Origin of the sequence: Pantoea sp. K16, assembly GCF_048452805.1 — a bacterium.
GTDB lineage: Bacteria > Pseudomonadota > Gammaproteobacteria > Enterobacterales > Enterobacteriaceae > Pantoea > Pantoea agglomerans.
On the sequence record NZ_JBLWNV010000001.1, the window covers coordinates 403,179 to 516,617 of the forward strand.

The window sequence follows — 113,439 nt, forward strand, 5'->3', positions numbered from 1 at the left end:
TAGGGCGCGGGCGGTTCTGAGGCGGGCAAAAATCCATGAAACGCCAGCAGCGTTCTGAAGGCGTGCAGCGCATCAAGCTGTAAATTATGCTCGATTAATGCATCAATTTTACCGGCCTGCAGCAGTGCACGATTCTCACGATCGAGATCGTGACCAATAAAAGCGTTAACCGTCCGCTTTTGTTCGGCAAAAGCGCGCAGTATGCCGGGATTACCGCCACCGACTGTGTAGACCGCATCTGCATCCGGTTGGCTCTGCAAGAACTGTGTCACCGACTGCTGCATCCGGGCGTCAATGCCATAACCGCCTGCCACCACGCTCACCTGATGCTGGGGCGCAAACTCCTGCATTGCTCGCTGAAACCCCTGAATTCTCTCCTGTTCGCCAATGAAATCGTGACTGCCGGTCACAGCCACAATATGTGAACGACTCACCCGCAGCCATTTTGACATCAGAAAAGCCGCCACTTTACCGGCATCAAAATTATCCATGCCGATATAGCGCAGGCGCGCGCTGCCGGGCAGGTCACTCATCATGGTGACCACCGGAACGCGTTGTTTCAGCAGTGATTCAAGGGTGGGATGAAGTTCACCAGAACAGGCTGCCTTAAGAATGACGCCGTGACTATGCAACGCTTTTTTATTCAGCAGCGCGTTAATCGCCTCCGCAGTAAGATTCTCGCCGAAGTGGAAACGAAGCTGAAGTTTAAAGGCAGTAAAACTGGCAATCTGACTGCTGAACGCCTCACGTATCAGTGGCTGAAAGCGGTCAGGTGTATGCATGATGACGTCGAAATAGATCGTTCTTCCCCTGGCGAGTCCCGCTTTTTGCATCAGTTCCAGGTCCGCTATCGCCTGCTGGATTCGGTGCTGGGTCGTGGCATGCACGTTGCCGCGCTGATGCAGTGCCCGGTCGATGGTCGCCAGACTGAGTCCCGACTGGGCAGCAATCTGTTTCAGGGTAAATTTAGCCATGTGCTGCTCGTGACACCAGAGGATGACGATAGTTTTATCATACTGCTGGCCATTGTCAGATGATCATTTGTGAAAGGCTGGTCAGCACATATCAGGCCGGGAAAGCTGCCCCGCAGGTTATCGCAACAAACAGTGAGTCGTAAAAGTGTTTATAACACATTCAGCCAAAAGTCTGTTTCCGCGATATATAACTATCCAACTCTCAATATACATGGGCATAAATAGATTACAGCGGTTGCTACCACGTTTTGGCTATTTATAGCTTCAGGGCTGCATGGGGTGAAAATAAAGCAAGATAATATTCTGAGGTTGTATAGTTAATAACCTTTTTGCCGCTTCGCTTATATTTCCCGCTTGACGGCTTTTTTGTTTTTTGGCTCCCGCTAATGATAGACTGTATATGCATACACCATCGGGAGGTCGTGTGAAGTACGACAACGATAATGAAATCCGTGCGCTGGTTGGTGCGGTAGTCAGTGATTTGATCAAGGCGGGAGAGCCGGTTCATTTCCACGACATTACGGACGCGCTGTTTCGCCTGAGCGAAGAGACGCGTGACAGCAGGCTGAAAGCATTGTGTCAGGAAGCGATAAGCTTTTTCACCCGGAAGATGCATTAAGGTTGCCAGGCCTGATGCCGGGCGTTGCCCCGGCCTGTGTCATGATAGCGTCCCTGCTACCTTTGACATCGGCGAGCATAAGAGGCTTTGCATATTGCTCGCAGCCTTTAAAAGGGATTTTACTGTGAGTCGGTCGTTTCTTTTTTATTCAGCGAGACGGTTGATGACCGCATTAAAAAATGTCAGTCAGATCTTTCTGTTGATTATTCATTAGGGGTGGCAAATTTCTGATAAAGAAGTTCGCCTTTTCATTGGCAGGTCTTATTAAGCCTGAATGATCATCATCTGGCATGATTGCAAAAAAGCGTTATCGTCGGGATCAAATCCCTGCTACATCATTAACCTGCAAAAGAATTTTTATATCGGATAATTTCTGTGTGGCATATCGGGTATACAGCGAAATTGAGGGAAGGAAACAAAAGCGGGCGAGGGGGAAGAGTATCCTGCGTTACCAGAGGTAACGCAGAATGGCGTATCAGATGCCGGTATCGTCTGGCGTGCGGCCAACCACGATTTCCAGCGTTTTGCGTAACACATCCAGCCTGACAACATCTGAAGTGCATTCCAGTTCCGCGATCAGATAGAGGATGATCGCTTTATTGGTTACACGTCCCTGATCAGCAACAATGTCACGAATCACTGCGCCCAGCAGTTCAGTTTCCGGAGCAAGCTGATCGCCCGCGCTACGGAAGTAGTCAATGATTGAAGAATCTGATGATGAATGCTGCATGATTTTTCTTTCTCTGAGGAAAATGAGTCAGATGCAATGGTTGAAGTCAAAAACGAGTGTAGACGCAGTTTTCGTTTTGCCCAGCCCGCCTTAAAAATTCTGTTCAGGTCTGCCGCTTCGCTTAAAATTAGCCGCATGTATCAGGTACGCAGTACGCTCAATCAGTGCTTTTTCGAACCCTCAGGCGGGCCATCACTGTTCATACGATGAGCCGTGTTATCACGTTCGGCACCGTCGCCCTGCACGCGTTTGCGCGCGGCAACCATACCATTACGGACTTCGGTGATGGCTTTGCGAATCACTGACACTTTCACGTCGTCGTCAGCATCAGCAGCCATCAGTTCGAGCTGTGCGATTAAGGCATTGCTGGATACCGGTTTGTCTGACTTGAGTAATGTCAGAACGGCTTCGCCGATCATGACATCTGTCAGTTTCTCATCTTCACTTCTGTACATACTGGCTTCTCTGATTGCGAATCAATGGCCATGCTGCGGGTCCGTATGCGTCAGCGGGTGCGACCTGGCGCACCCGATACGGGAAGCAGTACTGGGCTTTATTGCTAGGGTAGATCTTCCTGGGTGATGGCTGAAACAGGCGTCCTGATTAACATACACGACCGTGAGAGGGCATTAATCTTCGCGACGAAAAAGCATCGCAATGAGTTCATGCAGATGACTCTCTTCTTCTGGCGTGGCAGCCAGTTCAAGGCGACTCAGCAGTTTACTGCAAATCGTTTTCCGACTAAGGCTGTGACCTGCGCGCAGAATTTCCACCACAACCGAACCCAGCGTCTCCTGTTGCGACGGTGAGCTGGCCTGATTGAAGTAACGGGCAATATCGCTGATCGTTTCCGGGGCTTGTCCGTTCTGACGCATGTTGTTGTCCTCAGGTGATTTAAATGTATGCACTCTGGATGCGCAAGTTATACATCTTTGCAAAACTTGTACAGAATTTTGGATTTTTGGGATTAATTTTTTTGTGCAAAAAGTGCTAAGGCTTTTAAAACAGGGTGTTACGAGGAGTTTGTAGCGAGGTAAAAATTGTACCAGATTCTTGTATCATTAACACCCCAGCGACGCTCCGACCTGAATATTAAGGCCGGAGAGGAACGGCAGACCTGGGTTAGTGTTTAAAGAAGATGTCATCGGCAGAGACGGGAGCAGCGGGCTCTTTGCCAGTGGTTTTGGCAAGCCAGGTCGCCGGGGCGGTGCTGCGGGAACCGATGGTTTTGAACCCCATCAGCCATTGAAGCGCATGCTGCATCTGCTCAAGGCGAGTCTCATTAACTTCAGAGTCAGCCATGACCCTTAATTCATTAATCAGCAGTTCAACATTCACTTCCTGACCGGCATTAAACAGGTTCATTGCGGCTTCGCCAATGATGACATTCGCTTTTTCGTCGCTGGAAAAATACAAATTATCCTCCTGGGTGATTGCGGTAAGTAACATTAACTGTAGCAAAAAAATTTACGAAGCTTAATCAATTCAGCCTATCAATAAGATTATTTTAATTGTCGGTCTGCTATGCGTGTCATGTGAGTGCCGCCAGGTGTCAGAACGCTTTTCGGTAAATTGCGCCGTCAGGATGGGCTTTTTGTAATCCTGTTATCGTTCCTGCGGTTTACTCAACCACAGATGAGAAAGGCGTAAAACCCGGTTATAGCTATACATCACGCTTTCCATAAACTTCCCATCATTGAAATTAAATGTCTATATATCAACAAGTAAAGCGATTCGCTTACAAAACTTCACATTCGGGCCCGGACGCTGAAGAAACTTCACAACCCTTCGCTGTTACAAAGGTATAGCCTGTGCTATAAAAAATAGCCTATGCTAATTATGTTCTGTTTTTAATCACCTCTGGAGATCGCCCTATGGTCCCGAAAAGAAAAATAACCATGATGCTACTGAGTGCGCTACTGACAACCCTGATGGCGACAAGCAGCTATGCAGCAGAAAAATTTAAGGTAGTGACGACGTTTACGGTCATCGCTGACATGGTGAAAAACGTGGCGGGCGATGCGGCCGAAGTTACTTCCATTACCAAACCGGGTGCTGAAATACACGAATATCAGCCGACGCCCGGCGATATCAAACGTGCGCAGGGTGCGCAGTTAATCATGGCGAACGGGCTTAATCTCGAACGCTGGTTTGAGCGTTTTTATCAGCATCTGGATGGGGTGCCGGAAGTGATTGTCTCTGCCGGGGTAAAACCGATCGGTATTGGCGAGGGGCCTTATAACGGTAAACCGAATCCGCACGCCTGGATGTCTCCGGACAATGCGCTGATCTATGTCGATAATATCCGTGATGCGCTGGTGAAATATGACCCGGCGCATGCGGAGACCTATCGTCAGAACGCAGCCGCCTATAAGCAAAAAATCACCGCAGCGCTGGATCCGCTTCGCCAGCAGATTGCCGACATCCCGGAGGATAAACGCTGGATGGTGACCAGCGAAGGCGCATTCTCCTATCTGGCTCGCGACCTGGGCATGAAAGAACTCTACCTGTGGCCTGTAAATGCTGATCAGCAAGGCACGCCGCAACAGGTGAGAAAAGTGATCGACCAGGTGAAGAAAAATGCTATTCCAGCGGTGTTCAGTGAAAGCACCGTGTCGGATAAGCCAGCCCGCCAGGTCGCGCGGGAAACGGGTGCGCATTACGGTGGGGTGCTTTACGTCGATTCTTTAAGCAATGCTCAGGGACTGGTGCCGACCTATCTGGATTTGCTCAGAGTCACCACGGAGACGCTGGCACAGGGCATTAAAGCGGGAGAGAAAGCGCAATGACAGACACCATCGTGGTTTCGGATGTCACCGTGACCTATCGCAACGGTCACACCGCGTTGCATGATGCCAGCTTCAGCGTGCCGGGTGGATCGATTGCGGCGCTGGTGGGTGTGAATGGCTCCGGCAAGTCAACCCTGTTCAAAGCGCTGATGGGCTTTGTCCGGCTCGCCAGCGGCAGCATCTCAGTGCTCGGCATGCCAACTCGTGAAGCACTGCGTCAGAGTCTGGTCGCGTATGTGCCGCAGTCGGAAGAGGTGGACTGGTCTTTTCCGGTGCTGGTGGAAGATGTGGTAATGATGGGTCGCTACGGTCATATGGGCCTGCTGCGTCGACCGAAACCGCACGACCAGCAGATTGTCAGTGATGCGCTGGCGCGGGTCGATATGCTGGATTACCGCCATCGTCAAATCGGTGAACTCTCCGGCGGACAGAAGAAAAGGGTATTTCTGGCGCGCGCCATTGCCCAGCAGGGCAGCGTTATCCTGCTGGATGAGCCGTTTACCGGCGTGGACGTTCAGACTGAGGCCAGAATCATCAGTCTGCTGGGTGAGCTGCGCGATGAAGGCAAGACCATGCTGGTCTCAACGCATAATCTGGGATCGGTCACGGAGTTCTGCGATTACACCGTGATGGTCAAAGGCACCATTCTGGCCAGCGGCCCGACCCGCACCACCTTTACCGCCGCCAACCTTGAGCGTGCTTTCAGTGGGGTGCTGCGTCATGTGATGGCGAAAGGGCTGGACGATCAGATTATCACCGACGATGAACGGCCTTTTATTGCGCCACGTACGGCACCTGAAGACGGAAACTGACCATGGAACTGTTACTGGAGCCTTTTGGTTATCACTACATGCTCAACGCGATGTGGGTCTCCGCCATGGTCGGCGGCCTGTGTGCGTTTCTCTCCTGCTATCTGATGCTCAAAGGCTGGTCGCTGATTGGCGATGCGCTGTCGCACTCCATCGTGCCGGGCGTAGCGGGTGCTTACATGCTGGGACTACCCTTTGCGCTGGGCGCGTTTCTCTCTGGTGGGCTGGCGGCGGGCAGTATGCTGTTACTCAATCAGCGTACCCGCTTAAAAGAAGATGCAATCATCGGCCTGATCTTCTCCTCCTTCTTTGGTCTGGGTCTGTTTATGGTGTCGCTCAATCCGACCGCGGTAAACATTCAGACCATTGTGCTCGGCAATATTCTGGCGATTGCGCCCGCGGATATACTCCAGCTGGCGCTGATTGGCGGGCTGTCGATCATCATTCTGCTGTTTAAGTGGAAGGATCTGATGGTCACCTTCTTTGATGAGAATCACGCGCGCGCCATCGGACTGCGTCCTGAACGACTGAAAGTCCTCTTCTTTACCCTGCTGGCAGTCTCAACCGTGGCGGCGCTGCAAACCGTCGGTGCATTTCTGGTGATCTGTCTGGTGGTGACGCCAGGCGCGACGGCCTGGATGCTCACCGACCGCTTCCCGCGTCTGCTGATGATTGCAGTCGCGATTGGCAGTATCACCAGTTTTCTCGGTGCGTGGGCGAGTTACTACCTGGATGGCGCAACGGGCGGCATCATCGTGGTGGCGCAGACGTTGCTGTTCCTGCTGGCGTTTGTTTTTGCGCCCAAACATGGCTTGCTGGCTAACCGGCGTCGTGGCCGCCATCGTCCCGAAAAGGAGCCTGGCTGATGTGGATCTTTGAACCTTTCCAGTTCGCTTTTATGAACAGCGCGTTGCTGATTGCGCTGGTGGTGGCGATCCCCTGTGCGCTGCTGTCGGTCTTTCTGGTACTGAAAGGCTGGGCGCTGATGGGCGATGCCATGAGCCATGCGGTATTCCCCGGCATCGTCCTCGCCTGGATGGCCGGGCTGCCGCTGGCGGTGGGTGCGTTTGTCGCCGGTCTGTTCTGTGCTGTTGCCAGTGGATTTCTGCAGGACAACAGTCGCATCAAGCAGGATACGGTGCTGGGAATCGTCTTCTCCGGCATGTTCGCGGTGGGATTGATCCTCTATATCGCCGTGAAACCGGAGGTGCATCTTGATCACATTCTGTTTGGTGACATGCTGGGTATTACGGGCGCTGACATAATTCAGACCTCGCTTATCGCAGCGGTGATCGTCGGGGTCATTGCGGTGAAATGGCGTGATTTTATGCTGTTCAGTTTTGATCCGCAGCAGGCACAGGTCTCTGGCTTACCCGCACGCTGGCTGCATTACGGTCTACTCTGCATGGTATCGCTGACCATTGTGGCGACGCTGAAAGCAGTAGGGATTATCCTGTCGATTTCCCTGCTGATCGCGCCCGGTGCTATCGCAGTTCTGCTCACCCGCCGCTTTTCACATGCGCTGCTGGTGGCGGTCGTGGTGTCGGTGCTGGTGTCGCTGAGTGGGGTCTATCTCTCGTTCTTTATCGACAGCGCTCCAGCACCCACGATCGTGGTGCTGTTTGCACTGGTGTTTATCGTGGCGATGGTGATTTCAGGCCGCAAAACGCGACAGCTTGAACGCCAGCGGATTAATGCCAGCTGACTGGCTATCGCGGCTGTCTCTCAACCGCGATAGCGCACCGCATCAATCAAACGTGTAAAGGCGCTGGTGTGCTGTCTGCGGCTGGGATAGTAAAGATAATAACCCGGAAAAGGCTCACACCAGTCAGCCAGCACCTGAACCAGACGGCCACTTTTAAGGTGTTCCGCAACGCTATCCTGCGGCACATAGCAGATCCCCATCCCGCTCAGTGCGGCATCAATGCGCGACGCGAGATGATTAAAAATTAACTGACCCTGCGTTTTGACCCTGATCTCCTTGCCATCACGCATAAACTCCCAGTTATAGAGGCCACCCAGCGTCGGCAGCCGCAGGTTGATGCAGTTATGATGCTGTAAATCATAGGGAGTCTCAGGTCTGCCGTGCTGATCAAAATAGCTGCTGGCTGCCACCACGCACATATTCCAGTCCGGCCCGATGCGCACCGCCACCATATCCTTTTCGACCTGCTCACCCAGTCGCACGCCCGCATCGAAACGGCCGCTGACAATATCGGTCAGACTGTTATCCACCGACACTTCAACATGGACATCGGGGTATTGCTGAAGAAAGGGCCTGAGCAGCGGCCAGAGTGTAGAGGTGAGCGCATGTTCGCCTGCGGTGATACGAATGTTGCCGGAGATTTTACCCTGACTGTCAGTGACATTGACCAGTTCAGACTCAATCTCGCTGAACAGCGGGGCGAGGGTAGTGATCAGCCGTTCACCGGCTTCTGTCGGGGCAACGCTGCGAGTAGTGCGCGTCAGCAACCGGACGCTAAGACGCTCTTCCAGAGCGCGAATCGCGTGGCTCAGTGCCGACTGCGACACACCCAGCTTCGCCGCTGCCCGGGTGAAGCTGCGCTCTTCTGCTACCACCACCAGATAGATTAGATCGTTAAAATTTTCTTTCAGCATAGGCCCTCTGACCTGTTTGATCGGTTATCCCGGTCGGGACAGGCCGATTTATCGACGTTAACTACGGCTTCGCTACCCGACCTGCTATCAGACCCGAAATTGCCTTTCAGGGTTACACATTTCGCGGCAGGATTAATGAGGCGGACAGATAAACCCTATGAACGACGGCTATAAAAGCTTTTTTCAAAAAAATTAATAAAATCATTTAGATGAGCGTTGTATGAACACATATTTATCCCGATTCAATCTCGCTCCGCCATTCAGATAACACTTACTTTTCCCTGCTTCCCCGCAAAATTGCCAAAAAGCTGCTAAACCTTAAAGCAGAGATACGCGCGTAAAGATTAGGGTTATCACGATTTTCCCCCGATTCGAACCCCGTCAGAAATAAACCTATAAAAAATTACATCTTTTGGCCCCCAACAATGGGAAGCAGACAATGTCGGAAAAAATATCGCTAACAATGCAGGTTAATGGTCAGTCGCAGCAGATGCAGGTCGATCCCCGTGTCACCCTGCTTGATGCGCTGCGTGAGCATCTTAACCTGACCGGCACCAAAAAAGGGTGCGATCAGGGGCAGTGCGGTGCCTGCACGGTACTGATTAATGGCCAGCGGGTGCTGAGTTGCCTGACGCTGGCGGCTCAGGCGGATGGCGCCGAAGTGACCAGCATTGAAGGGCTGGCTTCCACCGAAGGTGAGCTGCACCCGGTGCAGCGCTGCTTTATGGAGAATGACGCCTTCCAGTGCGGCTACTGTACACCGGGTCAGATTATGTCCGCCGTCGCCTGCATCAAAGAGGGCCATGCGGGTTCAGAAGATGAAATCCGTGAGTATATGAGCGGCAACCTTTGCCGTTGTGGAGCATATCCGCACATTGTGGATGCGATTAAACAGGCCGCAGCAGAGATGGCGAAGGAGTCCGCATGAATGAATTCAGCTGGAAAGTCGCGCAGTCGCCTGAGGAAGCCGCAGCCCTGAAACAGCAGTCTGGCAGCCAGTTTCTGGCAGGCGGCACCACACAACTCGATCTGATGAAGTGTGGGGTCTTCACGCCGCCGCAGCTCATCGGCATCACTGGATTGACCGGGCTTAAAAACCTGCAGTTTGACGACGATAAGATAACGGCCGGCGCGCTGGTCACCATGAGCGGCCTGGCGGATCATCCCGCCTGCCAGCAGAACGCGCCAGCCATCTACGGCAGCCTGTGGCAGGCCGCGTCACCGCAGATTCGTAACATGGCCACGCTGGGCGGTAATTTACGCCAGCGTACCCGTTGCGCCTATTACCGCGATCCGGCGACCTTTTCCGCCTGCAACAAACGCAATCCGGGTTCCGGCTGCGCCGCACTGGATGGCGTTAACAGCAATCATGCCATCCTGGGCGCCAGCGACAGCTGCATCGCGGTCTATCCCGGCGATCTGGCGGTGGCGCTGGTGGCGTTTGACGCCATCGTGGTTCTGCAGAATCAGCAGGGCGAAACCCGTCGCATCGTGATTGATGATTTCTTCCTGCTGCCGGGTGATACACCTGATCGTGAGCACGATCTGCGCGATGACGAAATTATTGTGGCCATTGAAGTGCCGCAAACCGAGTCACTGCGACACTCACACTACCTTAAAGTCCGTGACCGCAGCTCTTATGAGTTTGCTGCAGCCAGCGCGGCCGCAGGCTTCACGCTGGAGAACGGCGTGATGCGTCAGGTGCATATTGCGCTGGGCGGCGTCGCCACCAAACCCTGGCGGGTCAGGTCGGTGGAGCAGGCGCTGGAGGGACAGCCGTTCAATGAAGAGACGGTCTTCCAGGCGGCAGAACGGATTACACAGGAGACGCAGGCGCTGACCCACAACGCCTATAAAGTAAAACTGGCGCCGCGTGTGATTGCACGTGCGCTGATGGCAGCAGGAGAAACCGCATGAGTGACGTAAATGACAAAGCACGTCGGGAGTTACTGAAGGCGACGGCGGCGATCTCAGCGGCGGGCAGCCTGGGTCTGAGTATGCAAAGCGCCAGTGCCAGTGATACTGCCACGGCGGAACCAGAAACCACCGATCCGATTGAGGGACTGGGCGCCGGGCGCTCGCGGGGTGACGGCAAAGTCAAAGTCACCGGTGAGGCGCGGTATGCGGTAGAACATCAGCCGGAAAATCCGCTTTATGGCGTGGTGATCCAGTCTACTGTTGCCAGCGGCCGTATCAGCCGGATGTCGACGGAAAAGGCGCAGCAGGCCTCGGGTGTGGTGGCGGTTTATACCCATCTGAATAGCCTGAAGATCAACAAACCCACCGCGATTGCAGACGGCGGCGCGGCGCAGTCAACCTATACCCCGATTCAGGACGATGTGATTATTCACAACGGCCAGAACATCGGTCTGGTGGTGGCAGAGACGTTTGAGCAGGCGACGTATGCCGCCTCGCTGGTGGAGATCGACTATGAAACCTCGCCCGCACTGATTTTTGCCACCGATGAGGGTGTCGAACCGAAACCGGTATCGAAACAGGATATCGATATGGGCGATGCACAGGCGGCGATGCAGCAGGCCGAGGTGCGTCTGAGCCAGCGCTATACCACGCCGCGCGAATACAACATGCCGATGGAACCGCACGCCTGTGTCGCTGAGTGGCAGGATGGACGCATGACCGTCTGGGAGCCGAGTCAGTGGGTGGCAGGCGCGCAGGTGGAAATCGCCGAGTGGATGGGCATTGACGTTGAAGATGTGCGGATTATTTCGCCCTATGTCGGCGGGGGATTTGGGTCCAAGCCGGTGCCTTACACCCACGTCGCACTGGCCAGTGTGGCATCACGAGCGCTGAAGCGTCCTATCAAAGTGTCGCTGACCCGACCGCAGACCTTTACTGGTCTGGGCGGACGTCCCGCCACCTCGCAGCAGCTGGAACTGGGTGCCTCGCGTGACGGCAAAATCCAGGCGATTATCCAGCGCAGCTTCAGTGAAACCTCATTAATCGATGTATTTGCTGAGAACTGCAGCAAAGTCACCGCCCGCATGTATGCGGTGGGCAACGTCTCCGCCCAGCATCAGGTCAGGCCGATCAATACCGTGACGCCAGGCTGGATGCGGGCGCCAGGTGAAAACCCCAGCGCCTTTGGCCTGGAAGTGGCGATGGATGAGATGGCCTATGCCCTGAATATCGATCCCCTGGAACTGCGTCTGCGCAACTGGGCGGACAAAGATTATCAGCTCGATCTGCCGTGGAGTTCGCGTCGCCTGAAAGAAGCCTATCAGAAAGGGGCTGAGGCCTTTGGCTGGGATAAGCGCATTATGACGCCGCGGTCGATGCGCGAAGGGCGTGAACTGATTGGCTGGGGCATGGCCTCTGGCACCTATCCGGTCAACAAACTGCCTGCTGAGGCAAAAATCATCCTGACCCCACAGGGTAAATTTGTGGTGCAGTGCGCCGGTGCGGATATCGGCACCGGGACCTATACCATCCTGGCGCAGACCGCTGCCGACATTCTTGGCGTCGCCTCTACCACCATTGAGGTTCAGCTGGGTGATACTGAGCTGCCGCGTGCCGGTGTCGCAGGTGGATCGCAGCTTGCGGGCAACGTGACCGCGGCGGTGAACGATACCGCCAGACGAATGCGCGACCAGCTGCTGAAACTCGCCAGCGAGCTGCCACAGTCGCCACTGAATGGCACTCCGGCATCTCAGCTCACGCTGAAAGGCGACGGGGTTCAGCATAATCTGCGCAGCGGTCTGGCGGTCTCATTTGCCCGGCTGGCAAGCCTGGCACCGGCGGAGAGTCTGACGGTGAAAGGCGGCACTTTCCCGGACGATCTGTCACAGAGCGAGCGCGACAAGATGGTGCGCAACCTTAATGACATGAGCCGCCCTGAAAAATTCTCGGCCCACAGCTGGAGCGCGCAGTTTGTGGAAGTGCGGGTCGATGAAGATTTCGGCACTATCCGGGTCAAACGGATGGTGGCGGCGCTCGACAGCGGTCGTCTCTACAACCCTAAACTGGCGCGCAGCCAGTGGATTGGCGGCATGATCATGGGCGTCGGTCAGGCGCTGATGGAAGAGGGCATCGTCGATCCACGCAATGGTCGGGTGATCAACAACAACCTGGCGGACTATCTGGTGCCGGTTAACGGTGACATCCCGAGCATTACCACCATCAACGTTGGCGAGCCCGATTTTGAGGCGACCACCATGGGCGGTAAAGCCGTGGGTGAGCTGGGTATCGTGGGCGTGGCGGCAGCGATCAGTAATGCGGTGTTCCATGCCACCGGTAAGCGGGTGCGCGACTTACCTATTACTCTCGATAAGATTATCTGAGCCTGTTCCTGACCTGCTGCCAGCAGGTCGATGTGAGGATATGCGGGCGCGGGCTGAAACCTGCGCCCGTTTTTCACGCTTAGCGGAGAGAAAGAGTGAAGATAGCGTTGATTGTGCTGGCCGCCGGGCTGAGTCGCCGTTTTCGCCAGCAGGCGGGTGAGCATAAGCTGCTGGCCGATCTGAATGGCAAACCGGTGCTGCAACGCACGCTGGAGCAGGCCGTTGCCAGTGGTCTTGACCTGTTTGTGGTCACGCGCCCGGACGCCGCTGCACTTAAGGCGCTCTGCTCGCAGGCTACCCTGGTGCTGTGTGACAGCGGCGGGCTGGGCGAATCGATCGCCGCAGGTGTCAAAGCCAGCCGTGACTATGACGGCTGGCTGATTGCGCTGGGCGATATGCCGTTTGTCACGCCTGAAAGTTACCGCGCCGTCAGCGCCGCGCTGGCGGACGCGCCGATCGTCAGGCCGTGGATTGACGGCAGGCCGGGCCATCCGGTGGGCTTTCAGCACCACTGCTACCCGATGCTGAGCACGCTACAGGGCGATGCCGGGCCGCAGGCAGCGGTGAAGTCACTCGCCGTTCGGCTGCCGCTTCAGGATCGCGGCTGTTTGTGTGATATCGATCTCCCTGCTGATCTGCAGTTAATAAAGGAATTTTCATGATTACGCTGGATCAACGTGTGATTAATGCGGCACTGAGCAGCTGCCAGGCGGGTCAGCAGGTCTGGCTCTGCACGGTGCTGCGCACCTATGGATCTTCGCCGCGCGCGCCTGGCACCCTGATGACGGTCAACGAAACGGGTGCTTACTGCGGATCGCTGTCGGGCAGCTGCATTGAAGAGGACTTTCTGGCGCAACTGGCGGCAGGAGCCTATCGCGCCAGCAGTCAGCGGGTGCGGTACGGTGAAGGCGGAATGCGTCCTGACGTCAGCCTGCCGTGCGGCGGCAGCCTGGAGATCGTCATTGAGTTTCTGCCGCCCGATGATGCCACGCTGGCGCTGCTGACGGCCATGCAGCGCGCGCTGAGCGGACAGCAGCCGATGGTGAAAATGATACGACCCGGCGAACGTGCGCAGTGGGAAGTGCTCGCCCCTGACAGGGTGTTGCCTGCGCTGGATGCCAGTGAACAGCAGATGTTACTGCCGGTTGGTGCGATACCGGAACTGCTGATCGCGGGCTACTCGACTGTGGCATATGAGTGCATCCGGCTCGGGCAGATGCTGGGATTTCACGTGCGGGTCTGTGAGCACCGACCGGAGATGCTGACGGAGCTGGAGAGCCACTTCAGCGCTGCGGACAACGTGACGCTGGTGTCACAGCATCCGGCGCGCTGGCTGGAGCTGAACGGCGCGCATGCAGCGGTGGCGATTGTGGCACTGACCCACGATCCCCGCATTGATGACCTGACGATGATGGAGGCGATCGCGACACCCGCGTTCTATATCGGCATCATGGGCTCGGCGAAAAACAGCGAGAAACGACGGACGCGACTGCAACAGATCGCCGGCATGGATCGTGCCGAACTGGACCGCATCCATGCGCCCATCGGCCTGCCTATCGGCAGCAAAACCCCGGCGGAGATTGCGCTGTCGGTGATGGCCGATATCGTCCGGGTGAAAAATCGCGGGTTTTCAGCCGCCTGATCCCGGCGTCGCCTCCGGTGCGAGCCGATAGAGGTAGCTGCCCGAATAGGGGATCGGCAGGAAATCACGGAATAGCTGCCGCAATGTCTGTTCAGGATCGACATCGCGGAACAGTTGCGGGTAGAACGTGGTGGCGAAGAACTCTGTCGCTACCACGTGCCACGGACTGAGGTAAAAGTTGTGCCAGATTGCCCCGGCATGACCGTCCCGCAATGCCGTCAGCTGCTTCAGCGCATTCTGCTGACCGGTCAGCGCCAGCAGGCTCTGCCGGGTCTGCGCTGTTGTGACGGCGGGGCCGAGTTTTAAGGCTCCCGCTTCATCGGCGCTGCCGGTGCCGGTGGCGAAGTAAAAGTCTGGCTGTGCCGCAATCACACTCTCCTCACTCAGCCGTCCGAACACGCCTTTGATCTGCTGACTGGCGATGTTTTCGCCCCCGGCAAAGCGCAGCAGCTCACCCAGGTTGCCATTCACCGACGTCACGCAGCATTCACTGCGCCGCCCGAGATGCAGCTGCAAAAGAACTTTAGGTTTAGCTCCGTGATAGTCCGCCAGTCGGCTCTCAATGCGCTGCATGTGGCTGCGGTAAAAGCGATTGAAGTCAGCAGCCCGCTGGGGCTGATTCAGCACCTCGCCCAGCAGGGTCATGCTGCGCTCGGTATTTTTCAGCAGCTCAACCCGCAGATCGATCTTCACCACCGGGATATGCGCCGCGCTGAGCATCTTCTCCAGCACTGCTCCGCTTTCACTGCCGCGCGCCAGCTGCGGCAGGATCACCAGGTCCGGTTTCAGTGCAATCACCTGTTCGGGATTCATGTCATTGACGCCATCCAGACCCAGTACCGGAATTTCCTCCATCTGCGGAAACTTACTGGCAAAAATCTGCCAGGTCTGGGGATCAAACTTTTTCAGATCCTGTGGCCAGCCAGCGATATGCTGCAGCGGATTGCCGGGCGTCAGCAGCGCGACGCTGTAGAGCATCCGGCTTTCACCCAGCACAATACGCTGCGGATGGTCGGGTATCTCTACTTCGCGGCCGGTGATGTCGGTCAGCGTGCGGGCGTGTGCGCCAGCGCTGGCCAGTATCACGCTCAGCATTAATAACGCACAGCGCAGCGATTTAAAATTCAACACGGGCCTGTACCATCAGATTGCGGGTTTCACCTTCACGGACGCGCAGGTTGCCGCCGCTTGAACTGTAATAGTGCTGGTTAAACAGGTTATTGATGTTCAGACGCAGCTGCGTTTTTTCACCGAACAGGCGGTTGTTCCATGCCACAAAACTGTCTGCCACCACATAGTCGGGCAGGGTGAAACTGTTATCGGGATCGCCCGCACGGCTGCCGACATAGCGTGCGCCTCCGCCGAGCCGGAACGAGCCGGGCAGGCTGCTGATCTGCATCTCATGGCTGAGATAGAGCGCACCGGCATGACGCGGCGCATTCTGCAGACGATTACCATTGTTATCCGGATTAACCCGGTCATTTACGATCTCTGCCTGATCATAGCTGTAGTTCGCGCTCAAATCCCAGCCGGGTGCAATTTCGCCGTTCAGCTCAAACTCAGCGCCGGTCGATCGGGCTTTATCAATGGCACGCGTGCTGCCATTAATATTCAGCGACATCGCTTTTTCGTCTATCCGATAGAGCGCGACGGTGGCGAACAGTTTCGGCGAGAGTTGCCATTTACTGCCAACTTCCCAGATGGTGCCCTGTTCCGGTTTGCCGACATTGCCATCATCATCCACGTCGGTTGACGGGGTGAACGACTTACTGACGCTAGTGTAGAAAGAGAGATCAGGTGTGAATTTGTAGATCACCCCCGCCTGCGGCAGAAACTTATTACCCTCATCATTCAGGGTTTCCACCTGCGGATTAAAGCCGCGCGAGGCGCGCTGTTCATAATGCTGATAACGACCGCCCAGCACCACAATCCAGTCGGGTGACAGAGAAATGCTGTCTTTGGCGTAGAGTGACCGGCTATGAATGCGGTTGAGGTTATTGGCGGCTGCGCTATTTTCCGTGCTGGCGTCCGTGACCGGTGACAGCAAGTCATATTCAGGCGTGAAATAGTTGAACTGGCGGTTGACCTTGCCCTGATACTGATGGGCACGATAAGTCTGGTTCATCTCATAGTCGGTGCCCACCACCAGCGCGTGCTGCATACCCAGAATTTCGGGATTACCCAGCAGATCCCAGCTCAGATATTTGGTTTTGTGGTTAAACCCGCGATTGGCATCGGCGCGACGTGTGACCACGCCGCTGCTGGCGTTCACCGCCGTCACGCGCACTTCATTGTTGTCATAGCGCCGCTGGTTCCAGCCCAGGGTTAACCGGGTGCGCCACTCATCATTAAACTGCCAGTCATAATGAGCATTCAGGGTTTTGTTATGGCCCCAGGCGTGATTGGCTTTGTCATCCAGCCGATCTTTATAACCGATGTCGATCGGCTTGCCGTCGATAAAGGCCGTGCCGCGATCGTAGGGAATGTCATAGCGGTAGTCGGCATAGCTGATCAGAAAACTTGCCTGCTCGCCATACCATTGCAGAGAGGGTGCCAGCAGTGTGTGCTCTTCACTGCCAAAGTTGCGCCAGTAATCCTGATTCTGCTTTTCGGCGATCAGCCGGAAGGCGAAGCCGTTGCCCAGCGGGCCGGTGACATCCAGCGTGCCCGCACCGCCACCTTCACTGGCGTAACGTCCGCTGACGCTGGAGTGCCAGCTGTATTGCGGCTTTTTGCTGACCACATTGATAATGCCGCCCGGATTCTGAATGCCATACAGCAGCGAGGAGGAGCCTTTCAGCACCTCAACCCGCTCGGTCGTGGCATCGAAATTCAATCCCTGACTGCTGCGAATGCCATCCCGGTAGATGGAGCCATCGGCGTTGCTGCCAAATCCGCGTCGTACAAAGCCATCTTCGGTGCCAGCCAGCGTGTTTGCTTCGGTCACACCGCTGACGAAGCGCATCGCATCCGCCAGTGAGCTTGCCTGGTAATCGTCCAGTTGCTGCTGCGTCACCACGCTGACCGACTGCGCCTCATCAAGCCGCGCGGTCGGCATTTTACTGGCGACGCTACTCTGAGTGGCGCTGTAATTTCCCTCTGAACTGGCATCCGCGGTCACGGTCATATCCGGGGCGCTGTCGGTTGCTGCATTGACCTGTGGCAGCATAATGCTGCTGCAGATCGCCACGACCAGAGCGGGGTGCCGGGCCGGATATCGTGAGTCTTTGTTTTTCATTTTTCTTTTCGTATCTGAAGCAAAGGACCTGACGACTGACAATCTGTCTGTCTTGCAGGTCTACCCTGGAGGTGTTCTGCAATATGCAGCGTTTAAACAGAGGAGATCAGTATCAGGCCTTCAAGGTCATTATGCCGGCCGGACGACAACCTTTCTCATCTGTAATTGAGAATCATTCAAACATCCGCTATTGTAGTAGTAAACATAATTTGAATAGAATTGGCTACATTATTGCCGTGTCGTTTATCGCTGCAAAAAGATTGGCTGGAATTTTTAGCCTATTGAAAATAATGAATATATTTTTATATGAAGGTGAGGGGGTTGGTTAAATCCACATCTTCTTCAGGTGAAATATAAAACAGCATGACGTTTTTACTACATCTCCCGGCCCTTAAACTCTCTATTTAGCCAGACCAGCGATGAGCCTTTTAACACGTTAACCCCAATTGCAGGTGCAGCATGAAACAGAGCAGGCCCGTTAAAAACAGAGTGGATGTGGTGGCAGAACGTCTTCGCGCCCGTGAAAAGCAGCTTTCACCCCGCCTGCTGGCGGTGGCGCGCTATATCGATCAACAGCGGGAAACGGTGCTGGAGAGCACCGCGATGGAGATCGCTGTGGCGAATCACACCTCTGATGCCACTGTAATCCGCGCGATTCAGGCGCTGGGCTTTAGCGGACTGCGTGACCTCAAACAGACACTAAAGGCCTGGTTTGGTCCTTCGCTGACCTCTGAAGATAAGATGATCACCACCGTCAGCGAGGTGACCAGTGATGTGAACAGCGCCATCGACTTTGTGCTGGAGGGCCACCGGCACGCCTGTGAGGTGCTGTCGCAGCCGCAGAATCGGGTGGCGGTAGCGGATAGCGTGGCGCTGCTGGGCGAAGCGCGGCAGGTCGCTATTTTTGGCATCAACGCCTCAGGTATTCTGGCGGACTACAGCGTGCGGCTGCTCAACCGTATCGGTCTGCCCGCCTTTTCCCTTAACCGTGCAGGAATTGCGCTGGCAGAGCAGATGCTGGCGCTACAGCGTGGCGACGTGCTGATCATGATGGCGCAACAGTCGGCGCACCGGGAAGGGACAACCGTGGTGCGTGAAGCGAAGCGGCTGGATATTCCGATTATTTTGCTGACCAACGCCACCGACTCCTTTTTCGCCCGCGAGGCGGATGTCGTAATCAATGTGCCGCGCGGCGGCGAGAAGGGACGCATTCCCCTGCACGGCACGATTATGGTCTGTCTGGAGATGCTGATCCTGTCCGTTGCCTCAACGCTGCCACAGCGTACCGTTAAGACGATGAAACGGTTACAGGATCTTAATCGCGGCCTGAAGCCCGCCAGCAAAAAGTAGCCAGTGTAACGACGCCGTGGTGGGTTCCCGGTATTTCACCTGAACCAGCACGGCTGATCTTTAAGTCAAATTTCTCCGCTTTGCGAGCGCGATCCCGTATTTTCTGCCACCCCTTTCCTCAGCCGTCTACGCTTACAGCTTGCTGCGCCAGCCGGTGCGGTTCTTACTCATACTGACTTTCATTTGATTTGTGCGGAGCTGCTGATGAAACCCCTTCACGCGCAATACCTTTTCTGCTGTGCCACCCTGAGCCTGCTGTCGCCGCTGCCTGCGATGGCCTGGAGCGACCTCACCGTCTTTGGCGATAGCCTGAGTGATGGCGGGAACGTCGGGCGCTTTACCTATGATGGCGCGACCCATCCGCTCTATGACGAGATCGTAGCGCAGTCGCTGGGTGATAACCTGCGCCCTTCATCGCAGGGCGGAAGCAACTATGCCGAAGGTGGCGCAGTTGCGGTACCTGCAATTAATCCCCTGTTTAACACTCAGGATCAGCTTGATAACTACCTTGCGGCGCGAGGCGGACGAGCTGATCCGGACGGTCTCTATATTCACTGGATTGGCGGCAATGATTTAGCGGCGGCGGCTCTTGCCCCTCTCGCTGCCCGGCAGATAGTGGATAACAGCGCCAGTGCAGCGGCCTCACAGGTCAGCCGGTTGCTGGATGCCGGAGCCGGAACGGTGATTGTACCGACGGTACCTAATGTAGGGGCAACGCCCGCCCTGCTGCAGGCGATTCTGCAGGTGCCTGGTCCAGCGGCACAACCTGCCACGGCGGCGCTGTTTCAGTCGCTGAGCACCACCACTACGCCTGACCGTGCCGCAAGAGAGCAGGCGATTGAAACCGCGCTTGGCGAGGCGGCCGGACAAATCTCTTCAATTCCGCTGATCCGGGATGCCATTGCACAGCAGCTGATTGCCGCCTGGCAGTTACTGAGTCAGGAGGCGGCGGCCCTCACCGACCGTTACAACCAGGCTGAAGAGCAGGGGCTGGTGACCGCACGCGGGAACATCGCACGAGTGGATATCAATGGCCTGTTTAATGAGGTGATCGCTAATCCGGGCCTGTATGGACTCACGAATACGGCCGGAATGGCCTGTCCGCCAGGTGTCTCGGCGATGGACTGCACCTCCTCGACGACAGGATTTTCGCAGTCACAGCAGTATCTGTTTGCAGACAGACTGCATCCCAGCCCGGCGGTCCATGCGCTGATCGCCGATTACATTCAGTCGGTGCTGAATGCGCCGCTGCAGGTAGCTGCACTGAGTCAGGCGCCGTCGATGCTGGTGGGCGATGCGCGCAATACGCTGGATGGACATCTGCAGCAGCAGCGTCAGCAGCCCGCCAGTGCTGGCGAGTTTACTGTTTTCGGCGGTTATGCCGGGCAGCAGCGTGATTTCCGCGGCGACAGCCTGCAGGATGGCGATGCGACCAGCGCCAGCGGCACCGTGGGTGTGGGCTATCAGCTGACCGATTACTGGCAGGCCGGTGCCATGCTCTCTACGACCTCGCAACGTCAGGATCCCTCGTCGCGCTTTGATTACCGTTTACGCGGCAATCTGGTGGCACTCTGGAGTCAGTTGAATTATCTCGATCGGGGATGGATTAATGCGGACGCCCATTATGCCGATCTCGACTTTGATGATATTGAGCGTCAGATCAGGCTGGGACCGGCGACCCGCACGGAAAAGGGCAACAGCAACGGTAAGGTGCTGGGAATGCGGCTGCAGACCGGCTGGGATTTGCCGCTGGGTAGCTATGTTTCTACTGGCCCGGTGGCCAGCTATGCGCTCGACTACACCCAGGTCGATGGCTATAAAGAGGAGGGCAACAGCAGCACCTCAATGCGCTTTGGCGACCAGACGCTGCACTCTCAAATCGGCGCAGTGGGCTGGCGTATCGACAGCAAAGATTTGCTGATCAATCCCTGGGCGCAGGTCAGCTACAACCACCAGTTTGGTGACAGCGATTCGGCGGTGACCGCCGGACTGAAATCGACCCGCACCGCCTTTACCCGCAGCAGCGATTCCAGTGATGATAACTGGATCGATATGGCGGTGGGTGCGAGCGTGCCGCTTGGCACCTCGGTGAATGCCTTTGCGGGCGTCTCGGCGGTCACAGGCAACAGCGACATGCATCAGGTGACATGGAACGTCGGGCTTAACGCCCGCTTTTAACCGATCTGCTTTGCGGAGTGAAAAGCCCTGCAGACGTTGTCCGTCGCTCTCATAATGATAGCGGCGGGCGACGTTGCAGCAGATCTGAGCGTTCATCACACCCCGGATGCAGTCGGGTATAACTCTCTTCTGTGGCGTACCTTTTTCACGCTTCGATCAAAGCCTGCGCCTCCAGTTCGCGGACCCGCGGTATCACTTCGCGGCCAAAGAATTCGACCTCTTCATGAAAGTGCAGAAATGCCAGCAGCAGCAGATCCACACCGGCCTGCTTCAGTTCGATAATGCGTTCAGCAATCTGCTGCGGTGTGCCAATCAGATTGGTTTTAAAGCCGTCGTTGTACTGCACCAGATCCTCAAACGACGATTTCGCCCAGTTCCCCTCTCCTTCGGGTGAGGCACTGCCAGCATTTTTGACCTCATGCTGAAAGCCTTTTACCGCATCCGGGTTGGCTTTGCTGATGATCTCATGAAGCACCGCCTGCGCCTGCTGTTCGCTCTCGCGGGCAATCACAAAACCGTTCAGCCCGATTCTGACCTGATGCTGATGACGTCCGGCTTTTTCACGGATATCCGCGACCTGCAGACGGACACCGTCCGGGGTATTACCGTTGGTAAAATACCAGTCTGACACCCTGGCGGCCATGTCGCGCGCCGCGCGTGAACTGCCACCCTGGAAAATTTCCGGGAGCGGTGACAACGGCTTGGGTTTCATCACGTAATCGCGGAAGCGATAAAAATCGCCGGCAAAGCTAAAACTCTCTTCACGCCAGATGCCGCGCAGGCAGCGAATAAACTCTTCTGAACGCAGATAGCGCTCTTCATGATCGAGCCAGGGTTGACCAATTGCCTTGAACTCGCCCCGGAACCAGCCGCTGACAATATTAACGGCGATGCGTGGACCATAAAGATGGCTGATAGTGGCAATCTGCTTTGCCGCCAATACCGGATTCCACGGGCCGGGAAGCAGAGCGGCAATCACTTTTAATTTCGAGGTGTGACTAAGTAAATCCTGCGAGAATGTGACCGATTCATGCTGATTATCTGCGCCATATCCTGCAGTAAAGCGAATCTGCGTCAGCGCGTAATCAAAACCCGCCTGTTCAGCGATCTGCGCCAGTTTGCGGTTGTATTCGGCATCCCAGCGGGTACGCTGCTCTATCTGACTGATCACCAGTCCGCCCGAGACATTCGGCACCCAGTAGGCGAACTGTAAAGATTGGTTCAGTGACATGGTTTTCTCCTGGCATATAGCTGGATTAATGGAACAGTTAAATCTTCCAAACTTTCAGATATAAAAGAAAAGACCAAGCAGTAACCATGCCAGAGATTAAATAATTGAAGTTAAAGGATTAAAATCCAGTTTTGCATAAGCGAGCTGTTGCAAATGCAGCAACACAGAAACAGCACGGTTGCTGATGCAGCAGCGCTTCATGACCGCGCGTAACTGCGGCGAGGCCAGGGGCACTGAACCCGGCGGTATTCGCAGATAGCCGCAAAGCGATGTGATAACGTAGCGGTTCTGTTGCAGAGCCGGAGGGCACTATGATTGTCAGACAGGCATCGCCCGAAGAGGCGCACCATTTATGGAACATCAGAAATCTGGCCATCCGTCATGGCTGCCAGCATGCTTATCCACCCGACGTGCTCGCCGCCTGGACGCCGGACCGCATGCCCGCCAGCTTTCCTGCAATGATCCGCATGAATCCCTTCTTCGTGATTGATGGCCCGGACGGCGTGCCGGTTGCTACCGGATCGCTGGACCTTGCCGCCGCCAGCGTGGAAGCCATTTTTACCCTGCCCGGATTTACCGGACAGGGAATGGCTGGGCTGATCATCGACACCATCAAAGCGGAGGCGCTGCAGCGTGGCTACCACCGGTTGACGCTCGCGTCGACGCCGAACGCCGTGGGCTTTTACCAGCAGCATGGCTTCCGGCCGCTGGGCGAAAGTTTCTATCCGTCAAAGCTGGCGGGCAGCGATTTGCGCTGTACTGAGATGGCGATTGATCTGTGAATGCCCGCCGCCGTCAGGCTGGCGAAGCAGGGCAAAAGTTTCCGGTGCAAAGACTTCGCAAGCCCCCGCCGGTAAGGTATAGTCCGCGTTTTTTGGAGGAATCATGCTGACTGACTCATCAACTCGTCTTAATAAATACATCAGCGAGAGCGGCATCTGCTCCCGTCGTGACGCCGATCGTTACATCGAGCAGGGCAACGTTTTCATTAACGGCAAACGCGCCACTGTAGGCGCGCAGGTATTTGCAGGCGATGTGGTGAAGGTCAATGGTCAGCTTATCGAGCCGCGCGATCAAGACGATCTGGTGCTGATTGCCCTGAATAAGCCGGTGGGGATTATCACCACCATGGAAGAGGGCGAGCGCGATAACATCAGCGATTTCGTCAATCACAGCAAGCGCGTCTTCCCGATTGGCCGACTCGACAAAGATTCTCAGGGCCTGATTTTCCTTACCAACCACGGTGATCTGGTCAACAAGATCCTGCGGGCCGGTAACAACCACGAAAAAGAGTATGTCGTTACGGTCGACAAGCCGATCACCGATGAGTTTATTGCCGGAATGAGCGCAGGCGTGCCGATGCTGGGCACGGTGACCAAAAAGTGCAAAGTGAAGAAAGAAGCGCCGTTTGTCTTTCGCATCACGCTGGTCCAGGGGCTGAATCGCCAGATCCGCCGTATGTGTAAGCATTTTGGCTTTGAAGTGACGAAGCTTGAGCGCACCCGCATCATGAACGTCAATCTCAAGGGATTGCCGCTGGGGGAGTGGCGCGATCTCACTGACGACGAACTCGTTGAGCTGTTTAAACTGCTGGAGAACTCCTCTTCAGAAGATAAACCTGCGAAGAAAGCTAAAGCCCCGGCGAAACCGGCCGCCGCCAAAAAACCGCAGAAGAGTGCGGCGAAACCCGCTGAAAAAGCGGATGCTAACGGTGCCTCACGCAAGCGCTTTGTCCAGCCGGGACGTAAGAAGAAAGGGCGCTAATAATGGCCCGATGCAGAGAGCGACTTTCCTGCTCTCTGCATCGGTATTCAACGGATCATCACGGAATGATCCGGGCCGCCCGGAAGCGGGCAAACAGATCGCAGAACATCTTATCCGTTGCGCGATAACCGTGGAATCCCGCCCGCCGCAGTTTGCTGCCGTCGCCAAACATGTCGTAATCCCAGCCAAAAACAAAATCAGCGAAGACACCATCACTGAGCGCAAGAATGTCGGGCTGGAGCAGCGCGTCGGCAGCGGCGATTTCCCGCCACAGCGTACGATAATCCTGAAATAGTTGCCGGAACGACAGCGAAACCGGCGGCGCGATCTCCAGTTCAAACCACGCTGCAATGACCGGCCACAGTTCACTCCAGCGCCAGAGATCGCCATTGTTGATATTAAACGCCTGATTGCGTGCGTCAGAAGTGCGTGCGGCCCAGATCGTCGCGTCGGCCAGCATAGTGGCATCGGTAAAATCGACCATACTGTGCCAGGTTTCCGGCGAACCGGGAAAGCGTAAGGGCAGCCGCGCCGCGCGACAGATTGAAGCGTACAGCGCCAGACTCAGCGCCAGGTTCATGCTGTTGCCCGGCCTGTCACTGCCGACCACACCGGGCCGCAGCGCACTCCAGTGCCAGGCTTTACCTTGCTGTTGTGCGCTCAGCCAGTTCAGCTGCGCGGCGTTAAACTCAGCACCCGGTACGCCAGGATCGCTTTCCCGCGCCGGCGTTTTAAAGCGTCCGAGATGGGCGCCATACACCTTGTATCCCTGCATCAGACTGACATGCTCAAGTGGGGCGACATCCTCCATGGTCTGAACCAGATTCTGCAGCATGGCAAGATTCGGCCCGACCATGGTTGCCCAGTCAGAAGCGTTCAGCCAGGCGCTGTAAAAGATATGCGTGACGTCGGTGAGTGATGCCAGCCGTTGCTGGCACTGCTGGCTATCGCGCAGATCAACCGCAATCACCTCTGTGCCGCTGACTGCATAGTCTGACCGATGCGTCAGTGCTTTGACCTGCCAGTGGTCTGCTACCAGTGCCTGACTCAGTTGCTGACCGACAATCCCGCTGGCACCCGCCACCAGCGCAACCTTCTTATCCTGCGTCGTTTTCATGATCATTGCCCTGTTAAGAGAGAAGCTGCATTCTCACCTGCGTTTATTTCTGATTAAATCCCCTGAACCGGATGTCACTTATCAGGAAAATCAATAAATGCAGAACAAACTGAATGCGATTCAGACCTTCATCCGGGTTGCTGAAGCGGGATCTTTTTCGGCGGCGGCCCGGCAAAACGGCATGAAGCAGTCGGCGGTAAGCCAGCAGATTGCCGCGCTTGAAGAGGCGCTGGGGGTTGTGTTGCTGCACCGCACCACACGCAAAATGGCGCTGACGGAGCAGGGTCAGCATTATCTGCAGCAGGTCAGGCAGCTGCTCAGCGCGATGGAAGAGCTGGAGCACCAACTACGGCCTGAGTCGCAGCCTCTTCACGGCAAACTCTATATGCAACTACCGAGCGGCATCGGGCAGCGGCTTATGCCGTATCTGATTGCATTCCAGCAGGCGCATCCCGCACTGCGTCTGAATATTGCGCTGGAGGATCGCCTGTCGGATCTCATTGGTGAAGGTGTTGATGTGGCAATCCGCCTCAGCGAATCGCCGCCCGCCACACTGGCTGCCCGTTCACTCACCACGGTTGAAACCGTGCTGGTGGCTTCCCCTGAGTGGATCGCGCGAAACGGCACGCCGCAAGCCCCCAGTGACCTGCAGCACCATCCCCACATACGTTTTAGCGGCGTGTCGCCCGATGCGCCGCTGCAGCTGGTGTCCGCGACCACGAGGGTGTCTGTGCCGGTAGAAAGTGCTTTTCGCTCTAACAACAGTGATGCAATGATGCAGGCCCTTGAAGCGGGGCTGGGGATCGGTGCGTTACAAACACTTATCGGCGCAGACGCGCTGGCATCCGGCCTACTGGTGCGGGTTTTACCGGACTGGCGGCTTCCCGACCGCTATCTTTATGCAGTTTTCCCCGATGCCCGCTTTATCCCGGATAAAGTGCGGAAGCTGGTCACGCTGTTAAGTGAGGTGCTGGTGGGGTTGCAGGGAACAGGGCAGGGCGAGACCTAACGCCCAGGCTGTTTTACTGATCCGCATGGTGCAGCAGAACCCGGAAACACTGAAGACGCTCGCGAAGCTCTGACAGGCCAGCCCGTAAGGCTGGCATCCTGTTTCATTATCGATGCCTCCGCTTTCCCCTCTCTGACGAATTTAAAACGCTAACCCCTCTCCCCAATCCGATAGTCCGTTTCATGCCTCCGGCCAGATTTTAATGGGGGTCACATTCAGACCAACGACACTTTTCACCCTGATCAGGGCGTGGCAGGATAAGCGCAATCTATCAAGGAGTGTGCCTGATGTTACTGAAAGGTATGAACGATCCGCTGCTGAAAGCGTATCAGCATCCCAAATCACGGATGATGATCAGTCGTTTCAGGGGGCTGGCGGGGGATCGAAGACTCAGTGACTGGCAGGCGTTTTGTATTCTGGTCACCGGCTTTACCAATTACTGGTATGTGCATGCAGGTCACTACACCATTAATGTCACACTGACTAAAACCCGCCAGTTCGACTTCCTGCAGGACTTTCTGCATTTCACGGTTACGCTTGATGGGTTAATTGGTGATGAACATTTTCGTAGTCCGGACTTTGTGCTGCCCCATTACGATGTGCCCTACGAATTCTGCCGCTGGCGTAACAAGCGCGGCTATGATGCGTTAACCACATATATCAGTAAGCAGGGTGTGAAATCCCATAAAGGGATATTTGTCGCCTCTGAAGGGGCTTCCCCGGAAGAGCAGGTGATGAAATGGGAAGGTGTGGTCAACGTCTATGACAAAACCTTTTTTAGCGTGACTAACTTCAGCACCACCCAGGAATTTCTGATCAAAGACATCAGTAGATCCATACAGGAAGGATTACTGAAGCACCTGAGTTTTTACCGCGATCTGTTTCACTATATCTTCCCCTCACCGGCGGAGGCGCGGTTGCAGGCGCGCGATGACAGGCGCTATCTGGCTAAAAGATAGCGCCCGGGCATCTTCAGATCAGGTCAATGGGTTCAGCCGGGTCTGCTTAAACGTTGCAAACCCGGTAGTCAGCTGATCTCTCAGCGGGATTTACCACTTCATCTCGCCGGTATTGACTTTGGCGCTGAGTTCCAGTGAAGCCGGTTCTGCCAGTTTCGGCCAGGCGGCTTTCATGGCGGTAATCACCTGCGCTGAGGTTTTATGTTGCGCCAGCGCCGCCTCAAAACTCTTCAGATAATTCAGGGTGAAATCCACCGCCTGTGAACCGGCCGGCCGGGCACCGAGATAGTGACCCGGAATCACGTTCTTCACGTTCAGCGTCTGCATTTCGGTCAGGATATGACGCCATTCAGCGCGGCTCTGAACGGTCTGAGTGTCAGCCGTCCAGACATGAATGCCCGAGGAGAGGGCGGTACCGCCCAGAATGGTGCTCGCAGAGGGGATCCAGATATAAGCGGCGTATTGCTCCGGATGACGCAGCTCCAGCACCTCGCCGTCGACGCTAAAGCGGGTCTGATGGGTCACTTCAGGCACAAACACCTTATCCGGCGCGCCCTGCTTCATCTGTGGACCCCAGTATTTCAGCTTGGCGTCATGCGTCTGCTGGATATGCTTCACCACCGCCGGCGCGGCAACCACCTTCACGTCCGGCCAGGCTTTAACAATTGGCTCCAGACCAAAGTAGAAATCGGGATCGCCAGAAGTGATCACAATTTCCTTTAACGTTTTTCCACTCTTTTTAATCATCTCTGCCAGTTTTTCACCGTCCTGGGTGCTGAACTGGGCATCAAACAGAATCGCTTCGGTTGGCCCACTAACCAGCGTTGAGGAGACGGCAAAGATGCCCTTTTCCTGCGGATTATAGGTTTGCAGTTGCAGGGTGGCCGCGCTGGTGGAGGCCGAGGCCAGCACCAGCATCACAGGTAACAGCGTAGTTTTCATTGAGGATCCTCAGAGATAAATGCCCGACTCAGGCAGGCGTAACGGGCGATGTTCAGTATCAGTGGCGCTATTCTACGCATCTGGCTATCTGTTAGAATTCCCGCAATCAGAGATGCTGAGTTTCATAATCCGAACAGGTGGAGTGGATGGACAGAGTCACGGCGGCAGCCGTTTTCAACCGGATATGTGAACTGGGCAGCCTGAGTGCCGCCTCACGATCGCTCGGGATATCCCGACCGATGGTCAGCCGTTATCTGGAGGAGATGGAAAAGTGGGCGGGAACGCGTCTGCTGCATCGCTCTTCGCGCCAGCTGACCCTTACGCCTGCCGGAGAGGCGATCCTGCAAAAAACCCGTCAGCTGGCCCTGATCTCAGAGGCGATCCAGCAGGAAACTACTCAGGGCGTCCCGGCCGGAACGCTTCGCATCGCCTGCGCCCACTTTACGGCTCTTCATCTTGTCGGCCCGGTGATCCCCGATTTTCTGGCGCGTTATCCGGCACTGCGCATTGAGCTGGAAATTAACCATCAGCCAGTAAGCCTGATTGGTGAGCGCATCGATCTCGCTATCCGCATCACCGACTCGCCAGAGCCGGGGGCGATCGCGCGCCGTCTCGGCGAATGCCACTCGGTACTCTGTGCCTCACCTGAGTATCTTAAGGCGCGGGGTAACCCGGAAACCCCGGACGATCTGGCTCAGCATAACTGCCTCTACTACAGTCGCTTTGCCGGACAGAGCTGGCATTTTACGGCGGCTGGCGGGGAGAAAATCGCGGTTGCCGTCAGAGGAAATTTCAGTGCGGGTATCTCTTCACTGTTGTGTGACGCGGCGATAGCGCATTGCGGGATAGCGATGGTGCCTGAGCAGGAGGCTCGCCACGCACTGGAAGCAGGGAAGCTGGTAAAATTACTGCCCGATTATGAGCCGCAACGTATTGGCATATGGGGGCTTTACCTGTCGCGTGAGCACCAGTCTGCCGCACTGCGGCTAATGCTGGATGAGCTGCAAAGCAGAATCCAGAACGGGTGATCAGAGGGGCGAGTAACCGATCAAAATGGAACCTTACTATGAGTGATAATCAAACCCATTACTGGAACCCTATGGTGCCAGAACTGACCGTCACTGACTTTACCGCTTCGCTGCATTTTTACACCGTGGTGCTGGGTTTCAGTGTGAGAATTCAGCGCCAGCAGCCTGATTTTGCTTACCTCTGCTATGGAGAGGTGCAATTGATGATTGAGCAGTTCCATCCGCAGGGCTGGAACATAGCCGATCTGCGCTGGCCGCTGGGGCGGGGTATTAATTTTCAGATTGAAGTCGATGATGTTCAGGCTGTGCTGACGCGTTTGCAGCAGCATGGCGTTCCGCTCTTTCGGGCGCTTCGGGACAACCACTATGACACCGGTGAGACCACCGCCTGTCAGCGGGAGTTTCTGGTGCAGGACCCCGATGGTTATCTGCTGCGTTTCAGCCAGTATCTGGAATAAGCTGAACGTGTTTTGGCAATATTAATCAGCAGGAGAATGGCTTGAGTAAAATAGACATTCTCTTCGGATATTTTATATTGACTGTTCAATCATGATCAACGGAAGCCTTTAATAGCAGCGTAGTAAAGTCATCTAAAGCGCGAAGAGTTACCTGCTGTTTACCACCGTCACATTAATCATGACCTTTTCCACTAACGGAAGGCGCTATGCATAGCGTGTTAACTATTGCAAAGCGTCATTAAGTCACAGGCAGCCGTGATTTGCTGCTACAAGGCCATAATAAAAAATGAATGTAAGAAAGAAAATTTATCCAGCGATGGTCTACACTCTCGTTAGCTGGCTGGATTAGGATTATTCTTAACAAAAGTTTTTTAAGGGATTTCATTGGGCTAAGCGTTCGTACATTTACATTTATTCGTTCACTCAGCACTTAATCTTTGGGAATGTGAGCCGATAACAGGTGATACATACTCAGGAGGACGCACAATGAAATCTTTTTTATCTGTCTGCATTAGCACGTTGCTGATTGCCCTGGCCGGACCGGTTATTGCGGATTCAAATTCAGGCATGCTCACCTTCAGCGGAGCCATTACTAATGGTTCATGTAATATGAATGTCGGACAAAATCCTGTCGTGTTTGACTGTTTTGATCCCGCCAGTGGTAAGGCTGTGGCCACTACTGCTGACCTGATGAATCCTGAATCGCTGACCAAATTACCTCTGGAAGTAAAAATGCACTGGTTTAATCCTGAAAAGAGCAAAGGGATACTTTACGTTACCTATCTTTAATGCTTCTCTTGAGGTTTTATTCTGAACGACAGTGCAATGCCTTAGCAGCAACGGTGACATGGAACCTAAAGATATAAACCCATAGCCAATACAGGGTTTATCATTAAGTCACCAAGAGTCAGTGAAGTATCTTTTTTGAAATTTTTAAGTCAGCATCGGGGAATTCATTTACCGGATTGATCATCAGATAGTGTGCGCATCTTATTAAACCCCTGCATAATTGAGGGTTAACACGCGTTGCATCTGTTGATATGCAGAAAAAACCCACCTTTGCTGTCAAAGGTGGGTTTAATTTATAAAAAGCTTGCGTGAAGATCAGTAAGAGTCAGAAGAGCGCTGAGTAAAATATTTCGTGCTCTGACGCTTCTCCTTTTTACGACGCAGCACCAGGCTGGTGGTAATAATCAGCAGCGTCAAACCGCCGGTTGCCAGTAATTCAGCCTGATGTTTCGCATCAAACAACATGATTATCAGCACCGTGACGATAAACAGGATAGTGACCCACGTCAGGCCAGGAAATAACCACATCCGGTAACTCAGGACTTCACCCGCTTTCTCGCGCTTTTTACGCAGCACCAGGTGGGACGCAGCGATCACCAGATAGACCAGCAGTGCAATCGCTCCCGACGTGGCCAGTAAAAATTCAAACACCACGCTGGGCGCCAGATAATTGGCGATCACCGCCAGAAATGCAGCCGCGGTAGAGAGCAGCACAGCAATCCACGGCGTGCCGCTGCGATTGGTGCGTGAGGCAGCCGCCGGTGCATCTTTGCGGCGTGACAGGGAGTAGAGCATGCGCGATGAGGTATAAAGCGCAGAGTTAAGACAACTGCACACCGCCATCAGCACCACCAGATCGACAATCAGTCGGGCGTGCGGGATGTTCATCGCCTGTAACACCGTCTGCCATGAACCCTGTTCAACCAGTCCTGGCGCATTCCACGGCACCAGCGCCACCACAAAGAAAATCGACAGCAGATAGAACAGCGCAATACGCCAGATGACGGAGTTAGTCGCCTGAGTAATCTGCTTGCCGGGATTCTTCGACTCTGCGGCGGCAATCGTGACAATTTCTGTGCCCATAAATGAGAACATGGTGGTCAGGATGGCAGCCACTACCGCGCCGATACCATTCGGCATAAATCCGTGAGTGTCATAGAGATGCGACAGGCCGCTGGTATTGCTGTCAGGCAGCAGACCAAACACTGCCGCACCTGCCACACCCAGGAACAGGATGATGGCAACGACCTTGATCAATGCAAACCAGAACTCAAACTCACCATAATTTTTCACGCTGAGCAGATTAGTAATGGTCAGCAACAGGGTGATAGCAAACGTGAACTGCCAGATGGCGACATCGGGGAACCAGGCATGAAGAATGGTTCCCGCAGCGTTGGCTTCCAGCGGGATCACCAGCACCCAGAACCACCAGTAGAGCCAGCCGATGGTAAATCCGGCCCAGCGTCCCAGCGCTTTATCGGCGTAGGTTGAGAACGAACCTGAATCGGGTGAGGCGACGGCCATCTCGGCCAGCATCCGCATAATCAGGACCACCAGCGCACCGGCAGCGGCATAAGAGATCAACACCGCGGGGCCCGCTTCAGAAATAGCATGGCCGGAGCCAACAAATAGCCCGGCGCCAATCACGCCCGCAATTGAGAGCATACGCACGTGGCGCGGTTTCAGGTTTTGAGCCAGCGAATCTGCATTCGCACTCTGAGTCATCGTCATGTAAACGTCTCCTGTCGACGTCCGGCCTGGATGGCCGGACGAACGGGGATGAACTTGCGTTAACGCATCAGCGAAATCAGGCCGGGACGACGGGATGTCCGGCGGGTGCGACACAGTGATCGATCACCGTGGAGAGAATGGTCAGCGCCTGGCTGAACTGCGCATCCGGAATGGTGAGCGGGTAGAGGAAGCGGATGACGTTGCCTTTGGCACCGCAGGTCAGCAGCAGCAAGCCCTGTTCCATCGCCATCTTCTGAACCGCCTGCGCGGTGCTGGCCTGATAGAACTCCATCGCCACCATCGAACCCAGCGCACGCACTTCAGCAATGTCCGGATGTTTGCGTTGATGTTCCTGGAGTTCTGCTTCAAGCCGGGCACCGAGATCAACGGCGCGCTGGCAGAGCTGCTCCTCTTCAATTACATCCAGCACCGCATGGGCCGAGGCGATAGCCAGCGGGTTTCCGGCATAGGTTCCGCCCAGCCCACCTGGTGCAGGTGCATCCATCACCTCTGCACGACCGGCGACCGCGGAGAGCGGCATCCCGCCTGCCAGGCTTTTCGCCATGGTGATGATATCGGCCTTCACCGGGTAGTGTTCCATGGCAAACAGCCTGCCAGTACGGGCAAATCCACTCTGGACTTCATCCGCAATCAGCAGAATGCCGTGACGGTCAGCCAGCTCCCGCAACTGCACCATAAACTCTGCAGGTGCCGCATGGAATCCACCTTCGCCCTGCACTGGCTCCAGCACGATCGCGGCGACGTCATGAGGCGCAATGTCCTGCGTAAAAATTTCTTCAAGGCTGGTCAGTGCCGCCTCGATGCTGATCCCCTGAACCGCGCTGGGATAGCGTGCATGGAAGACTGACGGCGGCATCGGGCCGAAATCTCGCTTGTAAGGCGCCACTTTTCCGGTCATCGCCATGGTCATAAAGGTGCGGCCATGGAATGCGTTACCAAAGGTGATGATGCCGTGGCGGCGGGTATAGGCACGCGCCACTTTTACGGCATTTTCTACCGCTTCCGCCCCGGTGGTGAAAAAGGCCGTTTTCGCCGCACCGGCGATGGGAACCCGCTGATTAATACGCTCGGCCAGTGCGATGTAGCTTTCGTAAGGGGTGATCTGGAAAGCCGTATGGGTAAACTTTGTTAATTGATCGGCAATCGCCTGTTCAATGCGTGGATGGCGGTGGCCGGTGTTCAGTACCGCGATGCCGCCCGCGAAGTCGATCCAGCTATTACCCTCCTGATCCCATAAGGTGGCGTTCTCTGCCCGGGCAACGTACCAGTCGCACAGCGTACCGATACCTTTGGGGAGAGCCTGTGCTTTGCGCTGCTGCAACAGGTTATTTTTTTCGCTCATTTATTCCACCTCGTTAATATGCGTGTTTACAATTCCCGACAAACACGTTTATTTATGCCTGAGGCGTGGTGAGTTGCCAGAGCCAATTGTCAGAGGAAAGGTGGAGCCAATTGCGACTCTTATACGCAGATCATCTATTAGCGCGGTTACAGTTTTTAAGAACTGGCTCATTACATCAGCGGCTGCTGAACTGCATGCAGGCCGCGATCGCTGAAGAGGTGTTTCCGCGCGGAAGCCGTTTACCGCCAACCCGCGATCTGGCGCGCGAACTGGGCGTGTCGCGAAACACGGTTATGCATGTTTATGAGAGCCTGATGGCGCAGGGCTATGTCACCGCGCGGACCGGCAGCGGCACCTGGATTGCAGAGACGCTGCCGGAAAACTCTCTGCAGAGTGATGCAATTGCTGACCTTCAGGCGGTAAAGGCGCAACGACCGGCGACGCTGTCGAAGCGTGGCGCCAGTCTGCTGGGGCACGCGACAGCATCGCCTTACCAGTGGGGCGCGTTTGTCCCCGGTGCGCCCGATGTGACCGAATTCCCCCATAAGCTGTTTAGTCAGATTCAGGCGCGTCTGAATCGCGAACCTGACGTTCACCGCCTGGTCTACAGCAGCGGCGGTGGCTGTCCCGATCTGCGCCATGCGCTGGTGGATTATCTGCGGGTGGCACGCTCAGTGCGGGCCGATGCTGACCAGATCCTGATCACCGAAGGGGTTCATCAGGCGGTTGATCTGGTGACGCGGGTGTTGTGCGATCCTGGCGATCGGGTCTGGATGGAGGAGCCAGGCTACTGGGGAACGCGCAATCTGCTGCGCATGAATGGCCTGAAGATTCGGGCGATGCCCGTGGATGAGCAGGGACTGGTGCCGGACAGCGGCCCGCCACCCAGGATGGTGTTTGTGACGCCCTCTCATCAATATCCGCTGGGTGTGCATCTAAGCCTGGCCCGTCGTCAGGCATTGCTCACCCTTGCACGTCGCCATCAGAGCTGGATTGTGGAAGATGACTACGACAGCGAATTTCGTTTTTCCGGCCAGCCTCATCCCTCACTGCAGGGACTTGAAGCGGATGCGCCGGTCATTTACATGGGAACGTTCAGCAAAACGCTCTATCCCGCGCTGCGCATTGGCTACATGGTGGTGCCGAAACCGCTGGCACAGCCGTTGCGCATCGCCGCGGCAGAGCTCTATCGCGGCGGACATCTGCTGATTCAGCGTGCGCTGGCGGAGTTTATCCGGCTGGGCCATTACATGGAGCATATCCGCCGGATGCGCCTGCTTTACCGCCAGCGGCGGCAGTTTCTCTGCAGGCTGATCGAGCGCTATCTGGGGCCAGCCTTTTTACCGGCATTCAATCATGAAGCGGGACTGCATCTGGTGATCCCGCTGCCAGCAGGCGCGGATGACGTGGCGATAGCCGCGGAGGCGCTAAAGCGCGGCGTCAAAGTACGGCCACTTTCGCAATATTATATGCACCCTCAGGAGGCGCGCGGATTGCTGCTGGGTTACGCCTGCGTCAATGAGCGGCAGTGTCAGGATGCGTTTGGCACACTTAAAGCCTGTCTTGCGTCCGCCGGAATGGTATTCACTCCGCAGCGCTAGCGGGTTCAGGGGTGCTTTTTTTGAAGGAGGGCGGTTTTACTGCCGCCTCTGTGCTAACGCATTGACATTTAATCAGAGTCACCGAGAATACTCCTCTTTGCGCCCCGACCAGACAATACTGGAGTCTATCATCGCCTTTAAACCCTTTACTGCACCGGCCCGTGCGGCTATTAAGCGAGGCGCCGCGCTGGCTGCCGCGTTGTTGCTGGTCAGTTGCGCATCCGAGCCGCCGAAATCGCTGGTCACACCTTTTCCGCCCGTGACGAAACAGCCGTTACCGACGCCCGGCAAGCCAGCACAACCTCATGCGCAGGAACCGATGCGGGGCGTCTGGTTAGCCACGGTTTCACGTCTTGACTGGCCGCCGGTTGCCTCGGTGAATGGCACCAATCCGGCGCAGCGTATCCGCCAGCAGCAGCAATCGCTGATCGACAAGCTGGATAAGCTGAAAAGCCTGGGCATCAACACGGTGTTTTTTCAGGTGAAGCCTGATGCCACGGCGCTCTGGCCCTCAAAAATCCTCCCCTGGTCAGATATGCTGACAGGAAAAATTGGTGAAGATCCGGGCTATGATCCGCTGCAGTTTATGCTGGATGAGGCGCATAAGCGCGGTATCAAAGTCCATGCCTGGTTCAACCCTTACCGGGTGTCGGTAAACACTAAATCATCTACCGTCAGTGAACTGAACCGCACGCTGTCACTGCACCCGGCCAGCGTTTTTGTGCTGCATCGCGACTGGATCCGCACTGCAGGCGATCGCTATGTACTCGATCCGGGTATCCCTGAGGCGCGTGACTGGATCACCAGTATTGTGGCTGAGGTGGTGGCGCGTTATCCCATCGACGGTGTGCAGTTCGATGACTACTTCTATGCGGAATCTGCCGGTTCACTGCTCAACGATAATCAGACCTTCAGCCGCTACGGTCAGGGGTTTGCCAGCAAAGCGGACTGGCGGCGTCACAATACTCAGCAGCTGATTGAGCAGGTGTCACGTACCATCAAACAACTGAAGCCGGACGTGGAGTTTGGTGTCAGCCCGGCGGGCGTCTGGCGTAATCTGTCGCATGATCCTGCCGGTTCCGATACCCGCGGAGCGGCGGCGTATGATGAAGCTTTTGCCGATACCCGCCGCTGGGTGCAGCAGGGCTTGCTGGATTACATTGCACCTCAGCTCTACTGGCCTTTTTCCCGTCAGGCGGCCCGATACGATGTGCTGGCAAACTGGTGGGCAGAGGTCGTGAAACCGACTAAAACCCGGCTCTACATCGGCCTTGCTCTCTATAAAGTGGGCGAGCCGTCAAAAGTTGAGCCTGACTGGACACAGCAGGGCGGCGTACCGGAGCTGAAAAAGCAGCTCGACCTTAATGAATCGAACCCCAATATTGATGGCACGATTCTGTTCAGAGAGAACTATCTGAATCAGCCGCAGACTCAGCAAGCAGTAAGCTATCTTAAAGGCCGCTGGGGAGGCTGAGAAACGCCGCGACAGCATGACCAGTGCGGTTAAGTTTTTCCTTGTGACTTACTGCTATTCTTGCGCTTTATATGGGAGGAACCATGAGCGAACTGATTGATATTTTTACAAGTCACAAAAGTGAACGCAGTTTCACTGAGCAACCTGTCGATGAAGCTGTGCTGGATCGGATTATCAGTACCGCTTATCGCGCACCTACATCAGTAAACTCGCAGCAGGTTTCTGTGGTGATCACGCGTGATGCCGGCCGTCGCGCACAGATCGCCGCCATTGCAGGCGGTCAGCCGTGGATTGCCAAAGCACCGGTGTTTATCACCTTTGTGCTGGATATGCATAAATCAGCAGTGGGAATGGCCGCTGTCGATCAGCAGCAGATCGCCCATCAGAGCATTGAGAGTATCGTGTCGGGTTCTACCGATATCGGTATCGCGCTGGGGTCGGTAATGGCGGCTGCGCGTGCCGAAGGTCTGGGAATTGTGCCAATTGGCGGTATCCGTCGCGACCCACAGGCGATGATTTCACTGCTGGAGCTGCCGCCGCTGACCTTCCCGGTGGCGGGTGTGGTAATCGGTCACGTAGACGAACCGGCTCATCAGAAACCACGTCTGCCTCTGGCGACGTTCCGCCATGATGAGATTTACCAGACGCAGGGTCTGGAGCAGCAGATTGCAACCTACAACGATGAGATGGTTCAGCACTGGAAGACGATTGGTCGTAATGACGGTGAGAGCTGGAGCGAAAGCGTCAGCGGTTACTATAAAAACATCTACTTCCCGAATGTACTGCCAGCACTGCTGAAGCAGGGTTTTGGCACAGATAAATAGTTCGCTCTCGTTATTGAGTGAATAGCACAAGGCCATCCGTAGCGTTTACGGGTGGCCTTTTTCATTTTGTTACTATAACGAAAGGCGACTTTCCACGGCGTAACACATAATTTCCCTTTTAACCGAAGCGCAACTGCCTCTAACACTTACCTTCCAGGGAAATAACATGTCTCAGCGTTCACTCTACGCGCTCTGTTTAATGAGCTTTTTTCTGGCCGATGTCCGCGACGGCCTGGGGCCATTTCTGGGCATCTTTCTTACGGAGCGACACTGGCAACCCGACGAAATCGGTCTGGTAATGACCTGTGGCGGTATCGCCGGATTACTTGCCACGCTACCGGCAGGGATCGCCGCCGATGCGACCCGTCATAAAAAAATCATTGTGCTGCTGGGCTGTCTGGTGATTACCGTTGCCACACTGCTGCTGTGGTACAGCAATCAGACCTGGACGGCGATGGTCTCTCAGGTTGTAGCAGGCCTGGCTGCGGCGTTTATCGGCCCGACGGTGGCGGGGATCACCTTAGGGCTCACGGGTCAGCGCGGCTTTAACCAGCAGATGGGACGCAACGAGGCGTTTAATCATGGCGGGAATACGATTGCTGCATTGCTGGCCGGTTTTTCAGCCTGGTACTGGGGCATGGGTGCCGTTTTCATTCTTATGACGGTAATGGCGGTTTTCGCTGCTTTCGCTACGCTGGCAATTCGCGGAAATGAGATCGATAACGATGTGGCGCGCGGTTATGAACCGCATGAAGAGCGTCAGCCAGCGCTGCACTTATCAATGTTGTTGCGAAACCCGGCGCTGATGATCGCCGGTTTGACGCTGCTGCTGTTTCATCTTGCCAATGCTGCGCTGCTGCCGATGCTGAGCATGCGCGTCGCCTCGGCAGGCGGCCAGGCGGCGATCAGTCCGGGCCTTTACGCGGCGGCAACGGTGGTGATTTCCCAACTGGTGATGATCCCGGTCGCGCTGTGGGTATCTAAACGGGTTGATACGCACGGCTATCGCCTGTTTATCATGATCGCCCTGATGATATTACCGCTGCGCGCGGTTCTCGCCGCCGGCTTTGCCGGGCCGATTTTTGTCATTCCGGTTCAGGTTCTGGATGGTATTGCGGCTGGGATTCTCGGTGTGGCGGTGCCAGGCTATATTGTCTCCCTGCTGCGGGGTACGGGTCATGTTAACGCCGGGCAAAGCGTTATTATGCTGATGCAGGGCGCAGGTGCCGCGCTGAGTCCCGCCATGACGGGCATGATCGCCGCACGTTATTCTTACAGCACCGCGTTTGCGGTACTCGGCGCAATTGCGCTGGCAGCGCTGATTCTATGGTGGCGCACCGGTAGCGCCCCAGCCGCCCGTCTGGCCTGATCGGACACAAAAAAGGCTGCCCATTGGGCAGCCTGTTCTGGCAAATCCGTTTGCGACCATCCGTTATTTATACAGTTCTGCGGTCATGTGAACACGGTTGTTGGTGTTCGCTTCCGTAATTTTATACTGCGCACCCTGTTCCTGAGCCTGAGCAGCAATTTTTGATTCTGCGCCATCCAGTGTGGATGAGGTGACAGAAACGCTCTCGGCAAAGCTGCCAAAAGAGATCAGAGAAAGAGTTGCGAGTGCGGCGATTGAAAGTGCTTTTACGTTTTTCATGGTCATATTCCTGAGTTATGAATTGGGAGGATGTTTGCCTCCGATGAGAATAATAGTAACTCAGGTTATGATATCAATATTAACTATTAGTGCGGCAATGGTGATCGTGCTAATTGTTTATCTGGGGATCAGACAGCGACTGTGCCGTCTCTGTAATCAACGTCCTGAACCAGCGATGGGCAGGATCGTCGCGATAGCGTGCATGCCAGCCCATTTCAACCGGAAAGGTGCCCAGGTCAACCGGCGCGGGAATGATTCTGAGCCGCTGATCGCGTGAAAGGTGCTGACAAATCAAACGCGGCAGGGTCGCGCAGTAGTCCGTGACCGCAATCATTTCCGGCACGGCCAGAAAGTGGGTGACGGAGACTGCAACCTGACGACGCAGGCCCCGCTGCTCAAGCGCCTGATATAACCCGGCGCGCATACGGCCAGGCGGCAGAACGTTGACGTGCTTTAACTGCTCATATTGCTCTGCGCTGAGGTTTTCGCCCACCAGCGGATGATCGGCGCGTATTACGCAGGCCAGACCTTCATTCATCAGGTGCTGAACGACGAGATTGTCGGGCGGCTCCACGATACGGCCCAGCACCATATCGGTATTACCTGAAATCACACCGGTTTCAGTGACGTCATTGCCAAAAGGAGTGAGGCGGAGTCGGATGCCGGGCGCACAGCTCCTCAGACGAGCCACGATGGCAGGCATCATGATGAATTCGACATAGCTGTTAGGCGCAAGCGTGAAGAGCCGGGTGGCATGAAGCGGATCAAAGTCCTGCTGGCCAAGAATAACCTTGTCGATCGATGACAGCGCAGCACCGACCACCTGAGCCAGCTGTTCCGCTTTCGGCGTCGGTCGCATCCCGTAACGCTCGCGGATAAATAGCGGATCGTTGAGCGTTTCACGCAGCCGGTTTAATGCATTAGAAAGCGCCGGCTGGGTTATACCAAGCCGTTCCGCTGCGCGGGTAACGTTGCGCTCCTCCATCATGACCAGCAAAACTGGCAGTAAATTCAGATCGTATTTCATTAAGCTATAATGCTATGTGAATAACTGAAATTGAAGAAATAAATTTCATAAATATTCGTAACCCCGCCATGATTAACGGGTCAACGCAGAAGATAGCGGCTCAGACGCTGGTTCTGACTATCCTTACACCTGAAACCGACTAACTGTTATATGGAGCGGAAATGAAAATTTTAATGGTTTTGACCTCGCATGATGAGTTGGGCACCACTGGCAAGAAGACCGGTTTCTGGCTGGAAGAGCTTGCAGCACCTTACTATGCATTTCTTGATGCGGGCGTAGAGATTACCCTGGCTTCACCGAAGGGCGGACAGCCTCCACTCGATCCAAAAAGTGATGAACCCGATTCTCAGACTGATGAGACCCGCCGCTTCCATGCCGATTCTGCTGCTCAGGCAGTACTGGCCTCGACCGTCAAGCTTGATACTGTTGATCAGGAAGCGTTTGATGCCGTTTTCTATCCAGGCGGCCATGGTCCTTTATGGGATCTGGCAAACGACAAACACTCCATTTCGCTGATTGAGCAAACCCTGCAGGCGGGCAAACCGGTTGCGCTGGTCTGTCATGCTCCAGGTGTCCTGCGTGATGTGAAAAATGCTGATGGCACGCCTCTGGTCAAAGGAAAGAAAGTTACTGGCTTCACGAACAGTGAAGAAGAGGGCGTTGACCTGACTGAGGTGGTGCCGTTCCTGGTTGAAGATGTGCTGAAACAGAACGGGGGTCTCTACTCACGCGGTGATGACTGGCAGTCCTATACGGTTCAGGATGGCTTGCTGATTACCGGTCAGAACCCAGGTTCATCAGCCGAGACCGCGAAGGTTTTACTGGCAAGCCTGGCGAAATAAAGATCTTTACAGCATGCTGAGTTTTGAGGGCGCCTGCGGGCGCCTTTTTTTATTGCTACCGTTAAGTGTCAGGATAGATAGTGACCTGCTTAATTATTCAGGTTGAATAGATTAGGGCTCAATTTTCTTAACATTGATAATAAATTTACGGGCGTTTCAGAGCTAAATGATTGCCTGAAAAAATTCACTGCAAATATAAACATGTTTTTAAAACCAGTGTTGACATCGTTTTTTATATCCGTAAAGTAGGACTCATCAGCGGCGTGCAGTTGCCCTGATAGACTGAAAACCAAAGGTGTTATGTGTTAAAGGTGCCGACAAGTGTTTGAGTTGATGTTGTCGGTGGTTCTGTTAAACATTGTTCTTTAAAACTGTTCGTTAGTTAAGATAACCCTGTTAAATGGAGTCGAAGTAAGTCTTTAAGAAGTATGTAGTATCGCGTCGCGATGATGTAAGGCCTCGTAGTTCTGAACGTTACGTTACGACAGGATACGATTGCGGTTTAAACGTCGTAATGAAAGTAAGGCAACGCATCAAAGAGTATATATCGCGATGGGGGTGTGCAGATTTATACGGGCCTGACCTGTCTTTGTCTCCTGAAAGACTATCAGGTGGTTGAAACCGCTAATAATAGTGACATTTCAGTATCGTGATCATTATTATCCGCAGGATCTGTTCATAAATAGCAGTACCGAAGTAGTACTATCAATTAAGTTAGTTAATGGTAAACGTAAAATCTGTAGTACCTTAAAAGCCCTGGCTATTTCAGTCAGGGCTTTTATCATTTTACGTTGTCCGTCAGTTCTTTTCAGAACGTAAATATGAGTAATTAACATTATCAAAGCAGCTTTTCTCGATAATATTTAAAGTGACTCACGCGCGATTTATTTTTCTGCTATTTTTTCCTCAGTTCAACACTCTCTTTCCTGAATTCCCCAGCATCAATTTTTACCCCGCTATCGACATAGCAAAGCGCGATTTTGCCTTTTCGACGTCGGACAGAATGCGATATAACGCCCCGTTATCCTGTCTGTTGCTTAAACAAAATCGCAAAACAGTGAGCCGCAGTCCGCTATCCCTGTTAATACACCACCGTTTTAGCCACGGACGCCAGTCGTTCACGCAGCCACTCATGCCCTTTGTGATGATGGGTTCGGTTATGCCAGGCCATGATTTTGCTGAAGCCGGGGATGACCAGGGGGGCTGGCAACATGACCAGACCCGTAGTGTCGACCGCCAGTCGTTTCGGTACCACGCTTACCAAATCAGTGACGCGCAAAATTTCCGGGAGCACCAGAAAACTGCAAACTGAGAGCGTTGCACGGCGGGCCCGGCCAATTGCAGCCAAAGCCTGGTCGGTGACCCCATGAAATTTTCCGACGGGCCACGAAACCAGCGCATGATCCTGCGCACAAAACTCATCCAGCGACAGCGTCGCACTGCCCGCCAGAGGATGATTTTCACTCAGCAGACAAACATATTCTTCATTGAACAGTTGCTGCGTATGCAATGTCGGCGGCGTGGTCTCTGGCGTCAGCAACGCCACATCAACGTACCCATGTTCAAATTGTCCTGACAGTGTCTTATCTGGCAAGGTAATGATGAAAACATAATCAACCCAAAAAAAGGAAAATGCATATGTTATACTTTTAAAGTTATTGAAAAATAAGCTCTATATCCAAAATATACTGAAGAAAGACTTACTCAGCATAGTGATAGATGACTGATAGATTTCTCACCTGACAACTATGCATCTATAAGATTTCACTAGAAATTCATATGAAAGTATCTCTTTTCTGGAGTCTATTGCCTCAGGGGTCCGGGAAGGATTTTTTAATGGGTTTTTAATTTACCCATTGCGAACCATTTCCGTTTTCTGATGGTAAAAAAATCAATCTGCGTCATAGTCAATATTCACCGAGTTATTGCGCTATAGCTTTCTTTTGAAATTCATCTGCGCCTGTTAAGTGCGCTATTCAAACAGAGGTTAAAATGTCTGCAGAATCTCCAGAGAATATCTCCAGCGATCTTTCTCAGTTCGTCGGTACGCATTTTGTCTATACCTATGATAATGGCTGGAAATATGAGTGGTATGCTCGCAACGAAACCACCTGCGACTACCGCATTCATCAGGGACTGGTAGGTGGCCGCTGGGTGACCAACCAGAAAATGCACGCGATTCAGTTCGCCCCTGGCATCTACAAAGTAGACTGGCATGAACCCACCGGCACCTGCGTCAGCCTGCTGTTTGATCTGAATCGCACCCTGGTTCACGGCACAATTTTCTTCCCGCAGTGGATTGCCGGTGAAGGTCAGCATCCGGAAAAAACTATCTGCTATCAGAATGATTTCATTGAAGATATGCACCGCTTCCGCGATGAAGGGCCGGCCTATCCGTATGTGATCATTCCAGAGTTTGCGAAAGTGACCTATATGAAGAATGAAGGTCCAGATAACGATGAAGTGATCAATCAGGCACCTGGACAGATGCCTGCTGACTACTTTGATGGTAAGTAATTAAGCCGGTCACCCGCCCCTACGGGCGGGTAGCTTCTGCCTGACGCGCCAGCGTGCGGGCGAGGATTGATGAGTAGAGTGGTTTCCCTCCCAGAAACTGCGCCAGTAGCGTAGCGCCCAGACAGGTAATAATCATCGGCAATATCAGCTGATAGTTATCGGTCATCTCCAGCACCAGTACGATACCGGTCAGCGGTGCCCTTACCGACGCCGCAAACAGTGCTCCCATCCCCGCGATAGCAAATGTGCCCGCTTCCAGATGATAAAACGGGAACAGGTCCGACATGACCACCCCAAAGGCTGTACCGAGCAGCGTACCCAGCGCCAGCATCGGCGCAAAAATACCGCCCGGCGCACCTGAGCCAAAACAGAGCAGGGTGGTCACCAGCCTGACCAGAAAGATGATCAACAGCAGGGTGAACGGGAAGACGCCATGGACCGCCTGTGGGATCAGTTCTGAACCGCCGCCTGCGCCAGGTGCAAACAGCAGAGCCAGAATACCGCAACTGCCGCCCAGCAATGCACCGGCCAGCACTACGCGTGCCGTTTTACCGGCATAAAAGCGCGCAAAAAGGTCCTGCGTGATAAATATCAGGCGATTAAACAGGACGCCGACCATACCGATAATCATCCCGAGCACCAGATAGAGCCACAGCGTCTGCACCGGCGCATCAGCCAGCTTGCCGACGGAGATCACCGCCTGTTCGCCGTTGAAACAGCGGAACACAATGCTGGCCATAATCACACCGGTAAACACGGCTTTAATTGAAATCAGGTTATAGCGGAATTGCGGACGCATCTCCTCGATGATAAACAGGATGCCCGCCAGCGGCGCATTAAACGCTGCCGCCAGACCGGCCGCCGCGCCGGTTGCCAGCAGCGTATGGCGTGCCTCATTGCTGCGCATCCCCAGAATATCAATGACCATGCGGCCAATGTTCCCGCCCAGCTGCACTGTCGGGCCTTCCCGGCCCAGCACCATACCGGCACCCAGCGTGCCCATGCCGCCAAAGAACTTCACCGGAATCACCCGCCACCAGCGCACAGGCCTCAGCTCTTCCAGCGCCCCTTCAATTTCAGGGATACCGGAGCCACCCGCTTCGGGAGCAAAGCGCCTGACGAGAAAATAGCCCACCATCGCCAGCAGAGCCGAGATGGCAAAGGCGGCGGCGTAGAGCATCCAGCCCTGAAACTGCGATGGTATAAGCGTGTCAGCACGCCACTGCTGTATTGTTTCAACGGCCCGGGCAAACGCCACGCCCGCCAGGCCAACCAGCGTACCGACCAGCGCGGCACAGAACAGCATCGCCAGCGGCGTTTTATCACGATAGAGCAGGGCGCGAAACATCCGGCTGCGCGCCGCGATGGAGCGGGGAACATAAACCGGCTGCGGTGATTCTTCATTCATTGAGAGACATTCTTGTTCAACCAGACCAGCGCCCCAGTTTACTGAGTGATAATGTGAAAACAAACGTCAGGATCAATTTCATCGGGGTAAAGGGTTAATTCGTCTGTGGTGGACAAACCACTTGCGCCATGCGTTCGCGGTAGGCTGGATCATCCTGGTTTTTCAGCGCCTGAGCCGCCGCAGTCAGCGTGACCTGATTCTGCTTCTGGTTCTGCTTATCGTTAAGAAACGTCTGACGCAGTTTTTCATCGGAGATGGCTGGCGATAGCTGGCACTTCTGGCGCAGATCGTCAGTTATTTGCTGCTGACGCAGCGCAAACTTCAGCGTGTCGTAGGGTGCGGCTGCCACAATCAGCGGGCTTAACAGCGGCAGAATAAACAGCGTGTTGCGGATCACGTTCATGATGGTCTCCTGACTGCTGAGGACAGGATCGGGTCTTCGGCAGTTTTCAGTTGATATTAATCGCATTGAGTGATTAGCCTGAGCACAATATCCCCGACCGACTGCGGCAACGTCGCCACGGTCGACGCAATAATCATAGCAATACTGGCGTGACAGGGAGCTGACATGCAGCCACATTCCACTGAAATTCTCACCGCTGACTGTTGTGTCGTCGGCGGTGGCCCGGCCGGATTAATGCTGGGTTATCTGTTCGCCCGCGCAGGCCTGCGCGTGGTGGTGATCGAAAAGCACGCCGATTTTCTCCACGATTTTCGCGGTGACACCATCCATCCCTCGACGCTGGAAATTATGCACCAGCTCGGTCTGCTGGAATCTTTCCTGACGCTACCGCATCAGCGTGCTGAAAAGCTGGAGGCGGAAATCGGCGGACAGAGTATTACGATGGCCGATTTCTCACGCCTGCCGGTTCAGTGCCGTTTTATCGCCTTTATGCCGCAGTGGGATTTCCTGAACTATATGGCTGAACAGAGCGCCCGGTATTCGGGCTTCAGCCTGCTGCAGTCGACCTCTTTTGAGTCGCTGAATGTTGAAAATGGCAAGGTCAGTGGTGTGATAGCTTCCCGCGGGAATCAGCAACTGCACATCCGCTGTAAACTGGTGGTCGGTGCAGATGGCCGCCATTCACGCGTACGCGAAGCGGCGGGACTGACCGGACAGGAGTTCGGTGCAGCACGCGATGTCATCTGGTTCCGCTTAAGTAAACAGCCGCAGGATCCCGATCTGGGTATGGGGCATAAAGGGCCACGCCAGAACTTTATTGTTATTGATCGCGGCGACTACTGGCAGTGCGGAATGACTATTCCGAAAGGGGAGTTTGAAGCGAAACAGGCCGCCGGACTCGACGCGTTTAAAGCGGAAGTTGCCGCACTGTCGCCGTTCGGGCCTGCGCGCATGGCGGAAATCGAGAGCTGGGAGGCGTTCAAACTGTTGACGATACGTATTGACCGCCTGGATAAGTGGGCGAAGCCCGGGCTTCTCTGCATTGGTGATGCGGCGCATGCCATGTCGCCGATTGGTGGGGTTGGCGTAAATCTGGCGATTCAGGATGCGGTAGCGACGGCGAATCTTTTGACCGATCCTCTGAAGCGAGGAGAACTGCAACTGCGCGACCTGGAAAAAGTGCAGAAGCGCCGTCAGTTCCCTACCGTCGCCACACAGTTTTTGCAGATCAAAATGAGCCGCAGCAAAGCAAAAAGAAAACCTACGGGAAGCAGCAAGGTTCCCGTGATTATCCAGCGCCTGCCGTTTCTGCGTTTTGTACTGGGACGCCTGATCGGTCTGGGCTTCAGGACGGAGTCGCCGCAGGTTGCGCACATGAAAGAAGAGCGTTAAATGATTTCGACAGCGATCAGATATCATGCGACACTGTTTCACTGTGAAAGTACTGTCAGATTGAGCCGCTATTTATCTGATAATTGGGCGCTAATTGAGCATTTCTGAGCTAAATTATTTTCGATTTTTGCGCCTGCATAGGAGAGGTTTCAGTGCATAACGAGCAAAATGGCAGCGACGTAAAACGTCTGAGTGCGATCAAGGCACTTTTGTCCCCGGATGAAGCCCGGGATAAGGTGCTGGAAAGATTCGTTAATCTCGCCAGCCAGGTGCTGGGTATTTCTGGCAGCTTCATTTCAATTATTGACGATCATAACCAATATATTAAAGCGTCCCGCAACTTCGATCTTAAGCAATCGACCCGTGATGAATCTCTTTGCCGCCACGTCATTGATGGTGAGGGACATCTGGTGGTGTATGACACCTTACTGGATGAGCGCTTTGTCACGCACCCGTTTGTGAAAGGCGATCCGCATATTCGTTTCTACGCCGGTGTCTCGCTGCAGAACCTCGACGGCGCGGTGCTGGGCACACTCTGCGTCACCGACACCCAGCCACATCCTTTTACGGATGAGAAACTCGCCACGCTGCGCTCACTGGCTACGCTGGTCACCTCATTTCTGGATGCCTGGAACAATGCGGGTTTTGCCGACGTCATTACGCACCTGCCGAATCGCCCACGCTTGATTCGTGATATTCAGCAACTGACTCTTGTCGCACCAGAGAGCCGCTTTCGCCTGATTCTTATCGACTGCCTTGACATCATTCGCGCCTATGAGCTTTCCCGTGCGGTGGGCATTGCGCCGATGGAGAAACTGCTAAAGCAGATGGCGCAGGATGTCGCTCACCGGCTCAATCTTCCGGAGAATGAGACGCTCTATACTTTCGCTCCAGGCCGTTTTGCTATTGTTCAGCCCTACTCGGGTCGTTATACCGCACATAACATGATCGACCTGTTTAAGGGCATGAAGGCCGATCTGGCGGAAAATATCACGCTCGACCTGGATGTCTTTACCGGTGAAACAGAGTTTGTACCGGGCCAGATGGATGCCAATGAAACGGTGCGTCAGGCCGTGAGCGCGCTGCATGAGGCGGTGGATGAGAACATCAGTGCAATGTGTTTTGAAGAGAGTTACGACTCGCGGCGCACCGATGACTTTATGATCATGAACGATCTGGCTCAGGCGCTGAATAAAGACGAAGAGCTTTACCTGGCCTGGCAGCCTAAAGTGTGTCTCAAAAGCGGTAAAACGGTCGGGCTGGAGGCGCTTATCCGCTGGAATCATCCTGAGCGGGGCGAGCTTTTCCCTTCAGAATTCATTCCGTTAGCGGGTAAAACCAACCTGATTTCCGATCTGACCAACTGGGTTATCGATCACACTATTGAGCAGCTTACGCGCTGGGATCGCGAGTACGATTTGATTCCGGTTTCGATCAACGTCAGCGAACGCGACTTCGCAAAGCCCGATTTTGCCGATCGGCTGGTGGCAAAATTAGCGGCGGCTCAGTTACCCAATTCTATTCTGGGCATTGAGTGCCTGGAGAATGAACTGATCACCAAAACCAATGTGGCGATCAGCGGGCTGGAAGCGCTGAAATCACACGGCTTTGTGATCTCGCTGGATGATTTCGGCACTGGCTACAGCAACATCAGCTATCTGCAGGATATCCCGCTGGATGTGATCAAGATCGACCGATCCCTGATCTCGCGTATGGGTGAAGATGATGCATCAAAAATCATCGTCAGATGCATTATTCAGATGCTGAAAGAGCTCAATTACACCGTGCTGGCCGAGGGCGTTGAGACGGAAGCCACCCTGACGTTGCTGAAAACTTACGGTTGCGATCAAATCCAGGGCTACTTCTTTTCAAAACCGCTGCCAGCCAGCGATATTGAACACTGGCTTTATCAGAAGTGATGCCAGGCAAATGGCCCGCAGCGATCGTTGCGGGCTCTCTTATTACTCACTGCCGGTGGCGTAGCGCTCAACCGGCGTGATGCTTTTAATCAGTTTGTTATCAAACAGAAATTGCTCGTAAGCCTGATAGCGTGCGCGATCCAGTTTTGCCGGATCGGCAGCGAACAGCGGCAGGGTGGCACGCCATGCCTGATGATTTAGCGGCGTGTTCAGCTCCGGATGCGCGCGGGCAAAGGCCTGCCAGCTCTCCTCCGGGTGCGCCTGCAACTGCGCATTACCTTTCTTTAGTGCCCGCAAAAACTTTTTGATTTTCTCCGAGTGTGCCTCATCACGGTTGGCGACGATGATCAGTTCGTCATAGGCCGGAACACCATAATCTTCGACGTTGAAGACTACCGGGTTTTTACCGTGCTGTTTCATCTCAAGCGCTTCGATATTGCGATAGCCGCCGATAACGGCATCCACCTGCCCGGTCATCAGGGCGCTGGTGAGCTGGAAGTTGACGTTAACCAGCTTAACCTGATCGGCTTTAACGCCATCATGGTTCAGCATGGTCGCCAGCGTCGCCTGTTCAATGCCGCTGACCGAATAGCCGATACGTTTCCCTTTTAAATCGGCTGGTTTTTTTACCGTTTCGTCTAACGTCATCAGCGTATTCAGCGGACTGTTAATCAACGTCCCCACCCGCATCAAGGGCAATCCCTGATCGGCGAAGAAATGCAGCTGCGGCTGATAGGTAATCGCTAAGTCCGCCTGCTTTGCTGCCACCAGACGCGGCGGCAGCGCCGGATCGGAAGGCGGCACAATGTTAACCTCCAGCCCTTCTGCCGCAAACGCGCCGGTCTGCTGGGCCACCATAATGGGTGCGTGATCGGGGTTGATATACCAGTCGAGCACCAGTGTCAGTTTCTCCATCGCCTGAGCCTGTGTGGCTAAGGTGGCGCTGAACAGCAGGGTAAACAGAGGCATTTTTGTCATGGGTTTTCTCATTGGTATGGTTATTAATGTGTCTCGGGTGCCCAGGTAATCAGGCGGCGCAGCAGGATGTCGAGGGTCAGCCACAGGGCCAGCGTCATCAGCACCAGAATAAACAAGGCGGCGAAACAGAGGTCGCTCTGCATCCGGGCGTTGGCATTCAGCATCACGTAGCCCAGCCCTTTGGCCGAGCCGACCCATTCACCGATGATTGCGCCTATTGGCGCGACGGCTGCCGCCATCCGCAATCCTGAGCCCAGGGCGGGCAGCGCGGCTAACAGCCGGACATGGCGCAGTTGCGCTGCAGGTGATGCGCCCAGCGTGCGAGCCAGATCGAGATAGCCGGGGGTGACGCGACGCAGGCCATCAAAAAAGGCGGAGGTCACCGGGAAGAAGATTACGAGGACGGCCATCGCGACCTTTGCGCCCATGCCGAAACCAAACCAGAGCACCAGCAGCGGCGCCAGGGCAAAAACCGGAATCGCCTGGCTGGTGATCACCAGCGGCATCATCCAGCGCTGCAGCCACGGCGAAAAGGTCATGCCCAGCGCCAGCACACTCCCCAGCAGCACGCCGAGAGCCATGCCGCTGACGATCTCGGTCAGAGTAATCAGGGTGTGATGGCCGAGATAGCCGGCGTTTTGCCACAGTGCGATGGCGACCGCAGCGGGTGAGGGCAGCAGAAAGGCCGGAACCGAAGTCAGCGTGGCGAGCCACCACAGCGCAATCAGTCCGGCAAACAGCATCACTCCAGGGTGAAAACTGGCAAAACCTTTGTGTAATCTCATCCCGCTATCCTGCTCAGCTGCTTCAGCAATGCGGCCTGACTCTGCATTACCTGTATGTCGTCTGCAGCCCGAGGTGGCTGGCCCGCCAGGGGCGGGCAGGTTTCAATTCCCGCAGAACCGATCACCAGCATGTGGTGACTGAGCCGACTGGCTTCAGCGGCGTCATGGGTAATCAGCAGCACGGTGTGTCCGACCAGCACTTCTGCGGCCAGCGTCTGGATCTGAGCGCGGGTGAGTGCATCCAGTGCGGAGAAGGGCTCATCCATCAGCACAACGGGCTGACGGGTGTAGAGGGTGCGGGCCAGCGCGGCGCGCTGACGCATCCCGCCGGAAAGTGTCGCGGGTCGCGCGTTTGCAGAATGGCTAAGACCTACCCGCATCAGCAGATGCTGCGCCCAGTCGCGATCGGCCCTTTCACCTTTCAGGCGACTGGCGAGGCAGACATTTTGTTCAACCGTCAGCCATGGATAGAGCAGATCCTGTTGCCCCATCCAGGCGATGCGTCCGGTCAGTGGCAGGCCGTCGCTGCCGCTGACCTGCCCGGCGGTGGGTGGCGTCAGACCAGCAATAACCCGCATCAGGCTGCTTTTTCCGACGCCGCTGGCACCCAGTAAAGCGGTAAAAGCACCGCCCGCGATCTCCAGATCAAGCTGGCTGAAGAGTGGCTGCTGGCCATAATTCAGGCTGAGCTGGCGAATTGAAATGCCTGGCGGCACCGGACTGCACGGCAGGTTCATGAGCTGATCCGCTGGGCGGCAGCATGGTTGAGACCCATCTGCCAGAAAGCGGCTTCCAGCCGGGTTGCAGTGGTAAAAATCTCCGCCAGCGGGTGAAACCGGTGTTCACCGGCACGCTGCCGGGCCAGGGTTTCAAACAGTGAAAGTGAGGAGCGAACGCCAGCCAGATAGGCTTCGTCGCCGTAATTTTCTATCCATGCCGCGTAAGGATTCCCCTCAAAGCGGGTTGCGGGATCATGCAGTAGTGTCAGGCCAATTTCAGCGTAACCGGCAACGCACGGCATCAGCGCGGTCAGCAGCTCCAGCGCATCCCCGGTGTGACCCACGTCCAGCACGTAGCGGGTGTAGTTGAGCGTTTCCACGGCTTCGGGTTCACTCGCCATAGCCGCCTCGCTGATGCCCCATTGCTGGCAGTAAGCCTGGTGAAGTGGCAGTTCGCTGACGATAGCGTTAAGCGATGCCGTTGCGCTGCGTAAGGCTGCTGGCTCGGAAAGTTTGCTGATCAGCAGGCCCCAGGCACGGGCGAAGTGCAACAGAAACAGATAATCCTGGGTGAGATAGTGGCGGAAGGCGGCGTGTGGCAGGGTGCCCTGACCGAGTTGCCGCACAAAATCGTGCCCGATATAGGCGTGCCATTGACTGCCCGCCTGCTGGCGCAGACGACCATAAAAGCCGGTGTCGAAAAGCGGATGTGACATAGGATCTCCAGTAACAGGGAGATCCGGGCATACGGTCTGGAACAGGGAATGTTGCAGGAGATGACGCAGAAAATCTGCCGACCCGTCCCTTCGCTGGCATGACCCAGATCAGGTTCAAAGGGTTCGGCTTACGCCATCTCAGCCCATTACAGGACACCCCTCGGAGACATTGGTTATACGATAATTACTGCCGGAGTACAACGGCAGAAATAAGCGTTCTGTTCCGGCGTTTCTGTCGCGCCAGTAACAGCATGACGATAGATTTTAAGTGACGTTGTCACTCAAGATCCGCACCATTACTGGCAATGACTTTTTTGTACCACCAGAAGGATTTCTTCCGCGTGCGCGCCAGCGTGCCGTTACCCAGGTCGTCGCGGTCAACATAGACAAATCCGTAGCGCTTGCTCATTTCACCCGTTGAGGCGGCAACCAGATCGATACAGCCCCAGCTGGTGTAACCCATCACTGGCACGCCATCCTCGATCGCGTCGCCCATGGCGCGGATATGTTCGCGCAGATAGCTGATGCGGTAATCATCGTTGATCTCGCCATTTGATTCGATCTCATCGCGCGCGCCCAGGCCATTCTCCACCAGAAACAGCGGCTTCTGATAGCGGTCATACATCATATTCATCGTGATGCGTAAGCCTAGCGGATCGATACCCCAGCCCCACTCACTGCGCGGTACATGGGGATTGGTCAGGGATTTCACCACATTGGCGGCGCTGCTGTTCTGCTCGTTCATTTCTGCCGAGGCGCAACGTGAGGCGTAGTAGCTGAACGAGACAAAATCGACGCTGTTTTTCAGAATGTCGGCATCGCCGTCAGCGATCTCAAGCGTCACCCCTTTTTCACGGAATACGCGGGCGGCGTAGGCCGGATAGGCCCCACGCGCCTGCACATCAATAAAGAACAGGTTTTCGCGATCCTTTTCCAGCGCAGCCCAGACATCTTCCGGCTTGCTCGACCAGGGATAGAAGTTGCCGCCTGCCAGCATGCAGCCGACCTGGTTCATCGGATTTACTTCATGCGCGATGCGCGTTACCAGCGCGCTGGCGACCAGTTCATGATGGGCCGCCTGATACTTTACCTGATCCTTGTTCTCACCGGGTTCGAACACCAGACCGGCGCCGGAAAACGGGCTGTGCAGAAGGATATTAATCTCATTGAAGGTCAGCCAGTATTTCACCAGGCCATCAAACGCCTCAAAGCAACTGCGGGCATAGCGGGCAAAAAAGTCGACCATTTTGCGATTGCGCCACGAGCCATATTCAGTCACCAGATGCATCGGCACATCAAAGTGACAGAGCGTGACCAGCGGTTCGATATTATATTTCCGGCACTCCTCAAAGACCGCGCGGTAAAAGGCGATGCCTTGCGGATTGGGCGTCAGTTCATCGCCATTGGGATAGAGACGGCTCCAGGCAATCGACGTGCGGAACACGCTGAACCCCATCTCCGCCATCAGCGCAATGTCTTCCGGATAGCGGTGATAGAAATCGATGGCTTCATGGCTGGGATAGTATTCATCGTCACGCAGGCTAAAACGCTTTTCCAGACCGAGTTTGACCGGCATACGGTGTGGGCCATGTGGAATCATGTCAACGGTGGTTAAGCCCTTTCCGCCCTCACGAAAGCCGCCTTCACTCTGGTTGGCGGCCAGTGCGCCGCCCCATAAAAATCCTTGCGGAAACCTTGAATCAGACATGCAATCCTCTTTTCCGGGTCAGCATGACCCTTTCCTTTAGTGGCTATTAATCGCGTTAGCGCGTTCGGTAACGGGCGCAGGTTGCGTTGCGCTTTCGGGTGCGGTTTTGGTTTCAGGCTCGGTTTCAGGAATATCTTCAAAACCTAACAGCAGCGTCAGCACAAATGAGAGCACCACAGACAACACCATGACCGCACCGACCCAGACAATACTCATGGGATTGGTGGGATCGAAGAACTGTACGCTGGTAAACAGGCCGGGAGAGGCCATGGAGTGGCTGGCCAGCCCGCCAATGCCCGCGACCGCGCCACAGATAAAACCACTGATCAGACAGGCGATCAGCGGTCGTTTTAAACGGACCGCAACGCCATACAGCGCCGGTTCTGAAATGCCGGCAATAATCGCTGATGCCGCCGCTGCCAGCGCGGTCTGGCGCAGTTCACGGTTTTTGGTCCGGAACGCCACCGCCAGCGACGATCCCCCCAGCGAGAGGTTGGCACCAATCTCTGACGGCATCACCATGCCCTCTTTGCCGGTTTCGGCAATGGTCTGGATGATGGTGGGGGTGAACACCCGATGCATCCCGGTCATCACCAGCAGCGGCCAGATTGCGCCCATAATCGCGACGGAAAGCCAGCCAAGATAGCCATGCACGGTGTAGACCAGCGCGGAGATGCCGCTGCCGATCCAGATACCAATCGGACCAATCAGCACAATCGCGATGGGTGCCGCAATCAGCACAATCAGCATCGGTTTCAGGAAGTTTTTAGTGACGGCAGGGGTAATACGATCCACGCCGCGCTCGATGTGCGACAGGATCCAGGTCATCACCAGCGCCGGGATCACCGTATAGGTATATTTCACCGCGGTCACCGGGATGTAAGCAAATTCCACCGCCTGACCCTGTGCCGCTTTCGCCATCAGTTCAACAAAGTTGGGATGAACCAGTACACCGGCAATGGCGATCGCCAGCGACATGTTCGTTTTGAATTTCAGCGCCGCAGAGGCGGCCACCATGATCGGCAGGAAGAAGAATGCGCCATCGCCAATCACGTTGAGGATGACCAGCGTTGATGAGCCTTTCTCAAACACGCCCGCCATATCCAGGATCATCGCCAGCAGCTTAACCATTGACCCGCCAATAATGGCCGGAATCAGCGGCGACATGGTGCCCACCAGCGCATCAAGAATACCTGCACCGATGCCTCGCAGCGTGATTTTACGTTTCACGGGTGCAGTTGATGTCGCTGCGGGCGATCCCAGCTCCAGCACCGCCTGATAAGCCTGTGACACGTTGTTACCAATGATCACCTGGCATTGAGTGTCGTTGTGCACCACGCCCATAACGCCATTGATCGCCTTGAGCCGGGGATAGTCGACCTGGTTTTCATCTTTCAACACAAACCGCAGGCGGGTCATGCAGTGGGTTACGGCTTCGATATTGGTGAGGCCGCCTAGCGCATCGACGATGGCGCGTGACACCTCGGCATAATTTCTGGGCATGATCGCTCTTCTCTGTAGGGTAAATCGGTTAAAGTTTTTATGTTTTTTCGCCTGCGGGCAGGTAAATAGGAAACCGGTTTCACAAAATCATGAAGTGCTTTCACAGCGCCGACAAGCGCCAAAATCATCCAGATCTCTTTTTTGTGAACTCCATCACCTGATGCTGCCAGGTAACCTCATACTAAGACGGGGTAAATATTTCCAACATTGAGAGGCTTAGGTAGACTGCAGGACGACGCAGCAAAGGAGCATCACCATGGCAACGATTCAGGAAGTGGCAAACAGGGCGGGCGTCTCTAAAGCGACAGTGTCACGTGTGCTCTCGGGCAATGGCTATGTCGGGCAGGAAAAGCGTGAAAAAGTACTGAAGGCGATTGCCGAAACCGGATACCGGCCCAATCTGCTGGCGCGCAACCTGGCGACAAAAACCTCTCAGACCATTGGACTGGTGATCACCAATACGCTCTACAGCGGCAGCTACTTCACTGAACTAATGGCACACTCCGCGCGCATACTGGAGCAGCAGGGCCGCCAGCTGATTCTGGCGGACGGCAAACACACCGCTGAGCAGGAAGAGGCGGCGATTCAGTTTCTGCTCGATCTGCGCTGTGACGGCATCATTATCTATCCGCGCTTCCTGAGCATTGACGCGCTGGATGCGATTATCTCCCGGCACAAACAGCCGATACTGGTGATCAACCGGCGGCTGCGCGTCAACCATAGCTACTGCATTTACAGCGATCAGCACGCCAGCAGCGCCACGGCGGTGAGCCATCTGCTGAATCAGGGGCATCGCGAGATCGCGTTTATCACCGGTTCACTCGATTCGCCGACCGGCGTCGAGCGACTTTCCGGCTATCACGCTGCGCTGGCCGCACAGGGCATTGAAGCCGATTCCCGGCGAATCGTGACCGGTAAATGGACGGCGCAGAGCGGTATGGCGGCCGTGGACCAGCTGCTGGAACGCAGGGTGACATTCAGCGCGCTGGTGGCGAGTAATGATGAGATGGCGATTGGTGCCATCAAACGTCTGACTGAATGCAACATCGCGGTACCCGGGCAGGTTTCGGTGATTGGCTTCGATGATATTCCGCTGGCGCCCTTCATCACGCCGTCGTTATCCAGCATGAAACTGCCGGTCACCGAGATGATCGATGAGACGATTAACCGCCTGCTGAACATGCTTGATGGCGGAGACTGGCATACTCAGGCACCCTTCACGGCCAGCCTGATGCTGCGGGACTCCGTTACTAAAGGCCCCGGCCGTTCTGCTTAACCTGCGGCGATCTGTATCACCTCTATCGCCTGTTCCCTGAGCTGCGCTACCGTCGCCGCATCCAGCGTCTCATCGGTAATCACGTGCCCGACCTGAAAACCGGATGAAAGCGGATAGGGGTGAATCTGACCAAACTTGGAGGCGTCGGTCAGGGCATAGCTCTCAGCGCCTTTCGCCAGCACGGCATCCACCACATCACAGCGCAGCATGTTGCGGCCAGTAAAACCAGTTTCGGGATGCCAGCCATCCACGCCAACAAATGCCCGGTGAAAATGAACCTGCTGGATGGAATACCGCGTCAGCGGGCCGACTACCGACTCACTGCTTTTCTGCAGCAGGCCACCGAGCACAATCACCTCACAGGCGGCTTCCCGAAGAAGCTGGGCAATATAGTGACTGACGGTAATCAGCGTAAGATCGGCACGGTCAGCCAGCGCACGCGCCAGCAGCGCATTGGTACTGCCACCTTCAATGAACACCGATTCACCCGCCTGCACCAGGCTGGCCGCATGTCGTGCCAGCGCCTGCTTAGTGGGATAGCGGGTATTCATGCGGGTGCCGACGTTATCGCTGTCCAGCGCCAGCGCGGAACCGTGAACCCGCCGCAGCAGTCGGTCGCGTTCCAGCAGCGTGAGATCCTGCCGCACCGTCACTTCAGAAACCCCGGTAAGCTGCGCCAGTTCGCTGACCGTTACGCTGCCCCGGCTATTAACCAGTTGAATAATCTGATGATGTCGCGGGTTCATAATTGCGTTTCGCAGAAAAAAGAAGCTCCAGTGTAACAGGGATATCCCGCGCTGGTGTACAACGCGGGATTGGGATCAGGACAAATCCAGCGACCGGCGTCCGTTAAGATTGAGATCCTGCAGCGTAAAACGCTGGCCCCACTCTGTTTCATAATCTTCTGGCGGAAAATCTCCCGGTGAACGTCCCTGCTCCAGGGCCTGTGCAACCCGCCGGGCATAGGCGCGGTTTTTGTCACACATAGGTGCAGCGGGGATATACATCACATTGCCCCAGCCCTGCTGATCTTCAACCGGTGCAACGGCGTGGATCACATCACAGTGCCACCATACCGAATCGCCCGCCTCTAAGGCCGGTATCGAACAGAGTCCTGCAATCAGGTGCGGATGCCACTGTTCATTAACGGGCAACACCCGGCCCGGCGCGACGCCGCACAGTTCATCTTCAGGTACGTCTGAAAGCAGCGGGCGCAGCAGAACATAGGCCATCGCCTGCGGCACCGGCACCACGTGCAGCAGGCCCTGACCGGGGATCATATCGGAGAGTGCGGTCCAGCCCTGAAAGGTCCGGAACACGGAACATTTGGTGGTACCCGGCAGATCATACTCATCCACTTCGGTGCGGTGAGCTGCATCCCAGGGGTCGTAAGCGGCAAAATCACCGTGAAACAGCTTACTGAAAACCTGCTGATACGCGGGGAGTAACCAGCGTTCCAGCGCGCCGGAATCGGTATGGGCGCCTAATCCCTTCGAGGTGGTGCCCGGCAAGCGGCGACGGATGCGATCGGGATAGATAACGCTGACATCCGGGTCAAACCACTGCTTTCCCGGTGATTCAGACTTCCATAACCGGTTCAGAAAAGATTGCGCGTCAGCCATTGCCGCGCTCTGCCGCGCCTGCATTTGCGCCTGTGACCAGTAAATCGGATAGATTTCGGGGCGGGAGGCGGCCAGCGATCCAAAAAAGTCATCGCCGGGGCCGCGATAGTGTTCGTCAAACCGGTTGAGATCCAGATAGTCGAGCATCGACTTATCCCATGCCAGCGCCTGCTCACGCGCGAAGTGCTGCTTAATTACCACACAGCCGCGACGTTTAATCAGCGCCCGGGTTTCATCCGAAACCTTTCCCGCTGCAATGTCCTGCATGGGCACTACCGGCCAGGCACTGCCCGTGCGCTTTTCATCTGCTTTTGCTTCAGCAATCGCAGCAGTGATGTTGTCGCAAACCTGACGGAAAAGGGCATCGACATCACCAATCTGTTGACGTAACTGCTGTTTCATCTCGCGAATAGCGGTTTTGACGTCGTCAGGTAAAGGGGTTGATCGGGAATCTTCACGCATCTCGTGCTCCTGAATATCTGGGGGTTGAGTTACGAATGCAATTAAAATAACCTTCATTCGTAATATTCGACTGAGGTTAACATCCTTTTAACGAAAAAAAACGTGCGTGATAACACAACTCCGGAACCGGAACGCTCTGAAAGCCGTTAGCAAAGTCACTATTTGCATTCTCATTAATCCACACAGCGAGTAAGCTTTATGAATCAAATCAATCAGCCGAAAGGACAGAACGGCGAACGTATAGGGGCAGGCGAGATGGCGGTTAAGATGATTGCGGTGGATATGGACGGCACCTTTCTGGACGACAATAAGCAGTACAACGTTCAGCGGTTTTCACGTCAGTATGCGCTGCTGAAGCAGAAGGGCATCCGTTTTGTGGTGGCCAGTGGTAATCAGTATTACCAGCTGCAGCGCTATTTTCCCGACATCAAAGATGAGATCGCTTTCGTGGCGGAAAATGGCGCATGGGTTTCTGACTGTAATGAAGAGATCTTCTGCGGAGAGTTAGCTCAGGAGAAAGTGCATAAGATCCTCGATATCCTGGCGCATGAACCTGACATCGCGGTCGTGGTCTGTGGACGCAACGGCGCCTATATGCATTCATCCACCTCTGATGAGGTGATGGCAATGCTTGCAAACCACTATCACCGGCTGGAAAAACGCGATGACCTCTATGCCATCGACGACACCATTTTCAAATTCTCGCTGAAGCTGGAGCACGAAGGGGTGGATGCACTGCTGCAAAGACTGCATTCCCGTCTGGGCGAGCTGGAAAACATCATGCATCCGGTATCCAGCGGTTTTGGCTTTATTGATCTCATTATTCCCGGCTGCCATAAGGCACACGGCATTGCGCTGCTGCAGGAAAAGTGGGGCATCAGCGATTGCGAAGTGCTGGCGATTGGTGACAGCGCCAATGATATTGAGATGCTGCGTCAGGCCTGCTTCAGTTTCTCAATGGCCAATGCTGCTGATTCGGTCGCTGCCGTGGCGCGCTATCAGACTCAGAGCAACAATGATGAAGGCGCGCTGAATGTCATTTCCCGCGTGCTGGCGCGCGAATTCCCGTTCGATTAAGCCTGCACTGCGTGAGAACTGGCGGCCTTCTATCCGCCACTCTCCTGATGGCTGCGCGCGTGATGTTCCATTTCATCCAGCGCAGCCTGATTCTCCAGTCCCCACTGATACATCTGCTCTATTGGCTGTGCGAAGGTATGCCCCAACGGCGTGAGGCTGTATTCCACTTTTGGTGGTACCACCTGCCACACCTGACGTGACACCAGTCCGCGCTGCTCCAGCTCACGCAGCGTCTGAATCAGCATCTTTTTCGAAATACCCTGCAGGCTGCGCTCCAGTTCACCCGTGCGTGCCCGGTTTTCCGGCCAGTGGTAGAGCGCATGCAGCACCATCGTGCTCCACTTCACCGAAAAGAGTTCCAGCAGGCGGCGCGGTGGTGAATCCGCATAAAAGCAAAGTTTTCCTTCAACCCAGACCGGCATAGTGACTTCCCAGACATGATGGTAACCAAAAGGTAACTACTACCAAATGGGGTTCCGTGTGTCTATAGTGGGCCGCTTTCTTTACGACCACCAGGTGAGAAGAGGCAACAGATGAAAATTAATGCGCTGATAGCGTCCCAGGCAGACCAGCCGCTGCGGGCAGGACAGGTAGAGTTACGCGAGCTGCAGTCTGACGATGTGAAAATCGAAATTCTTTACTGCGGTGTCTGTCACTCCGATCTGCATATGGCCCGTAATGAATGGGGAGTCAGCCGCTATCCGCTGGTTCCCGGTCACGAAATTGTCGGACGCGTAGTGGCAGTGGGCGGCAACGTCACTAAATTTGCCGCCGGGGATACGGTTGGCGTGGGCGTGATGGTCGACTCGTGTGGTGAATGCCATTTCTGTCAGCAGCAGGAAGAGCAATATTGTGAGGCGGGTTTCACGCCGACCTACAACGGTACGGATAAATACACCGGCAATACGACATTTGGTGGCTATGCGCAGCATGTCATCGCCGACCAGCATTTTGTGGTCACGGTGCCCGACAATCTGGCACTGAATGCGGTGGCACCGCTGCTGTGCGCTGGCGTGACCGTCTGGTCACCGTTGCAGCATTTTAAAGTCAAAGCAGGCGATCGTGTGGGTGTGGTCGGGCTTGGGGGATTGGGCCATATGGCGGTTAAACTGGCCAGTGCACTGGGCGCAGAAGTCACCCTGTTTACGACTTCTCCGGCGAAAGGGGAAGATGCACGCCGGCTCGGCGCTAAGAACGTGGTGATCTCACGAGACGCCGCACAAATGGCTGACTGCCAGGCGTCACTGGATATCATTCTGGACTGTGTCGCTGCACCACACGACCTTGATCCTTATCTCGGTGCGCTGAAAACCAATGGTCAGCTGGTGCTGGTGGGCATACCCGATCAACCTCATCCATCACCGAATGTGACACCGATGGTGTTTCGTCGCCTGAGCATCAGTGGCACATCGATTGGCAGCATTCAGGAAACGCAGCAGATGCTCGACTTCTGTGGTCAGCACAACATCACGGCTGATGTTGAGATGATCACCGGTGAAGAGGTCGAAACTGCCTTTGAACGTATGCTGACCAGCGATGTGAAATATCGTTTTGTCATCGATATGCAGAAAACCCACTGGTGATGAATACGGTCCGCTTTAAAAGCGGACCGTCTGACTTTTACACGGGCTGAACCCGAAAGATAAAGCCCTGCATATAGTTACAACATACTTAAATGTTTTAATATCAACTCACCTCATTGAACTCCGTGCAGCAGGGGTCTTGCAGCAAGATCGTTCTGATTAAACAAAAAAATACCCGGCTCATTGACCGGGTATCTGTTTTGACGTTTACGGGGTGCAGTTAATCCTGCTCTTTATCCGTGTCACTCTTTTCCGCTTCTTCTTTCTCAACAACATGGGTAAAAGGCTTAAGCAGCTGAATATCCAGAATCACATAAACCATGGTGCTGATAAACAGGGAGATGACACTGCCAAACACTCCGCTGGTGGTAAATGTCAGATAGTTATAAATCACCAGCCAGGTCAGGCAGATAAACAGCGCGAGCGAAATAGAAAGGTTGGGCACGGAGTAGTTGCTGGTACCACCGCCCTGGGTATGCGTCGCTTTAAACAGATTTCCGATGGAGTATTTCTCCAGCACCAGGATAGTCCTTTCCCAGTTACGCTGTTTACGCGCGCTGGCGCGGGTCAGAAACAGATAGAGAATAGAGATGAAGAAGCCGGAGAAAGCGATCAGCACCGGAATCGCTTCCAGCGCATATTCAATACTCTTATGAGGCGTGCCAGTGGTGCTGAGATCAAGTGTCAGCGAGGCACCCAGCGCAGCATATAAAAAGAGAAACAGAATCAGAAAAGTCAAACTACGTTTCCAGTCGCCATCAGCCTCTGCACCTTTTTGCTGGATGGCCAGCTGAAGCGATTGCTGAATCTGTTGTGCCTGTGGTGAGTCTGTTTCAACGGTGTGGCATGGCGCAGCAAAGAAGTTGTGCATAAACAGCTCATCTTCTTTATGAATGGTGATTTTCATCAGAAACCTGTATTCGGGAAATTTTCTTTATTCTAATCAGCACAGCATGAATTAACAGTAACTTTGGCTTTATACCTCCAGCCCCGCACTGACTCAGCGGGATATCAGGTTCATCAGACTACTTAAAACTGAATCGTTTGCGAAACTCTGCTCAGCATTATCCTCTTCGTGACGCAGTTGCTGATAGCGCAGCAGCGCGGCATCGGCGTTATCGGCATGCACCACGTCCCACACCATCTTATAGCCATCAGCCATTAACGCGTCCTGCTGATCCTGCCGCTCAGTGTTCACGGCTCTGACTGTTTGCTCTTTCTGAAACAGACGATAGTCTGGCATGGCTATTTCTCCCCAGGCTGGTCCAGCGCTTTAAACTGCTTAATGGCTTCATTGATATTGTTGGTATCGACGGTTGCAATACAGCGATCGCCGTTGAACACCTCATAGCGGGCGTTGTGCAGCTGAAACAGCAAATCCCTGCCACGGAAGTGTATACGTTTCTGTTTAACGCCAATCCCATGCCGCCGTAATAATGCCTGTGACAGGCGATCGGTCTCTTTTATCATTCCTTCAGCTCCTCGGCAGTACGTGGTCACTGCCAGTAAACCTGATGAACATTAGTTTTATATTAAGAGATAACCCTATTTTTTACAGGGCTAAGCGCAGGTTTCAGAGAAATTACCGGGCTGCGTGTGCTGACGGAATCAGCAGCTCACCGGATTAATGCCATTCCCTGCGTTAACGGACCGCAAATGCGGTACACTTGCCGGAATAACTCGCCACAGGACACGCCGCTATGAACGATAAAAAGATGATTTCCATTGATCAGTTCAACGCTGATGAACGACTGGCCGTCGAGCAAACCTATAAGGGCCTGGCCGAGAAGTACCGTCAACGAACCGGTAAAGAGCCTGATAGCAAAAAAGAGAAAGAATTCAATAGTGAAGCTCGTCAGATCATCATGACCAGCAAACTGGAGAAGGAGAGGGCGCAGGCTGAGAAGGAGAAGAAAAAACCGCTGCGTAAGAAAAAACCTTCTTCAATGACCGCCAGCGAAGTCAGCGATTTCAACTGGTCTGCCTCAGTGGTTAAAGGCCGCCGATAAAAAGCTTCCGCGCGTATTCATGGCGCGCGGTATCTTTTCACATTACTGCCATTGTTCCCTGACTGCCATCGTCCCCGGCACACAAGTCACAGCCTGACGAGATGCCTTTCACGACCCGCAATAAGAATATTCTGTAAATATTTTACCTTAATTCAATAATTGCCGATAAACTGCCATAACCTGTTGCTGCTTCAGTCTGCATATGAATTACTACACTCCTGACGATATTCAGCTGAAGCGCCGATCGACGCGATTTGTGCGCCGCATGTTCATGATGCGCCAGCTCGGCACCTTTCTCTGTTTCCTGCCCATTCTGTCAGTATTGATGGAGATGGGAAAAAGCCTGGAACTCTGCGCACTGCTATTTACTAATGCGTTTGTCTGGCCCTATGCCGCCTTCAGACTGGCATTGCGATCGCGCGATCCCACGGGTTTTGAACGTAAGAATCTGACGCTGGATGCCGCTTTCGGCGGCTTCTGGGTGGCAACCATGGCGCTGAGTCCGCTTCCCTCAATTATTATTATGGCGGTACTGATCTCTGATCGTTACTCGGCGGGCGGTTGGGTTCAGCTAAAGTCTGCTCTGCAGGCCTTTCTGTTGACCTTTTTACTGGCCTGGTTAGCCGAAAAAGCGCCTTTGCAGCTGACTTTCTCTACCCGCACCGTCTGGCTGACTCTGCCGCTCGCCAGCGGCTATCTGCTGGCGCGCAGCGTGGTTTCACACAATCTGACCCTGAGTCTGCGAAAGAAGAATCAGGAGCTGGAACGCATTGCGCTGATGGATCCTGGTCTGAAAATACCTAACCGACGTCTGTTTGAGCGGCGGCTTGAAAGCGAGTTTTTACGTACACAGCGAGGTGAGGGTAAAGCCTGGCTGATGCTGCTGGATGTCGATCACTTCAAACAGGTTAACGACACCTTCGGGCATGAAGCCGGCGACTTCCTGCTGGCAGAAATCTCGGCACTACTGCGTGACAGCGTCGGCCTGAAAGATATACCTGCCCGCTTTGGCGGCGATGAGCTGTGTGTGATTGTGCGGGATGCGGATGAAACCAGTATCATGTTGCTGGCAGAGCAGATCAGACAGGGGATTGCCCTGCTGCGGCTGCCGGCGTCATCCACCTTTCAGTGCTCGGTGAGTATCGGGATTGCACCGGCATGCGATGCGGCGACAATTCATGAATGGCTGAGATGTGCCGATGAGGCGCTGTATCAGGTCAAGCGCGCCGGACGTAACGATGTGCAGGTGTGGCATTCCGGCACGCTGGAAACGCTGAGTGAAGTCAGGGGCAGTTAACAATGCAGCCTGAGACCCCTGTCTCAGGCTGAGAGATTAAATCGCCGGGTAGTCGCCGGTGCCTTCAGGCCAGGGCGTGAGCAGATCAAAACCCTCATCGGTGACGGCGACGGTATGTTCCCATTGCGCCGAGAGCGAGCGATCTTTGGTGACCACCGTCCAGCCATCTGACAGCACGCTGGTTCCGGCTTTACCGGCATTAATCATCGGTTCGATAGTGAAAATCATGCCTGCTTTCAGTGGCATCCCTTCGCCCGGCGTGCCGTAGTGCAGCACCTGTGGATCGGTGTGGTAAATTTCACCGACGCCGTGACCGCAATATTCACGCACCACCGAGAAGCCAGCCGATTCAGCGACACGCTGGATAGCCGCGCCCACATCGCCCAGCGTCGCGCCAGGACGGACGGTTTTGATACCGGCGACCATCGACTGATAGGTGATCTCCACCAGACGTTTGGCACGGACTGACGGTGTGCCGACAAAGTACATCCGGCTGGTATCGCCATACCAGCCATCTTTGATGATCGCTACATCGATATTAACGATATCGCCATCCTTGAGTTTTTTGCTGGCCGGGATGCCGTGGCAGACCACATGATTGACCGACGTGCAGGTGGTACGGTTATAACCGTGATAACCGATGTTTGCTGGCGTTACTTTAAGCTCATTCACGATGAAGTCGTGACAGATATCATCCAGTTCTTCCGTGGTGATGCCGGGACGGACGTGAGGTGTAATCATCGCCAGCACCTGAGCCGCAGCCTGTCCGGCTGCCCGTGCCATTTCGATTTCCGCTGCGGTATGAATTTTAACGCTGTTCATGACACGTCTCCTTGTGTGGTGAGGCTCTCTTTAGGGAGCATATTGCGTATATCAGCGCTGCCTTCCAGTTCAAGCCGGATTAGCATCTGCGCCAGTTGATGTTGGGTCTGCTGTGGATAGAGTTCTGCCAGCATACCGAGTTTTAGCCAGTGTTCTGCCTGTGCATTAATTGAGCGGCTCATCGCCTGACTGGCGATGCGCAGATTCTCATGCATCAGGTCGGAGATTTTTACGATACCCATGCAAGCCTTATATGAAACGTATATGTTTCGTATAGCTTAACGTTATCGGCGTGGTTTGAAAAGAGGGGTGAGATTGTTGCGCGTCTGAAGCAGGGTACAGAATGATGACCAACGGCCACGCATTCCATCGGAACAGAAAAATTTATAGATAATAGAGAGGTGTGTATTGCCAGGTAACAGTAGGGCAGCCCCGCCGAAAAAGCGCCGAAACACTGTCTTTTTTTGAAAACGTAGCTGATGACTGAGCAGATGAAGTACTGGGTTGTTCTGATGGCTGTGGATATTAAGTCAGTAGAATTAATGGTATAAAATATGGGCAAAGATCAGGGATGAAATCATGAAAAGAATAATTGCTTTGACTGCCGCATTGGCAGTTTCAGGATGCCATATGAGCACAAATCACATCCGACAAAAGGGAATTAAGACTCCCGACGCGTCAGAGATTAAAAGTCAGTGTGAATCTCAGACACCACAGCAAACTCAAGAGCGTGAAACTCAGCTTTGGCTCTGCCAGGCTGTTACAGCAATACAATATCGGTTTTTCGATGCAGATAATTATCGCGGTAAAACATGTGATGTAAGGATCAGGCAGCCGGAAGGCGAGCCTCCGGTAAGCATCAACGTTCAGGGCGGAGATCCAGCTCTGTGCGCTGCTGCAATTAAAGCAATCAAACAAGCTGCAGATGCCCACACTTTTCCAATGAGACCCGCCTTTATGAAGGATGAAATCCCGATACATTTTGCTCCGCAATAAGATTACATAGCTAAGGAAAGTGTTAAGCGTTGCACTTAAATGTCTAAACTCACAATCCCATAAGGCACCGTGCTGCTCTGAAGCTATGCCGTCAGATACCGGCTGCTAAAACTGTGTACCGCGATGCAGTTATCCGTTGTCAGCAACTGACAGCAAACTCTTACTCCGGTAAAAGCTCCATTCAGCCCAGCAATTTTCAGGGTTGATATCGAAGTAACCGCGGCATTCAGCCATGGCGAGAGCAACATCACGCGGCACTTCGATAGTTGTGGCATTATCACGGATGCTACTGACTTCGTGCTCAGTAAGCGGGCTTCCTTTCTCATTCTCAATTCTCATCAGTAATGGGATGAGGGCAGGTATAAAAACTATGGTCATGAGTTATATCTCATATTATTAAAGGTTCGTGTCCCTACGAAGTCACTAAAATATGACCTCTCCGGGGTGCGGTAAGTGGCATTCTGTAAAATGTGTCTTCCTGAAAAATATCAATTCATCGTCGTTTCATCGCTACAAGGCTTGAAATCAATTAACACTGCCCAGGCATACAGGCAGGTTTGTATAGCCCGGCTGGCTTACCATAGATAAGGGTGAACATGTCGGTGCCATATTCTGGCTAACTGGCTGAGCCTGGGGCTGATTTGGATACTGGTTGTCATAGCTGTTCGTTGAGGGTTTTCTTGCGGCCTGACGGCCCTTCTCACGCACGTAGGATGACGTGTAGTTATGGGCCTGGTATGCGCCATAACCCGCCACGCCCGCAGTAGCATATCTGGCCGTTCGCTTGCTGCTGGAATATCTCTTCTTGATTCTGGGTGTCGTTGTTTGTGATGAGTAAGCTGAACTAAAACTATGGCTGTAGCTTCTATGCCCACCCCCACCACGATGGCCGCGCGCATCAGCTGTAAACGAGGCAGCCATCAGTGATGCCATAGCCAGACTTAAAATAATTCCCTTCATTACTGCTCCGGTTTATTCATATTCATTAATTATGTTCTCGTCAAAAATCACGATATCTTCAGCCAGAAGAACAATTTTTTTAGATTTATTTAACTCGTTCAACGCTGCGCTATCCTTATGAGAGGAGGTCCCCATGTGTGGACGGTTTGCGCAGTACAGCAGCAGAGACGATTACTTTGCATCCCTGGGGATGAAGCCCGATGAAATTATTTATGATCCGGAGCCGATAGACCGCTTTAACGTAGCGCCAGGCACCAAAGTGCTCTTGCTCAATGAGCGGGATAATGAACTGCACTTTGATCCGGTTTACTGGGGTTACGGTCCGGAGTGGTGGGACAAACAACCGCTTATCAATGCGCGTGGTGAAACCGCTGCGACGGGACGCATGTTCAAACCGCTGTGGGAGCATGGTCGCGGCATTGTTCCTGCCAATGGCTGGTATGAATGGAAGCGAGAGGGCGACAAAAAACAGCCTTACTTTATCTACCACAAAGAGAAAGAACCGCTGTTCTTCGCCGCTATCGGCAAAGCTCCTTATGGTAAGGATCATGGGCATGAGGGTTTTGTTATCGTAACGGCAGCGAGCAATAAAGGCATGGTTGATATCCATGACCGACGCCCGCTGGTTTTAAGTGCGGATGCTGTACGCGAATGGCTCAGTGCCGAAACCACGTCAGAACGTGCTCAGGAAATTGCACATGAAGCCGCATTGCCGGAAAAGGACTTTACCTGGCATCCTGTTACAGCCAAAGTCGGCAACATCCACAATCAGGGTGAAGCGCTTATTAAAGAGATCAAGCCTGACTGAACAGACTGATGAGGTGAGAGATTTACATAGTTTCCCGCACCGTTTCCCGTTATAAAAACAGGATCACTCGTTTCTTAATCTGAGAGCGTTTATTTTGCAGCAAGACACTATGCGGTTGTTTCTTCGGCCAGTCACCCCATCAGATGCCGATGATCTTTACAGGATCTACGGCGACCCTGCGACGAATACGTTTAATCCCGCGGGCCCACATCCGGATATCCATCATTCACGGGAAGTGCTATCGCGCTCTATCAGTCACTGGGAATTGAATGGCTTCGGCAGTTGGGCTATCTCGCTTCAGGATAATCCAGAAAGAATCATCGGTTTTGGGGGATTGAGCATCAGAAGCTTTGCCGATATCACGATCAATAATCTGGGATATCGTTTCTCTCCGGAATCCTGGGGGAAAGGACTGGCGACGGAATTTGCGAACTATGCAGTTAGTTATGGGTTCGAAGAGATAAAACTGGCTGAAATTTCTGCAGTCGTAAGAGCGAATCATCTGGCTTCACAAAAGGTTCTGATTAAGGCCGGACTCCGTCATACCCGGGATATTTATGATGTGGAAAATGCGCCCGCAAGCATGCTGTTTACCCTGAGTCAGGATGAATGGAATCAAAAACGGGGGTGAGGAGGATATATCCTGTCCTGTCAGTACCTATCGTTTCAGGTCAATCAGTGCGAGCTGTAGATGATGCGCTATAAAGTTCGCTTTGAGCGCGCTGTAGCGTTGAGCATCGTTGTTACAGAGTGATGCTGCTTCACGCTTTATCTCAGCATAGGTTGCTGCGATATCTCTGTTTTCTCTGAGGTAATCACGGAAAGCAAGGTGCCTTATTATCTGTTCGTCTCCAGCTGCAAACGCATGCACCTGATGGCTACGCCTTTCTCCACCCTTAATAAAATATCTGCGGCCTGAGATTCCGTTCTCACCACGAGGACACTTCTATTGTCAGTCATCTCAAATGACGCTGAAGAGTCTGTTAAATCCGTGGTGCCACAAGCGAAGCTGGAATAGTTTTATCCGCATTCAGGCGACAAGTTACGAGAATAACACTCACTGCCTTAATGGCATCCGTCAGGGATTTACCCTTTTACTCAGCCCAGGAATCATCGCTTCTTACCCCTTTCATTACTGTAATTTCTTTCCCCGCTGCCGATAACAGATCCAGTACCAGCGAGCCATAGAAGCGGAACGTCGGTGATAACCTATTAATTCAAACATCGGGGTCTCCTATGTATCGGAACAAAAAAATAAAATTAAGCGTCATGCTCACTGCGGCATTCCTCACAGTCATCTTAACGGGCGTTTTTGTGACAGGATTTGCCGGGTTTAAACTCAATACGGCCAGCGATCAGCAGGAATTGACGCGCGCGCGGCTGGGCGATCTCCAGGCCCTGCAGACGCTAAAAGATAATTTAACTCAGCAAACTGTCCTTTTACTGTCCGTGGCTTCAGACACTCAGCCTCAGGCAGAGGCCACTATAAAAACCCAGTTCTCTGCGTTGCAGACCAACAGTGATAATACCACCGCGCATTTTCGCGAACTGATCAACGGTGCCAAAAGCATTCCGGGGATCAATCTTGCTGAAGTAGAAGAGGCTTCCACGCAATTAAATAAAATCGAAGTGGCAGCGGGTCCGCTTCATCAGGCAGAGCAAAACCTGTTTATGCAGAACGCCACTCCGTTCCCGGAAAAACTCCGTGGTGAACTGATCCCTGCGCTTTCGCACTACCGCAGTGCGGTAGATGGGATGGTTGATTATCAGGCGCGGGTAACGAGTAAAACGGCGGAAACGTCCACGCAGGCGCTCTCCGGTGTTTATATGACGCTGGCTGGCCTGACCACCCTGTTTGTTGTGATGGGATTTGTGATGAGTGGGCTGATCACCCGCTGGATCAAGACTCAGCTGGGTGGCGAACCTTCGCATGCGCAGGGCCTGGCCGCTGCGATTGCGGCGGGCGATCTGACGACAAAGGTCACCCTTCGTCAGGGGGATACCGTCAGCATGATGGCTTCTCTGGATAGCATGCAGAGCAATCTGCGTGACCTGGTCTCGCAGATTAAAGATTCTTCCGCTTCGGTCGCCATGGCAGCTGATGAAATTTCCCAGGGCAATACTGAACTCTCTTCCCGTACAGAGCAGCAGGCCGCCGCTTTGCAGGAAACCGCCGCCAGTATTGAGCAGCTTACGGTCACGGTAAAAAGTAATGCAGCGGGCGCACAGCAGACCGCGGATTCAGCCCGTGAAACCGCTGCGCTGGCGCGTTCGGGTGAACACGATATGCAGCGCATGTCAGAGACGATGAATGATATTTCAAAAAGCGCGGTGAAAGTCCGGGATATTACCTCCGTTATCGAAGGAATTGCATTTCAGACCAACATTCTGGCGCTTAACGCGGCAGTCGAAGCAGCACGAGCGGGCGAACAGGGTCGAGGTTTCGCCGTCGTTGCGGGTGAAGTCAGGACGCTGGCACAGCGCAGTGCAACGGCAGCCAGAGATATTAAACATCTGATTGAAGAGGCTGTGGCGCAGGTCGAAAGTGGTGTTGTCGTGGCAACCGGCACCGGCAAGAGCATTCTTGATATCAATGCGATGGTTGGAAAACTCGCCGTCGCGATGGATAACATCTCACTCGCCTCAGCTGAACAGATGCAGGGCATTTCACAGGTCAGCATCGCAGTGAACGAGATGGACGGCGTCACGCAGAATAACGCTGCTCTGGTTGAGGAGTCCTCTTCGGCATCACAGTCGCTTTCAGCCCAGGCACACGCTTTACGTGAAGCAGTGAATGCCTTCCGCATTTAAGCTTTATGGTTACAGCTCACGTTGAAAGATGCGGGAGAAACGCGGCTGATTTGTCCGTTTCATATTGCCGGAATGGATGTCAGGGAGCGATTTCTCTCAGATTAGTACAAGCCCTCCATCGTGAACTGTCCCCGTAATGTTGGACACTGTTTCATCGGAGGATCCCCTCGACCAACTTGATATAGATTGGTCGGGGGGCTTCAACAGCACTTTATAATTCTGTGTTCTATCAACTTTGGGTGTTCTATTGTCAATGCCCCTAAGACAGAGATAACTTTATTTTACTATGTCGATAAGGGCCGATAAGAGGTCGCTGAAGGTTTCGTACTCTTCAATAACGTAATCAGTTGATGCTTTGTCACGAATTTGAAAACATTTCTCTTTGAAGCTGTACACGAATACGGACATTCCATCTTCACCAATCAGCAGTTTGTCTGTCAGATTGGGATCAACGTAGACGTCATTATCGCGCGTATCAATGTTCCTGATATAGATATTTGACCATGCCAACTCATCATTCTCTGCCTGCGTCAGGCTATACAGGGTGAGTCCGTTGTATTCCAGACCATCCATGACTTCGAGCATATCGGCGTAGTCCTGGCGATTCATCACTAGTTTCTGAATATCCGAGTAAACACCGCGTTTAGTTTCATCCCATTCCATTGGCGCAGGATTGCGCTTCAAGTCCGTAATAACATCTGGTGCTATTGGGCTGGCTATCGGGTAACTATCGGAAATCATCAAATTTTTGAAGATACCCATTATCTGAATTGTGTTATTCATATCGTTTTCACTTCCCTACAGGGTAAATTACGCCGTTCGGCGAAGGCCATAAAACGTTAGTGCTGGCGTTGTATGGGAGGTCTTTAGTGATTATCGCCTGTGTCTTTGAAAGCGCGGAGTGATATGGCGAGTTTTGGATCAGTATCAGATTATTCAAAGCATTTGTTCCACTGTCATCGAGTGGGATCTTGTGGTGAACCTGCCAACCGGGCGGCACTTTACCATCGGCAAGGCGTATAAGATTGTTAGAATCAAACGTTGATAGTGCATCAGGGTGCCCGGAAATCGATTTGAGGAAGTTGGGACGAACAGAACTGTTGAACTCACCACGTAGCGCGGCATATTCAGCGCGGTCACGGCGAACATAGTTCAACTCTGACACGTTGACATCATCCAGGAGAACGTGTGCCTTTTTGTATTTTCCCAGATAGCTGGTCAATTCTTCCGCAGCAACTGGGTTACGGACAACCAGCAGTGAAGCAGCTGCGACCATCATCCCGGAAGTGGTTTCGTTGAGAACGCTGTCGTATCCCTTCACCGCATCACCGCCTAACTGTTCGGCGGTCTTTCTGAATCCTTCCGGATTGCCATTATAAATCCCGCCAGCGGCCAGAAGCCTTCCCGCAGCTTTGCTGTTGATAGTATTACCTGTCTGTGGGCGCTGAGCCGGATTACCTCTGGTGGCTACGGGGCGGACAAGCTGTCGTCTTATCACAACTTCAAGGCGAGAACGCAGAAAAAGCGGCAGCGTACTGATAAGACTGCCGTCTGAGTTAGCAACACTGCCGTAAATTGTGCCACTTTCGCGCCGGAGTATAACGATATTTCCGCTTCTCACCTCATACAACGCGTCCCGGTAGGCCATATGTGGCTGCTGGAAATGCATGCTGAGATAGCGCCTTACAAGCAGCGAGTATCCATCAGGCAAATCCCACTCACGAATGATACGTCCGGGATTTGCCGTATCTGAAAGATAGCTGTACGCGGTATCGGGGGGAACAATATGGGGAATATCGTTGAGGTAGATATCATCCAGAGTTCTGGCCTGGCAGTTACGTAGCATAATATCCCTTTACGCTATATCGGTGACACTCCAATTATAGAGAATTAGCGTAGTTAATGGAAAAAATGAGCAGCGGAATACTTTTTTGGTGGTAGATCAGAAGTCTGCACCTAAATTCTGGTGCCGGCTTTTTCGGTCTTCCGCGTTTCAGGCCGGAGAGCGCCCCGGCCCCGGACGCCTGAAAGCGTTTGACCCACTGGTAAACGGTGCTCTCATTGGGAAGGTTAAACTGAGCGGTGGCATCGCGAAGCGAGAGTTTATCATTGATGACGGCGCGGACAACCTTCAGCCGGAACTCAGGAGTGTAGTCACCCGTTTTCCATGTCAGCCCGTCAATGCCGGCTGCCGTGCGGAAACCCAGCGGCGAACCGCCGTGCGGCCCACGCCAAAACGGTTAGCCGTCTCACGATAACCATCCCTGCTGTTGAGATAATGCGTGACAACGGCGAGCCGTAATTCAAGGGGAAACTTAGGACTGCTCACTGAACTGCACCTTAATCAGTCGGGTTTCCAACTTTTGGGGTGCAGTTCAATCGGAGGGCTTTTCTTTTGGCGGACATTCCGGGACGCTCAGAGACTGAAATATTCAATGTAAACATATTGACCTCGCCCGTAAGTTTTAGCCTTTTGAAAAACAGGTTTGTTTATGAGGGAAATGATGATAAATCACAAGATTAACCTCTACTTCCATGGGTCGGGCGCGGTTGAATTTAAATCAACACGTGGCATCACTGGCGTCTTACCATCGTAGAAAAATGCAGAGTTTGTGAAGGAGTAAACCTTACCCGTCATTTTAACAAATATATGGTCATTAACCGCCGTTATGTCCGCACTGGCAGTATCAGCTTGAAGGAAAGGAGCCGTTTTAGTAATTACCTTCATGGCTTTATCGTTAGTTCGATAAGTCAGGCATGAGCGACAAAAACAGGGCTGGTCTGTACCCATCAATCCGCATTCTCATGAAGCAGAACACCCCCGCGAAAAAAATTTAAATTTTTTTGCATCCGTTTTCCTCCCTCATTCGTATTAACAGATAAGGGCGCTCTCGCCCTGTCCGTTAACTCAATGAGGGAAGTGAAAATGAAACCATTCCTGCCAACTCTGATTTTTTCTGCATTAGTCTTCAGTGGCGCCACTTACGCGGCGAGCATGGACAGCGACACGGTGATGGTCGGCGGTGCCGCCATGTACCCATCGAAAAATATTGTTGAGAATGCTGTTAACTCGAAAGACCACACTACGCTGGTGGCTGCCGTTAAAGCCGCCGGCCTGGTCCCGACACTTGAAGGGAAGGGGCCGTTTACCGTTTTTGCGCCCACCAATGCCGCCTTTGAAAAACTGCCTAAGGGCACGGTCGACTCCCTGCTTAAGCCAGAAAATAAACAAAAACTCACCAGTGTCCTGACCTATCACGTGGTCGCAGGAAAACTGGACATGAAAGCGCTGGAGAAAAAAATCAAAGCGGGAGGAGGCAAAGCCGAGCTGAAAACGGTCAATGGCGAATCACTGTGGGTGATGGCAAATGGCCCGCACAACATTCAGCTTAAAGATGCTCAGGGCAATGTTGCCAGTATCACTACGTATGATGTGAATCAGAGTAACGGTGTGATTGACGTTATTGATACCGTGCTGATGCCGTAAAGCGTTACCTATACTGTGTGTAGCCACTGATCGGGTGGCTACACCTTTAACAGGGAAGCCGATGACAAAAAATGTGCCCCATATTCAGGCCGATTTAATGAATCAGATAGCCGTCGGCGATAAAGCTGCTCTTGAGCAGCTTTATCGCGTTCTGTCGCCCCGACTCTATGGGATCATCCTGCGGATGGTGAGACGCCGGGACTGGGCAGAAGAGATCCTGCACGATACGTTTATCCATATCTGGCAGTCGGCAAATTATTACGACGATAAGCGCAGTGAACCGCATATCTGGCTCAGCCACATTGCCAGAAATCGGGCGATTGATTTCCTCCGTAAACATGAAAACAGAAGCTGTTCCGTGGATGATATCAGCGAAGCGGAAGCGGGTTTCCAGACGCCACTTCCTGCCGATGCGAGTCATGCGGAGGCGCGTCGCCTTCAGCACTGCATGGCGCACTTACCCTCTGAGCAGCGACAAAGCATTTCGCTCGCCTATTATCGTGGCCTCTCACAGAGTGAGATTGCGCTCTCAATGAGTCAGCCTGAAGGAACGGTGAAAAGCTGGATCCGTCGCGCGTTAACCCATCTTCGGGAGTGCATTGGCTTATGACTGGGCAGGAACAACATGATCTCACTGCGGCCGAATATGTGCTTGGCCTTACCGACGATGTGACACGTCATCGGCTGGATAAACGCCTCAATGACGATTCAGTATTCGCCGCGGAGGTGCTGCACTGGCAGAAAGCGTTCAGCGGCATTGATCTGCTCACTCACGCCGTTATCCCGCCTTCTGCGGTCTGGCAGCAGATTGAGCAGGATCTTGGCCCGGATACTGGCGTTTCTGGCACGACATCAATCCGCAGGCATCCTGGCTTCTGGCTCGGCTGGGGCCTGGCGGCGGCAATGGCTGGCATCCTCATTTTAACCCATTTAAGCAAGCCGGATGCCCCACAGTCTCTGCAGCCGATTGCGGTACTCAGCGGCGCACAGCCCGATGCACAGTTTGTGGTGAATCTGGATAAGTCAGCTTCACTCCTTCAGGTTTCGGCGCTGAACATCACGCTGCCAGAGAATAAAAACCTGCAGCTCTGGCTGATCAGGGGCAGTGCTGCGCCACAATCTCTGGGGCTGATCAATCACCGCGACAGTAACGTTTTCCGGTTACCCCCTGGCGAGTTAGATAATCAGACGGTACTGGCGGTAAGTCTGGAGCCGGTGGGAGGTTCCAGGCTCAGCGGGCCGTCCGGTCCGGTGATATTCCAGGGCAAAGTCACGTTGCTTTAATCATCAGGATGCGGGCCCACGGACCGGGATTCAGCGGAAAAGGGGAGTGGATGGCTTTTCAAATGGCAAACCTCATCCCCTTGCCTTAATCAAATCAGGGGGAATGACAAAAGAATGGAAATCAGAACGGCGTTGGAGTCTGATGCGGCAGGCATCAGTGAGCTGATACAGCTTGTGTCTGTGCAATGTAATTTTTCAGAGACAGAGCCCTGTCCGCAATGGTTCATCGACAGCACAAAGCCCGATGTGCTTCAGCCGTTGATTGTTTCAGATGACTATCTCTGGCTGATTGCCGTGGAAAGAGGTCAGGTAACAGGTGTACTCACCCTTTTCGAAGGCAATTTAGTTAAATACCTTTTTGTACATCCGAAATTTCAGCGTAAAGGGGTAGCGAGGGCTCTCTGGCAGCAGGCGATTCCCGAACTGCGTTCAGAAATCAGCGTACGGTCTTCACTCTTTGCCATCCCTTTTTATGAGAAAAGGGGATTTAAAAAAGTCGGGGAGGTCAAATTTTTTAACGGCGTATCATTCCAGACAATGATCGCTCAGCTCTGAATTAACAAAGAGATTTTTAGGTTCTCTGTTTCCGCAATAAAACGGCCCGGCCACGCATTTATCAAACCAGCTTTGAGGGTGAGCGGAACCGGGCCAACCCGCCTTATTTATACCCGCGTATATTCACTGTCTTCAACTCACTGACTTTTCACGCCATCGCTGCCCGCTAATGCTATATCGGACGCGTGATTTGCAGCGTTTTTACACTTCATCAGACTCTTTTTACGCCTTTTTTACAGGCCGTTCGGTTTAATTAACGGCACCGGGTGTTTACGTGACAACGTTACACGTTGGCAGTTAAAACCTGATTTACGCAAAAAGCGTCTGCAGGCATTAAGTGGACGGGGTGTACATTCATGAGTGGTTTTCTCCAGTTTATTCTCCGACCTCCTATTAATAGCGGCTCGCTGCCAGGCACTGGTGCCTCTCCGCAGCAGGTTCTTAAGGAATACAGCATGTCAGGCCTTATTCTTGTTTCGCATAATCAATGTCAACGTTCGACGCTTACTGCAATTTATGACGGCATCCTTTCCCGTCAGGGAGGCGTCTGGATTAGCTGGGATGGTGAAAGCAGGGTGATGCCTCCGGATGCGTCAAGACCCTACGCCGTGCAGCAGATGGGTCAGTATGAAACCGTGACCTTCCCGTATACGCCTGGCGAGCTTAATGAGGGGTACCACAATTATATTCATAAAGGGCTCTGGCCTGTTTTTCATCAGCGTCCGGACATGGCTCGTTTTTCCGCCAGCGGCTATCAGGAATATAAAAACATCAATAAAGCCTATGCGCGCGCCATCTGCGAAAACGCCGCACCCGACGATGTTATCTGGATTCAGGATTACCATCTGCTAGGCTGTGCCACCTATATCCGTGAAGAAGGATTGACCAACTTAGTGGGTATTTTTCTGCATCAGCCTTTCCCGGCTGGCAGAATGTTTGAAACCATACCCGAATGGCGCTGGTTCACTGACTCTCTGTTATGTTGTGATCTGATTGGCTTTCAGACCGTGCAGGATATGAATAACTTCCTCATCTGGCTGGAGAGCGAATTCCGTATAGAACGGCTGGAAGCGCAAAGCTTTCGTGTTCATGGCCGGATTATCAGGGTGGGTGTGTTTCCTGTCGGAATAGATCTTGACGATGTCCAGTCTCTGCGTGATAGCAACAGCTGTGCTTACATGGAAATGCAGTGCCGCGAAAGCCTGCCCGAAAATACCGTGCTAAGCGGCGGCCATCTTGATGAGAGTTCAGGTCTGCCTTACCGGATCAGCACTATGGAAGTGTTGCTGCGAAAACATGATTGCTACCAGAAAAATATCACGCTGTTGCAGCTGGCGCCTCCTGCAGCCGGACACGCACATGATGCGTCAGAACTCGGTCACGCTCTGGAAGCACTGTGTGGGGAGCTTAATGGCGTGCATGGCACAATGAACTGGTATCCGGTGAACTATCTGACTCATGGCTACAGCCGCGAAGAGCAGGCTGGCATCTATCGTGCCTCACGCGTTGCGCTGGTGACGCCGTTGATGGCAGGCATGAGCCTGATGGCCAAAATGTATATCGCCTTACAGGACCCGAAAAATCCCGGGGTGCTTATCCTCTCGCAGTTTGCCGGTGCAGCCGGGCAGATGGAGGGTGCCATCATCGTCAATCCTTATGATCCTGATGCAATGGCCAGTGCGGTACATCGTGCATTGCAGATGCCGTTACACGAACGGCGGTCTCTGCATGCCCGTCTGATGAAGGGACTGCATATGCACAACAGCCATCACTGGGCTGAGTCATTTTTGCGCATGCTGAACGCTGAGCCAACTGCCCCGGAAGCCTTGCCGTCGCCTGTCTTTTTTCCGCACCTGAGTAGTAGCCGGGCGAGGTACTGAGTTTTTGAGTTGAAGTGGTATTTCGCTGGTGCGCGGGTTAGCGGGGCGAAAGCCAGATAATCGGCCCACTCTGAGCCGATTATCTGAAGCTGAAGCTAATTATTTACTGATTGCGTCCACAACTAGTTTTGCCGCACTGGCCAGTACGTCTTTGCGCGCGACCGCGTCTTTGTCCTTCTGGGTGAAGTAGGTCGTCAGGATGATGGGTGCCTGATCCTTCGGCCAGATGACGGCAATATCATTAGTTGTGCCATAGTCACCACTGCCGGTTTTATCAGCCACTATCCAGTCAGCCGGCAGGCCTGCTTTAATACTGTTTGCACCTGTTGTATTGCCCTTCATCCATTCTGACAGTTTGGCTCGCTGCTCTCCTTTGAGGGCGGTCCCGAGAACAAGCTTATTAAGCGTGTCAGCCATCGCTGAAGGAGTCGTAGTGTCACGCACATCATCCGGGATTGCTGTATTGAGTTCTGGTTCCTTTCTGTCCAGGCGAAAAGCCTTATCGCCGATTGTTCGGGCAAAATGCGTAGCCTGTTGCGGGCCACCCAGATACGCAAGTAATTTATTCATCGCGGCATTATCGCTGTATTGCAACGCCGCAGCACTCAGTTCAGCAACAGTCATTGATGAGCCGATATGTTTCTGTGTGATGGGATTATAATTAACCATGTCGCTTTTATTTATATGAATTTTTTTATCAAGCAAACTATGGTCACTTTCATTTTTCTTTAATATCGCTGCTACTGCCATTACTTTACTTGTGCTGCACAGCGGGAATCTTTCATTGCCCCGCCATGAATATTCAGAACCATCGGATGTGTCAACGACTGCAACGCCGAGTCTGCCACCAGATTTATTTTCCAGTGTCTCAAACTGGCTCTTTAGCGTTAGCTGGTCAAAAGCAGCATGGGCTAACACTGGACAACCTGTTGCGGCCATCAGTAACATGCCGGTCAGGCTTCCTTTAAAGTTTATCATCTTGCATTACCTTATTCTGGCATTAATAAAATCATGGGGTCTTTTAAGTCACGCAGAAAAAATGCATCCCTTAAATTATTTGCCCCAAAATAAATCAATTTCCTTGTAAGAAAAAACGGTATAAATTGATGCCAGTCATAAGTTTTTCTGGGGGCTGATTTGAAAAGTGATATCCCACTCAATGCGCTGCGTGCATTTGAAGCATCTGCCCGCCACCTCAACTTTACCAGGGCAGGCATGGAACTCTTTGTCTCTCAGGCTGCGGTCAGTCAGCAGGTCAGGCTGCTGGAAGAGAAATTAGGGGTGACTTTGTTCAAAAGGCTTTCCCGGGGCCTGGAGTTGACCGATGAGGCGCGGTTGCTATTCTCAAAAATTTCAGAAGAATTTCATCGTATTGAGAAGGCTTATCGTCAGTTTGAAGGAGGTAAAGTCAGGGAGGCACTGACGATATCCTGTGTGGGCACCTTTGCGCTGGGCTGGCTTTTACCAAAAATTGAAGATTTTCAGCAGAGACATCCCGCTATCGAACTGAGTATTCAGACGAACAACAATGTCGTAAGCATTGCCGGAGAGGGAGTGGATTTTGCTATAAGATACGGTTCGGGTAAATGGGCGTCATCGCATAACCAGCTATTGCTGGATGCGCCGCTGACCCTGTTATGCCGGCCTGAAACGGCGAAGAGACTGACAAAACCTGGCGATATATCCGGCGAGACGTTATTACGTTCTTACCGTCTTGAAGAGTGGGATAACTGGTTTGCTGCGGCGGGTATTTCCCCATTCAGAATTAATGGACCTGTATTCGATTCTTCACGCCTTATTATTGATGCTGTGATGATCACTGGCGGCCTGGCACTGGCACCTGATGTCATGTTTCAAACGGAAATAAAGCAAGGTTTGCTCGCCAGACCATTTAATATTTATTCTGGTCATGATGGGTACTGGTTAACTTGGCAGAGAGCCAGAAAGATGACCCAGTCGATGGAAATATTTCGCGAATGGATTATTGAGCAAATAATTAGGCCGTAATTTTTTCAGGTTCGTTCTGTCATCACGCTACGCAGTTCCTCCCTGAGCCAGCGCAGTGACAAATCGTTATCAAACCGTTTATGCCAGAGCAGTGACAGGGCTATTTCCGGTGTTTCAACGGGAACGGGGCTACAGCATAAACCGTAATGCGTCACCCACTCATCTGCCAGCCCGGCGGGAACGGTGGCTAACGCGGGAGCGCGCGTCAGCAGCGGAGGCAGAGAGGAAAAATGCGGCGTCACGTAGCGAATCGAACGTGCCTTTCCTGATGCCGCAAGCTGGTCATCGATGGCGCTCCAGTTCGCCCCGCGATAGGAAACCAGCAGATGGTCATGCGCCACATAATCCTCCAGCGTCAACGGTGCACGCAACGAAAGCTGTTCCGGGTGCCACAACGTACAAAAGTTGTGTGACACAATCTTCTCGCGCTGGAGCGTGGCGGGTGTGCTCTCGCCAACCGAAATGGCAAGATCGATCTCGCCACGCGCGACCAGTTCTGGATCCCGGAAGGGATCGCTGGCCGTGACCTGAAGCGTCACGCCGGGAGCGGTGCGCGTGATGCGCGCATACAGTCCCGGCATCAGCCAGCGTTCAACCCAGTCGCTCATCCCAAGCCGAAAAACATGTGTCGCCTCAGAAGGCGTGAAGGATGCTGGCTGAAACAATACGTTCTGCATCTGTGCCATTAACGGGCCCAGCTCAGCGATCAGCGTTTCAGCACGCGGGGTAGGCTCCATGCCTTTCGCCGTGCGCACAAACAGTGGATCGCTGAACATTAGCCGCAATCGGGCCAGTGCATTACTGACTGCTGGCTGACCCAGATGCAGCTTTTCTGCCGCACGCGACACGCTGCCTTCCCGCTTCAGAACTAACAGCACCGTCAGTAAATTCAGGTCGATTCGATGAAAATCATTTTCTCTGATAGTGAGCATCAGTTTAATCAATTTGAGTGATACAGGTTGCGTAATGATACTGCCCACCACGTTGTGATGAAACTTTCTGGAGAGATATTTATGAAAATTTTACTGATGCTGGTGGCTTCTCTTATCGCGTTCAGTCCGGTCTATGCGGCCGAACAGACCTCTGCGGGGGATCAGCAAGCTCCGGGTTATTACCGGATGACATTGGGGAAATTACGCATTACCGCGGTTTCCGACGGCACGGTAACCGTTCCCCTGAATAAATTACTGACTAACATTTCGCCTGAAAAACTAAACCATGCAATGGCCAGAGATTCGATGACGCCGCAGGCCGAAACATCAATCAATGCCTTCGTTATCGATGATGGTAAAAAGCGCATTTTAATCGACACCGGGGCCGGTGAGCTTTTTGGACACAATGGCGGACATCTGCTGACTAATCTGGCCGCCGCTGGCTATCAGGCAGAGTCGATCGATGCCGTACTCTTAACCCATATTCATGCCGATCATTCAGGCGGTGTATCACGCGCGGGCAAGCCTGCTTTTCCAAAGGCCGAAGTGTTCGTGGATAAACGGGATGTCGATTTCTGGCTTAATCCGGCTAACGTCAGCAGGGTAGAGACCAGTCAGGCCCATACCTTTGCAGAATCTGAACGGACTCTTCGCCCGGTCATCAATGCTGGCCTGCTTAAAACGTTTATGGCACCAGCCACATTACCGGGGGGAATCCGTGCAGAGTCGACAGCCGGCCACACGCCGGGCAGCATACTTTATCGCGTAGAGAGTGAAGGTCAGACCCTGGTGCTGTGGGGAGATATCATCCATGCCAAAGCGGTGCAAATGCCCGATCCTGAAGTGGCCATCCATTTTGATGTCAATCAGAAGCAGGCTATCACTACACGTGAAAGGGTACTGAAACAGGCTGCAGATCAGGGCTACTGGGTGGCTGCGGCGCATATCGCCTTCCCTGGCTTGGGCCATGTGCAGCATGAAGGCAACGCTTATCGCTGGGTGCCCGCTAATTACACTACGCAGCTCGGGCAGTAGGTTTTTAACTAAAAAATGTAATAATATCAGGGAGAAATATTTTGCCGTGAGTTAACAGGCGGCGCTTCAATATCAACAAATTGAATAATGTCTGTTAGTTTAGAGGCATCTCTGTAAAAGGGGCCAGAGCGTTGCCGTACAGATTAGTAGTCAATGAGGTTATGGGGCTGATAAAGTCGACAGCATTATGCCACTCATTGTCGCTGCGCTCTGAGCCATTTCTCAATTCAACCTGACGTTGAATACAGTCAATGTTCGGGATATCGTTGTAGAAGCTTCTCGCTTATACAGTCCCGTTCTTTCTGTAGGTAGAGTAATAGCTCAGGACCTGATTTTCCGAGGCCAGAACCTTAAAGAAGGTGACAGAGTCATGTTTTACACGGCGCTGGCTAACTTCGATGAAAAAGTCTTTGATAACCCATTCCGTTTTATTGCGGAGCGAAAAGAAAAGCCACTATCATTCGGCACGGGCATGCATATGTGTATTGGTATGGGCATAGCGCTCAGCTTTGCTTCGTCGTTTATTGCCCACATAAACTCACATTACATGCTCAGGGACGTTAGCATAATCGAATTTGCAGAGGGTGTGTCTGCGCCAGGTGCTTCAGATTTTTCATATTGGAATAGACTTCAATGAACTGGCTGAAAATTCAAGATTTCCGCACGTTACTCGCTTCTCTTTTCATCTCGAAGTTGGGCGATCATGTATATGAGGTCGTTTTTGTGTTTATTGTGCTCGAGAACACGCATAATAATTATCTTCTTGCCGGCTGCGTCTATTTTTTTCGTTTTATTCCTTTTCTATTTTTCGGCTCCGCTGGTGGCTGGATGGCAGACAATTGGCGCATCAAATGTTCAGTTATACTCTCATTGGCAGACAAGCCCTGGGTGCTGATGTTCAATACATTAACGTATGCAATTTCAATTGTTATACTTTGTACTTTTTCAGAAAATTCACAGAATAAAACGTCGGCGTTCAGATTGAAATAAGTATATCAGGAGAATCTATCCTGCATTAAAAGTTTAATTCAGGAAGCTCCTGGCTTATTTATTGCTATTTTTGGTTCATCTGTTTGCATTCTCTTTACCGGATCATTACTTCGTTTTATTATTCCCGCTGTAGCTGTCAGTCAGGGGAATGGGGAGATATTTACCAGCTGGATATTTTCTCTAATGGCTGCAGGCACAATTACCGGGGGTCTCATTTACGGACGGTTTGCCATAAATATTTCACCATTGAATGTTATGCGCAATTGGTTCTTTTACGGAATTTTACTGGTTTTAATGTCATTTATTGCCCTCTATTCGCTCGAGGCTCTGCTGCCGGTAGCATTCGTCCTTGGTATGAGTGGTGCATTCGTTGATATTTTTCTGGTGACACTCATACAGTCCTGGTCTTTTGCAGAGAACACAGGCAAGACATTCGGTACGTTTTCTACCCTGGCTAATACTGCTGAAGCACTTTCTGGTCTCCTTTCCGGACTGGCCGCCGCTGCGAGTCTGATGGTTGCTTTTGCAGGCATGAGTTCACTCATCGTACTCACTGGCATTATCTCAATGGCTTGTCTTCCAGACAAAAAACAAAAGAATATTTCGGGAAGCAACGAATCCGATAGTTCTGTTTAAAGAGTGCCCAAATGGACGACTTAAATAACTGAGGTCTCTTTTAGATATCCAAAGCAGGCGGTTGGTGCCAAAACGGGGCGTCCGTTCCGGACGTCCCTGGAAGTTACTATTTTACTAAAGGTTCTCTTGCACCGGGCCTGAAAGCATGCTTTTTCGCGCACCAGGCGATAATCAACGCAACAGCCATAAAGATCAGTAGCGCCCATGGGAAAGATACCGCACCGGCATTATTGAGAAGCAGACCACCAATGACGCCGCCGCTTGCGATAGCCAGATTCCAGGCAGTTGTCACCATTGCCTGAACGACATCGACATGATTGCCTGCCGCATCAGCGGCAGCCGTCTGCATCTGAGTTGACGCGCCGCCAAACGACCATCCCCATACGATGACGGCCACAAAGACCACAATCTGTTCCCGCATGCCTGCGGCGAGTGCCACAGAAACCGCCGCCAGTGCCACCAGACTGAGCAGAACCAGATTGCGCAGATGGCGATCCACCAGCATCCCGGTTATCCAGATGCCGATAAGTGCCGCAATGCCAAAAATCAGCAAGATAAGCCCGACATTTCCGGTCAGCCCCGACAACTGCAGGAACGGTCCGATGAATGTATAAAGAATATTGTGTGCCGTCATCCATAGAAAGATAACCGCCAGAACAGGTCTGACTCCGGGCATCTGGAAAACTTGCCATACCGGTAGTCGGCGGTCGGCCTGCTGTCCCGGCAGGTCAGGAACCGCCACCCATGTCCAGATGAACAGAATGACTGCCAATGCTGCCATGATACCAAAGGGGACTCTCCATCCCATCATGCCGCCAAGCCATGCGCCAGCCGGGGTTCCAAGGGACAGGGCAACCGGTATTCCAACCATAGCAATAGCGAGAGCGCGGCCCTGCATTTCAGCAGGAACGAGGCGTCGCGCATAGCCCGCCAGAATTCCCCATGCAAGTCCTGCAGCCACACCCGACATGAATCGGGCTGCCATCGTCAGCCAGTAACTGAACGAAAGGGTGGTAATAGTGTTGAAAATCAGGAAGGTACCTACGGCGAGTAATAGTACCTTTTTACGCCGCCAGCCACTGGTCAGAACCGTCAGAGGGATTGCCGCGAGTAGCGAACCCAGCGCATAAATGCTGACCAGCTGACCCGCCATCACCTGAGATACGTCAAGACCCATTCCAATTTCCGGAAGTAAACCCGCCGGAAGGGTCTCGGTCAGGATGGCAATAAAGCCTGTCATGGCAAATGCCAGCAGGGAAGCCAGTGGCAGACCCCGTTGTGTTGTGGTCTCACTGAATACTGTATTGGCGTGCACGTTGGCCCCTTTTTTAGTTTGTAACGACTAAAAATTGCGAAACCCTCCGGATAACGGGTTTTACAATATATATACCGATCGGTATATATCAGAAAGTATAGGGCACACTGAGGCTTGTCAAGTATATATGTATCGATTAGTATTTATATACGATAAGCGAAAAAGGAGCGGATATGGCTCAGATGGGACGCCCACGGACATTTGACCGGGAAGAGGCAATTCGTCAGGCGATGACCCTTTTCTGGCAGCATGGTTACGAGTCCACTTCGCTTGCCATGCTCAAGTCAAACCTCGGCAACGGCATCACCGCCCCAAGTTTTTACGCCGCGTTTGGTTCAAAAGAAGCGCTGTTTGAGGAGGTTGTCGATTGTTATATGACGACTTTTGGTCAGGTTAACGATTGCCTATGGGATGACACGCTTGAACCCCGTGACGCTATTGAACTGGCGTTGCGTCGTTCTGCAAAAATGCAGACAGAACAGGGGCATCCCAGTGGTTGCCTGATTGCGCTATCCGTTAATACTTGTTCGCCAGCGAACGAGCACATTCGTGAGATTCTGGCAGCGCAGCGCGATCGGACCAGGGCGGGATTTTTGCGATGTGTCACAAGAGCGAAAGAGGCGGGACTCCTGGCTTTCGATACCGACGTGCGCGCGCTGGCCACGACCCTTCACAGTTTTGAGATCGGCCTGTCGACTGAAGCCCGTGATGGCGCAACCGGCAATGAACTCGATTCGGCGGTATCAACCGCGATGAAAGCCTGGGATGCTAATGCACTGAACGTTGTTGAGTGACAGAGAACGGCGCTTAGTTTCAGCACGAAGCTTGTGCCTGTCAGAGAGCAACTGTGCGGAAGCGTAAAGTAAGCACGTCTCAATAAGTTAATGCCTGTTAGTGAGTATCAAACTTATTGCTGACACCAGACAATGGGTGTGAGACATCAAACGGGACTGCACGCGGTATGGCTTGCCGCCCGCGATCTCCGCACGCCGATGCTCGCTGAAGTGCTGGCGTTGACTGTCGCAGCCTATACTGTTTAACCCACTTGATTTAATACCCGATTTCATTCCCATCATCGGTTATCCCGATTACCTGCTTATAGTGCCTGGGACGTCTTACCCAGTCGATGTCATGCGTGAAAACCGGGAAACCGCAGCGCAAGCTAGTTAATCTCCGGTCGGTCGCATGAAGGCAAGCGGTGTTTATATTGATATGGGTAGTTTGTGCTACTCTGCTTGTCAGGCCACTTAGAGCGTCAGCTTGTGGTTCTGATGTGTTCTCGCTTTATTCCTTTCAGATGTTGTCGCGATCGGCTCAAAATAGTTTTCCGCTCAGATTTGGCCATCTAAGAAAATTTCCCACAACGCTTCTACCGCCCGGGACATCCTCGCTGCGGGTCTGAACAGCCGGATCTCTATGGGTATCCAGAGTGCGCTCTCCTTATGAGCTGCTACGGCAATCGATCCAGCATCAACATCCGGCGCTGCCAGTGTTTCCGGCAGCCAGGCAACGCCATCTCCGGCTTTAACCATGGCGAGTAAGGTGGCAGCAAGATCGGCCGTGAAGGCGATATCCATTCCACGTCTGGCCCGGTTAACCTGTGAGGTATTAGACAGGATGCGGCCCAGGCCGGATTCAGCAGAATAGGAGAGGAAAGGAAACTTCTTACGGCCTGACGCATGGAATAGAGGCTCACGCGTTGTCGGATCGCATCGTGAATACGGCTGTAAAACTTCCCGTCCAAGCCGGACGCTGAGATATTTCGACTGATCGAGATGAATGTGCATATGAGGATGGTAATAACAAAGCAGAAATTGCGCGTCACCTTTCTCAATCATGCGTTCGCAGGCACTCAATGAGTCTGATAACAGTCGAAAAGATCCGAAGCGGGCAATTTTTTCGTTGTTACGCATCAGTGCCGGGAAAAAAGAAAATGACAGTGCATGCGTGGCGGAAAAAATAACATCCGGCCGGGCCTCTCCTGCGGCCTCGATAGATTCACTCCTCAGGGTATAAAGCGCACGAATAAGTTCCGGCACCTGCCTGACGAAAACCTCTCCGGCGCGGGTCAGGCTGACGCCCCGACGATTTCTTTCAAAAATTGGCGTGCCAAGCCACTCTTCTAACGAGACGATTCTGCGGCTGAATGCAGGCTGTGTCACATATCGTGAAGCTGCCGCACGGGAAAAATTGAGTGATTGCGACAGCGCAATACAGTCTTCAAGCCAGGTTAACTCCAGGTGATGCCGATTTTGCATTACAGGCTGCCTCTTTGGCATTAGAACGGAACCCATGTACTGCATAGGATAATAGCAGACAGAACAATCAGGTCCCTTAACACTACGCTACTTCATTGTGCCGATGAATGCCGATAAACAGATGGCATGACATAACTGATTGCGTAGATATTTTAGTAAAACAGTCTTTGACTGAGAACTACCGGAGAGATCATGCGCATCCTTGATGTTGTAGAAATTACCAAACCCATTGCTTCCCCTATTCGTAACGCGTACATCGATTTCAGCAAGATGACGACAAGCCTTGTCGCCGTTGTGACAGATGTTGAAGTCGACGGGCGCCGTGTAGTGGGATACGGCTTTAACTCTAACGGCCGTTATGGCCAGGGTGGCCTCATCCGGGAACGCTTCCGTGACCGCATCCTGGAAGCCGATCCCGAAAGCCTGCTGAATGCCAAAGGTAACAACCTGGATCCGCATAAAGTCTGGGCCGTGATGATGAGTAACGAAAAGCCTGGCGGTCATGGCGAGCGTTCTGTTGCGGTGGGAACCCTGGACATGGCCATCTGGGATGCAACGGCAAAAATCGCAAACAAGCCACTGTTCCGCCTGCTGGCCGAAATGAAGGGCGTTGAGGCTAATCCGCGCGTCTTTGTCTATGCTGCTGGGGGTTATTACTATCCAGGTAAAGACCCTGGCGCACTGCGACAGGAAATGCGTGGCTACCTGAACCGCGGCTATAACGTTGTGAAAATGAAAATCGGTGGTGCCTCTCTGGACGAAGACCGCCGCCGTATTGAGGCCGTACTGGAGGAAATCGGCAGCGAAGCGCGCCTCGCCGTTGATGCTAATGGTCGCTTTGATCTGGAAACCGGTATTGCCTACGCAAAAATGCTGCGTGAATTCCCGCTCTTTTGGTACGAAGAGGTTGGCGATCCGCTCGATTATTCTCTGCAGGCAGCCCTGTCGGAGTTCTATCCAGGCGCAATGGCAACGGGCGAAAACCTCTTTTCTCATCAGGACGCGCGAAACCTGCTGCGATATGGCGGTATGCGTCCGGATCGCGACTATCTGCAATTTGACTGCGCGCTCTCCTATGGGCTGGTTGAGTATCTGCGCACACTGGATGTGCTGGAGCAGTTTGGCTGGTCACCGTCACGCTGCATACCTCATGGCGGCCATCAGATGTCCCTGAATATCGCCGCCGGCCTCGGTCTGGGTGGTAACGAAAGCTATCCCGATCTGTTCCAGCCTTACGGCGGTTTCCCGGACTCGGTAAAAGTTGAAGATGGTCATATTATTATGCCGGAACTGCCGGGTATCGGATTCGAAGGCAAATCAGACCTTATTAAAGAAATGCGGGCGCTGGCTGAATAAGTTTACGCTTACATTACGGCATGTTTAATGTCACTGCGCCCCTCGTTAAGCCGAGGGGCTGCGGGAAAATATCAATCTCTTAATTAACCTGACGCCTCAGGAAGAATAAATTTATCTGAATCTGAGAGGAGAGGGTGTGATTGAACTGGCAAACGGTAGCATTGTTAATAATTTCGGGTTGAAGGGCTGACTTTGATTCAGGCACAACATCTTATTGTGGGTATATCAGTCATCCGTTGAATTGTCGATATTCAGATATTCCTGCCGGGTTAAATATGCATTGGAAGTTTTTATAGATATCAGAAATTTAGAGCAAGTCATGAATTCTGACGCCTTGCCTGTTTATCTGCGCCTTTTGCTCTAAGGTTGCTCATTTCTCCGTAACATCCTTCGGATAATGAATAAAAAACATTTTGACTGATATTCAGATGGATTTGAAGTCAGCATTTCCTCCCCCTGCCACAGTGTTAAATGAGGAAGTTATTATGAGTGAGAAAACTCTCAAGGGTAATGCGCTTATCGGAAATAAACGCTGGACAATTATATTACCTGCCGTATTTATCATGTATACCATTTCATTTTTTGATCGGGTGAATATAGGTATGGCGCTGCCCCATATAACAGCTGAAATGGGCCTGAGTCCTGTTGAAGCCGGCTGGCTTGGCGGTGCCTTTGCCTGGGGTTACGTCGCCACGCAATTTACCGCAGGATGGCTGGCTCTACGTTTTGGATCACGGAAAATAATCGGCATCAGCCTGTTTTTGTTCGGGGCCTGCGCAATGCTTACCGGCCTGACGCGTAACTTCGGTGAACTGGTAGCGATCCGTTTCTTACTGGGCATCGCTGAAGGTCCAATTCAGGCCGCCACGGCCATGTTCCTTGCCCAGTGGTTTATGAAGCCTGAACGGGGGCGGGCATTCGGAATCTGGAATCTTAGCCTGGGTGCGGGCGCGTTTCTGGCCGGTCCGATATCTGGCTGGATCCTTGCACATCATAACTGGCGCCTGATGATGGTGATTGAAGGTGCTCCGGCCTGGCTGTTTTGCATCATCTGGTTTTATCTGGTTCCTAAAAGTATTCAGGCTGCTAGCTGGCTGAGTGCCGAAGATCGGGATTATATCCAGAAAGACCTGGCCGCTGAGCAGTCAAACTACAGGAATGAGAAATCCGATCCCTGGTGGACCATTCTCAAAATACCGGCCCTCTGGTTGATGCTGATCGGCTACTCCCTGCATAGCATGCTCGCTTACGGTTTTACGCTCTGGCTGCCGACAGCTCTCAAAGGGTATGGCACGCTCAGTGAATTTATGGTCGGTCTCATCAGTGGGATGCCATTCCTGATGACGATGCTGGGCATCTGGTACATCACCCGGCGTTCAGATAAGTACAACCAGGAGCGACGACTGCATGCCGCTATTCCTACCGTCCTCTGTGGTGTGGCATTACTGGCAGCCGCTTTTGTGCCGCTGTCATATTACTGGGCTCAGATAGGATTGTTCATGTTTGTCGGCCTGACAATGAAGATGCTGGTGCCGCTGGTTTACGTCAGGCTGACTGAAATTCTCCCGACAAAGAAAGCAGTCCCTGCGGTGGCTTTTGTCGGCGCATGCAGCAACTTCATTGGCCAGTCTGGCGGCCCCCTTGTTGCCGGATACCTCAAGCATCTGGGTGGCGGTAGTGATATGACGCTGGCATGGGGTGTTCTGGGGCTGTTCTCAATTGTGGGTGGCATGCTGTTTGCCCTTGCCGTGGGACGTGAGGAACGCATCCGGGACTTCAGCAAGGCATTCTCTGTGTCTTCACACAGAGCAGTATCAACACGTCAATAATAAAGCGGAATCTTCACACTGCCATCGAACGCCCGATCGGTCAGGATGCGCGGATCAGCATTAAGCACTCTTGTGCACCTGTGGAATTATCATGCTCATCCCCGGCGTGTATCTCTCTCAATACCTGACTGTTACAGCCCGTACTTCACGGGCTTCAGAATGCCTACAATCCCACCAGCGTGATATGTTTCTTTGTTGTCAGCGCCTTATATAACGCTTTTGCCAGAGTGCCTGGTTCCACACCTGATTGAGCGCCCTCGGAATCGGTCCAGAACGATTTGATGCGCAGTATAGTGTTGATACTCGTTACGCGTTCCATTTCCAGCACGGCCAGCACAGGATGGCGCATTTCGCCATGTTCCTCTGTCGCATCCGCCTGGATCACTGCGGCGCGGGATGCCTGACTGTCAAAGATAACGTGGCAGCGTACGCCGTTCAGGTTGAGTATGCCGATGACTTCATAAAGGCACTTAACAGCCTCTGCACTGTAGGATGCGGGCACAACAAACATAACAGATCCTTCTGAAGTGAAATTTAATGAGCAGCCAGCATAGGCGAACTGTAATCAGAGGAGAAGTTACTGTTTTTGAATGAAAAATGTAGAGTTCTAAGGTTACGATAACGCGCGTTATTTTCACTCCAGTTTTCGCTGGTACTATCAATAACTGACGTGTAACCCGATCATGGCGGTGGGGTGCGGATTTGACTTAAGGAAAGGCCAGCAGGTGGCAGGTTATTCGTTCCAGTGGGCAATGTATTTATCTATATGCGCAACGCGTTAGCTGTGTGTTTCAGCCACTTAACAGGATGAACATCAGATTAAGTTTAAGATTTTTCGCGCTCTTCAATCGCTCATCTCTCAATCCTGCCGTCACGTTTAACCGGAGGCCGTCAGTATGACATCAGGTGCTGACTCATATATTGTTGTTATCCGTGTAGCAGACCAGTCAGTATGGGTATCAGCTATGTGCCCGATTTTGTCGTACGTGAATCTTTGGATTCGGGGCAACTGAAAGAGGTATTGCCCGGTTACTGTACCAGGCAGGGGTATTTCTCGGCACTCTGGCCGGCCAGCCGATATCTCTCATCGAGAATACGCTGCTTTATCGTTTTTATTGCTGAGTCAGGCCTGTCTCTGTAATCCGTATCGGGAAGTTAATGCTTTCTGAAATCGTATGCACTTTTATGCTTAATTCAAAATCATAAACGCCCGTTTCTGGCATAGAACAGAGCATTGCCCGTTATATGCAAAAAGCGAATGTTACGTTTATTTGCCTTTATTAGATTATTAAGAGTTATTTATATTGTATGAAGATATTCAATTGGTGCTCATTGAGTCACCTTTTGCTATCGACTAATTCTAAAGCTATAAGTTCTTTATACATTAGGTAAGGCATCATTGGGCTCTTATATACAAAACCCATCCTCATTAAATCAAAGGCGTTGCCAGAAATTCCGGTCGCTGTTCGGCTAGCAATGTAAACCCGGCCAGTTCCGGATATCGCTCACGGCTGACGGTATCCGGCAGCATCAATTCTGTAAAACTCCAGGCCACTGCGATGCTGATACCGGCCACAGACAGCATGTCAGGATGACTTTCCCGCAGCCCGTTCTCCAGCGTCTGCCAGGCACCATGCAGTTGTTGAGTTACGCGATCCACCCAGGGCTGATGCTGTTTTTCTTCCGGCCTGAGACGCTGTTCGTACACAATCTGCACCGCTTTTTCGCAGGCGGCCAGGGCGAAGCCGGTAAGATGCAGATCCCGGAACTCTTCCACGCCGGACGCTGATGTAGGTGCAGGCGAATGACCGCAATATTTCTCAAGGTAATGAATGATTAGTGTGGAATCGATCAGCACCTGATTATCATCTGTGATAAGCGTTGGAACTTTAACGGCCGGGTTAATTTTCGTTAAGGCATCAAAATCGCCGAATACCGAAAGCGGGCGATGCTCGAATTGAATACCCAATACTTTCATGTAAATAGCAACCCGTCTGACATAGGGTGAATCCAGCATTCCGATAAGGATCATGGCTCTACCTCATATTATGTTGATTAACAAAATCAATTACCTGTGCGGCGACTGGCAAGGGGGCATCTTCCATTAAAAAGTGTCCGGCCTGTTCAAAGATATGCAGCGTGGAAGAGACGATGTCGCGCTGCAAACGCCTTGCATACTCAACGGGTTGCCATTCATCTTCGGCGCCCCATAAAATCTGTACGGGCAGCCGGAGTTGCGGCAATTTTTCTGCAAAGTCACTGGTGTAACACTCATTATAGTGCGCAACCTGATGCTGATAAAATGAAGGTTGCGCTACCACACCACAAAGCGGTGCAAGATAACTATCCAGCCGCTGCTCTGTCATACGATCCTTATTAAAAACAGCCATCTTTAACTGGTGCCACATCGCGCGGTAATACTCAGTGGCGGGGATCAGCGCATAATCCGCATAGTGATCCCGCATATCTTTCCATGTGGGCGAAGGCCAGGAATCGTAGCTCGGAATATCCGCAATCGTAAGCGTCTTCAGAAGGGATGGGTTGTCGAACGCCAGTCTGAGTGAAATGGCCCCGCCTATATCGTGACCAAAAAGATCTGTTTTTTTGAGCTGCCAGTGTTCAAGCAGTTTCAGCAGAAAACCGACTTGAGCGGCAACCGAGGTATCAGCCGTCAAAGGGCGCTCTGACGCGCCAAACCCAGCCAGGTCATACAGATGAACATGAAAACCCGCATCGACAAATACCGGCACCAGTGACTGCCAGATTACTGAGTGTGCGGGTGTGCCATGAACCAGCACCAGAGGTCTTCCTGAACCATGGACTCCGGTCGCAATGCGACAACCATTTATCAGAACGTCGTCATTCAGTAATGGGTTATTAGCGGGCATCTGCTTTCTCCGTTATGTTTGTTTCAGTCAGGCTATCCGTTGACTGAATATGACACCAGTGACATTCTTTCCCGCTGTAATCCTACTTTTGTCATACAAAAATGAACAAACGACTCTCCGTTGACTCACTCAGAGTGTTCCGGACCGTACTGCAAACGGGCAATATGAGTAAGGCCGCATTACTCCTCAACCTGAGCCAGTCCGCTGTAAGCTGGAAGCTCAGACGGCTTGAAGATCAACTTCAATGCCAGCTATTAACGCGCATCGCCGGAAAAGCCGTTCCGACAGAAAAGGGCAGCGTTCTGCTGCAACATGCGGAAAAAATACTCACTGAACACGATCAAGCCGTAGCCTATTTTTCGCCTTCGGCGCTGCGTGGCAAGCTGCGAATCGGGGTCACTGAACACATCTCAATGACTGAAATATGCGGGGTGATTTCAACCTTCACTCACCACCATCCAGAGGTGGATATACAACTGGTGGTGGAGCAAAGTCATCTCCTGCGTCAGCATTTTTCTGAAGGAAGTCTGGAGATCATTTTACATCAGGATTTCACGGGCACGGCATCGATGGAAGATACGGTATTGTGGAGTGAAAATTTATACTGGTACGCAACGCCTGCCTGGCGACATGAATCGGATAAGAGCCTGAAGCTTATTACCTGGGGACCGGATTGCTATTACCGTAACCTGGCTGAGGAGAAACTTCGCCAGGCAAACATTCCATTTGCTGTGATGCTGGAGTGTCCTTCAGTAGCAGGTATGCTTGCGGCAATAACTACGGGGCTGGGGGTGGGAATACTCAATCAATACAGCGTTGATAAAGCGATTTGTAGCGTGTCTGAACTTGAGAAATTGATGCCTCTGCCTTCGGTTGATTGCCTGCTACGCCTGAACAAATACCGCGTTAACCCAGCAAGCGAAGCCTTCTGCGAGATGCTGACCAGGCTGATGCATAAAGATTGAAAGTGAAGTGGCTGCAATTAGTTGATGAAAAGAGGCGTTGTTAATAATGTCCGCTTCCGACCAGGCGGACTTATCCCCATCTTCAGCTAACAACCTGAAACTGAAGCCTGCACCGTTAAGGTTATTTTAGCGACAGGGAAGTATCATCTGATGTCGTAAACTGGCACTAAGGCTGAACAAGGCTGTTCTGACGGTCAATGTTAAAGCCAAACACACAAAACCCCAGTAAATCTTTTGCCTCATCCTCCACCCGCGTAATCATAACCAAATCGGTGCTACCGCCGGGCAGCTTTACCTCAAACGGAGGGTAAGGAAGACCTTTTGTCCTGAAATCCTGCAACCAAAGCAACTTCTCGGCTTGAGACGGTATCACTTCAAAAATATGGCGATGGATAATGTCCTGCATTGGCCAGCCAACCCGCGCTGCAAAGGTATCACTTGCGTCAACAATCATCAGTTCAGGGCTGAGAAAACAGATAGAGGTGTCAGGCGCAGCATACATCGATGAAATCTGATGCGCGCGCTGCTCAAGAGACATTCGTGCCACACGACTATGAAATTTACGGCCAGAGCCAGCGGTGAGAAAATTATGTGTTTCTTCAGCCGGGATCGGCCTGCTGAATAAGTAGCCTTGTGCATAAGCGCAGCCGATACCCCGCAACATCTCAGCTTGTTCCTCTGTTTCAACACCCTCAGCAATGACGTCCATATCCAGGCTGCGGCCCAAACCGACTACGCTGGAGATAATTTTCCGGCTATCCTTTTTCTGAAGCATTGAACGAATAAAACTGCCATCAATCTTAATCGTGCTGGCGGGAAGCTGGATAAGCCAGGCAAGGCTTGAACAGCCGGTGCCAAAGTCATCCATAGCAATCATACAACCCATTTCAGACAATGCTTCGAGTTCTGCATGAGCCGTCTCTATATCATCGATCAATGCTGTCTCGGTGATTTCTATCCTGAGCCGCGAAAGGCTGAACTGATAACGTTCAGCCAGTTTTCTTAAAATTTCGGGAAGGTGCTTACCGTTCAGTTGTGAAGGAGAAACGTTTAAAGACAGAAACTGGTGTTCTGGCCAGGTGCTCGCTGTCATGAATCCCTGAGCGGCCAGACTTGTCATCAGCTCATTGAGTAACCCATGATGTTCCATAGCTGGAATGAACTCAGCCGGAGATACGATAAGCCCTTCGGGCAAAATACGCCGTGCCAGCAATTCAAAACCTACTACGCGCTGATCCTCAAGTGAGACTATCGGCTGAAAAAAAGGTTTAAACTCGCCCGATTTAATTAGCTGCTGACAAGCTGCACGAGCATCAGCATCTTTCAATTTTTCATTCATTTAAATATCCTGAAACGTATTTCTGTAAGGCATTGATGACCTGAGCGGGAATGGAATAGAAAACCTTTTTTAAAACCCTGTTTTGTTTGCGGCGGAAAATTAATCTTTTGCAAACGTCGTTTTTCCGGAGGCCTTAAATTGTCTACGGTTATTAAGTACGAGATACATAGCTATGATGTCAGTGAGCGGGCAAGTTTCATGAACATAAAATGCCATATTTATTTAACTCACGGGTCTGCATAAGGCTGATGGTATCTGGTATGGTAAACCAGAAACAAATTGAAACCAATTCCATAAAAATATCGCTTAAGTTAAATATTAAACCCTGTTAATGCATTTAATATGATCAGCAGCCAGGCTCTCTTATGCGTTGACGAATTATACTTATGGATATCAATAAGTCATGTCCGGACTTTTGTCTGCAGGCAGAGGTGGCAGCTCAAAGCTAAGCCACTCATTTAATACCTGCGATAGCCGGAAAATATAAACTCACAACCGTATGTCAAAACTCAGCATAACAATTCACTGTGAATCTTCATGGGGGATCGGAGAGTCGGGATTATAAGGCCTGAAATTTTCCAGATATCATAGACCAAAGATAATTTTGCGCCACAGGATTTCAAAAAAATAAATTTAGCCCGCTGGCGATGAGGCTCATCCATCACCTCAGCTCTGGTAGTTGTCGCTGGCGAGCTATCTATAGCATCTTGTTACAGTATTAATTCAAACCAGCGACCTTTAACTGAATATCCAGAAGGTTCTGCCGATAACCCTTTCAGGCATATTTTTATGCCTGTATATGCTCACCAGGAGAAATAATGCTGAATTTATTCCGGAAACAGTCCGCCAAAGAGCCGACAACGATGGATATCGCTGAAAAATTTATCGATGAAACGCTGGATGTGGATCATAGTGATGCCACTCTGCTGAAATGTATTATGAACCTCAGCCAGAAAGGTTACTGGTATGTTGAGAGGACCGATCTTAAAAGTGACGCGCCTGCATTTGTTTCACCTGAAGCACGCCAGCTTATGGGATTGCCTCTGCAGAAGGAGGTCGGGCTCTCTTCGCTGATCCAGATGATCCATGCGGATTTCCGGGAAGCGTTCAAAGGTTTGATAAGTCATACACTCAAACATAGCGGTGATGAAAAGCTGTTACGCTGTCTGATAAAAACTGGCGCAAATACCTTTCAGTGGTTTTGCATCCGTGCATCATACAGTCGTGAATTTACGCCGCCGCGCCTGGTTGCCGTTATAGAGAATACAGAAGAAGAAACGTCACAGTCCCGCAAGTTTGATATTGTCTCCACCCGTTTTGACCTGTCGCGCGAAATGCTTAATGACGGCCTCTGGGATCTGGATATTATTGGCGGAAATCCCCTGAATCCCGACAACGTATTCTGGTGGTCACCGCAGTTCAGGAAGCTGCTGGGTTTTGAAACCATTGAAGAGTTCCCTGATGTGATGGACAGCTGGGCATCACGCCTTCACCCGGATGACAAACAGAATGCGCTCGATGCTTTCGTCAGCCACCTGATGGACTTCAGTGGTAAAACCGGTTTTGATATTGAATATCGTCTTAAACTGCGGAGTGGTGAGTACCGGTGGTTTCAGGCCCGCGGGCAGACTAAACGTGCACCTGATGGTACCCCTTTGCGTGCCGTCGGTGCGCTTATTGATATTCAGGGCCGTAAAGACCGTGGCAGACATGAGGAAAGCGAAGTCAGGCGAAACATTCAGACCGCCGAAACCGCAAAAGAAATTGCCGAACTCGTCTCTGAAAACGGGATTATTGCTGCGCAGATCAAACTCATTTCACTGAACGCCAGTATCGAAGCCGCGAGAGCAGGTGTACATGGCCGTGGGTTTTCTGTCATCGCCAGTGCTATCCGGGGATTAGCAGAAAGAACTGCAGATATCACCGGGCACATTTCTCGTCTTCAGATGCGAATAAGTAATTCTGCTAGCGGCATAGAAAAATCGCCTGAACAATAAACATCACACATTGATGAACACTTACCACAGGTAAATACAGGGATGTTCTGGTGAAGAGATACGACGGCCTGTCTCTGATTTACTCTAACCAGAACATCAGTTCAGTTCGCAGTTTCACTCTATGAAAATTCTCCTGGAGTGGGTTCACATTTCACTATGCAAACTGGCTCTGGGAGTTACTCACCACCTCAGAGAAGAGAGTATGGCCTTGTCATCTTTTATCAGCCTGGGCTTTAAGAAATCATGTGTCTGATAGAGGTTTGTTATGGGCGTTGAGTCAGATTAAAGTCATTAGAAAATGCCAGCCTGCTGGTGGCTGAGGCTCTGTGTGTGTTTATAAAAATTTTCAATAAGGACTGAAAGCTTATCTGAGCTGGCTTTGTGCAGATCTGTCCCGCATCACGTTTGATAATCATCTCGCCTGAATATCACCTGCTGCTCTTCAGCCTTTGTCATAAAACCATGATCAGCGTCTGGCACTTAGCCGCCAGAAGATCATCTGGCGGCATCAGTCACTTTAGAAACCAGGTGTGCGGGTTTGTTTACTGTCCATCAGTTTAATACGGGCATTTGTCCACGATGGGTCATTCATCTCCAGGGATGTGCCTGATAATTTCAGTACCGGCTGCTCAGGATCCGGGCCGCATGCCATGGTTGCCATTTTTCCGGGCGCTTTACACCAAACCATTGGTGTATAAGGTGCATTTGACTGGACACCATATTTTTCAACGGCGGCTTTGGCCATGGCATTTTTATTCTCAGTGGAGTATGGGAGCTCGTAAGAAATCTGAGACACAGCCAGCGCATGTTTCGGATCTGCAGGAACACGGCCTTCAAAATGTACAAGCAGTTTGACGCCGTTTTTTTCGTAAGCAATATACTGTGGCTGCTTATCTCCTGTTACCACATTTAGAGCCGGGTATTTATCAACGTCTAACGATGATGCTGGCACATGAAAGTGCTCAGTCATGGCTTTTACGGCTTCATCATAATCCATACCGGTTTTTACCCCGGCAACATCAAAGGTGATTACATCGGCAGCCCGCAGGTTAGCAGCCTGGGCCTGGGATATAGCCATCATTGACATTAAAAACAGAGAAGCACGGCGCATAAACATATCAAATCCTTTTTTTGAAAAGTGAGTAGCCTGCAAGCTTTCTCAACTGTGGTTCACATCCGGAAGTGCATAACGATAGCAATATGGTGATGAATAACAATCATTTTTCTGCCAATGTCAGCTCCTGGCACTGAGCAGGCAGCGTTGCGCACAAGGCAACGTTCACTATACGTTCACCACCTCACCAGCCGGCGCCTTAACGGTGGCAAAATCAACCTGTTAGCTGTCCGTTTTTACCGCAAATATCATTTCCCTGTCATTTATGTTCTTTACGCTGTCAGCTTTCTCTCATGGATTTAATATTATGAAAATAAAAACGATTTCTTTGGTTATCAGTTGTGCGCTCTCGTTTTCTGGTCTTGCGGCGCAACCTCAGGCTGAGCACTATATCGTCAGTTTTCCGGAAGGTACGCGCGTGAGCTACAGCGGCGCGTTCGCCAGTGCGTTTCCGGATGGTTTGCCGGTGGGAATCGGCTCCGGTTTGCTGTTTACCGGTAAGCAGGGGGATGCGCTCACCTTCGCGACCGTCACCGATCGTGGGCCGAATGCCGACTCACCCGATGTGGACAAACATGAGTCAAAAATTTTCGTCACGCCAGACTTCGCTCCGCTGCTGATGAATATTCAGGTGCAGAACGGCAAAGCAGAAGCCACGGATGCCAGACCGCTGCATGACGACAAGGGCAATATCAACGGATTGCCGCTACAGGATGGTGTCATCGGCTCAACCAATGAAGTCGCGTTAAGCGACACACTGAAAGTGCTGAAGGGCGATAACCGTGGTCTGGATACGGAAGGCATTACGCCGGACGGGAAGGGCGGGTACTGGTTGTGCGACGAATATGGCCCATTTCTGATTAACGTTGATCAACGCGGAAAGATTCTGGCGATTCACGGGCCGCAGGCTAATGAAGGGGAAAAATCCATTGCGAGCGGACTGCCTAATATTCTTAAGTGGCGTCAGCCTAATCGTGGTTTTGAAGGGCTTACCCGTATGCCGGACGGGCGCATCATCGCCGCGGTGCAGAGTACGCTGGATATCAACGGTAAAAGTAAAAAGCAGGCGCGCTTTACCCGGCTGGTGAGCTTCGATCCGGCGACCGGGAAAACCGCGATGTATGGATACCCTATCGACAGCCAGGCTTATAGTAAAAATAGCGACGCCAAAATTGGCGATATCGTGGCGCTCGATAATCAGCATATTCTCTTGATTGAACAAGGCAGCGATAAAAACGACGCGATGCGCAACCTCATCTATAAGGTGGACCTCAGTGCGGCTACCGATCTTGCCGCATTTGACAAACCTGGTAAGTATCCGGAGTCGGACGACGAGAAAGCGCTGGCGCAGCGAGGCATTAAGCTCGCAGCTAAAACGCTGGTGGTCGATTTACGTCAACTCGGCTGGCAGCAGGAGAAGGCCGAAGGACTGGCGCTGATCGACAGTAAAACGCTGGCGGTCGCCAATGACAATGACTTCGGCGTGAAAACGGTCATGCAAAATCCGGTGGAAGGTAAGAAGCGCAAGGATTATCGGCTGAATGAAAAGGGGGAACTTACTGTAGAGGGTAAGCCGGTTGCAACGACGATCGGCGTGAAACCGCTGAAGAAACCGGAGTCGGACAGCGAGTTGTGGATCGTAACGCTGCCGGAACCGCTGAAATAAACGTTCCCCTTGCCCTGGGCTGTCTGCGCTTAGTGCCTGATTTTCTGTAAAAGAGCAGGATACAGCCCGGATTTACCCGCGAAAGATCGGTCTGCGCCGTTTTGTTATAGCGGCCGGCAGCAGACCGATATTCGTTTAAGCAGTTAAACAGCTTTCCACCGCGTTGCGGCATTAAGCGTCACTGGCGAACTTTAAACGTCAGCCTGGCGTTTATTTTTTATTTTCAATGCGATAACCGCTTCCTTCTGCATCCGAGCGCTTTCGATATCGGGCAACCCGGTCAACTACGGCTCAAGTCGCCAGGTTGCAGGGCGTGATTATAACATTATGTAATAATATGTTATCTGCCTCTTCAACAGATACTCACCACCGTGTAAGTTCTGGGGTCTCATACGCTTGTTGTCCCCGTAATCCGCTGAGGAGAAAGAGAGTGAAAGCAACCGCAATGGCCGCTACAAGTCTGTTAATGCTGATGAGCAGTGTTCACGCTGAAGGTCTGACGACGTCAGCAGATGGTAAAAACCTCGCCGTCAGCTTCGGCCAGCCCACCATCAAACAGGTGCTGCACTACCGAAAAATGTATGACAAAAAGCCGTTTCCGGATGCGGAGATTTATTATTACGACAACGGTACCTATAAAATCATTTCTCAGGGCGAAAACCACTACGGTGTTTACGTCATGCAGGGCAAGTTTGATGATGAAACTTTCACCGTGCGTTTTATCTCTCTGCCTTCTGCTGACTGGGGCAATAAAACGGCTTTTCATCAGTTAACTTTTATCAGAGGTGACAAGCAGAACGTCTTTATTCAGAATGCCATTGTGGATACCGGTGAAGCCATTGCGCAGCAGAACGGCACCTATACTCAGGAAAAAAACACCGTTACCAACCCGGTCTCTACCAGCTGGAAAAATAAATAATTGTCGGGTGGCAGCGTGTCTGCCACTCTGATTCAAACCCGACGCCTGCCACGTTCCTCGCGCAGGATCGTATTGAGTTTTGTCTGGCGAACACCTTCACACACTGATTTTTACTCAGAAGATGCATAGCCTCAATTAAATGCCTTATATTTCATAGCCTGATGTACATTTGCCTTGCCGCGCCCACGCCAGCAGTGTGAGCGCGCTGCAATATGCAGTACCGGTAATCTGCCTGTGAAGGGTAACTCCTGCTTTTTTTGATACTGCCAACACTCAATTTGTCAGGTCCTGAGGCGTAAATATGGACAGAGTTTCACCCCTGCTGGATGTGCAGGATGTCGCTTTTTCAGTCGGGGATCGTCAGCTACTGAAACCGGTCTCCCTGCAGTTATATCAGGGTGATTGCGTCTTGCTGACCGGCCCATCCGGAAGCGGAAAAAGTACCTTCCTCAAAATCCTTGCTTCGCTGATTACCCCCACCTCCGGGCAACTTTTCTTCAGGAACAGTGATATCACCACGCTGAGAGCAGAGGCCTATCGCCAGCAGGTCTCGTACTGTTTTCAGACGCCGCAACTGTTTGGTCAGACGGTATATGACAACCTGGCGCTGCCATGGCAGATTCGACGTCAGAAACCTCAGCGGGACAAACTTGTTGCTGCGCTGGAAAGCGTAAATCTCTCTCCGGATATGCTGAATAAACCTGTTGAACAACTATCAGGCGGAGAAAAGCAGCGTGTCGGACTACTGCGCAATCTGCAGTTTATGCCTGAGGTACTGTTACTGGATGAAGTCACCAGCGCACTTGATGAAGAGAACAGACTATCAGTACTTTCACTGATTAACCGGATCTCAGCTGAAGAAAAGGTAGCCGTGGTGCGGATTAGCCATGACGTTAACGATATCCAGCAGGCTGAGCAGGTGCTTCGGCTTGAGCCGCCAGAAAAGGAGAATAAGCGTGAATCAGCATAATATCAGTGACACCTCTCTATTGCTGTCACTGACGCTGGTGGCTATAGCGCTGCTTATCAGCCAGAAAGAAAAGCTCGGCATGAGCAAAGATATTCTCTGGAGTGTATTCCGGGCGATAATTCAGCTGGTGATTGTCGGCTTTGTATTGAAGTCGATCTTCGATGTTAATAACAGCTGGCTGACGGTACTGATGGTGCTGTTTATCTGCGTTAATGCCGCGATCAACGCCCGTAAACGCGGTCGAAATATTGATAACGCTTTTACGATATCGTTTGTTGCTATTTTTAGTGGCACCGTTATCACGCTGACGATTCTGGTGCTGAGCGGGGCGATAGCGTTTGTTCCGATGCAGGTCATCCCCATCACGGGCATGATCGCCGGTAATGCCATGGTCGCAGTAGGGCTCTGTTACAGCAACCTGAACCAGCGCTTCAGCGACAACCAGCAGAAAATTATGGAGATGCTGAGCCTTGGCGCATCGGTGAAGCTGGCATCGGGCCGCATCATTGCCGACAGCATTCGTACAGCCATGATGCCGACGGTGGACGCTGCCAAAACCGTCGGACTGGTCAGCCTGCCAGGGATGATGTCCGGACTGATTTTCGCCGGAATAGATCCGCTCAAGGCGATTAAGTATCAGATTATGGTTACGTTTATGCTGATAGGAACTGCCAGTCTGTCAACGATCATTGCTGTCTATTTATCCTATCGTCGTTTTTATAATGCCAGGGCGCAGCTAAAAATATCGGATAGATCGCTGGATTAGCGAAACTGATTGGCGGATCTGAACGTTATAGCTGGTGAGGAAAAAGGGCTGCTATCAGTAAATAGCAGCCTATTAATTTGTATTCCTGCTATCCGTTGTGGCAGTTTTCAGGAAAGCTTCCGTTTGAGCTGTTATAAAAGCACTCTCTGGCTCACTAAAGCAGGGGCAGGCTTGTCGTGCGGGAGCATCCGCCAGAACAGGCGATGCAATGCTTCTTATTCCAGGCATTGCATTATATTGCGCTGCGTTAAGCTATCCTCCTCACTTCTGGAGGGAATCATGAATAACAGCAAAATCGTCGTTTCTCTGGTTATGGCCATAAGCATTTTTTGGGTTGGCGCGTCTGAAGCTAAAACATCGAAGCAGTCCGATGACCAAATCCGACAGCTCATTATTGAAGATTCAATCGCCTCTTATCCAGGTGTCTGCGCATGCCCTTTTAACGCTGCACGTAATGGCAGTAGCTGTGGCAGGCGAAGCGCATGGAGCAAGCAGGGCGGATATGCACCTGTCTGTTATAAAAAAGAGGTCTCAAAGGAAATGGTTGATGACTGGCGTAATAGTCATGATGCTTAAAAAATTAGCGTCTTAATATTATAATCGGGAAGAACGAAATGGTCAGCTAAGTAAATTGTCTGAATAGCCCGTCATGGCTTAAGTCTGTTGCTATTAATATTGCGGATTAATCATTCTAAAACGCGGGCTACCTGCTATTACAGTTCCATATACTGGCATTAATTTTAGATGAATTACTCCCATAACCGGCTGCCCTTAATGCGCCGTACTTTAGCGATGCAACAGACTCAGAATAGTTATTACTCAGCGATCACCGGACATCATCATTGCCCGGTAATCGGCTGATTTACATCGATGCTACAACCTCAGCTTATTTTTGAGACTGCTGATTTTGCTCAGCCTCTTTCTGTTTTTTCTTCGCCATATGATGACCGACTGCGCAGCCCGCTGCGGCACCGGCCACACCATGATGAGCAACATGACCTGCGACGCCGCCTACTGCGGCTCCCTTAAGACAGCCCTGGGCATTAGCCTGTAAATTCACCGACAAAAACAGTCCGGTAGCAATAACGATAACTGATAATTTTTTCATCACTTAATATCCTGATAGTTAGTTATAGTTGCAGGTTGAACCCGACAGAGCATAGCCGCACTCTGGGGTGTTTCGCTGGCCGGGATACAGGAATCACGACATTAGTTACCTGTCGTTACGCTTTCCAGAGGGAATGTAACTATTTAATGCCATACCCGTGAGTCAGATACTTTCCGGCTCGTTAAGCGGCAGCCAGAGATCAGCATTGAGAAGATAAAACGGGGAGAGTGTAAACCGGAGGTTAGTCGATGAAGATAAAACAGCGCCTCCACCGGGAAGCGCTGCTGCAGATCAGAAGGACATTGTCAGCCCGGCATAATAAGCGCGTCCCGGCTCGTTATAGGTTGATGCGCCATCAGCTTCGCGATATAGCTGCTTATCCAGCAGGTTATTAATACCCGCATTGGCACGCAGATTTTTGGTGATGTCATAATTAAAATTGACCCCAAATACTGAATAAGCGCCGACTTCGCGATTCGACATAGAATTGTTTTCTGTGCGGGATTCCGCATACTGGCGTGGTTTCTGACGACCATACATCGTCCAGTTCAGATTAGTGGAGAAATCCTGCGTCACCTGCCAGTCCAGCATTGTATTGATCGTGTATTCAGGAATAATCGACAGCGGATTGCCGGTCTTTTTATCCTTCGACTCGATCATATAAGTTGCGTTAGTCCGCCACTCCAGCTCGTCACTGACCAGCGGGATAGTGAAATTGCCTTCCAGACCTTCGACTACCGCTTTGCCGCCGTTACTCCATTGCAGGATATTGTTACCATTAGAGGCGTAACCCAATACTTCCGTCCCTGAGACGATTTTGTTTTTATAGTCATTGCGGAACCAGGTGATACCCGCAATATAGCCATCCTGACTGAACTCGATACCCAGCTCTTTATTTACGCTGACTTCAGGATCGAGATTTTCATTACCCAGCAGATAACAACTGCCACGGGTAACGTTGATCGGACAGCCATTTCCCCGCGTCGCCAGTAAATAGCCTTCGCTGGACTGATAAAGGTTAGGGGCTTTAAACGCACGGGCGATACCCGCTTTCAGGGTAAAACTTTCTCCCAGAGCCTGAGAAATATTGAGCGACGGACTCCAGTTCGCACCAAAGGTGTCGTGATAATCAAAACGCAGACCGGGGATCACTTCAGTGCTATCGGTCGCAGCAATATTATCTTCAAAATAGAGTGAGCTCAGCGTTGCGCTGTTTTTACTGTTGCGGCTGCCCGCATCACCACTGACACCGTCGATGGATACGCCCGGCGCACTGGTGCCGTTCATTGAATTTGGATCGTTCAGCTCATCACGGTTCCACTCGGCTCCCAGCGTAACGGTCTGCTCACGCAGCAGTTCCAGCGGGAAGCTGACTTCACCTCCGGCCCGGTAACTTTCAAAGCGACTGGTTGAGAACGTGTTGCTGTTGATCCGGCCTTCACCCGCACCCGCCGTGCCTTCATTCAGGCGGGTGTTATTGGTTTTTTCATAGTTAAAGGTGAGCTTAGATTGTCCCCAGTCCCAGATGCCATTATGCGCAAGGCCCCAGGTCTGACGATACAGACGGTTGGTTTCTGAACCATCGAGAGATTCGATCAAGGCATTACCGGCACCGTTGCTGTACTGGGTATCACCGGTGTAAATGTTGCCCTGACGGCTGTATCCGTAGCTGAAATCCAGCACCTGTAATGGCGTAATCTTCCACGACAGCACACTGTTGATGTCTTTATTGCGAACGCCTTCGCGACCGGCGGCGCCGGAGCCATTGTGCGACTGGTTAATGTCGAAAGCATCGCTGTCAGTTTTGTTGATGTTGCCATAGAGCCGCATGGTCAGAGCATCGCCCGCCAGCGGACCACTCAGGTTAAAGTTAGCGCGGCGGGTTGCGCCTTCTTTATCATCTTCGGGCTGGTTGGTATAAAGCGACAGCGATCCGCTCCAGTCATTGGTCGGGCGTTTGGTAATGATATTAACCACGCCACCGGCCGCGCCGGAACCGTAACGCGCTGCCGCCGGTCCACGAATCACTTCAATCCGTTCAACCATTTCTGGTGGTACCCAGTTTGAGTCACCGCGGGAATCGCGCTCGCCGCGCCAGCTATAACGCACCGAATTGCGCGAGGTGGTCGGCACACCATCAATCAGAATCAGCGTATTTTCCGGCCCCATGCCGCGAATATCGATCTGACGATTGTTACCGCGTACACCGTTGGCGCTATTGCCGGTAAGGTTAACGCCTGGCATTTTACGGATAATGTCGGAAAGGTCGTTGACTGGCGGGTTTTTCTCAATGTCCTGCGAGGTGATCACCGAAACGCCAGGCTGCTGTTTCAGCTCCTGTTCAGCGGTGACCAGCATCGTCTCATCATCAGCCAGCTTTTCTGTCTCTTCCTGATTAGCGCCGTTAGCAGAGGTACTCAATAAACCGGCCAGCAGTAGCGCAACAGGGCGCTTATGGACACGCATGGTTACATTCACTTAGAAAATCTCCCTGAAGTATTAAGGCATGTAAGCAAATGCGTATGATAATGATAATGGTTATCATTGTATATCGCGGTAAGCCACCTTTACATTCCATAACAATGGGCTATTTATTCGCCATAACCATGACCAGAAGGGTGAAGAGACGTTAGTTTTACTTGTTGGTCATCACCCGAAAACTTCCTCAGATTTCATCATAACGCGTCTTTATGACTCCAGACTTATTAGGTCTGGAGTCATGGATAAACAATGGATAGAATGGCCCGCTCTGCAGTGACTAACAGGTATAAATGTGACCCCAGATCTGACACAGATCCCTGCGCGTTCAGCCCACGTAGGCCGCCATGTATTGATCTGGCTGGAGCAGGTTAAAAAGGCTTCACTTAGTGAGCTGGATAATTTTGGCGATGAAGGCACGGTGGAGCAGGTGATGAAGGTCTGGGTAAAACTCTCGCTGCTGATCAGCCGGCGCCGCCCGGAGATCGCCATCTCCTCATTGCTGAAACATGTCCTGCCGAACATCGGTTCGCAGCCACTCAAAACGCTGAACCGCTTACGCCTTAACCGGCTCTATAACATTCTGATCGCCGACGGTAAAAAAGAGGAGGCGCGGCGGGTGTTCGCGCTAACCAAACAATTTCTCGCCTGGGCAGAGATGCAGGGCTATCTCGATCATTCACCCATCGCTTCAATGAAAAAGCGTGATGTCGCGGGTCGCGCTACGCCGCCGCGCAGTCGGCAACTTACCGATGCAGAAATCTGGGTGTTCTGGCACGGGCTGGATAACTGGGCGCTTTCGGAACAGGCGCGCTGGGCGCTGCGTTTATGCCTGGTCAGCGCCCGGCGGCCGGATGAAATTGTGCAGGCGCAGAAAGCGGAGTTCGATCTGCAATTAGGATTGTGGATGCAGGGTACGCGCAATAAATCGCAGCGGGAGCATGTGCTGCCCATTTCACCGCTGATGCGTCAATGCATCGAAGCGTTGCTGCGCGCCGCCGATCCGGTCTCACCCTGGCTGGTGCCCGCGCCACGCGATCCGCAACAGCCGCTGTCAAAAGGCGCCTTGAACCAGGCACTTCGCCGGATGATCCGCGCTCCCCGTGGGCTGGGACTGGAGGCATTTACCCCGCGCGATCTGCGCCGCACCGCACGTTCAAAACTCTCAGCACTCGACACGCCTAATGACGTCGCCCGAAAAATCATGAACCATGCGCTGGAAGGCATCGATCGGGTCTATGACACCCATGACTATCTGAGCCAGATGCGCAGCGCCATGAATATCTTTTCGGACGCGGTTGAGCAGATTATTGAATGCGAAAGCTACCATCTCCTGCGTCATCGCTATGATGGCGAAACCCTCACGCTGGACGATCTCTCGCTCATGGCAATGTCACGCTAACGCTTATATCGGCAACTGTCAGAAGTGGTAGCGCAGCCAGGCAAAATAGACGTTGCCGTTGTTATGGGTGCCGGGAATATAGGTCATCTGGAAATCGAGATCGCCATAGCCGACAGAGGCCAGCGGCAGTAGCGCAGGCACCGGAATATAATCCCAGTTGTGCCGTGCGGTAAAGCCCGCCGTGTAACCCGCACCCCAGTGAAAATTCTGGTCGGCCAGCGGACGCCAGGTTGCCACCCAGCCATAGCCACCAAAGGGTTCCCATTTATTAAAGGAGTCCTTAAACGCCATTAAGTAGATGCCGTTCCAGTTCCCTTTTTCATCGTAGCGGGAGATACCTCCGCCCGCGCCCCAGGGTCTTTCATTATATTTATTGATGTGTTCACGATCGTAAGTGGCACGGTTGTGCCAGGTAATCGCGGGCAGATAAAAGTCGTAACCTTCAGGCTGCTGCCAGGTTGTGGCGACTTTATCACTGAAATTATCCCAGCCCGCACTCACGCTCTCTACAAGTGTGGCGGAGTGGACTGAAAAAACACTGAAAACGGTGGTCGTTATCAGCGCTTTAAGCATTGAAATTTTTCGCACGTACGAATTCCTGCAATATTTGGTGTTAAATAAGGTGATAAAAGATTTAAGGCAGATATTGTGGCATCAGGAGTGACAACTACAGTTCAATGAACGGCCATTACAGGATTTTATCTTTAACAAATAATGATGCAGCAGCCCTGTTGCTCTGACAAGTCAGCAGGCGTGCTGACCCTATAAACGCCTCCCTGTCTTTATCATCTTCCAGCCGTCTTTCACACGCAGACAATTCCCTGAAAAAATTCGTATTGTTTGCTAACAAAATCTTGCAATGATAATCGCAATGCGTATATTTCTCATTTGTTTTAGAAGTTCATCACACCCGCGCGCAGGCGCTCAGGGAAAGGTTTCTGGTTCCTCAAACCATAAGCAGGGCAGCGATGTCCGCAGGAAGCATGGTCGTGACAGTGGCAGCATAAAAACATAAAGATAATTGAGGAATTAATGAACGCTTTCGATCTTCAACACCCCAGGGCAACGGACACTTCTGCTCTGCAACGTCCATTCCGCTTCTCCTTGCTGGCTGTCATCGTCGCCTCGTCGCTGGCGCATAACGCTGCTCATGCCGCAGAGACCGGCGCACCCGCTGCCAGCGATAACCAGACTATGACGGTCAGCGCGTCAGCCGATGATGCCGTAGCCGCTTCGCCCGCCACTGATTACAGCGTACCGGTTACCCGTGCGGGCACTAAAATGCTGGGCACCGTACGTGATGTCCCGCAGTCAGTCAGCATCGTCAGTAAGCAGCGTATGGCCGATCAGCAACTCCAGTCACTGAATGATGTGCTCGCAAATACCACCGGTATTCGCGGTATCAGTGGTGATATGGATCGCACCAACTACTATGCGCGCGGCTTTATGATCGACAACTACATGGTCGATGGTATCCCTACTGCCTTTGCCGCTCGCTGGAACCTGGGTGATGCGCAGACCGATATGGCGCTCTATGAGCGCGTTGAAGTGGTGCGCGGAGCGACCGGTCTGTTAACCGGACCGGGCAATCCATCAGCTGCCATCAATATGGTGCGCAAACACGCCGACAGCAAAGAGTTCGGCGGCACCGTCTCCGCCAGTTACGGCAGCTGGAATAAGCAGCGTTATGTGGCCGATCTCTCGGCTCCGCTCAGTGACTCAGGCAATGTTCGTGGCCGGCTGATCGCGGGATGGCAGGATAACAACAGCTTCATAGAGCGCTATGGCGCCAAAAAACAGTTCATCTATGGCGTGGTTGACGCTGACCTGACCGACTCTGCCACGCTTTCGGTCGGCTATGAATTCAGCCAGGTCAATACGGATTCCACCATGTGGGGTGGCGCGCCGCGCTGGTACACAGACGGCACGCAGATACATACCCGACGCGGCTACAACACCGCACCTGACTGGGCCTACAACGATAAAGAGAACCGTAAAGTCTTTGTGAACCTGAAACAGGACTTCGATAACGGCTGGAACATCACACTGAACGGCGCGCACAACGAGATGCGCCTCGACAGTAAGCAGATCTATCTTGATGGCTATTTCGATCGTAACACCGGGGCGGGCGTCTCTTCGTATGCCAACTATCCGGTGGTAGGCGGGACCGGTTACAACACCGGTAAACGTAAAGTGGATGCCGTTGATGCCTTCGCCAGCGGTCCTTATGAACTGCTGGGTCGTCAGCATGAGCTGATGGTCGGCGTCAATTACACCCGCCAGGATAACAAGTACTTCAGTACCTTTGAGAATATCTCATCGGAGTCGCTGGGCAACTACAACGAGTTTAACGGTCAGTATCCGGAATCGGCCTGGACGCCGCGTCTGCCAGCAAGCGATACCCAACTGGTTCGCCAGAAATCGACTTATATGGCGACCCGTCTGTCGCTCGCCGATCCGCTGCACCTGATTATCGGTGCCCGTTACACTAACTGGAACCGTGAAACGCCAGGCGGTGAAATGGAAGAAAATAACACCACCCCTTACGGCGGATTGATTTATGACTTCGCTGAAAACTGGTCGGCTTACGCCAGCTATACCTCGGTGTTCCAGCCACAGGACTATCGCGATGCCAGCGGCGCTTTCCTGTCGCCCGTTATCGGCAAAAACTACGAGGCAGGCCTGAAATCTGACTGGATGGATAGTCGCTTCACCACCTCGATTTCGGTGTTCCGCACCGAGCTGAATAATGTCGGTGAAGCAACCACTCAGACGGTTCAGGGGTCAGGTGATGTCGCGTACATTGGCCGTAAAGGCGTGGTGAGTCGTGGCGTGGAGTTTGAAGTCAACGGCGCATTAACCGACAACTGGCAGATGACCCTGGGCGGCACGCGCTACATTGCGGAAAACCGCGATGGCAGCACCTTTAACCCGCAACTGCCGCAGACCAGCTTTAACCTGTTCAGCAGCTATCGCCTGCCGACGTTGCAGCAGCTGACGCTGGGTGGCGGTGTGAACTGGCAGACACATATCTGGAATGATGTCGGTGGCCCGGAAGGCAATGGCACCTGGCGTGCCCGTCAGGGCAGCTATGCGCTGGTTGATCTCTTCGCCCGTTATCAGGTGAACAAAAATCTGTCGCTGCAGGGCAACCTCAATAACCTGTTCGACAAAGAGTATGACACTAACGTGGCCAGCTCCGTAGTCTACGGCGAACCGCGTAATTTCTCAGTGACCGCCAGCTACACTTTCTGATTTGTGTCGTTGTAAAGCCTGTGAAAAACGCCTCAGTTGAGGCGTTTTTTTATATTAAGATCGGAGAGTTTAATTTTATGGCCTTTGTCTGCTGAAACGATCGGCTGAAAGGCTTCAAAGCATGTGCAGAGCGATCAACAGTTGTCCGCGAAATATCGGGAGGTTACCGAATGAATACTGAAGCTATCAGGCTGTCAAATAAGCTCGCTGAAGCGGTACCGCTGCTGGCTGGCAGCAGCCAGCGCGAGGATTATGAAGAAGCACTGGAACTGGTCGAATATCTGATTGAACATGAGCCGGATAATCCGCTGGTTGACCTGCTTTGCGCGCGCATTGCTCACTATGAAGATAAAGATCCGGAGCTGGCCGAATTTAATGCACGTCAAAATGAAATCAGCACAGGCCCCGGCATTCTGCGCGTGCTTATTGAGCAACACAATCTTAGCCTGAGCGACTTCGAAAATGAGATCGGTAAAAAATCGCTGGTTAGCCGAATCCTCAGCGGCGAACGTCAGTTGACTGTGTCGCATATCCGGGCATTATGCGCCCGGTTTGGCCTGTCGCCATCTCTGTTTTTCTGATTTAAGCGTGCTGCGATGGACTATTAAGATTCGATAAGTCTTTATATTTTATCGGTCCGTGCTCTGAAGAAACGCCTCACTTGAGGCGTTTTTCATCACCTCCTGAATCTGCACTCAGGTAAAACGCAGTGCCAGGTTAAAACCTTCTGCCGACTCCACCACAATCGCCTCGTGCTGCTCCTGAAAGGCAATTTCACCCTTCACCAGCGCGCGTTTCACCAGGTCGAGATCTTCCGTCTCAAAACCCAGCGCGACCATCCGGGCGCTGCCATCATAGTCTTCCGGCAGCGGGCCAAATCGCTGCTGCGCATAGTCTGCCGAAGCAAAACGAACCGTGGCAGCCCCCGCGCGCAGGACAAAGGCGCCTTCGGGACAGGCGAGCACCTTAGCGGCCCCAAACAGGCGGCTATAGACCAGCGCTGAAAGCGCCGGATCCTGCGCGACAATCACAAACTCACTGATATTACGCACGCCATTGGGGTGACGCTGCCATGCCGGCTGCCATACCGCTTCGGGCGTCAGATGCTGGCAAAAAAAGCTGCGGCCATTGGGTACCAGCGAAGGGCGAATCCGTACGGTCCTAAAGTGCGCTTCACTCACCGAACCGTCGGGCAGGGTAACCGGACGATGAAAAGCCGCTGGCGGATCGCCATCCAGATCCTGCCGTTGCAGATGCTGAAACTCACTCTCTGCATCGCTGCTTTTCCACACCAGACCGCTCAATCCCAGCGGCGATTGCCAGAGATCGGCGCGCTGGCTCCCTTTGCCCGTCTCATAGCCCAGCAGTTCCAGGTAGTTCTCACCAAAAATAGCCAGGTGATTACTCGATCCCAGCGAGTGATGACCCCGTTCAGTGAGCTGAAAGCCGAGCCTTCGGAAGCGCGCGCTGGCGCTGTCGAGCTGGTCGGCCACGTTAATCACAGCATGATCAAGAATCGGTTGTGGAACCTGAACTGACATAGCAGCACTCCTTTTTTTCGTCATTGCGCCGCCACAATCTGCAACGCGCGCGGCACCAGCTGCGTGAAGTAGTCCACCGCCGGGCCAATCAACGCTTCATCAGGATCGAAGGCGGCGTGATGCAGACCAAATTCGCTGGCACTGCCGATGCTGACAAATGCCCCCGGCACCTGCTGCAGATAGAAGGCAAAATCTTCTCCGCCCATCTGCGGCGACTCAGCGTGCTCCGCGAGATAGCCACTCTGTTGGGCAACGTCCAGAGCAACATCCACCCAGCCTGGCGTGTTAATCAGGGCCGGCGGTCCTTCAGTCCACTCCAGTTCGGCGGTCGCACCAAACCCGGCGGCAATACCCTGAATCAGGGATCGCATGCGGTGCGGGATCTGCGCCCGAATTTCGCCGTTGTGGGTGCGCACGGTGCCCTCCAGCTCAACGCTTTGTGGCAGCACGTTCCAGGTATTACCGGCGGTAAAGCGCGTCACGCTCAGCACCACCGTTTCCAGCGAGCTGAACACCCGGCTCGGCAGGGTCTGCAGAGCTGTTACGATATGGCTGGCAATCACAATCGAATCGATGCCCTCCTGCGGTCGTGCGGCATGGGCGCCTTTGCCCTCAATGCGGATAACAAAGCGGTCTACGTTGG

111 protein-coding genes, 3 pseudogenes and 1 riboswitch (2 of these 115 running past the window's edge) are annotated in these 113,439 nt (G+C 52.9%); of the genes and pseudogenes, 61 read left to right on the forward strand and 53 right to left on the reverse strand.

Annotated elements, in window-relative coordinates; translation table 11 throughout:
• Positions 1–974 carry the 5' portion of a substrate-binding domain-containing protein gene (locus tag ACK13D_RS01935; RefSeq protein WP_192073038.1) on the reverse strand. The gene continues 43 nt to the left of window position 1, outside the view, so only the first 974 of its 1,017 coding nucleotides appear in the window; it begins with the start codon at positions 972–974; the stop codon falls past the left edge of the window.
• A 424-nt stretch (positions 975–1,398) separates the two neighbouring features.
• Here ACK13D_RS01935 and ACK13D_RS01940 point away from each other — a divergent pair, with 424 nt between their 5' ends.
• Positions 1,399–1,593, forward strand: a complete 195-nt coding sequence (locus ACK13D_RS01940; RefSeq protein ID WP_010246886.1) for a hypothetical protein — start codon at positions 1,399–1,401, stop codon at positions 1,591–1,593.
• Positions 1,594–2,068: 475 nt separating this feature from the next.
• Here the strand turns inward: ACK13D_RS01940 and ACK13D_RS01945 are convergent, their stop codons facing one another.
• The 4 genes from ACK13D_RS01945 to ACK13D_RS01960 form a co-directional block, all read right to left on the reverse strand.
• Positions 2,069–2,323, reverse strand: a complete 255-nt coding sequence (locus ACK13D_RS01945; protein ID WP_010246887.1) for a biofilm/acid-resistance regulator YmgB/AriR — start codon at positions 2,321–2,323, stop codon at positions 2,069–2,071.
• A 161-nt stretch (positions 2,324–2,484) separates the two neighbouring features.
• Entirely contained in the window at positions 2,485–2,778 is a 294-nt protein-coding gene (locus ACK13D_RS01950; protein WP_010246889.1) for a hypothetical protein, read from the reverse strand.
• A 174-nt stretch (positions 2,779–2,952) separates the two neighbouring features.
• Entirely contained in the window at positions 2,953–3,198 is a 246-nt protein-coding gene (gene ycgZ / locus ACK13D_RS01955) for a regulatory protein YcgZ (RefSeq protein WP_010246891.1), read from the reverse strand.
• A gap of 247 nt (positions 3,199–3,445) precedes the next feature.
• A complete protein-coding gene (locus ACK13D_RS01960; RefSeq protein WP_010246892.1) occupies positions 3,446–3,739 on the reverse strand; it encodes a hypothetical protein in 294 nt (97 codons plus the stop codon).
• A gap of 482 nt (positions 3,740–4,221) precedes the next feature.
• Between ACK13D_RS01960 and ACK13D_RS01965 the strand changes: the two genes are divergently transcribed.
• Genes ACK13D_RS01965 through ACK13D_RS01980 form a run of 4 tightly spaced genes read left to right on the forward strand, consistent with a single transcriptional unit; the run spans position 4,222 to position 7,626 of the window.
• Positions 4,222–5,112: a metal ABC transporter substrate-binding protein gene (locus ACK13D_RS01965; protein ID WP_410174465.1), complete on the forward strand. Its 891-nt coding sequence runs from the start codon at positions 4,222–4,224 to the stop codon at positions 5,110–5,112.
• Entirely contained in the window at positions 5,109–5,924 is an 816-nt protein-coding gene (locus tag ACK13D_RS01970; protein WP_341575672.1) for a manganese/iron ABC transporter ATP-binding protein, read from the forward strand. Before ACK13D_RS01965 ends, ACK13D_RS01970 begins: the two co-directional genes overlap by 4 nt.
• A 2-nt stretch (positions 5,925–5,926) precedes the next feature.
• A complete protein-coding gene (gene sitC, locus ACK13D_RS01975; RefSeq protein ID WP_010246899.1) occupies positions 5,927–6,787 on the forward strand; it encodes an iron/manganese ABC transporter permease subunit SitC in 861 nt (286 codons plus the stop codon).
• Positions 6,787–7,626 (forward strand): metal ABC transporter permease, encoded by an 840-nt coding sequence (locus ACK13D_RS01980; RefSeq protein ID WP_159226860.1) that lies wholly within the window; start codon positions 6,787–6,789, stop codon positions 7,624–7,626. Before sitC ends, ACK13D_RS01980 begins: the two co-directional genes overlap by 1 nt.
• Before the next feature lie 20 nt (positions 7,627–7,646).
• On the opposite strand, the gene ACK13D_RS01985 is transcribed toward ACK13D_RS01980, so the two are convergent.
• Positions 7,647–8,540 carry a LysR family transcriptional regulator gene (locus tag ACK13D_RS01985; protein ID WP_010246903.1) on the reverse strand — a complete coding sequence of 298 codons (894 nt, stop codon included), beginning with the start codon at positions 8,538–8,540 and terminating at the stop codon, positions 7,647–7,649.
• Positions 8,541–8,979: 439 nt separating this feature from the next.
• Between ACK13D_RS01985 and ACK13D_RS01990 the strand changes: the two genes are divergently transcribed.
• From ACK13D_RS01990 to ACK13D_RS02010, 5 genes are all read left to right on the forward strand, one after another.
• Positions 8,980–9,468, forward strand: coding sequence for a (2Fe-2S)-binding protein (locus ACK13D_RS01990; protein WP_022624540.1), 489 nt, complete (start codon positions 8,980–8,982; stop codon positions 9,466–9,468).
• The gene (locus tag ACK13D_RS01995) at positions 9,465–10,457 is read left to right on the forward strand and encodes an FAD binding domain-containing protein (RefSeq protein WP_187500356.1); all 993 of its coding nucleotides are present in this window, start codon (positions 9,465–9,467) and stop codon (positions 10,455–10,457) included. Before ACK13D_RS01990 ends, ACK13D_RS01995 begins: the two co-directional genes overlap by 4 nt.
• Entirely contained in the window at positions 10,454–12,838 is a 2,385-nt protein-coding gene (locus ACK13D_RS02000; protein WP_223565998.1) for a xanthine dehydrogenase family protein molybdopterin-binding subunit, read from the forward strand. The genes ACK13D_RS01995 and ACK13D_RS02000 overlap by 4 nt, the downstream gene beginning before the upstream one ends.
• Before the next feature lie 95 nt (positions 12,839–12,933).
• Positions 12,934–13,500, forward strand: a complete 567-nt coding sequence (locus ACK13D_RS02005) for a nucleotidyltransferase family protein (RefSeq protein WP_418795541.1) — start codon at positions 12,934–12,936, stop codon at positions 13,498–13,500.
• Complete coding sequence (locus ACK13D_RS02010) at positions 13,497–14,480, forward strand: XdhC family protein (protein ID WP_418795542.1); 984 nt, start codon at positions 13,497–13,499, stop codon at positions 14,478–14,480. Before ACK13D_RS02005 ends, ACK13D_RS02010 begins: the two co-directional genes overlap by 4 nt.
• Here ACK13D_RS02010 and ACK13D_RS02015 read toward each other — a convergent pair.
• Both ACK13D_RS02015 and ACK13D_RS02020 read right to left on the reverse strand, forming a co-directional pair.
• On the reverse strand, positions 14,469–15,575 hold the full coding sequence (locus tag ACK13D_RS02015) for an ABC transporter substrate-binding protein (RefSeq protein ID WP_418795624.1): 1,107 nt from the start codon (positions 15,573–15,575) through the stop codon (positions 14,469–14,471). The two genes, ACK13D_RS02010 and ACK13D_RS02015, sit on opposite strands and share 12 nt — an antisense overlap.
• 22 nt (positions 15,576–15,597) lie before the next feature.
• Positions 15,598–17,718 carry a TonB-dependent siderophore receptor gene (locus tag ACK13D_RS02020; RefSeq protein WP_418795543.1) on the reverse strand — a complete coding sequence of 707 codons (2,121 nt, stop codon included), beginning with the start codon at positions 17,716–17,718 and terminating at the stop codon, positions 15,598–15,600.
• Between the two features lie 459 nt (positions 17,719–18,177).
• On the opposite strand from ACK13D_RS02020, the gene ACK13D_RS02025 reads away from it, so the two are divergent.
• The gene (locus tag ACK13D_RS02025) at positions 18,178–19,068 is read left to right on the forward strand and encodes a MurR/RpiR family transcriptional regulator (RefSeq protein ID WP_010670553.1); all 891 of its coding nucleotides are present in this window, start codon (positions 18,178–18,180) and stop codon (positions 19,066–19,068) included.
• Positions 19,069–19,272: 204 nt separating this feature from the next.
• A complete protein-coding gene (locus ACK13D_RS02030; RefSeq protein WP_418795545.1) occupies positions 19,273–21,246 on the forward strand; it encodes an autotransporter outer membrane beta-barrel domain-containing protein in 1,974 nt (657 codons plus the stop codon).
• 145 nt (positions 21,247–21,391) lie between these two features.
• Here the strand turns inward: ACK13D_RS02030 and sfnG are convergent, their stop codons facing one another.
• The gene (sfnG, locus tag ACK13D_RS02035) at positions 21,392–22,477 is read right to left on the reverse strand and encodes a dimethylsulfone monooxygenase SfnG (protein WP_418795547.1); all 1,086 of its coding nucleotides are present in this window, start codon (positions 22,475–22,477) and stop codon (positions 21,392–21,394) included.
• Positions 22,478–22,788: 311 nt separating this feature from the next.
• On the opposite strand from sfnG, the gene ACK13D_RS02040 reads away from it, so the two are divergent.
• Positions 22,789–23,259, forward strand: coding sequence for a GNAT family N-acetyltransferase (locus tag ACK13D_RS02040; RefSeq protein WP_033760746.1), 471 nt, complete (start codon positions 22,789–22,791; stop codon positions 23,257–23,259).
• Between the two features lie 103 nt (positions 23,260–23,362).
• Complete coding sequence (gene rluF / locus ACK13D_RS02045) at positions 23,363–24,241, forward strand: 23S rRNA pseudouridine(2604) synthase RluF (RefSeq protein WP_418795548.1); 879 nt, start codon at positions 23,363–23,365, stop codon at positions 24,239–24,241.
• 58 nt (positions 24,242–24,299) lie between these two features.
• On the opposite strand, the gene ACK13D_RS02050 is transcribed toward rluF, so the two are convergent.
• On the reverse strand, positions 24,300–25,358 hold the full coding sequence (locus ACK13D_RS02050; protein WP_187511203.1) for an SDR family oxidoreductase: 1,059 nt from the start codon (positions 25,356–25,358) through the stop codon (positions 24,300–24,302).
• Between the two features lie 97 nt (positions 25,359–25,455).
• Between ACK13D_RS02050 and ACK13D_RS02055 the strand changes: the two genes are divergently transcribed.
• The 3 genes and pseudogenes from ACK13D_RS02055 to ACK13D_RS02065 all read left to right on the forward strand — a co-directional run bounded on the left by ACK13D_RS02055 (position 25,456) and on the right by ACK13D_RS02065 (position 27,326).
• Positions 25,456–26,367, forward strand: coding sequence for a LysR family transcriptional regulator (locus ACK13D_RS02055; protein ID WP_418795550.1), 912 nt, complete (start codon positions 25,456–25,458; stop codon positions 26,365–26,367).
• A pseudogene (locus ACK13D_RS02060) lies at positions 26,345–26,440 on the forward strand (transcriptional regulator); the annotation flags it as partial. The gene ACK13D_RS02055 and the pseudogene ACK13D_RS02060, both read left to right, overlap by 23 nt.
• Before the next feature lie 214 nt (positions 26,441–26,654).
• Entirely contained in the window at positions 26,655–27,326 is a 672-nt protein-coding gene (locus ACK13D_RS02065) for a hypothetical protein (RefSeq protein WP_033760716.1), read from the forward strand.
• Positions 27,327–27,416: 90 nt separating this feature from the next.
• On the opposite strand, the gene ACK13D_RS02070 is transcribed toward ACK13D_RS02065, so the two are convergent.
• The gene (locus ACK13D_RS02070; protein WP_418795552.1) at positions 27,417–28,268 is read right to left on the reverse strand and encodes a Vmh family MBL fold metallo-hydrolase; all 852 of its coding nucleotides are present in this window, start codon (positions 28,266–28,268) and stop codon (positions 27,417–27,419) included.
• Between the two features lie 146 nt (positions 28,269–28,414).
• On the opposite strand from ACK13D_RS02070, the gene ACK13D_RS02075 reads away from it, so the two are divergent.
• The 3 genes from ACK13D_RS02075 to ACK13D_RS02085 all read left to right on the forward strand — a co-directional run bounded on the left by ACK13D_RS02075 (position 28,415) and on the right by ACK13D_RS02085 (position 30,543).
• Complete coding sequence (locus tag ACK13D_RS02075; RefSeq protein ID WP_418795554.1) at positions 28,415–29,296, forward strand: LysR family transcriptional regulator; 882 nt, start codon at positions 28,415–28,417, stop codon at positions 29,294–29,296.
• Positions 29,297–29,334: 38 nt separating this feature from the next.
• Positions 29,335–29,754, forward strand: coding sequence for a bleomycin resistance protein (locus tag ACK13D_RS02080; RefSeq protein WP_033768821.1), 420 nt, complete (start codon positions 29,335–29,337; stop codon positions 29,752–29,754).
• Positions 29,755–30,240: 486 nt separating this feature from the next.
• Positions 30,241–30,543 (forward strand): hypothetical protein, encoded by a 303-nt coding sequence (locus tag ACK13D_RS02085; protein ID WP_033773527.1) that lies wholly within the window; start codon positions 30,241–30,243, stop codon positions 30,541–30,543.
• 315 nt (positions 30,544–30,858) lie between these two features.
• Here ACK13D_RS02085 and gabP read toward each other — a convergent pair whose 3' ends face one another.
• Together gabP and gabT are read right to left on the reverse strand one after the other, a co-directional pair.
• Positions 30,859–32,274 carry a GABA permease gene (gabP, locus tag ACK13D_RS02090; RefSeq protein WP_033773526.1) on the reverse strand — a complete coding sequence of 472 codons (1,416 nt, stop codon included), beginning with the start codon at positions 32,272–32,274 and terminating at the stop codon, positions 30,859–30,861.
• A 76-nt stretch (positions 32,275–32,350) separates the two neighbouring features.
• Entirely contained in the window at positions 32,351–33,637 is a 1,287-nt protein-coding gene (gene gabT / locus ACK13D_RS02095; RefSeq protein WP_089414728.1) for a 4-aminobutyrate--2-oxoglutarate transaminase, read from the reverse strand.
• A 110-nt stretch (positions 33,638–33,747) separates the two neighbouring features.
• Here gabT and pdxR point away from each other — a divergent pair, with 110 nt between their 5' ends.
• From pdxR to ACK13D_RS02115, 4 genes are all read left to right on the forward strand, one after another.
• Positions 33,748–35,238 (forward strand): MocR-like pyridoxine biosynthesis transcription factor PdxR, encoded by a 1,491-nt coding sequence (gene pdxR / locus ACK13D_RS02100; protein WP_287061086.1) that lies wholly within the window; start codon positions 33,748–33,750, stop codon positions 35,236–35,238.
• Between the two features lie 97 nt (positions 35,239–35,335).
• The gene (locus ACK13D_RS02105; protein ID WP_154210172.1) at positions 35,336–36,712 is read left to right on the forward strand and encodes a glycoside hydrolase family 10 protein; all 1,377 of its coding nucleotides are present in this window, start codon (positions 35,336–35,338) and stop codon (positions 36,710–36,712) included.
• A gap of 83 nt (positions 36,713–36,795) precedes the next feature.
• Positions 36,796–37,536, forward strand: a complete 741-nt coding sequence (locus ACK13D_RS02110) for a nitroreductase family protein (protein ID WP_010246958.1) — start codon at positions 36,796–36,798, stop codon at positions 37,534–37,536.
• A 166-nt stretch (positions 37,537–37,702) separates the two neighbouring features.
• A complete protein-coding gene (locus tag ACK13D_RS02115) occupies positions 37,703–38,905 on the forward strand; it encodes an MFS transporter (RefSeq protein WP_010246959.1) in 1,203 nt (400 codons plus the stop codon).
• Between the two features lie 63 nt (positions 38,906–38,968).
• On the opposite strand, the gene ACK13D_RS02120 is transcribed toward ACK13D_RS02115, so the two are convergent.
• Positions 38,969–39,184 (reverse strand): YdgH/BhsA/McbA-like domain containing protein, encoded by a 216-nt coding sequence (locus ACK13D_RS02120; protein ID WP_010246960.1) that lies wholly within the window; start codon positions 39,182–39,184, stop codon positions 38,969–38,971.
• Positions 39,185–39,293: 109 nt separating this feature from the next.
• On the reverse strand, positions 39,294–40,211 hold the full coding sequence (locus ACK13D_RS02125) for a LysR substrate-binding domain-containing protein (protein WP_060679309.1): 918 nt from the start codon (positions 40,209–40,211) through the stop codon (positions 39,294–39,296).
• Between the two features lie 161 nt (positions 40,212–40,372).
• Here ACK13D_RS02125 and ACK13D_RS02130 point away from each other — a divergent pair, with 161 nt between their 5' ends.
• Positions 40,373–41,053 (forward strand): type 1 glutamine amidotransferase domain-containing protein, encoded by a 681-nt coding sequence (locus ACK13D_RS02130; RefSeq protein ID WP_346457035.1) that lies wholly within the window; start codon positions 40,373–40,375, stop codon positions 41,051–41,053.
• A gap of 1,081 nt (positions 41,054–42,134) precedes the next feature.
• Here ACK13D_RS02130 and ACK13D_RS02135 read toward each other — a convergent pair.
• A complete protein-coding gene (locus tag ACK13D_RS02135) occupies positions 42,135–42,647 on the reverse strand; it encodes a LysR substrate-binding domain-containing protein (RefSeq protein ID WP_418795558.1) in 513 nt (170 codons plus the stop codon).
• Between the two features lie 398 nt (positions 42,648–43,045).
• Here ACK13D_RS02135 and ACK13D_RS02140 point away from each other — a divergent pair, with 398 nt between their 5' ends.
• The gene (locus ACK13D_RS02140; RefSeq protein ID WP_010246964.1) at positions 43,046–43,570 is read left to right on the forward strand and encodes a phenolic acid decarboxylase; all 525 of its coding nucleotides are present in this window, start codon (positions 43,046–43,048) and stop codon (positions 43,568–43,570) included.
• Between the two features lie 19 nt (positions 43,571–43,589).
• Here the strand turns inward: ACK13D_RS02140 and clcA are convergent, their stop codons facing one another.
• Complete coding sequence (clcA, locus tag ACK13D_RS02145) at positions 43,590–44,918, reverse strand: H(+)/Cl(-) exchange transporter ClcA (protein ID WP_061902398.1); 1,329 nt, start codon at positions 44,916–44,918, stop codon at positions 43,590–43,592.
• Positions 44,919–45,072: 154 nt separating this feature from the next.
• Positions 45,073–45,381: a YicS family protein gene (locus tag ACK13D_RS02150; RefSeq protein ID WP_060679302.1), complete on the reverse strand. Its 309-nt coding sequence runs from the start codon at positions 45,379–45,381 to the stop codon at positions 45,073–45,075.
• 165 nt (positions 45,382–45,546) lie between these two features.
• On the opposite strand from ACK13D_RS02150, the gene ACK13D_RS02155 reads away from it, so the two are divergent.
• Both ACK13D_RS02155 and ACK13D_RS02160 read left to right on the forward strand, forming a co-directional pair.
• Positions 45,547–46,773 carry an FAD-dependent oxidoreductase gene (locus ACK13D_RS02155; RefSeq protein ID WP_418795559.1) on the forward strand — a complete coding sequence of 409 codons (1,227 nt, stop codon included), beginning with the start codon at positions 45,547–45,549 and terminating at the stop codon, positions 46,771–46,773.
• Between the two features lie 152 nt (positions 46,774–46,925).
• Entirely contained in the window at positions 46,926–48,692 is a 1,767-nt protein-coding gene (locus ACK13D_RS02160) for a sensor domain-containing phosphodiesterase (protein WP_263054377.1), read from the forward strand.
• 42 nt (positions 48,693–48,734) lie between these two features.
• On the opposite strand, the gene ACK13D_RS02165 is transcribed toward ACK13D_RS02160, so the two are convergent.
• The 6 genes from ACK13D_RS02165 to ascF all read right to left on the reverse strand — a co-directional run bounded on the left by ACK13D_RS02165 (position 48,735) and on the right by ascF (position 55,101).
• Entirely contained in the window at positions 48,735–49,670 is a 936-nt protein-coding gene (locus ACK13D_RS02165) for an ABC transporter substrate-binding protein (RefSeq protein ID WP_010246971.1), read from the reverse strand.
• A 23-nt stretch (positions 49,671–49,693) separates the two neighbouring features.
• Positions 49,694–50,455, reverse strand: a complete 762-nt coding sequence (locus ACK13D_RS02170; RefSeq protein ID WP_418795560.1) for an ABC transporter permease — start codon at positions 50,453–50,455, stop codon at positions 49,694–49,696.
• Positions 50,452–51,192, reverse strand: coding sequence for an ABC transporter ATP-binding protein (locus ACK13D_RS02175; protein ID WP_022624420.1), 741 nt, complete (start codon positions 51,190–51,192; stop codon positions 50,452–50,454). Before ACK13D_RS02175 ends, ACK13D_RS02170 begins: the two co-directional genes overlap by 4 nt.
• Positions 51,189–51,890 carry a TenA family protein gene (locus ACK13D_RS02180; RefSeq protein WP_418795562.1) on the reverse strand — a complete coding sequence of 234 codons (702 nt, stop codon included), beginning with the start codon at positions 51,888–51,890 and terminating at the stop codon, positions 51,189–51,191. The genes ACK13D_RS02175 and ACK13D_RS02180 overlap by 4 nt, the downstream gene beginning before the upstream one ends.
• Positions 51,891–51,958: 68 nt before the next feature.
• A riboswitch (TPP riboswitch) is annotated at positions 51,959–52,061 on the reverse strand.
• A 106-nt stretch (positions 52,062–52,167) separates the two neighbouring features.
• Positions 52,168–53,598 (reverse strand): 6-phospho-beta-glucosidase, encoded by a 1,431-nt coding sequence (locus ACK13D_RS02185; RefSeq protein WP_010246979.1) that lies wholly within the window; start codon positions 53,596–53,598, stop codon positions 52,168–52,170.
• Between the two features lie 36 nt (positions 53,599–53,634).
• Complete coding sequence (gene ascF, locus ACK13D_RS02190; RefSeq protein ID WP_010246981.1) at positions 53,635–55,101, reverse strand: PTS cellobiose/arbutin/salicin transporter subunit IIBC; 1,467 nt, start codon at positions 55,099–55,101, stop codon at positions 53,635–53,637.
• A gap of 256 nt (positions 55,102–55,357) precedes the next feature.
• Here ascF and ACK13D_RS02195 point away from each other — a divergent pair, with 256 nt between their 5' ends.
• Positions 55,358–56,377, forward strand: a complete 1,020-nt coding sequence (locus ACK13D_RS02195) for a LacI family DNA-binding transcriptional regulator (RefSeq protein WP_062758927.1) — start codon at positions 55,358–55,360, stop codon at positions 56,375–56,377.
• Here ACK13D_RS02195 and ACK13D_RS02200 read toward each other — a convergent pair.
• Positions 56,374–57,123, reverse strand: a complete 750-nt coding sequence (locus tag ACK13D_RS02200) for a DeoR/GlpR family DNA-binding transcription regulator (RefSeq protein WP_062758925.1) — start codon at positions 57,121–57,123, stop codon at positions 56,374–56,376. The genes ACK13D_RS02195 and ACK13D_RS02200 overlap by 4 nt on opposite strands.
• 75 nt (positions 57,124–57,198) lie before the next feature.
• The gene (locus tag ACK13D_RS02205) at positions 57,199–58,461 is read right to left on the reverse strand and encodes a DUF1479 domain-containing protein (RefSeq protein WP_418795564.1); all 1,263 of its coding nucleotides are present in this window, start codon (positions 58,459–58,461) and stop codon (positions 57,199–57,201) included.
• 255 nt (positions 58,462–58,716) lie between these two features.
• Between ACK13D_RS02205 and ACK13D_RS02210 the strand changes: the two genes are divergently transcribed.
• On the forward strand, positions 58,717–59,538 hold the full coding sequence (locus ACK13D_RS02210) for a Cof-type HAD-IIB family hydrolase (RefSeq protein ID WP_139016403.1): 822 nt from the start codon (positions 58,717–58,719) through the stop codon (positions 59,536–59,538).
• Between the two features lie 29 nt (positions 59,539–59,567).
• On the opposite strand, the gene ACK13D_RS02215 is transcribed toward ACK13D_RS02210, so the two are convergent.
• Positions 59,568–59,960 carry a winged helix-turn-helix transcriptional regulator gene (locus ACK13D_RS02215; protein WP_010246990.1) on the reverse strand — a complete coding sequence of 131 codons (393 nt, stop codon included), beginning with the start codon at positions 59,958–59,960 and terminating at the stop codon, positions 59,568–59,570.
• Between the two features lie 111 nt (positions 59,961–60,071).
• Between ACK13D_RS02215 and ACK13D_RS02220 the strand changes: the two genes are divergently transcribed.
• Positions 60,072–61,121: an NAD(P)-dependent alcohol dehydrogenase gene (locus tag ACK13D_RS02220; protein ID WP_207253875.1), complete on the forward strand. Its 1,050-nt coding sequence runs from the start codon at positions 60,072–60,074 to the stop codon at positions 61,119–61,121.
• A gap of 220 nt (positions 61,122–61,341) precedes the next feature.
• Here the strand turns inward: ACK13D_RS02220 and ACK13D_RS02225 are convergent, their stop codons facing one another.
• The 3 genes from ACK13D_RS02225 to ACK13D_RS02235 all read right to left on the reverse strand — a co-directional run bounded on the left by ACK13D_RS02225 (position 61,342) and on the right by ACK13D_RS02235 (position 62,591).
• Entirely contained in the window at positions 61,342–62,028 is a 687-nt protein-coding gene (locus ACK13D_RS02225) for a RipA family octameric membrane protein (RefSeq protein WP_010246994.1), read from the reverse strand.
• A gap of 93 nt (positions 62,029–62,121) precedes the next feature.
• Positions 62,122–62,364, reverse strand: a complete 243-nt coding sequence (locus tag ACK13D_RS02230) for a hypothetical protein (RefSeq protein ID WP_033768865.1) — start codon at positions 62,362–62,364, stop codon at positions 62,122–62,124.
• Between the two features lie 2 nt (positions 62,365–62,366).
• Positions 62,367–62,591: a hypothetical protein gene (locus tag ACK13D_RS02235; RefSeq protein WP_010670434.1), complete on the reverse strand. Its 225-nt coding sequence runs from the start codon at positions 62,589–62,591 to the stop codon at positions 62,367–62,369.
• Positions 62,592–62,821: 230 nt separating this feature from the next.
• Here ACK13D_RS02235 and ACK13D_RS02240 point away from each other — a divergent pair, with 230 nt between their 5' ends.
• Complete coding sequence (locus ACK13D_RS02240) at positions 62,822–63,130, forward strand: hypothetical protein (protein WP_010247001.1); 309 nt, start codon at positions 62,822–62,824, stop codon at positions 63,128–63,130.
• A 202-nt stretch (positions 63,131–63,332) separates the two neighbouring features.
• On the forward strand, positions 63,333–64,427 hold the full coding sequence (locus ACK13D_RS02245; protein ID WP_418795565.1) for a sensor domain-containing diguanylate cyclase: 1,095 nt from the start codon (positions 63,333–63,335) through the stop codon (positions 64,425–64,427).
• A 36-nt stretch (positions 64,428–64,463) separates the two neighbouring features.
• Here the strand turns inward: ACK13D_RS02245 and map are convergent, their stop codons facing one another.
• On the reverse strand, positions 64,464–65,249 hold the full coding sequence (gene map, locus ACK13D_RS02250; RefSeq protein ID WP_182500612.1) for a type I methionyl aminopeptidase: 786 nt from the start codon (positions 65,247–65,249) through the stop codon (positions 64,464–64,466).
• On the reverse strand, positions 65,246–65,491 hold the full coding sequence (locus ACK13D_RS02255; protein WP_010247005.1) for a ParD-like family protein: 246 nt from the start codon (positions 65,489–65,491) through the stop codon (positions 65,246–65,248). The genes map and ACK13D_RS02255 overlap by 4 nt, the downstream gene beginning before the upstream one ends.
• A gap of 337 nt (positions 65,492–65,828) precedes the next feature.
• Here ACK13D_RS02255 and ACK13D_RS02260 point away from each other — a divergent pair, with 337 nt between their 5' ends.
• Positions 65,829–66,245 (forward strand): cell envelope integrity TolA C-terminal domain-containing protein, encoded by a 417-nt coding sequence (locus ACK13D_RS02260; RefSeq protein WP_033743904.1) that lies wholly within the window; start codon positions 65,829–65,831, stop codon positions 66,243–66,245.
• Between the two features lie 129 nt (positions 66,246–66,374).
• Here the strand turns inward: ACK13D_RS02260 and ACK13D_RS02265 are convergent, their stop codons facing one another.
• Positions 66,375–66,623 (reverse strand): hypothetical protein, encoded by a 249-nt coding sequence (locus ACK13D_RS02265; RefSeq protein ID WP_418795566.1) that lies wholly within the window; start codon positions 66,621–66,623, stop codon positions 66,375–66,377.
• A gap of 147 nt (positions 66,624–66,770) precedes the next feature.
• On the reverse strand, positions 66,771–67,205 hold the full coding sequence (locus tag ACK13D_RS02270) for a hypothetical protein (protein WP_122459766.1): 435 nt from the start codon (positions 67,203–67,205) through the stop codon (positions 66,771–66,773).
• A gap of 133 nt (positions 67,206–67,338) precedes the next feature.
• Here ACK13D_RS02270 and ACK13D_RS02275 point away from each other — a divergent pair, with 133 nt between their 5' ends.
• The gene (locus tag ACK13D_RS02275; RefSeq protein ID WP_418795567.1) at positions 67,339–68,013 is read left to right on the forward strand and encodes an SOS response-associated peptidase family protein; all 675 of its coding nucleotides are present in this window, start codon (positions 67,339–67,341) and stop codon (positions 68,011–68,013) included.
• A gap of 109 nt (positions 68,014–68,122) precedes the next feature.
• Positions 68,123–68,644 (forward strand): GNAT family N-acetyltransferase, encoded by a 522-nt coding sequence (locus tag ACK13D_RS02280; RefSeq protein ID WP_418795568.1) that lies wholly within the window; start codon positions 68,123–68,125, stop codon positions 68,642–68,644.
• A gap of 27 nt (positions 68,645–68,671) precedes the next feature.
• On the opposite strand, the pseudogene ACK13D_RS02285 reads toward ACK13D_RS02280, so the two are convergent.
• A pseudogene (locus ACK13D_RS02285) lies at positions 68,672–68,950 on the reverse strand (GrpB family protein); the annotation flags it as partial.
• Between the two features lie 299 nt (positions 68,951–69,249).
• On the opposite strand from ACK13D_RS02285, the gene ACK13D_RS02290 reads away from it, so the two are divergent.
• Entirely contained in the window at positions 69,250–70,824 is a 1,575-nt protein-coding gene (locus ACK13D_RS02290; protein WP_033773466.1) for a methyl-accepting chemotaxis protein, read from the forward strand.
• A 276-nt stretch (positions 70,825–71,100) separates the two neighbouring features.
• Here ACK13D_RS02290 and ACK13D_RS02295 read toward each other — a convergent pair whose 3' ends face one another.
• The 4 genes from ACK13D_RS02295 to ACK13D_RS02310 are packed head-to-tail and all read right to left on the reverse strand — an operon-like array spanning position 71,101 to position 73,153.
• Positions 71,101–71,607: a YrhA family protein gene (locus ACK13D_RS02295; protein ID WP_045140066.1), complete on the reverse strand. Its 507-nt coding sequence runs from the start codon at positions 71,605–71,607 to the stop codon at positions 71,101–71,103.
• 7 nt (positions 71,608–71,614) lie between these two features.
• Positions 71,615–72,670 carry an HNH endonuclease signature motif containing protein gene (locus ACK13D_RS02300; RefSeq protein ID WP_045140067.1) on the reverse strand — a complete coding sequence of 352 codons (1,056 nt, stop codon included), beginning with the start codon at positions 72,668–72,670 and terminating at the stop codon, positions 71,615–71,617.
• A gap of 34 nt (positions 72,671–72,704) precedes the next feature.
• Positions 72,705–73,031, reverse strand: a complete 327-nt coding sequence (locus ACK13D_RS02305) for a helix-turn-helix domain-containing protein (RefSeq protein WP_080701297.1) — start codon at positions 73,029–73,031, stop codon at positions 72,705–72,707.
• On the reverse strand, positions 72,995–73,153 hold the full coding sequence (locus ACK13D_RS02310) for an IS3 family transposase (RefSeq protein WP_072044071.1): 159 nt from the start codon (positions 73,151–73,153) through the stop codon (positions 72,995–72,997). The genes ACK13D_RS02305 and ACK13D_RS02310 overlap by 37 nt, the downstream gene beginning before the upstream one ends.
• A gap of 597 nt (positions 73,154–73,750) precedes the next feature.
• On the opposite strand from ACK13D_RS02310, the gene ACK13D_RS02315 reads away from it, so the two are divergent.
• The 5 genes from ACK13D_RS02315 to ACK13D_RS02335 all read left to right on the forward strand — a co-directional run bounded on the left by ACK13D_RS02315 (position 73,751) and on the right by ACK13D_RS02335 (position 78,030).
• On the forward strand, positions 73,751–74,311 hold the full coding sequence (locus tag ACK13D_RS02315) for a fasciclin domain-containing protein (RefSeq protein ID WP_010247012.1): 561 nt from the start codon (positions 73,751–73,753) through the stop codon (positions 74,309–74,311).
• A 61-nt stretch (positions 74,312–74,372) separates the two neighbouring features.
• On the forward strand, positions 74,373–74,921 hold the full coding sequence (locus ACK13D_RS02320) for a sigma-70 family RNA polymerase sigma factor (RefSeq protein WP_010670426.1): 549 nt from the start codon (positions 74,373–74,375) through the stop codon (positions 74,919–74,921).
• Positions 74,918–75,595, forward strand: coding sequence for an anti-sigma factor (locus ACK13D_RS02325; protein ID WP_418795570.1), 678 nt, complete (start codon positions 74,918–74,920; stop codon positions 75,593–75,595). Before ACK13D_RS02320 ends, ACK13D_RS02325 begins: the two co-directional genes overlap by 4 nt.
• A gap of 114 nt (positions 75,596–75,709) precedes the next feature.
• Positions 75,710–76,150, forward strand: a complete 441-nt coding sequence (locus ACK13D_RS02330) for a GNAT family N-acetyltransferase (protein WP_418795571.1) — start codon at positions 75,710–75,712, stop codon at positions 76,148–76,150.
• A gap of 455 nt (positions 76,151–76,605) precedes the next feature.
• On the forward strand, positions 76,606–78,030 hold the full coding sequence (locus ACK13D_RS02335) for an alpha,alpha-trehalose-phosphate synthase (UDP-forming) (RefSeq protein WP_418795572.1): 1,425 nt from the start codon (positions 76,606–76,608) through the stop codon (positions 78,028–78,030).
• A gap of 99 nt (positions 78,031–78,129) precedes the next feature.
• Here ACK13D_RS02335 and bla read toward each other — a convergent pair whose 3' ends face one another.
• Positions 78,130–78,969 (reverse strand): class A beta-lactamase, encoded by an 840-nt coding sequence (bla, locus tag ACK13D_RS02340; protein ID WP_418795626.1) that lies wholly within the window; start codon positions 78,967–78,969, stop codon positions 78,130–78,132.
• A gap of 198 nt (positions 78,970–79,167) precedes the next feature.
• Between bla and ACK13D_RS02345 the strand changes: the two genes are divergently transcribed.
• Positions 79,168–80,037, forward strand: a complete 870-nt coding sequence (locus ACK13D_RS02345) for a LysR substrate-binding domain-containing protein (protein WP_249654877.1) — start codon at positions 79,168–79,170, stop codon at positions 80,035–80,037.
• A 5-nt stretch (positions 80,038–80,042) separates the two neighbouring features.
• On the opposite strand, the gene ACK13D_RS02350 is transcribed toward ACK13D_RS02345, so the two are convergent.
• Positions 80,043–80,969 carry a LysR family transcriptional regulator gene (locus ACK13D_RS02350; protein WP_418795574.1) on the reverse strand — a complete coding sequence of 309 codons (927 nt, stop codon included), beginning with the start codon at positions 80,967–80,969 and terminating at the stop codon, positions 80,043–80,045.
• An 81-nt stretch (positions 80,970–81,050) separates the two neighbouring features.
• Between ACK13D_RS02350 and ACK13D_RS02355 the strand changes: the two genes are divergently transcribed.
• The 3 genes from ACK13D_RS02355 (at position 81,051) to ACK13D_RS02365 (ending at position 83,630) form a co-directional block, all read left to right on the forward strand.
• Positions 81,051–82,004 carry an MBL fold metallo-hydrolase gene (locus ACK13D_RS02355; protein ID WP_418795576.1) on the forward strand — a complete coding sequence of 318 codons (954 nt, stop codon included), beginning with the start codon at positions 81,051–81,053 and terminating at the stop codon, positions 82,002–82,004.
• A gap of 238 nt (positions 82,005–82,242) precedes the next feature.
• Entirely contained in the window at positions 82,243–82,641 is a 399-nt protein-coding gene (locus tag ACK13D_RS02360; protein WP_418795578.1) for a cytochrome P450, read from the forward strand.
• 536 nt (positions 82,642–83,177) lie between these two features.
• Positions 83,178–83,630, forward strand: a complete 453-nt coding sequence (locus ACK13D_RS02365) for a hypothetical protein (RefSeq protein ID WP_029519597.1) — start codon at positions 83,178–83,180, stop codon at positions 83,628–83,630.
• Between the two features lie 106 nt (positions 83,631–83,736).
• Here ACK13D_RS02365 and ACK13D_RS02370 read toward each other — a convergent pair whose 3' ends face one another.
• On the reverse strand, positions 83,737–84,945 hold the full coding sequence (locus tag ACK13D_RS02370) for an MFS transporter (RefSeq protein WP_418795580.1): 1,209 nt from the start codon (positions 84,943–84,945) through the stop codon (positions 83,737–83,739).
• A 173-nt stretch (positions 84,946–85,118) separates the two neighbouring features.
• On the opposite strand from ACK13D_RS02370, the gene ACK13D_RS02375 reads away from it, so the two are divergent.
• Together ACK13D_RS02375 and ACK13D_RS02380 are read left to right on the forward strand one after the other, a co-directional pair.
• Positions 85,119–85,739 carry a TetR/AcrR family transcriptional regulator gene (locus tag ACK13D_RS02375; protein WP_022624385.1) on the forward strand — a complete coding sequence of 207 codons (621 nt, stop codon included), beginning with the start codon at positions 85,119–85,121 and terminating at the stop codon, positions 85,737–85,739.
• A 271-nt stretch (positions 85,740–86,010) separates the two neighbouring features.
• Positions 86,011–86,115, forward strand: coding sequence for a hypothetical protein (locus ACK13D_RS02380; protein WP_228312790.1), 105 nt, complete (start codon positions 86,011–86,013; stop codon positions 86,113–86,115).
• A gap of 161 nt (positions 86,116–86,276) precedes the next feature.
• On the opposite strand, the gene ACK13D_RS02385 is transcribed toward ACK13D_RS02380, so the two are convergent.
• Complete coding sequence (locus ACK13D_RS02385) at positions 86,277–87,203, reverse strand: LysR family transcriptional regulator (protein ID WP_122459772.1); 927 nt, start codon at positions 87,201–87,203, stop codon at positions 86,277–86,279.
• 192 nt (positions 87,204–87,395) lie between these two features.
• Here ACK13D_RS02385 and ACK13D_RS02390 point away from each other — a divergent pair, with 192 nt between their 5' ends.
• Complete coding sequence (locus tag ACK13D_RS02390; protein WP_163799842.1) at positions 87,396–88,559, forward strand: mandelate racemase/muconate lactonizing enzyme family protein; 1,164 nt, start codon at positions 87,396–87,398, stop codon at positions 88,557–88,559.
• 485 nt (positions 88,560–89,044) lie between these two features.
• On the forward strand, positions 89,045–90,388 hold the full coding sequence (locus ACK13D_RS02395) for an MFS transporter (protein WP_163852108.1): 1,344 nt from the start codon (positions 89,045–89,047) through the stop codon (positions 90,386–90,388).
• A 163-nt stretch (positions 90,389–90,551) separates the two neighbouring features.
• On the opposite strand, the gene ACK13D_RS02400 is transcribed toward ACK13D_RS02395, so the two are convergent.
• Positions 90,552–90,899, reverse strand: coding sequence for a hypothetical protein (locus tag ACK13D_RS02400; RefSeq protein WP_061902151.1), 348 nt, complete (start codon positions 90,897–90,899; stop codon positions 90,552–90,554).
• A 441-nt stretch (positions 90,900–91,340) separates the two neighbouring features.
• On the opposite strand from ACK13D_RS02400, the pseudogene ACK13D_RS02405 reads away from it, so the two are divergent.
• Positions 91,341–91,529, forward strand: a pseudogene (locus ACK13D_RS02405) (LysR substrate-binding domain-containing protein); the annotation flags it as partial.
• A gap of 288 nt (positions 91,530–91,817) precedes the next feature.
• Here the strand turns inward: ACK13D_RS02405 and ACK13D_RS02410 are convergent.
• Together ACK13D_RS02410 and ACK13D_RS02415 are read right to left on the reverse strand one after the other, a co-directional pair.
• On the reverse strand, positions 91,818–92,420 hold the full coding sequence (locus tag ACK13D_RS02410) for a glutathione S-transferase (protein ID WP_010670410.1): 603 nt from the start codon (positions 92,418–92,420) through the stop codon (positions 91,818–91,820).
• A 4-nt stretch (positions 92,421–92,424) separates the two neighbouring features.
• On the reverse strand, positions 92,425–93,276 hold the full coding sequence (locus ACK13D_RS02415; protein WP_418795583.1) for an alpha/beta fold hydrolase: 852 nt from the start codon (positions 93,274–93,276) through the stop codon (positions 92,425–92,427).
• Positions 93,277–93,377: 101 nt separating this feature from the next.
• Between ACK13D_RS02415 and ACK13D_RS02420 the strand changes: the two genes are divergently transcribed.
• Positions 93,378–94,241 (forward strand): LysR family transcriptional regulator, encoded by an 864-nt coding sequence (locus tag ACK13D_RS02420; protein ID WP_266093694.1) that lies wholly within the window; start codon positions 93,378–93,380, stop codon positions 94,239–94,241.
• 166 nt (positions 94,242–94,407) lie between these two features.
• Here the strand turns inward: ACK13D_RS02420 and ACK13D_RS02425 are convergent, their stop codons facing one another.
• The gene (locus ACK13D_RS02425; protein ID WP_033780289.1) at positions 94,408–95,580 is read right to left on the reverse strand and encodes an EAL domain-containing protein; all 1,173 of its coding nucleotides are present in this window, start codon (positions 95,578–95,580) and stop codon (positions 94,408–94,410) included.
• 818 nt (positions 95,581–96,398) lie between these two features.
• Here ACK13D_RS02425 and ACK13D_RS02430 point away from each other — a divergent pair.
• Complete coding sequence (locus ACK13D_RS02430) at positions 96,399–97,577, forward strand: methyl-accepting chemotaxis protein (RefSeq protein ID WP_418795585.1); 1,179 nt, start codon at positions 96,399–96,401, stop codon at positions 97,575–97,577.
• A gap of 517 nt (positions 97,578–98,094) precedes the next feature.
• Here ACK13D_RS02430 and ACK13D_RS02435 read toward each other — a convergent pair.
• Complete coding sequence (locus ACK13D_RS02435) at positions 98,095–98,694, reverse strand: hypothetical protein (protein ID WP_022624377.1); 600 nt, start codon at positions 98,692–98,694, stop codon at positions 98,095–98,097.
• 304 nt (positions 98,695–98,998) lie between these two features.
• Here ACK13D_RS02435 and ACK13D_RS02440 point away from each other — a divergent pair, with 304 nt between their 5' ends.
• The 5 genes from ACK13D_RS02440 (at position 98,999) to ACK13D_RS02460 (ending at position 103,588) form a co-directional block, all read left to right on the forward strand.
• Positions 98,999–100,357 carry an esterase-like activity of phytase family protein gene (locus ACK13D_RS02440; RefSeq protein WP_418795587.1) on the forward strand — a complete coding sequence of 453 codons (1,359 nt, stop codon included), beginning with the start codon at positions 98,999–99,001 and terminating at the stop codon, positions 100,355–100,357.
• A gap of 430 nt (positions 100,358–100,787) precedes the next feature.
• Complete coding sequence (locus tag ACK13D_RS02445; RefSeq protein ID WP_022624375.1) at positions 100,788–101,276, forward strand: hypothetical protein; 489 nt, start codon at positions 100,788–100,790, stop codon at positions 101,274–101,276.
• Positions 101,277–101,577: 301 nt separating this feature from the next.
• Positions 101,578–102,246, forward strand: a complete 669-nt coding sequence (gene fetA, locus ACK13D_RS02450) for an iron efflux ABC transporter ATP-binding subunit FetA (protein ID WP_187500292.1) — start codon at positions 101,578–101,580, stop codon at positions 102,244–102,246.
• Positions 102,233–103,012: an iron efflux ABC transporter permease subunit FetB gene (gene fetB / locus ACK13D_RS02455; protein WP_033768913.1), complete on the forward strand. Its 780-nt coding sequence runs from the start codon at positions 102,233–102,235 to the stop codon at positions 103,010–103,012. The genes fetA and fetB overlap by 14 nt, the downstream gene beginning before the upstream one ends.
• 312 nt (positions 103,013–103,324) lie before the next feature.
• Positions 103,325–103,588 (forward strand): hypothetical protein, encoded by a 264-nt coding sequence (locus ACK13D_RS02460; protein ID WP_370881069.1) that lies wholly within the window; start codon positions 103,325–103,327, stop codon positions 103,586–103,588.
• Positions 103,589–103,898: 310 nt separating this feature from the next.
• Here the strand turns inward: ACK13D_RS02460 and ACK13D_RS02465 are convergent, their stop codons facing one another.
• A complete protein-coding gene (locus tag ACK13D_RS02465) occupies positions 103,899–104,120 on the reverse strand; it encodes a hypothetical protein (protein WP_010247042.1) in 222 nt (73 codons plus the stop codon).
• 291 nt (positions 104,121–104,411) lie between these two features.
• A complete protein-coding gene (locus ACK13D_RS02470; RefSeq protein ID WP_187496395.1) occupies positions 104,412–106,586 on the reverse strand; it encodes a TonB-dependent siderophore receptor in 2,175 nt (724 codons plus the stop codon).
• Positions 106,587–106,893: 307 nt separating this feature from the next.
• Between ACK13D_RS02470 and ACK13D_RS02475 the strand changes: the two genes are divergently transcribed.
• Entirely contained in the window at positions 106,894–108,000 is a 1,107-nt protein-coding gene (locus ACK13D_RS02475; RefSeq protein ID WP_245114969.1) for a tyrosine-type recombinase/integrase, read from the forward strand.
• Between the two features lie 18 nt (positions 108,001–108,018).
• On the opposite strand, the gene pagP is transcribed toward ACK13D_RS02475, so the two are convergent.
• Positions 108,019–108,588, reverse strand: a complete 570-nt coding sequence (pagP, locus tag ACK13D_RS02480) for a lipid IV(A) palmitoyltransferase PagP (protein WP_163763422.1) — start codon at positions 108,586–108,588, stop codon at positions 108,019–108,021.
• Positions 108,589–109,032: 444 nt separating this feature from the next.
• Here pagP and fhuE point away from each other — a divergent pair, with 444 nt between their 5' ends.
• The gene (gene fhuE / locus ACK13D_RS02485; protein WP_122459781.1) at positions 109,033–111,255 is read left to right on the forward strand and encodes a ferric-rhodotorulic acid/ferric-coprogen receptor FhuE; all 2,223 of its coding nucleotides are present in this window, start codon (positions 109,033–109,035) and stop codon (positions 111,253–111,255) included.
• Between the two features lie 170 nt (positions 111,256–111,425).
• Positions 111,426–111,836: a helix-turn-helix domain-containing protein gene (locus ACK13D_RS02490; protein WP_022624363.1), complete on the forward strand. Its 411-nt coding sequence runs from the start codon at positions 111,426–111,428 to the stop codon at positions 111,834–111,836.
• A gap of 114 nt (positions 111,837–111,950) precedes the next feature.
• On the opposite strand, the gene ACK13D_RS02495 is transcribed toward ACK13D_RS02490, so the two are convergent.
• Together ACK13D_RS02495 and ACK13D_RS02500 are read right to left on the reverse strand one after the other, a co-directional pair.
• On the reverse strand, positions 111,951–112,796 hold the full coding sequence (locus ACK13D_RS02495) for a VOC family protein (RefSeq protein WP_187515503.1): 846 nt from the start codon (positions 112,794–112,796) through the stop codon (positions 111,951–111,953).
• 20 nt (positions 112,797–112,816) lie between these two features.
• On the reverse strand, positions 112,817–113,439 hold the 3' portion of the coding sequence (locus ACK13D_RS02500) for an amidohydrolase (protein WP_022624362.1). The gene runs 517 nt beyond the window's last position; the window shows 623 of its 1,140 coding nt (coding positions 518–1,140); its start codon lies beyond the right edge, outside the window; it ends in the stop codon at positions 112,817–112,819.

Bases quoted from the DNA above. Each gene is read 5' to 3' on its own strand.
- ACK13D_RS02420 (WP_266093694.1), top strand. From the start codon at position 93,378: ATGAACAAACGACTCTCCGTTGACTCACTCAGAGTGTTCCGGACCGTA.
- ACK13D_RS02170 (WP_418795560.1), bottom strand. From the start codon at position 50,455: ATGAGATTACACAAAGGTTTTGCCAGTTTTCACCCTGGAGTGATGCTG.
- ACK13D_RS02240 (WP_010247001.1), top strand. From the start codon at position 62,822: ATGAACGATAAAAAGATGATTTCCATTGATCAGTTCAACGCTGATGAA.
- ACK13D_RS02110 (WP_010246958.1), top strand. From the start codon at position 36,796: ATGAGCGAACTGATTGATATTTTTACAAGTCACAAAAGTGAACGCAGT.
- ACK13D_RS02130 (WP_346457035.1), top strand. From the start codon at position 40,373: ATGAAAATTTTAATGGTTTTGACCTCGCATGATGAGTTGGGCACCACT.
- ACK13D_RS02385 (WP_122459772.1), bottom strand. From the start codon at position 87,203: ATGCAAAATCGGCATCACCTGGAGTTAACCTGGCTTGAAGACTGTATT.
- ACK13D_RS02235 (WP_010670434.1), bottom strand. From the start codon at position 62,591: ATGATAAAAGAGACCGATCGCCTGTCACAGGCATTATTACGGCGGCAT.
- ACK13D_RS02165 (WP_010246971.1), bottom strand. From the start codon at position 49,670: ATGACAAAAATGCCTCTGTTTACCCTGCTGTTCAGCGCCACCTTAGCC.
- map (WP_182500612.1), bottom strand. From the start codon at position 65,249: ATGAACAGCGTTAAAATTCATACCGCAGCGGAAATCGAAATGGCACGG.
- ACK13D_RS02010 (WP_418795542.1), top strand. From the start codon at position 13,497: ATGATTACGCTGGATCAACGTGTGATTAATGCGGCACTGAGCAGCTGC.
- ACK13D_RS02120 (WP_010246960.1), bottom strand. From the start codon at position 39,184: ATGAAAAACGTAAAAGCACTTTCAATCGCCGCACTCGCAACTCTTTCT.
- ACK13D_RS02055 (WP_418795550.1), top strand. From the start codon at position 25,456: ATGCAGAACAAACTGAATGCGATTCAGACCTTCATCCGGGTTGCTGAA.
- ACK13D_RS02390 (WP_163799842.1), top strand. From the start codon at position 87,396: ATGCGCATCCTTGATGTTGTAGAAATTACCAAACCCATTGCTTCCCCT.
- ACK13D_RS02425 (WP_033780289.1), bottom strand. From the start codon at position 95,580: ATGAATGAAAAATTGAAAGATGCTGATGCTCGTGCAGCTTGTCAGCAG.
- ACK13D_RS01980 (WP_159226860.1), top strand. From the start codon at position 6,787: ATGTGGATCTTTGAACCTTTCCAGTTCGCTTTTATGAACAGCGCGTTG.
- ACK13D_RS02000 (WP_223565998.1), top strand. From the start codon at position 10,454: ATGAGTGACGTAAATGACAAAGCACGTCGGGAGTTACTGAAGGCGACG.
- ACK13D_RS02065 (WP_033760716.1), top strand. From the start codon at position 26,655: ATGTTACTGAAAGGTATGAACGATCCGCTGCTGAAAGCGTATCAGCAT.
- ACK13D_RS02225 (WP_010246994.1), bottom strand. From the start codon at position 62,028: ATGAAAATCACCATTCATAAAGAAGATGAGCTGTTTATGCACAACTTC.
- ACK13D_RS02460 (WP_370881069.1), top strand. From the start codon at position 103,325: ATGGCCATAAGCATTTTTTGGGTTGGCGCGTCTGAAGCTAAAACATCG.
- ACK13D_RS02400 (WP_061902151.1), bottom strand. From the start codon at position 90,899: ATGTTTGTTGTGCCCGCATCCTACAGTGCAGAGGCTGTTAAGTGCCTT.
- ACK13D_RS02220 (WP_207253875.1), top strand. From the start codon at position 60,072: ATGAAAATTAATGCGCTGATAGCGTCCCAGGCAGACCAGCCGCTGCGG.
- fhuE (WP_122459781.1), top strand. From the start codon at position 109,033: ATGAACGCTTTCGATCTTCAACACCCCAGGGCAACGGACACTTCTGCT.
- ACK13D_RS02335 (WP_418795572.1), top strand. From the start codon at position 76,606: ATGTCAGGCCTTATTCTTGTTTCGCATAATCAATGTCAACGTTCGACG.
- sfnG (WP_418795547.1), bottom strand. From the start codon at position 22,477: ATGTCACTGAACCAATCTTTACAGTTCGCCTACTGGGTGCCGAATGTC.
- ACK13D_RS02375 (WP_022624385.1), top strand. From the start codon at position 85,119: ATGGCTCAGATGGGACGCCCACGGACATTTGACCGGGAAGAGGCAATT.
- ycgZ (WP_010246891.1), bottom strand. From the start codon at position 3,198: ATGCGTCAGAACGGACAAGCCCCGGAAACGATCAGCGATATTGCCCGT.
- fetA (WP_187500292.1), top strand. From the start codon at position 101,578: ATGGACAGAGTTTCACCCCTGCTGGATGTGCAGGATGTCGCTTTTTCA.
- ACK13D_RS02040 (WP_033760746.1), top strand. From the start codon at position 22,789: ATGATTGTCAGACAGGCATCGCCCGAAGAGGCGCACCATTTATGGAAC.
- ACK13D_RS02050 (WP_187511203.1), bottom strand. From the start codon at position 25,358: ATGAAAACGACGCAGGATAAGAAGGTTGCGCTGGTGGCGGGTGCCAGC.
- ACK13D_RS02180 (WP_418795562.1), bottom strand. From the start codon at position 51,890: ATGTCACATCCGCTTTTCGACACCGGCTTTTATGGTCGTCTGCGCCAG.
- rluF (WP_418795548.1), top strand. From the start codon at position 23,363: ATGCTGACTGACTCATCAACTCGTCTTAATAAATACATCAGCGAGAGC.
- ACK13D_RS02195 (WP_062758927.1), top strand. From the start codon at position 55,358: ATGGCAACGATTCAGGAAGTGGCAAACAGGGCGGGCGTCTCTAAAGCG.
- ACK13D_RS02290 (WP_033773466.1), top strand. From the start codon at position 69,250: ATGTATCGGAACAAAAAAATAAAATTAAGCGTCATGCTCACTGCGGCA.
- clcA (WP_061902398.1), bottom strand. From the start codon at position 44,918: ATGTTTCGCGCCCTGCTCTATCGTGATAAAACGCCGCTGGCGATGCTG.
- ACK13D_RS02150 (WP_060679302.1), bottom strand. From the start codon at position 45,381: ATGAACGTGATCCGCAACACGCTGTTTATTCTGCCGCTGTTAAGCCCG.
- ACK13D_RS02175 (WP_022624420.1), bottom strand. From the start codon at position 51,192: ATGAACCTGCCGTGCAGTCCGGTGCCGCCAGGCATTTCAATTCGCCAG.
- ACK13D_RS02070 (WP_418795552.1), bottom strand. From the start codon at position 28,268: ATGAAAACTACGCTGTTACCTGTGATGCTGGTGCTGGCCTCGGCCTCC.
- ACK13D_RS02210 (WP_139016403.1), top strand. From the start codon at position 58,717: ATGGCGGTTAAGATGATTGCGGTGGATATGGACGGCACCTTTCTGGAC.
- ACK13D_RS02230 (WP_033768865.1), bottom strand. From the start codon at position 62,364: ATGCCAGACTATCGTCTGTTTCAGAAAGAGCAAACAGTCAGAGCCGTG.
- ACK13D_RS02255 (WP_010247005.1), bottom strand. From the start codon at position 65,491: ATGGGTATCGTAAAAATCTCCGACCTGATGCATGAGAATCTGCGCATC.
- ACK13D_RS01965 (WP_410174465.1), top strand. From the start codon at position 4,222: ATGATGCTACTGAGTGCGCTACTGACAACCCTGATGGCGACAAGCAGC.
- ACK13D_RS02365 (WP_029519597.1), top strand. From the start codon at position 83,178: ATGGCTGCAGGCACAATTACCGGGGGTCTCATTTACGGACGGTTTGCC.
- ACK13D_RS02245 (WP_418795565.1), top strand. From the start codon at position 63,333: ATGAATTACTACACTCCTGACGATATTCAGCTGAAGCGCCGATCGACG.
- ACK13D_RS02185 (WP_010246979.1), bottom strand. From the start codon at position 53,598: ATGTCTGATTCAAGGTTTCCGCAAGGATTTTTATGGGGCGGCGCACTG.
- ACK13D_RS02080 (WP_033768821.1), top strand. From the start codon at position 29,335: ATGAGTGATAATCAAACCCATTACTGGAACCCTATGGTGCCAGAACTG.
- ACK13D_RS02395 (WP_163852108.1), top strand. From the start codon at position 89,045: ATGAGTGAGAAAACTCTCAAGGGTAATGCGCTTATCGGAAATAAACGC.
- ACK13D_RS02465 (WP_010247042.1), bottom strand. From the start codon at position 104,120: ATGAAAAAATTATCAGTTATCGTTATTGCTACCGGACTGTTTTTGTCG.
- ACK13D_RS02330 (WP_418795571.1), top strand. From the start codon at position 75,710: ATGGAAATCAGAACGGCGTTGGAGTCTGATGCGGCAGGCATCAGTGAG.
- ACK13D_RS02020 (WP_418795543.1), bottom strand. From the start codon at position 17,718: ATGAAAAACAAAGACTCACGATATCCGGCCCGGCACCCCGCTCTGGTC.
- sitC (WP_010246899.1), top strand. From the start codon at position 5,927: ATGGAACTGTTACTGGAGCCTTTTGGTTATCACTACATGCTCAACGCG.
- ACK13D_RS02085 (WP_033773527.1), top strand. From the start codon at position 30,241: ATGAAATCTTTTTTATCTGTCTGCATTAGCACGTTGCTGATTGCCCTG.
- ACK13D_RS01945 (WP_010246887.1), bottom strand. From the start codon at position 2,323: ATGCAGCATTCATCATCAGATTCTTCAATCATTGACTACTTCCGTAGC.
- ACK13D_RS02325 (WP_418795570.1), top strand. From the start codon at position 74,918: ATGACTGGGCAGGAACAACATGATCTCACTGCGGCCGAATATGTGCTT.
- ACK13D_RS02320 (WP_010670426.1), top strand. From the start codon at position 74,373: ATGACAAAAAATGTGCCCCATATTCAGGCCGATTTAATGAATCAGATA.
- ACK13D_RS02315 (WP_010247012.1), top strand. From the start codon at position 73,751: ATGAAACCATTCCTGCCAACTCTGATTTTTTCTGCATTAGTCTTCAGT.
- bla (WP_418795626.1), bottom strand. From the start codon at position 78,969: ATGGCCGCAACAGGTTGTCCAGTGTTAGCCCATGCTGCTTTTGACCAG.
- ACK13D_RS02280 (WP_418795568.1), top strand. From the start codon at position 68,123: ATGCGGTTGTTTCTTCGGCCAGTCACCCCATCAGATGCCGATGATCTT.
- ACK13D_RS02205 (WP_418795564.1), bottom strand. From the start codon at position 58,461: ATGCGTGAAGATTCCCGATCAACCCCTTTACCTGACGACGTCAAAACC.
- ACK13D_RS02215 (WP_010246990.1), bottom strand. From the start codon at position 59,960: ATGCCGGTCTGGGTTGAAGGAAAACTTTGCTTTTATGCGGATTCACCA.
- ACK13D_RS02200 (WP_062758925.1), bottom strand. From the start codon at position 57,123: ATGAACCCGCGACATCATCAGATTATTCAACTGGTTAATAGCCGGGGC.
- ACK13D_RS01985 (WP_010246903.1), bottom strand. From the start codon at position 8,540: ATGCTGAAAGAAAATTTTAACGATCTAATCTATCTGGTGGTGGTAGCA.
- ACK13D_RS02435 (WP_022624377.1), bottom strand. From the start codon at position 98,694: ATGTTTATGCGCCGTGCTTCTCTGTTTTTAATGTCAATGATGGCTATA.
- ACK13D_RS02440 (WP_418795587.1), top strand. From the start codon at position 98,999: ATGAAAATAAAAACGATTTCTTTGGTTATCAGTTGTGCGCTCTCGTTT.
- ACK13D_RS01950 (WP_010246889.1), bottom strand. From the start codon at position 2,778: ATGTACAGAAGTGAAGATGAGAAACTGACAGATGTCATGATCGGCGAA.
- ACK13D_RS02275 (WP_418795567.1), top strand. From the start codon at position 67,339: ATGTGTGGACGGTTTGCGCAGTACAGCAGCAGAGACGATTACTTTGCA.
- ACK13D_RS02270 (WP_122459766.1), bottom strand. From the start codon at position 67,205: ATGAAGGGAATTATTTTAAGTCTGGCTATGGCATCACTGATGGCTGCC.
- ACK13D_RS02125 (WP_060679309.1), bottom strand. From the start codon at position 40,211: ATGAAATACGATCTGAATTTACTGCCAGTTTTGCTGGTCATGATGGAG.
- ACK13D_RS01995 (WP_187500356.1), top strand. From the start codon at position 9,465: ATGAATGAATTCAGCTGGAAAGTCGCGCAGTCGCCTGAGGAAGCCGCA.
- ACK13D_RS01970 (WP_341575672.1), top strand. From the start codon at position 5,109: ATGACAGACACCATCGTGGTTTCGGATGTCACCGTGACCTATCGCAAC.
- ACK13D_RS02355 (WP_418795576.1), top strand. From the start codon at position 81,051: ATGAAAATTTTACTGATGCTGGTGGCTTCTCTTATCGCGTTCAGTCCG.
- ACK13D_RS02155 (WP_418795559.1), top strand. From the start codon at position 45,547: ATGCAGCCACATTCCACTGAAATTCTCACCGCTGACTGTTGTGTCGTC.
- gabP (WP_033773526.1), bottom strand. From the start codon at position 32,274: ATGACGATGACTCAGAGTGCGAATGCAGATTCGCTGGCTCAAAACCTG.
- ACK13D_RS02015 (WP_418795624.1), bottom strand. From the start codon at position 15,575: ATGCTGAGCGTGATACTGGCCAGCGCTGGCGCACACGCCCGCACGCTG.
- ACK13D_RS02030 (WP_418795545.1), top strand. From the start codon at position 19,273: ATGAAACCCCTTCACGCGCAATACCTTTTCTGCTGTGCCACCCTGAGC.
- ACK13D_RS02300 (WP_045140067.1), bottom strand. From the start codon at position 72,670: ATGCTACGTAACTGCCAGGCCAGAACTCTGGATGATATCTACCTCAAC.
- ACK13D_RS02140 (WP_010246964.1), top strand. From the start codon at position 43,046: ATGTCTGCAGAATCTCCAGAGAATATCTCCAGCGATCTTTCTCAGTTC.
- ascF (WP_010246981.1), bottom strand. From the start codon at position 55,101: ATGCCCAGAAATTATGCCGAGGTGTCACGCGCCATCGTCGATGCGCTA.
- ACK13D_RS02415 (WP_418795583.1), bottom strand. From the start codon at position 93,276: ATGCCCGCTAATAACCCATTACTGAATGACGACGTTCTGATAAATGGT.
- ACK13D_RS01990 (WP_022624540.1), top strand. From the start codon at position 8,980: ATGTCGGAAAAAATATCGCTAACAATGCAGGTTAATGGTCAGTCGCAG.
- ACK13D_RS02115 (WP_010246959.1), top strand. From the start codon at position 37,703: ATGTCTCAGCGTTCACTCTACGCGCTCTGTTTAATGAGCTTTTTTCTG.
- ACK13D_RS02495 (WP_187515503.1), bottom strand. From the start codon at position 112,796: ATGTCAGTTCAGGTTCCACAACCGATTCTTGATCATGCTGTGATTAAC.
- ACK13D_RS02470 (WP_187496395.1), bottom strand. From the start codon at position 106,586: ATGCGTGTCCATAAGCGCCCTGTTGCGCTACTGCTGGCCGGTTTATTG.
- ACK13D_RS02410 (WP_010670410.1), bottom strand. From the start codon at position 92,420: ATGATCCTTATCGGAATGCTGGATTCACCCTATGTCAGACGGGTTGCT.
- ACK13D_RS02295 (WP_045140066.1), bottom strand. From the start codon at position 71,607: ATGAATAACACAATTCAGATAATGGGTATCTTCAAAAATTTGATGATT.
- gabT (WP_089414728.1), bottom strand. From the start codon at position 33,637: ATGAGCGAAAAAAATAACCTGTTGCAGCAGCGCAAAGCACAGGCTCTC.
- ACK13D_RS02490 (WP_022624363.1), top strand. From the start codon at position 111,426: ATGAATACTGAAGCTATCAGGCTGTCAAATAAGCTCGCTGAAGCGGTA.
- ACK13D_RS02265 (WP_418795566.1), bottom strand. From the start codon at position 66,623: ATGACCATAGTTTTTATACCTGCCCTCATCCCATTACTGATGAGAATT.
- ACK13D_RS02260 (WP_033743904.1), top strand. From the start codon at position 65,829: ATGAAAAGAATAATTGCTTTGACTGCCGCATTGGCAGTTTCAGGATGC.
- ACK13D_RS02075 (WP_418795554.1), top strand. From the start codon at position 28,415: ATGGACAGAGTCACGGCGGCAGCCGTTTTCAACCGGATATGTGAACTG.
- ACK13D_RS02025 (WP_010670553.1), top strand. From the start codon at position 18,178: ATGAAACAGAGCAGGCCCGTTAAAAACAGAGTGGATGTGGTGGCAGAA.
- ACK13D_RS02350 (WP_418795574.1), bottom strand. From the start codon at position 80,969: ATGCTCACTATCAGAGAAAATGATTTTCATCGAATCGACCTGAATTTA.
- ACK13D_RS02430 (WP_418795585.1), top strand. From the start codon at position 96,399: ATGCTGAATTTATTCCGGAAACAGTCCGCCAAAGAGCCGACAACGATG.